This is a genomic window from Bradyrhizobium betae (assembly GCF_050632175.1).
Classification (GTDB): Bacteria; Pseudomonadota; Alphaproteobacteria; order Rhizobiales; family Xanthobacteraceae; genus Bradyrhizobium; species Bradyrhizobium betae_B.
The window spans coordinates 4,718,431-4,833,021 of record NZ_CP192576.1 but is presented as its reverse complement, the minus strand read 5'-3'; the positions used below and the strand labels follow the sequence as shown (position 1 = coordinate 4,833,021).

At 64.4% G+C, this 114,591-nt stretch carries 97 protein-coding genes, 1 tRNA gene, 12 pseudogenes and 1 riboswitch (1 of these 111 only partly in view); of the genes and pseudogenes, 57 read left to right on the top strand and 53 right to left on the bottom strand.

What is annotated here, in order from left to right; translation table 11 throughout:
* Nucleotides 1-14: the start of a universal stress protein gene (locus ACQ86E_RS23310; RefSeq protein ID WP_431201984.1), read on the bottom strand. Its footprint begins 820 nt before the window's first position; 14 of the gene's 834 nt are visible here — the first part of the coding sequence; its start codon is at nt 12-14; its stop codon lies off the left edge, out of view.
* Between the two features lie 207 nt (nt 15-221).
* On the opposite strand from ACQ86E_RS23310, the pseudogene fixL reads away from it, so the two are divergent.
* The 4 genes and pseudogenes from fixL to ACQ86E_RS23290 all read left to right on the top strand — a co-directional run bounded on the left by fixL (nt 222) and on the right by ACQ86E_RS23290 (nt 3,631).
* Nucleotides 222-1,740, top strand: a pseudogene (gene fixL / locus ACQ86E_RS23305) (sensor protein FixL).
* Nucleotides 1,741-1,743: 3 nt separating this feature from the next.
* A complete protein-coding gene (gene fixJ / locus ACQ86E_RS23300) occupies nt 1,744-2,361 on the top strand; it encodes a response regulator FixJ (RefSeq protein ID WP_015687710.1) in 618 nt (205 codons plus the stop codon).
* A gap of 45 nt (nt 2,362-2,406) precedes the next feature.
* On the top strand, nt 2,407-2,829 hold the full coding sequence (locus ACQ86E_RS23295) for a response regulator (RefSeq protein ID WP_431201983.1): 423 nt from the start codon (nt 2,407-2,409) through the stop codon (nt 2,827-2,829).
* A gap of 103 nt (nt 2,830-2,932) precedes the next feature.
* Entirely contained in the window at nt 2,933-3,631 is a 699-nt protein-coding gene (locus ACQ86E_RS23290; RefSeq protein ID WP_431201982.1) for a helix-turn-helix domain-containing protein, read from the top strand.
* 46 nt (nt 3,632-3,677) lie between these two features.
* On the opposite strand, the pseudogene ACQ86E_RS23285 reads toward ACQ86E_RS23290, so the two are convergent.
* From ACQ86E_RS23285 to ACQ86E_RS23265, 5 genes and pseudogenes are all read right to left on the bottom strand, one after another.
* Nucleotides 3,678-4,979, bottom strand: a pseudogene (locus ACQ86E_RS23285) (MFS transporter); the annotation flags it as partial.
* Between the two features lie 23 nt (nt 4,980-5,002).
* The gene (locus ACQ86E_RS23280) at nt 5,003-5,521 is read right to left on the bottom strand and encodes a PRC-barrel domain-containing protein (RefSeq protein WP_431201981.1); all 519 of its coding nucleotides are present in this window, start codon (nt 5,519-5,521) and stop codon (nt 5,003-5,005) included.
* A 21-nt stretch (nt 5,522-5,542) separates the two neighbouring features.
* Nucleotides 5,543-6,787: an amylo-alpha-1,6-glucosidase gene (locus tag ACQ86E_RS23275; RefSeq protein ID WP_431206541.1), complete on the bottom strand. Its 1,245-nt coding sequence runs from the start codon at nt 6,785-6,787 to the stop codon at nt 5,543-5,545.
* Between the two features lie 324 nt (nt 6,788-7,111).
* Nucleotides 7,112-7,665 (bottom strand): annotated as a pseudogene (locus tag ACQ86E_RS23270) (glycogen debranching N-terminal domain-containing protein); the annotation flags it as partial.
* Between the two features lie 132 nt (nt 7,666-7,797).
* Nucleotides 7,798-9,562, bottom strand: a pseudogene (locus ACQ86E_RS23265) (ABC transporter ATP-binding protein).
* A gap of 276 nt (nt 9,563-9,838) precedes the next feature.
* Between ACQ86E_RS23265 and ACQ86E_RS23260 the strand changes: the two are divergent.
* Nucleotides 9,839-10,909 (top strand): glycosyltransferase family 4 protein, encoded by a 1,071-nt coding sequence (locus tag ACQ86E_RS23260; protein ID WP_431201980.1) that lies wholly within the window; start codon nt 9,839-9,841, stop codon nt 10,907-10,909.
* Nucleotides 10,910-11,050: 141 nt separating this feature from the next.
* Here ACQ86E_RS23260 and ACQ86E_RS23255 read toward each other — a convergent pair.
* The 6 genes and pseudogenes from ACQ86E_RS23255 to ACQ86E_RS23230 all read right to left on the bottom strand — a co-directional run bounded on the left by ACQ86E_RS23255 (nt 11,051) and on the right by ACQ86E_RS23230 (nt 18,423).
* A pseudogene (locus ACQ86E_RS23255) lies at nt 11,051-12,981 on the bottom strand (alkyl/aryl-sulfatase).
* A gap of 67 nt (nt 12,982-13,048) precedes the next feature.
* Nucleotides 13,049-14,206 (bottom strand): diguanylate cyclase domain-containing protein, encoded by a 1,158-nt coding sequence (locus ACQ86E_RS23250; protein WP_431201979.1) that lies wholly within the window; start codon nt 14,204-14,206, stop codon nt 13,049-13,051.
* 119 nt (nt 14,207-14,325) lie between these two features.
* Complete coding sequence (locus ACQ86E_RS23245) at nt 14,326-15,606, bottom strand: TRAP transporter large permease (RefSeq protein WP_431206540.1); 1,281 nt, start codon at nt 15,604-15,606, stop codon at nt 14,326-14,328.
* A 222-nt stretch (nt 15,607-15,828) separates the two neighbouring features.
* A pseudogene (locus tag ACQ86E_RS23240) lies at nt 15,829-16,188 on the bottom strand (TRAP transporter small permease); the annotation flags it as partial.
* Between the two features lie 265 nt (nt 16,189-16,453).
* Nucleotides 16,454-17,455: a DctP family TRAP transporter solute-binding subunit gene (locus ACQ86E_RS23235; protein WP_431201978.1), complete on the bottom strand. Its 1,002-nt coding sequence runs from the start codon at nt 17,453-17,455 to the stop codon at nt 16,454-16,456.
* Between the two features lie 197 nt (nt 17,456-17,652).
* A complete protein-coding gene (locus ACQ86E_RS23230; RefSeq protein WP_431201977.1) occupies nt 17,653-18,423 on the bottom strand; it encodes a methyltransferase domain-containing protein in 771 nt (256 codons plus the stop codon).
* 164 nt (nt 18,424-18,587) lie between these two features.
* Here ACQ86E_RS23230 and ACQ86E_RS23225 point away from each other — a divergent pair, with 164 nt between their 5' ends.
* The 4 genes and pseudogenes from ACQ86E_RS23225 to arr all read left to right on the top strand — a co-directional run bounded on the left by ACQ86E_RS23225 (nt 18,588) and on the right by arr (nt 20,653).
* Complete coding sequence (locus tag ACQ86E_RS23225) at nt 18,588-19,331, top strand: SDR family NAD(P)-dependent oxidoreductase (RefSeq protein WP_431201976.1); 744 nt, start codon at nt 18,588-18,590, stop codon at nt 19,329-19,331.
* Nucleotides 19,332-19,425: 94 nt separating this feature from the next.
* Entirely contained in the window at nt 19,426-19,809 is a 384-nt protein-coding gene (locus ACQ86E_RS23220; RefSeq protein ID WP_431201975.1) for a YidH family protein, read from the top strand.
* A 9-nt stretch (nt 19,810-19,818) separates the two neighbouring features.
* On the top strand, nt 19,819-20,157 hold the full coding sequence (locus ACQ86E_RS23215; RefSeq protein WP_431201974.1) for a DUF6984 family protein: 339 nt from the start codon (nt 19,819-19,821) through the stop codon (nt 20,155-20,157).
* A gap of 81 nt (nt 20,158-20,238) precedes the next feature.
* Nucleotides 20,239-20,653 (top strand): annotated as a pseudogene (arr, locus tag ACQ86E_RS23210) (NAD(+)--rifampin ADP-ribosyltransferase).
* Nucleotides 20,654-20,804: 151 nt separating this feature from the next.
* On the opposite strand, the gene ACQ86E_RS23205 reads toward arr, so the two are convergent.
* Entirely contained in the window at nt 20,805-21,158 is a 354-nt protein-coding gene (locus ACQ86E_RS23205) for a UBP-type zinc finger domain-containing protein (RefSeq protein ID WP_431201973.1), read from the bottom strand.
* Nucleotides 21,159-21,435: 277 nt separating this feature from the next.
* On the bottom strand, nt 21,436-22,497 hold the full coding sequence (locus ACQ86E_RS23200; protein WP_431201972.1) for an isocitrate/isopropylmalate dehydrogenase family protein: 1,062 nt from the start codon (nt 22,495-22,497) through the stop codon (nt 21,436-21,438).
* A gap of 170 nt (nt 22,498-22,667) precedes the next feature.
* Between ACQ86E_RS23200 and ACQ86E_RS23195 the strand changes: the two genes are divergently transcribed.
* Nucleotides 22,668-24,056 (top strand): MFS transporter, encoded by a 1,389-nt coding sequence (locus tag ACQ86E_RS23195; protein ID WP_431201971.1) that lies wholly within the window; start codon nt 22,668-22,670, stop codon nt 24,054-24,056.
* Nucleotides 24,057-24,061: 5 nt separating this feature from the next.
* Here the strand turns inward: ACQ86E_RS23195 and ACQ86E_RS23190 are convergent, their stop codons facing one another.
* A complete protein-coding gene (locus tag ACQ86E_RS23190) occupies nt 24,062-25,681 on the bottom strand; it encodes a B12-binding domain-containing radical SAM protein (protein WP_431206539.1) in 1,620 nt (539 codons plus the stop codon).
* A gap of 314 nt (nt 25,682-25,995) precedes the next feature.
* On the opposite strand from ACQ86E_RS23190, the gene ACQ86E_RS23185 reads away from it, so the two are divergent.
* From ACQ86E_RS23185 to soxA, 7 genes and pseudogenes are all read left to right on the top strand, one after another.
* Nucleotides 25,996-26,445, top strand: coding sequence for a (2Fe-2S)-binding protein (locus ACQ86E_RS23185; protein WP_151642905.1), 450 nt, complete (start codon nt 25,996-25,998; stop codon nt 26,443-26,445).
* An 11-nt stretch (nt 26,446-26,456) separates the two neighbouring features.
* Nucleotides 26,457-28,642 (top strand): annotated as a pseudogene (locus ACQ86E_RS23180) (molybdopterin cofactor-binding domain-containing protein).
* A gap of 52 nt (nt 28,643-28,694) precedes the next feature.
* The gene (locus ACQ86E_RS23175; RefSeq protein WP_431201970.1) at nt 28,695-29,966 is read left to right on the top strand and encodes an FCSD flavin-binding domain-containing protein; all 1,272 of its coding nucleotides are present in this window, start codon (nt 28,695-28,697) and stop codon (nt 29,964-29,966) included.
* Complete coding sequence (gene soxX, locus ACQ86E_RS23170; RefSeq protein ID WP_431201969.1) at nt 29,959-30,405, top strand: sulfur oxidation c-type cytochrome SoxX; 447 nt, start codon at nt 29,959-29,961, stop codon at nt 30,403-30,405. Before ACQ86E_RS23175 ends, soxX begins: the two co-directional genes overlap by 8 nt.
* 8 nt (nt 30,406-30,413) lie before the next feature.
* Entirely contained in the window at nt 30,414-30,881 is a 468-nt protein-coding gene (locus tag ACQ86E_RS23165; RefSeq protein ID WP_431201968.1) for a SoxY-related AACIE arm protein, read from the top strand.
* Complete coding sequence (gene soxZ / locus ACQ86E_RS23160) at nt 30,881-31,198, top strand: thiosulfate oxidation carrier complex protein SoxZ (RefSeq protein WP_431201967.1); 318 nt, start codon at nt 30,881-30,883, stop codon at nt 31,196-31,198. Before ACQ86E_RS23165 ends, soxZ begins: the two co-directional genes overlap by 1 nt.
* Before the next feature lie 28 nt (nt 31,199-31,226).
* Nucleotides 31,227-31,973, top strand: coding sequence for a sulfur oxidation c-type cytochrome SoxA (gene soxA, locus ACQ86E_RS23155; RefSeq protein ID WP_431206538.1), 747 nt, complete (start codon nt 31,227-31,229; stop codon nt 31,971-31,973).
* A gap of 54 nt (nt 31,974-32,027) precedes the next feature.
* Here the strand turns inward: soxA and ACQ86E_RS23150 are convergent, their stop codons facing one another.
* The gene (locus ACQ86E_RS23150; RefSeq protein WP_431201966.1) at nt 32,028-33,695 is read right to left on the bottom strand and encodes a regulator; all 1,668 of its coding nucleotides are present in this window, start codon (nt 33,693-33,695) and stop codon (nt 32,028-32,030) included.
* Nucleotides 33,696-33,705: 10 nt separating this feature from the next.
* On the bottom strand, nt 33,706-34,404 hold the full coding sequence (locus tag ACQ86E_RS23145; protein WP_431201965.1) for a cysteine hydrolase family protein: 699 nt from the start codon (nt 34,402-34,404) through the stop codon (nt 33,706-33,708).
* A 597-nt stretch (nt 34,405-35,001) separates the two neighbouring features.
* Here ACQ86E_RS23145 and ACQ86E_RS23140 point away from each other — a divergent pair.
* Nucleotides 35,002-38,478, top strand: coding sequence for an indolepyruvate ferredoxin oxidoreductase family protein (locus ACQ86E_RS23140; protein ID WP_431201964.1), 3,477 nt, complete (start codon nt 35,002-35,004; stop codon nt 38,476-38,478).
* Nucleotides 38,479-38,608: 130 nt separating this feature from the next.
* Here ACQ86E_RS23140 and ACQ86E_RS23135 read toward each other — a convergent pair whose 3' ends face one another.
* The 4 genes from ACQ86E_RS23135 to ACQ86E_RS23120 all read right to left on the bottom strand — a co-directional run bounded on the left by ACQ86E_RS23135 (nt 38,609) and on the right by ACQ86E_RS23120 (nt 43,564).
* Nucleotides 38,609-40,339 (bottom strand): FAD-dependent oxidoreductase, encoded by a 1,731-nt coding sequence (locus ACQ86E_RS23135; RefSeq protein WP_431201963.1) that lies wholly within the window; start codon nt 40,337-40,339, stop codon nt 38,609-38,611.
* 59 nt (nt 40,340-40,398) lie between these two features.
* Entirely contained in the window at nt 40,399-41,418 is a 1,020-nt protein-coding gene (locus ACQ86E_RS23130; protein WP_431201962.1) for a S1C family serine protease, read from the bottom strand.
* Between the two features lie 90 nt (nt 41,419-41,508).
* A complete protein-coding gene (locus tag ACQ86E_RS23125) occupies nt 41,509-41,958 on the bottom strand; it encodes a hypothetical protein (RefSeq protein WP_431201961.1) in 450 nt (149 codons plus the stop codon).
* Nucleotides 41,959-41,965: 7 nt separating this feature from the next.
* The gene (locus ACQ86E_RS23120) at nt 41,966-43,564 is read right to left on the bottom strand and encodes a GMC family oxidoreductase (protein ID WP_431201960.1); all 1,599 of its coding nucleotides are present in this window, start codon (nt 43,562-43,564) and stop codon (nt 41,966-41,968) included.
* Between the two features lie 203 nt (nt 43,565-43,767).
* Between ACQ86E_RS23120 and ACQ86E_RS23115 the strand changes: the two genes are divergently transcribed.
* Nucleotides 43,768-44,556 (top strand): thermonuclease family protein, encoded by a 789-nt coding sequence (locus ACQ86E_RS23115; protein WP_431201959.1) that lies wholly within the window; start codon nt 43,768-43,770, stop codon nt 44,554-44,556.
* Between the two features lie 213 nt (nt 44,557-44,769).
* On the opposite strand, the gene cyoD is transcribed toward ACQ86E_RS23115, so the two are convergent.
* Genes cyoD through ACQ86E_RS23095 form a run of 4 tightly spaced genes read right to left on the bottom strand, consistent with a single transcriptional unit; the run spans nt 44,770 to nt 48,620 of the window.
* Nucleotides 44,770-45,159, bottom strand: a complete 390-nt coding sequence (gene cyoD / locus ACQ86E_RS23110) for a cytochrome o ubiquinol oxidase subunit IV (protein WP_431201958.1) — start codon at nt 45,157-45,159, stop codon at nt 44,770-44,772.
* Nucleotides 45,156-45,797 carry a cytochrome (ubi)quinol oxidase subunit III gene (locus tag ACQ86E_RS23105; RefSeq protein ID WP_431201957.1) on the bottom strand — a complete coding sequence of 214 codons (642 nt, stop codon included), beginning with the start codon at nt 45,795-45,797 and terminating at the stop codon, nt 45,156-45,158. The genes cyoD and ACQ86E_RS23105 overlap by 4 nt, the downstream gene beginning before the upstream one ends.
* Nucleotides 45,797-47,797, bottom strand: coding sequence for a cytochrome o ubiquinol oxidase subunit I (gene cyoB, locus ACQ86E_RS23100; RefSeq protein ID WP_431201956.1), 2,001 nt, complete (start codon nt 47,795-47,797; stop codon nt 45,797-45,799). The genes ACQ86E_RS23105 and cyoB overlap by 1 nt, the downstream gene beginning before the upstream one ends.
* Nucleotides 47,787-48,620, bottom strand: a complete 834-nt coding sequence (locus tag ACQ86E_RS23095; protein WP_431201955.1) for a cytochrome ubiquinol oxidase subunit II — start codon at nt 48,618-48,620, stop codon at nt 47,787-47,789. The genes cyoB and ACQ86E_RS23095 overlap by 11 nt, the downstream gene beginning before the upstream one ends.
* Nucleotides 48,621-48,852: 232 nt before the next feature.
* Here ACQ86E_RS23095 and ACQ86E_RS23090 point away from each other — a divergent pair, with 232 nt between their 5' ends.
* Genes ACQ86E_RS23090 through ACQ86E_RS23080 form a run of 3 tightly spaced genes read left to right on the top strand, consistent with a single transcriptional unit; the run spans nt 48,853 to nt 51,033 of the window.
* On the top strand, nt 48,853-49,665 hold the full coding sequence (locus tag ACQ86E_RS23090; RefSeq protein WP_431201954.1) for an SDR family NAD(P)-dependent oxidoreductase: 813 nt from the start codon (nt 48,853-48,855) through the stop codon (nt 49,663-49,665).
* A 13-nt stretch (nt 49,666-49,678) separates the two neighbouring features.
* Nucleotides 49,679-50,233, top strand: a complete 555-nt coding sequence (locus tag ACQ86E_RS23085) for a carboxymuconolactone decarboxylase family protein (protein WP_431201953.1) — start codon at nt 49,679-49,681, stop codon at nt 50,231-50,233.
* On the top strand, nt 50,233-51,033 hold the full coding sequence (locus ACQ86E_RS23080; RefSeq protein WP_431201952.1) for an SDR family NAD(P)-dependent oxidoreductase: 801 nt from the start codon (nt 50,233-50,235) through the stop codon (nt 51,031-51,033). The genes ACQ86E_RS23085 and ACQ86E_RS23080 overlap by 1 nt, the downstream gene beginning before the upstream one ends.
* A 47-nt stretch (nt 51,034-51,080) precedes the next feature.
* On the opposite strand, the gene ACQ86E_RS23075 is transcribed toward ACQ86E_RS23080, so the two are convergent.
* The gene (locus ACQ86E_RS23075) at nt 51,081-52,418 is read right to left on the bottom strand and encodes a PQQ-dependent sugar dehydrogenase (RefSeq protein WP_431201951.1); all 1,338 of its coding nucleotides are present in this window, start codon (nt 52,416-52,418) and stop codon (nt 51,081-51,083) included.
* A 235-nt stretch (nt 52,419-52,653) separates the two neighbouring features.
* On the opposite strand from ACQ86E_RS23075, the gene ACQ86E_RS23070 reads away from it, so the two are divergent.
* The 3 genes from ACQ86E_RS23070 to ACQ86E_RS23060 all read left to right on the top strand — a co-directional run bounded on the left by ACQ86E_RS23070 (nt 52,654) and on the right by ACQ86E_RS23060 (nt 55,213).
* The gene (locus ACQ86E_RS23070; RefSeq protein ID WP_431201950.1) at nt 52,654-53,844 is read left to right on the top strand and encodes a urate hydroxylase PuuD; all 1,191 of its coding nucleotides are present in this window, start codon (nt 52,654-52,656) and stop codon (nt 53,842-53,844) included.
* Between the two features lie 159 nt (nt 53,845-54,003).
* Nucleotides 54,004-54,861 (top strand): VOC family protein, encoded by an 858-nt coding sequence (locus tag ACQ86E_RS23065; protein ID WP_431201949.1) that lies wholly within the window; start codon nt 54,004-54,006, stop codon nt 54,859-54,861.
* A 76-nt stretch (nt 54,862-54,937) separates the two neighbouring features.
* Entirely contained in the window at nt 54,938-55,213 is a 276-nt protein-coding gene (locus ACQ86E_RS23060; protein WP_431201948.1) for a hypothetical protein, read from the top strand.
* Nucleotides 55,214-55,245: 32 nt separating this feature from the next.
* Here the strand turns inward: ACQ86E_RS23060 and ACQ86E_RS23055 are convergent, their stop codons facing one another.
* Nucleotides 55,246-56,229: a Bug family tripartite tricarboxylate transporter substrate binding protein gene (locus ACQ86E_RS23055; protein ID WP_431201947.1), complete on the bottom strand. Its 984-nt coding sequence runs from the start codon at nt 56,227-56,229 to the stop codon at nt 55,246-55,248.
* Nucleotides 56,230-56,684: 455 nt separating this feature from the next.
* Here ACQ86E_RS23055 and ACQ86E_RS23050 point away from each other — a divergent pair, with 455 nt between their 5' ends.
* From ACQ86E_RS23050 to ACQ86E_RS23035, 4 genes are all read left to right on the top strand, one after another.
* Nucleotides 56,685-57,284 carry a hypothetical protein gene (locus ACQ86E_RS23050; protein WP_431206537.1) on the top strand — a complete coding sequence of 200 codons (600 nt, stop codon included), beginning with the start codon at nt 56,685-56,687 and terminating at the stop codon, nt 57,282-57,284.
* Nucleotides 57,281-57,544: an HGGxSTG domain-containing protein gene (locus ACQ86E_RS23045; RefSeq protein ID WP_431201946.1), complete on the top strand. Its 264-nt coding sequence runs from the start codon at nt 57,281-57,283 to the stop codon at nt 57,542-57,544. The genes ACQ86E_RS23050 and ACQ86E_RS23045 overlap by 4 nt, the downstream gene beginning before the upstream one ends.
* Nucleotides 57,545-57,787: 243 nt before the next feature.
* Nucleotides 57,788-59,059: an MFS transporter gene (locus ACQ86E_RS23040; protein ID WP_431201945.1), complete on the top strand. Its 1,272-nt coding sequence runs from the start codon at nt 57,788-57,790 to the stop codon at nt 59,057-59,059.
* A 73-nt stretch (nt 59,060-59,132) separates the two neighbouring features.
* On the top strand, nt 59,133-59,309 hold the full coding sequence (locus tag ACQ86E_RS23035) for a hypothetical protein (protein ID WP_431201944.1): 177 nt from the start codon (nt 59,133-59,135) through the stop codon (nt 59,307-59,309).
* A gap of 52 nt (nt 59,310-59,361) precedes the next feature.
* On the opposite strand, the gene ACQ86E_RS23030 is transcribed toward ACQ86E_RS23035, so the two are convergent.
* Nucleotides 59,362-60,573, bottom strand: coding sequence for a GAF domain-containing sensor histidine kinase (locus ACQ86E_RS23030; RefSeq protein WP_431201943.1), 1,212 nt, complete (start codon nt 60,571-60,573; stop codon nt 59,362-59,364).
* Between the two features lie 154 nt (nt 60,574-60,727).
* Here ACQ86E_RS23030 and ACQ86E_RS23025 point away from each other — a divergent pair, with 154 nt between their 5' ends.
* From ACQ86E_RS23025 to ACQ86E_RS23010, 4 genes are all read left to right on the top strand, one after another.
* Nucleotides 60,728-61,054 carry a response regulator gene (locus ACQ86E_RS23025; protein WP_431201942.1) on the top strand — a complete coding sequence of 109 codons (327 nt, stop codon included), beginning with the start codon at nt 60,728-60,730 and terminating at the stop codon, nt 61,052-61,054.
* Between the two features lie 143 nt (nt 61,055-61,197).
* Nucleotides 61,198-62,403: a M20/M25/M40 family metallo-hydrolase gene (locus tag ACQ86E_RS23020; protein ID WP_431201941.1), complete on the top strand. Its 1,206-nt coding sequence runs from the start codon at nt 61,198-61,200 to the stop codon at nt 62,401-62,403.
* Between the two features lie 150 nt (nt 62,404-62,553).
* Nucleotides 62,554-63,642 carry a mandelate racemase/muconate lactonizing enzyme family protein gene (locus tag ACQ86E_RS23015; RefSeq protein WP_431201940.1) on the top strand — a complete coding sequence of 363 codons (1,089 nt, stop codon included), beginning with the start codon at nt 62,554-62,556 and terminating at the stop codon, nt 63,640-63,642.
* 191 nt (nt 63,643-63,833) lie between these two features.
* Nucleotides 63,834-64,982: an amidohydrolase gene (locus tag ACQ86E_RS23010; protein WP_431201939.1), complete on the top strand. Its 1,149-nt coding sequence runs from the start codon at nt 63,834-63,836 to the stop codon at nt 64,980-64,982.
* Between the two features lies 1 nt (nt 64,983).
* On the opposite strand, the gene ACQ86E_RS23005 is transcribed toward ACQ86E_RS23010, so the two are convergent.
* Nucleotides 64,984-65,172, bottom strand: a complete 189-nt coding sequence (locus tag ACQ86E_RS23005; protein WP_431201938.1) for a hypothetical protein — start codon at nt 65,170-65,172, stop codon at nt 64,984-64,986.
* Between the two features lie 88 nt (nt 65,173-65,260).
* Here ACQ86E_RS23005 and ACQ86E_RS23000 point away from each other — a divergent pair, with 88 nt between their 5' ends.
* On the top strand, nt 65,261-65,776 hold the full coding sequence (locus ACQ86E_RS23000) for a ferritin-like domain-containing protein (RefSeq protein WP_431201937.1): 516 nt from the start codon (nt 65,261-65,263) through the stop codon (nt 65,774-65,776).
* 70 nt (nt 65,777-65,846) lie between these two features.
* Here the strand turns inward: ACQ86E_RS23000 and ACQ86E_RS22995 are convergent, their stop codons facing one another.
* Together ACQ86E_RS22995 and ACQ86E_RS22990 are read right to left on the bottom strand one after the other, a co-directional pair.
* Nucleotides 65,847-67,895, bottom strand: a complete 2,049-nt coding sequence (locus ACQ86E_RS22995) for a DUF2298 domain-containing protein (RefSeq protein ID WP_431201936.1) — start codon at nt 67,893-67,895, stop codon at nt 65,847-65,849.
* 133 nt (nt 67,896-68,028) lie between these two features.
* Nucleotides 68,029-68,745: a glycosyltransferase family 2 protein gene (locus ACQ86E_RS22990; RefSeq protein WP_431201935.1), complete on the bottom strand. Its 717-nt coding sequence runs from the start codon at nt 68,743-68,745 to the stop codon at nt 68,029-68,031.
* A 134-nt stretch (nt 68,746-68,879) separates the two neighbouring features.
* On the opposite strand from ACQ86E_RS22990, the gene ACQ86E_RS22985 reads away from it, so the two are divergent.
* Entirely contained in the window at nt 68,880-69,746 is an 867-nt protein-coding gene (locus tag ACQ86E_RS22985; RefSeq protein WP_431201934.1) for a hypothetical protein, read from the top strand.
* A gap of 13 nt (nt 69,747-69,759) precedes the next feature.
* Here the strand turns inward: ACQ86E_RS22985 and ACQ86E_RS22980 are convergent, their stop codons facing one another.
* Nucleotides 69,760-70,065, bottom strand: coding sequence for a PqqD family protein (locus ACQ86E_RS22980; protein ID WP_431201933.1), 306 nt, complete (start codon nt 70,063-70,065; stop codon nt 69,760-69,762).
* Entirely contained in the window at nt 70,066-71,016 is a 951-nt protein-coding gene (locus tag ACQ86E_RS22975) for a nucleotidyltransferase family protein (RefSeq protein ID WP_431201932.1), read from the bottom strand. It lies immediately after the preceding gene.
* Between the two features lie 634 nt (nt 71,017-71,650).
* Here ACQ86E_RS22975 and glf point away from each other — a divergent pair.
* Complete coding sequence (glf, locus tag ACQ86E_RS22970; RefSeq protein WP_431201931.1) at nt 71,651-72,817, top strand: UDP-galactopyranose mutase; 1,167 nt, start codon at nt 71,651-71,653, stop codon at nt 72,815-72,817.
* Between the two features lie 50 nt (nt 72,818-72,867).
* Here glf and ACQ86E_RS22965 read toward each other — a convergent pair whose 3' ends face one another.
* A complete protein-coding gene (locus tag ACQ86E_RS22965; protein ID WP_431201930.1) occupies nt 72,868-74,055 on the bottom strand; it encodes a CaiB/BaiF CoA transferase family protein in 1,188 nt (395 codons plus the stop codon).
* Nucleotides 74,056-74,372: 317 nt separating this feature from the next.
* Between ACQ86E_RS22965 and ACQ86E_RS22960 the strand changes: the two genes are divergently transcribed.
* Nucleotides 74,373-74,612: a hypothetical protein gene (locus ACQ86E_RS22960; protein ID WP_431201929.1), complete on the top strand. Its 240-nt coding sequence runs from the start codon at nt 74,373-74,375 to the stop codon at nt 74,610-74,612.
* Between the two features lie 122 nt (nt 74,613-74,734).
* Here ACQ86E_RS22960 and ACQ86E_RS22955 read toward each other — a convergent pair whose 3' ends face one another.
* Genes ACQ86E_RS22955 through ACQ86E_RS22940 form a run of 4 tightly spaced genes read right to left on the bottom strand, consistent with a single transcriptional unit; the run spans nt 74,735 to nt 81,036 of the window.
* Entirely contained in the window at nt 74,735-77,185 is a 2,451-nt protein-coding gene (locus ACQ86E_RS22955) for an NHLP bacteriocin export ABC transporter permease/ATPase subunit (RefSeq protein WP_431201928.1), read from the bottom strand.
* On the bottom strand, nt 77,149-77,559 hold the full coding sequence (locus ACQ86E_RS22950) for a hypothetical protein (protein WP_431201927.1): 411 nt from the start codon (nt 77,557-77,559) through the stop codon (nt 77,149-77,151). Before ACQ86E_RS22950 ends, ACQ86E_RS22955 begins: the two co-directional genes overlap by 37 nt.
* 53 nt (nt 77,560-77,612) lie before the next feature.
* Nucleotides 77,613-79,778, bottom strand: a complete 2,166-nt coding sequence (locus ACQ86E_RS22945; protein WP_431201926.1) for an NHLP family bacteriocin export ABC transporter peptidase/permease/ATPase subunit — start codon at nt 79,776-79,778, stop codon at nt 77,613-77,615.
* Nucleotides 79,771-81,036 (bottom strand): NHLP bacteriocin system secretion protein, encoded by a 1,266-nt coding sequence (locus tag ACQ86E_RS22940; RefSeq protein ID WP_431201925.1) that lies wholly within the window; start codon nt 81,034-81,036, stop codon nt 79,771-79,773. The genes ACQ86E_RS22945 and ACQ86E_RS22940 overlap by 8 nt, the downstream gene beginning before the upstream one ends.
* A 33-nt stretch (nt 81,037-81,069) precedes the next feature.
* Between ACQ86E_RS22940 and ACQ86E_RS22935 the strand changes: the two genes are divergently transcribed.
* Nucleotides 81,070-81,690, top strand: a complete 621-nt coding sequence (locus ACQ86E_RS22935; RefSeq protein WP_431201924.1) for a hypothetical protein — start codon at nt 81,070-81,072, stop codon at nt 81,688-81,690.
* Nucleotides 81,691-81,977: 287 nt separating this feature from the next.
* On the opposite strand, the gene ACQ86E_RS22930 is transcribed toward ACQ86E_RS22935, so the two are convergent.
* Both ACQ86E_RS22930 and ACQ86E_RS22925 read right to left on the bottom strand, forming a co-directional pair.
* Nucleotides 81,978-82,205 carry a hypothetical protein gene (locus ACQ86E_RS22930; protein ID WP_431201923.1) on the bottom strand — a complete coding sequence of 76 codons (228 nt, stop codon included), beginning with the start codon at nt 82,203-82,205 and terminating at the stop codon, nt 81,978-81,980.
* Between the two features lie 133 nt (nt 82,206-82,338).
* Nucleotides 82,339-82,470 (bottom strand): annotated as a pseudogene (locus ACQ86E_RS22925) (AI-2E family transporter); the annotation flags it as partial.
* Between the two features lie 200 nt (nt 82,471-82,670).
* On the opposite strand from ACQ86E_RS22925, the gene ACQ86E_RS22920 reads away from it, so the two are divergent.
* Nucleotides 82,671-83,915: an APC family permease gene (locus tag ACQ86E_RS22920; protein WP_431201922.1), complete on the top strand. Its 1,245-nt coding sequence runs from the start codon at nt 82,671-82,673 to the stop codon at nt 83,913-83,915.
* Between the two features lie 89 nt (nt 83,916-84,004).
* On the opposite strand, the gene ACQ86E_RS22915 is transcribed toward ACQ86E_RS22920, so the two are convergent.
* A tRNA-Gln gene (locus tag ACQ86E_RS22915) sits at nt 84,005-84,079 on the bottom strand.
* Nucleotides 84,080-84,338: 259 nt separating this feature from the next.
* On the opposite strand from ACQ86E_RS22915, the pseudogene ACQ86E_RS22910 reads away from it, so the two are divergent.
* Nucleotides 84,339-86,118, top strand: a pseudogene (locus tag ACQ86E_RS22910) (acyl-CoA dehydrogenase).
* A gap of 63 nt (nt 86,119-86,181) precedes the next feature.
* Here the strand turns inward: ACQ86E_RS22910 and ACQ86E_RS22905 are convergent.
* Nucleotides 86,182-87,417, bottom strand: a complete 1,236-nt coding sequence (locus ACQ86E_RS22905; RefSeq protein ID WP_431201921.1) for an MFS transporter — start codon at nt 87,415-87,417, stop codon at nt 86,182-86,184.
* A 278-nt stretch (nt 87,418-87,695) separates the two neighbouring features.
* Between ACQ86E_RS22905 and ACQ86E_RS22900 the strand changes: the two genes are divergently transcribed.
* The 9 genes and pseudogenes from ACQ86E_RS22900 (at nt 87,696) to ACQ86E_RS22860 (ending at nt 98,125) form a co-directional block, all read left to right on the top strand.
* Entirely contained in the window at nt 87,696-88,454 is a 759-nt protein-coding gene (locus tag ACQ86E_RS22900) for an enoyl-CoA hydratase-related protein (RefSeq protein ID WP_431201920.1), read from the top strand.
* A gap of 183 nt (nt 88,455-88,637) precedes the next feature.
* Nucleotides 88,638-90,300 (top strand): annotated as a pseudogene (locus ACQ86E_RS22895) (bifunctional metallophosphatase/5'-nucleotidase).
* A gap of 133 nt (nt 90,301-90,433) precedes the next feature.
* Nucleotides 90,434-91,363, top strand: coding sequence for a histone deacetylase family protein (locus ACQ86E_RS22890; protein ID WP_431201919.1), 930 nt, complete (start codon nt 90,434-90,436; stop codon nt 91,361-91,363).
* Between the two features lie 73 nt (nt 91,364-91,436).
* Nucleotides 91,437-91,688 carry an exodeoxyribonuclease VII small subunit gene (locus ACQ86E_RS22885; RefSeq protein WP_008132970.1) on the top strand — a complete coding sequence of 84 codons (252 nt, stop codon included), beginning with the start codon at nt 91,437-91,439 and terminating at the stop codon, nt 91,686-91,688.
* Nucleotides 91,689-92,274: 586 nt separating this feature from the next.
* Nucleotides 92,275-94,203 carry a 1-deoxy-D-xylulose-5-phosphate synthase gene (dxs, locus tag ACQ86E_RS22880; protein WP_431201918.1) on the top strand — a complete coding sequence of 643 codons (1,929 nt, stop codon included), beginning with the start codon at nt 92,275-92,277 and terminating at the stop codon, nt 94,201-94,203.
* A gap of 193 nt (nt 94,204-94,396) precedes the next feature.
* Nucleotides 94,397-94,951, top strand: coding sequence for a nucleoside 2-deoxyribosyltransferase (locus tag ACQ86E_RS22875; RefSeq protein WP_431201917.1), 555 nt, complete (start codon nt 94,397-94,399; stop codon nt 94,949-94,951).
* 25 nt (nt 94,952-94,976) lie between these two features.
* Nucleotides 94,977-95,711, top strand: coding sequence for a TlyA family RNA methyltransferase (locus ACQ86E_RS22870; protein WP_431201916.1), 735 nt, complete (start codon nt 94,977-94,979; stop codon nt 95,709-95,711).
* Entirely contained in the window at nt 95,704-96,951 is a 1,248-nt protein-coding gene (locus ACQ86E_RS22865) for a class I SAM-dependent RNA methyltransferase (RefSeq protein ID WP_431201915.1), read from the top strand. Before ACQ86E_RS22870 ends, ACQ86E_RS22865 begins: the two co-directional genes overlap by 8 nt.
* A 94-nt stretch (nt 96,952-97,045) precedes the next feature.
* Nucleotides 97,046-98,125, top strand: coding sequence for an Acg family FMN-binding oxidoreductase (locus ACQ86E_RS22860; RefSeq protein WP_431201914.1), 1,080 nt, complete (start codon nt 97,046-97,048; stop codon nt 98,123-98,125).
* Here ACQ86E_RS22860 and ACQ86E_RS22855 read toward each other — a convergent pair.
* From ACQ86E_RS22855 to ACQ86E_RS22845, 3 genes are all read right to left on the bottom strand, one after another.
* Complete coding sequence (locus ACQ86E_RS22855; protein ID WP_431201913.1) at nt 98,122-98,724, bottom strand: hypothetical protein; 603 nt, start codon at nt 98,722-98,724, stop codon at nt 98,122-98,124. The genes ACQ86E_RS22860 and ACQ86E_RS22855 overlap by 4 nt on opposite strands.
* A gap of 162 nt (nt 98,725-98,886) precedes the next feature.
* The gene (locus ACQ86E_RS22850) at nt 98,887-99,519 is read right to left on the bottom strand and encodes a hypothetical protein (RefSeq protein WP_431201912.1); all 633 of its coding nucleotides are present in this window, start codon (nt 99,517-99,519) and stop codon (nt 98,887-98,889) included.
* A gap of 180 nt (nt 99,520-99,699) precedes the next feature.
* Nucleotides 99,700-100,563, bottom strand: a complete 864-nt coding sequence (locus tag ACQ86E_RS22845; protein WP_431201911.1) for a DUF1194 domain-containing protein — start codon at nt 100,561-100,563, stop codon at nt 99,700-99,702.
* Nucleotides 100,564-100,825: 262 nt separating this feature from the next.
* Nucleotides 100,826-100,933: riboswitch (Fluoride riboswitch) on the top strand.
* A gap of 97 nt (nt 100,934-101,030) precedes the next feature.
* Here ACQ86E_RS22845 and ACQ86E_RS22840 point away from each other — a divergent pair.
* The 4 genes from ACQ86E_RS22840 to ACQ86E_RS22825 all read left to right on the top strand — a co-directional run bounded on the left by ACQ86E_RS22840 (nt 101,031) and on the right by ACQ86E_RS22825 (nt 103,944).
* A complete protein-coding gene (locus tag ACQ86E_RS22840) occupies nt 101,031-102,257 on the top strand; it encodes an MFS transporter (RefSeq protein WP_431206536.1) in 1,227 nt (408 codons plus the stop codon).
* A gap of 31 nt (nt 102,258-102,288) precedes the next feature.
* Complete coding sequence (gene crcB / locus ACQ86E_RS22835) at nt 102,289-102,672, top strand: fluoride efflux transporter CrcB (RefSeq protein WP_431201910.1); 384 nt, start codon at nt 102,289-102,291, stop codon at nt 102,670-102,672.
* A gap of 134 nt (nt 102,673-102,806) precedes the next feature.
* A complete protein-coding gene (clpS, locus tag ACQ86E_RS22830; RefSeq protein WP_431201909.1) occupies nt 102,807-103,112 on the top strand; it encodes an ATP-dependent Clp protease adapter ClpS in 306 nt (101 codons plus the stop codon).
* 70 nt (nt 103,113-103,182) lie between these two features.
* Complete coding sequence (locus tag ACQ86E_RS22825) at nt 103,183-103,944, top strand: hypothetical protein (protein WP_431201908.1); 762 nt, start codon at nt 103,183-103,185, stop codon at nt 103,942-103,944.
* A gap of 21 nt (nt 103,945-103,965) precedes the next feature.
* Here the strand turns inward: ACQ86E_RS22825 and ACQ86E_RS22820 are convergent, their stop codons facing one another.
* From ACQ86E_RS22820 to fabI, 4 genes are all read right to left on the bottom strand, one after another.
* Nucleotides 103,966-105,159 (bottom strand): adenylate/guanylate cyclase domain-containing protein, encoded by a 1,194-nt coding sequence (locus ACQ86E_RS22820; protein WP_431201907.1) that lies wholly within the window; start codon nt 105,157-105,159, stop codon nt 103,966-103,968.
* A gap of 52 nt (nt 105,160-105,211) precedes the next feature.
* On the bottom strand, nt 105,212-106,297 hold the full coding sequence (aroC, locus tag ACQ86E_RS22815) for a chorismate synthase (RefSeq protein WP_431201906.1): 1,086 nt from the start codon (nt 106,295-106,297) through the stop codon (nt 105,212-105,214).
* A 188-nt stretch (nt 106,298-106,485) separates the two neighbouring features.
* Nucleotides 106,486-107,085, bottom strand: coding sequence for a histidine phosphatase family protein (locus ACQ86E_RS22810; RefSeq protein ID WP_431201905.1), 600 nt, complete (start codon nt 107,083-107,085; stop codon nt 106,486-106,488).
* A gap of 13 nt (nt 107,086-107,098) precedes the next feature.
* Nucleotides 107,099-107,926: an enoyl-ACP reductase FabI gene (fabI, locus tag ACQ86E_RS22805; protein ID WP_431201904.1), complete on the bottom strand. Its 828-nt coding sequence runs from the start codon at nt 107,924-107,926 to the stop codon at nt 107,099-107,101.
* A 171-nt stretch (nt 107,927-108,097) separates the two neighbouring features.
* Between fabI and ACQ86E_RS22800 the strand changes: the two genes are divergently transcribed.
* Nucleotides 108,098-108,586: a sigma-70 family RNA polymerase sigma factor gene (locus ACQ86E_RS22800; protein WP_015687803.1), complete on the top strand. Its 489-nt coding sequence runs from the start codon at nt 108,098-108,100 to the stop codon at nt 108,584-108,586.
* Nucleotides 108,587-108,692: 106 nt separating this feature from the next.
* Complete coding sequence (locus ACQ86E_RS22795; RefSeq protein WP_431201903.1) at nt 108,693-109,466, top strand: anti-sigma factor family protein; 774 nt, start codon at nt 108,693-108,695, stop codon at nt 109,464-109,466.
* A gap of 359 nt (nt 109,467-109,825) precedes the next feature.
* Here the strand turns inward: ACQ86E_RS22795 and ACQ86E_RS22790 are convergent, their stop codons facing one another.
* The gene (locus ACQ86E_RS22790) at nt 109,826-110,791 is read right to left on the bottom strand and encodes a DnaJ C-terminal domain-containing protein (RefSeq protein WP_431201902.1); all 966 of its coding nucleotides are present in this window, start codon (nt 110,789-110,791) and stop codon (nt 109,826-109,828) included.
* Nucleotides 110,792-110,956: 165 nt separating this feature from the next.
* Entirely contained in the window at nt 110,957-111,364 is a 408-nt protein-coding gene (locus ACQ86E_RS22785) for an RT0821/Lpp0805 family surface protein (protein WP_431201901.1), read from the bottom strand.
* Nucleotides 111,365-111,477: 113 nt separating this feature from the next.
* Here ACQ86E_RS22785 and pdxH point away from each other — a divergent pair.
* Nucleotides 111,478-112,118: pseudogene (pdxH, locus tag ACQ86E_RS22780) on the top strand (pyridoxamine 5'-phosphate oxidase).
* Nucleotides 112,119-112,156: 38 nt separating this feature from the next.
* A complete protein-coding gene (locus ACQ86E_RS22775; RefSeq protein WP_431201900.1) occupies nt 112,157-112,909 on the top strand; it encodes an SDR family NAD(P)-dependent oxidoreductase in 753 nt (250 codons plus the stop codon).
* 147 nt (nt 112,910-113,056) lie between these two features.
* On the opposite strand, the gene ACQ86E_RS22770 is transcribed toward ACQ86E_RS22775, so the two are convergent.
* A complete protein-coding gene (locus ACQ86E_RS22770; RefSeq protein WP_431201899.1) occupies nt 113,057-113,290 on the bottom strand; it encodes a hypothetical protein in 234 nt (77 codons plus the stop codon).
* Between the two features lie 207 nt (nt 113,291-113,497).
* On the bottom strand, nt 113,498-114,475 hold the full coding sequence (locus tag ACQ86E_RS22765; RefSeq protein WP_431201898.1) for a magnesium transporter CorA family protein: 978 nt from the start codon (nt 114,473-114,475) through the stop codon (nt 113,498-113,500).
* Nucleotides 114,476-114,591: the final 116 nt, after the last annotated feature.

The window sequence follows — 114,591 nt, the reverse complement described above, 5'->3', positions numbered from 1 at the left end:
GTCGCATATGTCATTGAAAACCCTCCGGGGCATTACGCTTTCATCAAACTGTAGCCCAGCCGATGCTCCGCAGGATGAGATAGATCAAACGCCCCGGGCACCGTGCGGCGGGCCTCCGCCGATGGACTAAGACATCCGAACTTGCCTCAGGCCCGGCCTTGGGCGACATTGCGTCGGCGGTAACGGCATCCGGGCGAACCGCATGAAGATGGAGTCACCACTTGTCGCCGACCCGCGTTACACATCCGAATGATGACGGTCGGGGCGAGCATTTCCGCGTTCGAATCGAGGGGTTTGGCGTCGGCACCTGGGATCTCGATCTCAGGACGATGGAATTGGAATGGTCGGACACGTCCAGGGCCCTGTTTGGCGTCGAGCCGGATCAGCCGGACAGCTACGAGCTGTTCCTGGCTCGCCTCGAGCTCCAGCGACCGCGCGTGGGTCGAGCGCGCGATCAAGCGCGTCTGCGAGCACGGCGGCAGTTTTGACGTGTCCTTCAGGGTCGCAGGCGACCACGGCAGGGGAAAGTGGATTCGCGCCCGGGCTGGTCTCATTCGGGACGAGGCCGGCACCGCCTGTCACCTCAGCGGCATTTTCCTCGACGTCGACGAGGAGAAGCAGGTCGAGGAGGCGCTGCGCACCCGCGAATCGCACCTGCGCTCGATCCTCCAGACCATTCCGGACGCCATGATCGTCATCGATGGCCATGGCGTGATCCAGCTGTTCAGCACGGCGGCCGAGCGACTGTTCGGCTGGCCCGAGCAGGAGGCGATCGGCCAGAACGTCAGCATTCTGATGCCGGAGCCCGACCGCGCCCGTCACGACGGCTACATCGCGCGCTACCGCGTCACCCACGATCCGCACATCATCGGCATCGGCCGCATCGTGACCGGCAAGCGCCGCGACGGCACCACCTTTCCGATGCATCTGTCGATCGGCGAGATGCAGTCCGGCGGCGAGCCCTATTTCACCGGCTTCGTCCGCGATCTGACCGAGCACCAGCAGACCCAGGCGCGGCTCCAGGAGCTGCAATCCGAGCTGGTCCACGTCTCCAGGCTGAGCGCCATGGGCGAGATGGCCTCCGCGCTCGCCCACGAGCTCAACCAGCCGCTTGCCGCGATAAGCAACTATATGAAGGGGTCACGGCGGCTGCTGTCGGGCAGCACCGATCCGAATATCGCCAAGATCGAGAGCGCCATGGATCGCGCCGCCGAGCAGGCGGTGCGCGCCGGCCAGATCATCCGGCGGCTGCGCGACTTCGTCGCGCGCGGGGAGTCCGAGAAGCGCGTCGAGAGCCTGTCGAAGCTGATCGAGGAAGCCGGCGCCCTCGGCCTTGCCGGCGCGCGCGAGCAGAACGTGCAGCTCCGCTTCAACCTCGATCCAAATGCCGAACTGGTGCTTGCCGACCGGGTCCAGATCCAGCAGGTGCTGGTCAATCTGTTCCGCAATGCGCTGGAAGCGATGGCGCAATCGCAGCAGCGCGAGCTCGTCGTCGCCAACACCCGCGTCGGGGACGACATGATCGAGGTGGAGGTGTCCGACACCGGTTCCGGCTTCCAGGACGACGTCATTCCAAACCTGTTTCAGACTTTCTTCACCACCAAGGACACCGGCATGGGCGTGGGACTGTCCATCAGCCGCTCGATCATCGAAGCTCACGGCGGCCGGATGTGGGCCGAGAGCAACGCGTCGGGCGGTGCGACATTCCGCTTCACCCTGCCGGCAGCCGACGAGACCTGATCCATGACGACCAAGGGACATATCTACGTCATCGACGACGACGAGGCGATGCGGGACTCGCTCAACTTCCTGCTGGATTCCTCCGGATTCGGCGTCACGCTGTTCGACAATGCGCAGAGCTTCCTCGACGCCCTGCCCGGCCTCGCCTTCGGCTGCGTTGTCTCCGACGTACGCATGCCGGGCATCGACGGGATCGAGCTGCTGAAGCGCATGAAGACGCAGCACAGCCCGTTTCCGATCCTGATCATGACCGGTCATGGCGACGTGCCGCTCGCGGTCGAGGCCATGAAGCTGGGCGCCCTCGACTTCCTGGAAAAGCCTTTCGAGGACGACCGACTCGTCACCATGATCGAATCCGCGATTCGCCAGGCCGAGCCGGCCGCCAAGAGCGAATCCATCGCCCAGGACATCGCAGCGCGGGTCGCCTCCTTGAGCCCCAGGGAGCGCCAGGTGATGGAGGGGCTGATCGCGGGCCTCTCGAACAAGCTGATCGCCAGGGAATACGACATCAGCCCGCGCACCATCGAGGTCTACCGGGCCAATGTGATGACCAAGATGCAGGCCAACAGCCTCTCGGAGCTGGTGCGGCTGGCGATGCGCGCCGGCATGCTGAAGGATTGAGGCAAGTCAAGATGCGGTCTCGCTGCCCGTGCTAGCTGATCAAGCATGATTGAGATCAGCTCTTATCCTGGGCAGCTCCCGATGGCGCCATCCACCAAGCCCACGATCTACGTGGTCGATGACGATGATGCCGTCCTGGGATCTCTGCGCTTCCTGCTGGAAACCGACGGCTTTGCCGTGCGGACCTTCAGGAATGCCACGGCGCTGCTCAATGCGAGCGGCGGGCACGGCGCGGACTGCTACGTCATCGACTACAAGATGCCCGGCATCAACGGCCTCGAGCTCGCAGGCCGCCTGCGCCAGTCCGACGGTGAGACCCCGGTGATCCTGATCACCGGCTATCCCGACGGAAATATCTCGGCTCGAGCAGCGGCCGCAGGCGTTAACGACGTGATTTTGAAGCCGCTTCTCGACGAAAACCTGGTCAAGCTCATCCGGAACGTCATCCAGGACAGGACCGGAAACTGACCTACGGGGTTCTACGTAGGTAGACCTCCTTAAGATATCTCGCGAAATTTTCGAAGCACCCGATACCGCGTACCAAAGCGTCATCACAACGGAGATGGCGCAGATGCTGACCCAGACCCTCAACACCCAGGCGATCAACACCCAGATCGGTGGCAGGATTGCTCCCGCCCATCCCGTCTCCGACCAGTTCGGCGCAATCGCGGGCCACATCGGCGTGGTCGCAACCGAGTTCTCCTACCGCAAGGAAGAGGAGATCTACGGCGAGGACGAGCCGTCTGAGTACGTCTACCAGGTCGTCACCGGTGCGGTGCGCAGCTACAAGCTCCTCTCCGACGGCCGCCGCCAGATCGGTTCCTTCCATCTTCCCGGCGACGTGTTCGGCCTGGAGTCCGGCCCCACCCACCGGCTTGCCGCGGAAGCCATCATCGACACCACCGTGCGCCTGGTGAAGCGCGCCAGCCTCGAAAAGGCCGCCGGCACCGACGTGCAGGTCGCCCGCAAGCTCTGGGCCATGACCGCAGGCGAGCTTCGCCACGCCGAAGACCACATGCTGCTGCTGGGCCGCAAGACCGCGATGGAGCGCGTCGCCACCTTCCTGCTCGAAATGGACCGCCGCCTCGCCGTTGCCGGCATGATGGCGCTGCCGATGTGCCGCCGCGACATCGGCGACTATCTCGGCCTGACGCTCGAAACCGTGTCGCGCGCGCTGTCGCAGCTTCACGCCCAGGGCATTCTCGGCTTCTCCGGCGCCCGCCAGATCGTGCTGCGCAACCGCGCGCGCCTGCACAATCTCGACGCCTGATCTTTCCTCCCCCAGTTGTGGCCGGCTGAATTCGTTCAGCCGGCCATTTCTTTGCGGCGATCATGCCGGTGCGCCGGGTCTCCGGCATCACCAGCAGGATCAGCAAAAGCCCGGTCGCGGCGACGCCGGAAAGTCCGATGAACGCCGTGGCATTGCCGAACCTGTCGCTGACATAGCCACCAAGCGCCGTGCTCAGCGACGCACCGATGCCGGTCGCGGTGCCGACGATGCCCTGTGCAAGGTTGAAGTGCCCGCTGCCAAAGGCGACGTCGGCCACGATCAGCGGAATCATCACCGCGAACACCGCCGCCGTGATGCCGTCGAACACTTGCACCGCGACCAGCAGATAGGGATCCCGCACCGTCGCGAACAGCAGGCCACGGATCGTCAGCGCGGCGAACCCGATCAACAGCAATGGCCGCCTGCCCCATGCCTGCGCCTTGCGTCCGACGGTCGGCGACAGCAGCGCCACGATCGCCTGCGGCACGACAATGCAGAAGGCGACGAGGACCGTCGCCCATTGGCTCGATCGCGCCGTCACCGCGCTCGCCATCAGCGGCATCATCGCGGCGTTCGCGAGCTGCAACAGCAGCACGCTCAGGGCAAAGACGATCAGCGGCTTCTGCCGGATCAGGTGCCAGATATTGGTGTCGCCGCGATCCCTGGCCTCGCGCGGCATCTCGCCATGACAACGCGCGATATCGACCTCCTCCTCGCGAATACGTGACAGCGCGATCAGGGTCGGGATCGCCAGCAGGAAGGTGACAAGGAACACCGAGCGGCTCGACAGCAGGTATCCGGCCGTGCCCATCACCGCCGCCGCAACGCCGTTTCCGAGCGAGGCGAACCGCGCGTTGCGGCCGAGCCGCTCGCCGATCGCCAGCGGCCCGACGAGGCCGAGACTGATCGCCGCGATCGCCGGCCCGAGCACGCAACTCGCCGCCGCATGCAGCGTGGCCGCGGCCATCACCACCGGGAAGATCGGCATCGCCGCATAGGCCAGCGCGCAGCAGCCGATGGCGGCGATCGCAAGTCCGGCGACCAGCCGCTCGGATTTCGCGGCGTCGATAATCGCACCGCCCGGCATCTGCCCGATCAGGGCGACGATGCCGCCGATGGACAGCACGAGGCCGATCTCGACCTGGGTCCATTTCTGCGTCGTGAGATAGACCGCGATGAAGGGGCCGAAGCCGGTCTGCACGTCGGCGAGGAAGAAAATGAACCAGTCGAGACCGCGCAGGCTCTGGCGCGACGGGGCCGGAATACCCGCGGGCGATGGCGCGGCTGAAGTGCCCTGTTCAACGCGACTCTCGCGATCTGCATGGTTCGGCTTTCTCGACAGCATCACCGGCAGCCATTCCTCCCCGCGCCTCACTGAACAGCTTGCAGCGGCTGCAGGCTCCCGGACGCCCCGAGCACGACCATCGGCGTGTCTTCCTTGTACTCCGGCGCGGCCGCGACCTGCGCCTTGGTCAGTTCCAGCGTGATGCTGTCCTTCTTGTTTGCGATCTTGCCGAACCGCAGAGCGTTCCAATCCACCACGATCTTGCGGCTGCCAACGCCGAGGAAGCCGCCAAAATCGATGACAGCAGCGCGAACTCGGCCACTCCGATCGACGATGACGTCGACGATCCGGCCCATGCCCTCGTTCGCTGCGCTGAGCACGTCGCGGCCGAGCACGCCATGCGCATCGCTGGCGCCGATGATCGTCACCGACGGCGGCGGCGCGGCGTCCTTCGGCGTGACCGGAACCGTCGAGGCCGGCGGCGCTGCCGTCGCCGACGCATTCTCGCTCGAGGCCGCGGGCGGCGCCTCGGCGGCACGCGACATCGCGACCGTCAATCCCGCGACGATCGCGACGCTCAGGGACAACCATCCGGCGCTACGCATGAACCCTCCTCGCCGACGCCGCTAGCGCGCCAGCACGATCGACACCTGGATCTGGCCGCGCGTGCGCAAGACCTCCAGCGCCACGTCGTCGCCGTGGCGGCTGACGCGCAGATCCACGCTGGACTCGCCGAGGCGCAGATCGCGCAAGATCACCTCGTTCAGGAACGGCGGCAGATGCGGATTGCGCAACCGGATCTCGCCGCGGCCGACGTCGAACTCGATGCCGAGCGCCGCCTCCAGCAGCGTGAACGGCGTCGCGCTGGCCCAGGCCTGCGGCGCGCAGGCGACCGGATAGAGCGTCGGTCCGCGCCGCTTCTCGCGCCGGAAGCCGCAGAACAATTCCGGCAGCCGCCGCAGGTCCATGTAAGTGGCCGCGTCGAACAGGCCCTTGAAGACATGCGCGACCGAATGCTTCAGCCCGTAGCGCGCGAGCCCGAGCGCAATCAGCGCGTTGTCATGCGGCCAGATCGACCCGTCATGATAGGACATCGGATTGTAGCGCACCTCGCCCTGCGCGACGGTGCGGATGCCCCAGCCCGAGAAGAAATGCGGCCCCATCAGATCGGCGGCGACCAGACGCGCGCGATCCTCGCGGATCATGCCGCTGAACAGCACCTGCCCGGCATTCGAGGTCCGCACCTTGCAGGGCCGCTTCCTGCCATCGAGCGCGAGCGCATAGGTGCCGAGCTCCTCGCACCAGAATGCCTTCTCGAACCGCTCGGCCAGCGCCTTGGCTTCAGCCTCCAGCTTTCTGGCAAGCTCCGGCTTGCCGAGCCGCAACGCACAGCGCGCGGCGAGCTGTTTTGCGGCGAAGACGTAGCCTTGCACCTCCGCCAGCGCGAGATTACCTTCTGCGAGTTGACCGTCGGCATGAAAGATCGCGTCGTAGGAATCTTTCCAGCCTTGGTTGGCCAACCCCTTTTCGGTCGCGCGCTGATATTCGACAAAGCCGTCCTGATCGGGGTCGCCGGGACCGTCGATCCAGGCAAGCCCTGCCTCGATCGCCGGCCACAGCTCGGCGAGCGTTTTCTCGTCGCCGGTGCGCTCGAAATAGCGCCCCGCCAGCATGACGAACAGGGCGGTCGAGTCCACGCTGCCGTAATATTGCGCGAACGGCACCTCGCGCAGTGCGGCCATCTCGCCGCCGCGCATCTCGTGCAGGATCTTTCCGGGCGCGGCATCGGCCAGTGGATCGACCGCCTTGGCCTGGAAATGCGCCAACCGTCGCAACACGCCCTTGGCGATGCGCGGGTCGACCCACAGCATCTGCAGCGCGGTGATGAGGCCGTCACGGCCGAACGTCGTCGAATACCAGGGGATGCCGGCATAGGGATAGCGGCCCTGCGGCGTCTCCGTCATCAGCATGTTGAGGTCGGCCATGGCCTGGCACAGCACCTCGTTGAAGATGTTGTTGGAGGTCTCGATGCTGGCCGCCCCCATCGTCGATTGCCGCATCTCGCGGCGATGGGCCAGCAGGCCCCTGAAAAAGCGCGCCGGCTTCTCCGCGATCGGCCGGTTGCAGGACGCCGCCACGAACAGCGATCTCGACTCGTGCGGATCGAGCTCGAGCTGCCAGGTCGCGGCATTCACCGACAACTTCGTCGGCCGCGGGTCGAAATGCAGCCCGGTGGTGCGCGCGGCATCGTCGAGGCCGCGGTATTCGAACAGCACGTCGGTGGGCCCGAGCAATTTGCTCGTGCCGGTCCCCGGCGCGCGCGCCGTTCGCCGCGGACCTCGAACAGATCGGCAAAGTCGTTGCCGAACAGCAGCGTCAGCTCGAAGATGGCGCGGCGGTCGCCATGGTTCTGCACGCCAATGCGCTGATAGGCTGTGCCGCGCCACAGAAAGATCGTGCGCACGATATGCAGCAGGTCCTTCTGCAGCACCAGGCTGCCACTGCGGTAGATGTCGGGATTGGTGAGATCGACGGTCAACGCCGAATTGTCGTCTCGCAGGTTCGAGCCGAGCAACAGCGGCTGGAGATCGTCGAGTACGAGCTCGAGCCGCGCCAGATAGCGCGTGTCATGGTTGAACAGACCGTCGGGCCCGCCCGCGGACGCGCCGATGTCGCCGTGGCTGTCGAGCACGATGAAGGTATCGTCGTGCTTGAGCGAGCGCCGCGGCCGCGCCGATGGCCCTGTCATCGGAATGTAGAACGGCTGCTCGGCGACCTGTTCCAGGGTCCGGGTCACGGAGACGAGTTGTGTTACGGCTTCGGCCGCCATCGGCTGCTCCCCTGCGCTGGTGTCAAGACGCAAACGACTCGAACGCGACTGTTACGCGGCTGCTTGCGCGAGCCGGCTCATTTCCTGCGTGACCAGCTCACGATAGGGCCCGTGGCCCTGCATCAGGCGCTCGGGCGAGCCGTCCTCGATGATCTTACCACCCTTGAGCACCACTACGCGGTCGAAATTCCGCAGCGTTGCCAGGCGATGAGCAATCGCTATCACGGTGCGGCCACGCATCAGGCGCGATAGCGCCTCGCGGATCGCCTCCTCGGATCTCGCTGTCGAGCGCGGCGGTCGCCTCGTCCAGCAGCAGGATCGGCGCGTCCTTGAGGAAGGCGCGCGCGATCGCGATGCGCTGGCGCTGGCCGCCGGACATCTTGACACCGCGGTCGCCGACCATGGTGTCGAGGCCGTCCGGCAGGCCGTCGATGAAGTCGCAACGCGCCGCAATCGCCGCGCGCAGCACCTCGTCGTCGGTCGCATTGGGCCTGCCATAGCGGATGTTCTCGCGAATGGAGCGATGGAACAGCGAGATGTCCTGCGGCACGACGGAGATGGCTTCGCGCAGGCTGAGCTGGGTGACCATGGAGATGTCCTGGCCGTCGACGGTGACGCTGCCCTCGTCGACGTCGTAGAACCGCTGGAGCAGCGTGAACAATGTGGACTTGCCGCCGCCGGACTGGCCGACCAGGCCGACGCGCTGGCCGGGCTGCAGCCGCAGGCTGAACCGCTCGAAGATCTTCTCGCTGCCGGGATAACCGAAAGTGACGTTGTTGAATGCAATCGCCGCGCCGCTCTTGACCAGGGGCTCCGCCTCCGGATGATCGCGCAGCTCATGCGGCACCAGCAGCGTCGCGATCGCCTCGGTCAGGCGCGCGACATGCTGGGTGACATCGACCAGCGCAACGGCAAGGTCGCGCGTCGCGCTCAGGATCGAGATGCCGAGCGTACAGACCAACACGACGTCGCCGGTGGTCGCCTCGCCTTTCTGCCAGAGCGTGACCGCCCAGGCCATCAAGGCGATCGTCAGCAGCACGGTCACGGCGGCATGCAACAGGCGCAGTTTCTCCAGGTAGCGCAGGCTGCGGCTTCGCGCCGTGAGCTCCCGGTTCACTGTCGCGTCGAACCGCTCGTGCTCATGGCCGATGCCGCAGAAGGCGCGGACCAGGGGCATGTTGCTGATGACGTCGATCATTTCGCCGTCGACGACGGCGGCCTTGTCGGCGAAGTCGTCATGGAGCGGCTTGCCGGCTGCGGCGAGACGGAACATGGCGGCCACCATGCCGCCTGCGATCACGATCAGTCCGAGCGCCATATAGGGGCTGACGGTTCCAATCAGGGCGATCGCCGCAATTGTGGCGATGCACGGCGGCAACACATTCCAGACGAACATGTTCTCCACCGTGAACACGGCATTCGACGTGGCCGTAATACGGCTGGTCAGCATGCCCGGCATCCGGTCGGAGAAATAGCTCGGTGAATGCCCGGTCAGATGACGAAATATGTCACGGCGCAAATCGCCCGTGACACGAACGAAGGTGAAGCTCGCTGTCCAGCTCGCGATCCGCCACAGGAAGTTGTCCGCAGCGATCAGTGACATGAGCAGAATGAATGCCAGCCATACGCTTCCACCGTGCGACGGTCCCGCCGACAGAGCATCGACCAGGGATTTGACGCCGTATTGCGTGCCCACTGAGCAGGCAACGGCTGCAACGACAGCGGTCAGGATCACCAGGTGCGTGGCCAGATGTCGCCGCAGATAGCGCAAGACAAAGGCAAATGGCCTGCGCGCGTATCCAGAAAGATGATCCATGTGACTGCGACCCCGTCGTGATGTTTCTAATTTTCTTGGTGATCGACTGAACATCGACCGCTTCGCCTCGGTTCCCGGGCCAAACCATCACGACATGCGGATGCGGACGATGTGAGAAGAGCTGATGGCATCATCGCGACCACGTTGCGGTGTGTCGAAGAAGTAACGTTCGAGAGAGGAACTTCGCAATTGCGAGAACGTTCCCCCGACTGGCATGCCGGTGCCGACACACGGTGGGGGCTTAGACTTCCATGATCGCACAGAGGAGATGGTGAGATGCGCATTGCGCAGGTAGCTCCGTTGACGGAGGCTGTTCCACCCAAGCTGTATGGCGGCACCGAGCGGGTGGTGCACTGGTTGACGGAAGAGTTGGTCGCCCTTGGACACGACGTGACGCTGTTTGCCAGCGGCGATTCACAGACGTCGGCGAAGCTGGACGCAACCTGGCCGCGGGCGCTTCGCCTCGACGGGTCCGTGCGCGATCCCAATGCGCTGCATATGGTCATGCTGGAGCGCGTGCGGCAGAAATGTGACGACGAGGAGTTCGACTTCCTCCACTTCCATCTCGATTATTATCCGTGGTCGCTGTTCTACCGGCAGCCGACGCCATTCCTCACCACGTTGCACGGCCGACTCGATCTTCCCGAGCATCAGCCCGTGTTCAACACCTTCTCCAAGGTCCCCGTCATCTCAATCTCGAATGCGCAGCGGCGCCCGGTGCCGCAGGCGAACTGGGTGAGGACCATCCATCACGGCCTGCCGGAAAATTTGTTGACGCCGAAGCCGGCGAAGCAAGAATATCTCGCAGTGCTCGGCCGCATCGCGCCCGAGAAAGGCGTCGATCGCGCCATCAAAATCGCGATGCAGTGTGGCATCCCGCTGAAGATCGCGGCCAAGGTCGATCGCGCCGATCAGGATTATTACGACGAGCTGATCAAGCCGATGATCACGAACAATCCGCTGGTCGAGTTCATCGGCGAGATCGGCGATCACGAGAAGTCGGATTTTCTCAGCGGTGCGCTCGGCCTCTTGCTTCCGATCGATTGGCCGGAGCCGTTTGGTCTGGTAATGATCGAGTCCATGGCCTGCGGCACGCCGGTGGTCGCCTTCAACCGCGGCTCGGTGCCTGAAATCATCGACGAGGGCCTCACCGGCTTCGTGGTCGAGGACATCCTCAGCGCGGCCGGCGTCGTCAAACGGCTGCCGCAACTGGACCGCACCGCGATCCGCAAGCAGTTCGAAACGCGCTTCACCGCGCGGCGCATGGCACTGGACTATCTCGCAGCCTACCGAAGCCTGATCGAGGCGCAAGCGCCTCGGATCAAGCTGGTGAGCAGCGCGGAATAGCGGGCACTGTCGCCTCAAAATGCGCTGTCATGCCCCGCGAAAGCGGGGCATCCAGTACGCCGCGGCCGGATTTGGTTCACACAACGCCCGCCGCGGCTCTGGATTGCTTCGCTGCGCTCGCAATGACGGAGACAGCGGTGGCTAGACCACCACCGCTCGCTTCGGCTCCACGATCTCGAACATCCGCGGAAACTCGTCCATCAGGCCCATCAGCTCTGCCAGCTTCATCGGGTTTCCCGCGAGCTTGACCTTTCCGGCAGCCACCGCCTCCGGAAAGCTCGTCAGCTTCCCGATCACCTCATCGAGTGTCGCGCGCGCGAGCGTGAAGCTGGCGTCCGCGCCCTCCACCTGCACGCCTTCGGTGTAGGTCAGTGCGCAATTCTCCAGATTGAGCACGAACGTCTCGCCCGTATCCGAAAAGCTCCAGTTCAGCACGATGTGCTTTCCTTCCGCCTTCGGCCCGTTGAGGCGAATGCCGAGCACGTCCCATAGCTGTGAGGTACGCAGTGCAGCCAGCGTCTCGCGCGGCATCGGCGGACGCGCCGGCGTCTTCGGCATGCCCTGACGCAATTCCTGCGCGCCGAACAGATAGGCATTGCGCCAGGTCGCGCTCTCGGCGGCATAGCCGAGCTGCTCCAGCGTGTCCGCGAGCAGCGCGCGTGCTGCCGCATTGTCCGGCTCGGCGAAAACGAGATGACCGAGTGCCTGCGCGACGAAACGAAACTCGCCCTTGTCGAAGTCGACACGCGCGCGTGCGAGAATGGCGTCGGCGCCGCCCATGTACTCGACATATTTCCGGCCCGATTCGACCGGCGGCAGCGGATCGAGATTGACCGGATTGGCGTCGTACCACCCGAGATATTTCTGGTAGATCGCCTTCACGTTATGGCGGATGTGGCCGTAATAGCCGCGGCCATGCCAGGCGCCCTCGAGGCTCTTCGGCAGTTGGATCGTCTCGGCGATCTCGGTGGCGGTGAGGCCGTGGTTCATCAGGCGGATGGTCTGGTCGTGCGCAAACTTGTAGAGGTCGCGCTGCTGCCGGATCATGGTGCCGATGCGCTCGCGTCCCCACACCGGCCAGTGATGCTGGCCGCACATCGCCTCCGCCTTGCCGTCCCAGAGCTGGAGGGCCTCGTTGAGGTACTTCGACCAGGCCAGCGCGTCGCGCACGTCGGCGCCGCGGAACGGCAGCAGATTGTGGAAATTGTGGGTGCAGTTCTCGGCGAGGTTCAGCAGCTTGTAGCGCGGGATGAAGAAATGCATCTCCGCCGGTGCTTCGCTGTTCGGCGCCATCTGGAATTCGAACTCGACGCCGTCGATCACGCGCCGGTCGCCGGTCGCCATGATCAGGTCGGTCGGTCGCAGCAGCGCGACAGAGCCCGCCGCCATCGACTTGCCGAGGCCGCAATCGACCTGCCCTCGCACGCCCTTTGCCAGGAACGGGCCGAATTGGTATTGCGCCCGGCGCAGCATCGCCGGTCCCGCGATGATGTTCTCGGACACCGCGTGCTCCATGAACAGGTTCGGCGCGATGATCGGCACGCGTCCAGTCGCGAGCGCATCCTCCTCCAGCACGCCGCGCGCACCGCCCCAATGGTCGGTGTGGGTATGGGTGAAGATCACGGCCGCGACCGGCCGCAGGCCCCGGTGCCTGAAATAGAGATCGAGCGCGGCGCGCGCCCCTCGATCGAGGTCAGCGTGTCCACGACGATGACGCCGCTGTCGCCCTCGATCAGCGTCATGTTGGCGATGTCGAACCCGCGCACCTGGTAGACGCCGGGCACGACCTCGAACAGCCCGTGCTGCATGTTGAGCCGCGACTGCCGCCACAGGCTCGGATTGACCGTCGGCGGCGCCTCTTCAGTGGACAGGAAGCCGTAGGGCTTCAGGCTCCAGACCGTCCGCCCCTGCGGGCCCGTGATCTCCGCGTTCTCGATCGTGCCGAGGAAGCCGCGCGCGGCGTCATCGAAATCCCGCGTGTCGGAAAACGGCAGCGCAATCAGCATCGCCGCTTGCTGCGCGATGACGGACGGTGTTGCGTCCTTCGGCGTGTCGGCTTCGATGCTGCTCATAAGGCCCTCCCCGGCTCGTCCTAATTGGGGAGGCATCTAACCGCATCTCGATTGCGGTTCCAACCGCTTACGCAGCGATTCCTTTCGCAACCGGCTGGCCCGCCGCGTTCGCGCCCGGCGTTCGCAGGTCCCGCGCAAGCACATAACCGCCGCGTTCCTGCTTGGCCCGGTAAAGCGCCTTGTCCGAGCGCGCCAGCAGCGCTTCGGCGGTGCGCCCGTCGTCCGGCGCAACGGCAACGCCGACGCTGACGCCGAGCTCGATCACCTGCCCCTCGACCTCATACGGAGCGCCGATCGACTGCACGATGCGATGGGCCGCCGCTTCCGCATCTTCGGCCGCGCGCTGCACGAGCACGAACTCGTCGCCACCCATGCGGATCACGAGGTCGCCGGTCGCGGCGATCGCTCTGAGTCGGCCGGCGACCTGCTTGAGCAGCGCATCGCCCACGGGATGGCCGAACCGGTCGTTGGCTTCCTTGAACAAGTCGAGATCGAGCGTATGGACGGCAACCATGCCGTCCGCGAGCAGCGGCGGCAGGTCCGCGGCCAGCACCGAACGATTGGACAGGCCGGTCATCGGGTCGATGCGCGCCAGCTGCTCGAACTGCCGCTTGAGCGTGATCTGGCTGATCGAGGCGTTGAAGCTCAGCCGCACCATCTCGAAGCTCGCCCCCACATACATCAGGATGAGGAGCCCGAGCCCGACATGGCGGAGGTCGGGCTGCATGAACGTCACGATCGCGGCTGGCGCTGCGATCGCGACGAGATCGAGCAGCGCCGCGACGGGACGTAGCGCCAGCCGCGCCACCACACCGGCGCCAAAACCGAAGCCGATGCCGATCGCCATGACGCAGCACAGCGCATCGCCCAGCACGATGCTGCGCGCGGCAAACACGCCAAGCACCAAGGCCGTCGCGACCGTGCCGGCAATGTAGCGCCGCTCCCAGCGCGCGGCTTCGGCCCGGCCGGGCTGCGGCGGATGCACGAGGCGGCGGCGGAATGCGACAATCTCGAACAGGCGGACGATGGCGACGGCGATTCCGATAACCGTCAGCGTCGCAGTCACGGCGTCGCCGGTCTCGTAGGTCGTGATGGCCCCGACCATCGCAAGGCAGGCGGCTGCGAGGATGTTCGGCATCGTCGTGCCGTGAAGGGTCGTGATGACTTCCAGATAGACGGCGTCGGAAATCGACGCCGCTCCGGTTTCCATTCTTTTGAACAACATGCCAGCCCGTTCCGCTGGCATGGTCGTACCGTGCATCCGTAAAATGCGTGCAACTCACGGCGACGGCAATTGAACGGTCGGGTTTACCCCGCGTTAGCCATGGGGCCGCTTCTTGGGTCCTACATGCCGAGCAGCCTCGGCAGCCACAGCGACAGACCCGGCCAGTATGTCACGACCACCAGGAATCCCAGCATCGTCAACAGCCACGGCCACACCGCGACTGTCAGCTCCGTGATGCCCATCTTGGCGATACCGGACGCGACATAGAGGTTGAGCCCGACAGGTGGATGGCACAGCCCCACCTCCATATTGACCGTCATCAGGATGCCGAAGTGGATGGGGTCGATGCCGAGTTTCATCGCGACCGGAAACAGGATCGGCGCCATGATCAGGATGATGGAGGACGGCTCCATCACGTTGCCGGCCAGCAGCAGCAGCAGGTTGACGACGAGCAGGAAGCCGACCCAGCCGAGCCCCTGGTCGATCATCCATTGCGCCAGCTGTTGCGGCACGTTCTCGTAGGTCATCAGGAATGAGAACAGCACCGCGTTGGTGATGATGTAGAGCAGCATCGCCGAAAGATTCGCCGACGACAGCAGCACGCGCGGCACGTCGCGCAGCTTCAGGTCCTTGTAGATGAACACGGCGACGATGAAGGCGTAGACCGCGCTGACCGCGGCGGCCTCCGTCGGCGTGAACAGGCCGCTGTAGATGCCGCCGATCACGATCACGATCAGCAGGATGCCCCAGATCGACTTGCGGAACGCATCGAAGCGCTCCCTGAACGTCGCCCTCGGCATCCGCGGATAGTCATTCTTCCAGGCGCGATAGAAGGTCGTCGCCCCAAGCAGGAAGGCCAGCACGAGCCCCGGCACGATGCCGGCAATGAAGAGCTTGCCCACCGAGGTGTTGGTGGACACGGCGAAAAGCACCATCGGGATCGACGGAGGAACGAGAATTCCGAGCGAGCCTGAGGTCGTGATGACACCCGCGCCGAACCGCTTCGGAAAGCCCTGCGCGATCATGGCGGGCAGGATCACCGAGCCGATTGCCACCACCGTGGCCGGCGAGGAGCCGGAAATCGCGGCGAACAACGCGCAGGCGACCACGCCCGAGAGCGCAAGACCGCCGTACCAATGGCCGACCAAAGCGGTTGCGAACGCGATCATCCGTCGCGCCACGCCGCCATGCGTCAGGAAGTTGCCGGCGAGGATGAAGAACGGGATCGCCATGATCTCGAAGCTCTCGATGCCGGTAAACAGCTTCAGCGCGACCGACTCCGTTCGCACGTCGGTCAGCGTGAACATGAAGCTGAGCACGGTGAGACCAAGCGCGATCGAGATCGGCATGCCCGTGAGCATCAACGAGAGCAGGAGCCCGAACACGATCGCGACACGCAGGCCTTGCGGCAGCGTGATGATGTGTGCGGCATGGGCGAAGCAGATGGCGACGATCAGGACCGGCAGCAGCATCAGGATCCAGCCGAGCGGGCTGCGCTCGTCCCGGACGACCTGGCTCCGCGTGACCGGAGCCGGATGAACCGGATCCGGCTCGACACCCTCGACCCCCGCCATATCGTGATGCGGCAGCTCACCGGTATGGTAGAACGACCAGGCAACCTGCAGGAAACGGAAGCACATCAGGCCGGAGCCGAGGGGGATGGTGAGATACACCAGCCACATCGGCGCTTCCAAATCGTTCGACTGCTGGCCGGTCTGCCACATCTGTCCGACGAACGCGGCCCCGAAATAGCATACGATGGAGGTGAACAGCGCGCCGCACAGCAGACCGAAGGTGATGACGCGGCGGCGCGACCCGCCGGGCAGCACGTTGACCAGCACGTCGACGCCGACATGGATGCCGGTGCGGACGCCGTAGGCCGCTCCGAACTTCGCCATCCAGATGAACATGTAGATGCAGAGTTCCTGCGCCCACGACAGGTCGAGCGCGGCGAGCCAGGCGAACGCGGCGCGCGCAGGCACCGCGATGAAGGTCAGGCTGCGCGCCTCCGCCCATTTGGCGATGTCAATCGACAGCCCCGCCCCGTAGCGGTGCAGCACCGCGACGAAGATGAGCAGCGTGGCCGCCGCAATCAGAGTTGCAATCAGCCATTCCTCGAGGTGATCGAGAAAACGATTCAGCACACGCAGCAACTTGGCCCCCGGAATCAGTCTGTCTTCAAGAGCGAAACGGCCGGGAGCGCGTTCACCCCCGACCGTTCGGATTGTCGTTACGGAAACGCTGTCGTCAGTTCATCTTGACGTCGAGTTCCTTGGAGATGAGGTCGAGCACCTCCTGCCCAACCCGCCCCTTTGCCCACTTATACGTCGGTTGCATCGCTTCCTGCCATGCCTTGCGATCGGCGTCGCTCAGATAATGCAGCGTGGTCTTGCCCGTCTTCTTGATCTCCGCCAGCGCGTCCTCGTTCTCCTTGCGCGCGATCGAATTGGTGTAGTCGGTCGCGTCGTTCATCGCCTTGTCGAGTTGCGTGCGGATGTCCGGCGGCAGGCCCGACCAGAATTTCGAGTTGACGATGACGGCATATTGCAGATGCGCGTGGTAGGACACGGTGATGTCCTTCTGCACCTCGTAGAACTTCTGGGTCAGATAATTGGACGCCGTGTTCTCGCAGCCGTCGACCACGCCGGTCTGGAGCGCCTGGTAGACTTCGGAGAACGCCATGATCTGCGGGATCGAACCCATCAGGCGAAAATACTGGTCGGCGACCTTCGATCCGGAGATGCGGAATTTCTGGCCCTGGAAGTCCGTCGGCTTCATCAGCGGACGATTCGACGAGACCATGTGGAAACCGTTGTCCCAATAGGCGAGCCCGGTGATGCCCTTCGTCTCGAGCTTCTGGAACAGCCACTTGCCGACCGTACCCTTCATCGCGCTGGAATAGGTCGCATCGTCCTTGAACAGCCAGGGAAGGTCGAGCGCCTCGAACTCCTTGACACCAAGCGGCGCGAATTTTGCCGTTGACGGCGCCAGCATCTGCACCGAGCCGAGCTGGAGCGCCTCGATCTCCTCCTTGTCCTTGTAGAGCGTGGAGTTCGGATAGATCTCGACCTTGACCTTGCCGTCGGTGTACTTCTCGGCGAGTTCCTTGAATTTCAGTGCGCCCTTGCCCTTCGGCGTGTCGTTGGCGACGACGTGGCTGAACTTGATGACAATCGGGCTCTGAGCCTGGGCAATCGAAGGGGCGAGAGCGAAAGCGGCCGCAGCGACCGCAAGAAGCAGTTTGTGCATGAAGGACCTCCCCAATACCCCTGAAAACCGGGTTTTTTATTCTACGCCGTCAGTAGTGGCAGCAATCCACCAGTTGAACAACTAGACCTAAGCCCAATTTGTCGCAGGCAAGCTATCTCGACGCCGGTTGGTGACGCAAGGCGGCCCCCGCGCCCAGCCCGAGGAGCGAGCGCTTATGTCGCATTGCGGTCGCGCGCTCAGCCCTTGCGCTGGGCGACCATGAACAGCCGCCGGAACGGGAACAGCGTCTGTCCCGCCACGTTCTTCGGGTAAGCCTCGGCGACCCGCACTCCATAAGCGGCTTCGAAGGCGGCCTTCTCGTCGCCTTGCAGCACATCGAGGTAGCGCGTCAGCCAGGTCCCCTTGGTCCATTCCTTCACCGGGTTCTCGCCTTCGAGCACTTGCAGATACTCGGTCTCCCAGATGTCGATATTCTGGGACAAGGGCAAAAGCAGATCATGATAGAAGGCCGGCCCCTCGACCGGCGGCGGGGTGACGAGATGTTCGACCTTGGACCGCCACGGACCATCAAGCGCGGTCTCGCCGATCAGCACATGCGAGGGCGCCAGAAAATTGCGCGGCATCTGCACCGCGAGCATGCCGCCGGGCTTCACCTTCTCCATCACCGACGGGAAGAGTGCCGCATGATTGGGCAGCCAGTGCAGTGCGGCATTGGAATAGACGACGTCGTATTGCTGCGCGGGACGCCAATGGCCGAGGTCTTCATGTGACCATTCCACGTCGGGCGCCGCCTTGCGGCCGGCAGCGACCATCTCGGCCGAGCCCTCGACACCGGTAACGGTCGCATCCGGCCAGCGTTCCTTGATCAGCTTGGTGACATTGCCGGCGCCGGCGCCGAGGTCTGCGATCGTGCGCGGGCCGAAATCCGGAATCCGCATCAACAGGTCGACAGCGGGCCGGAGCCGGTGGCCGGAGAATTTCAGATATTGCTGCGGGTCCCAGACCATCGAGAGGCGCCTTTTCTTTTTCGTGTTTCCTTCAACCTGGCTCTTGGTTACCACTGCTCGTCCCGGTCGGGCAAATCGCCGCACCTGGGCAGGCAGGAAACGAACAGCAAACGAACAGCAAACGAACACCAAAATCAAAACCCGAAACAAGGGAGCGTGTGACCATGGACCTCGGGCTCAAATCGAAAACCGCCGTCGTGACAGGCGCGAGCATCGGCATCGGCCGTGCCATCGCCAAGGGGCTGGCCGCCGAAGGCGTGCGCGTCGTCGGCGTGGCGCGGCGCACTGACCTGCTTGCCGAGCTGGCGAAGGAGGTTGGCGGCGGCCTGATCACGCCGTTCGAGCAGGACGTGATGGCCAGGGATGCCGCGGAGAACATCGCGGCCTTCGCGCTGAATCAGCTCGGCCATGTCGACATCCTCGTCAACAATGCCGGCGGCAGCCGCCCGCTGCCGGTCGACGCGCCCGACAGTCAATGGGACGATGCGATTGCGCTGAATTTCACCAGCTACCGCCGCATCGCGCACGCGCTGCTGCCGCAGATGATCGCACGCAAATGGGGCCGCATCGTCAATATCACCGGTAAGTCCGAGCCGGAAGGCCTCAACGCCGCCTTCGCCGCCAAGGCCGCCGTGCACGCCTGGGCCAAGGGCCTGTCGCGCGAGATCGGCGAGCACGGCATCACCATCAACTGCATCCCGCCCGGCCGCATCATGAGCGAGCAGATCCGCCGCAACTATGCGCCGGATTATCGCGAGCGTTTTGCCGAGGAAGAGATTCCGGTCGGGTACTGGGGCGAGCCGGAGGACCTGGCTGCGCTGGCGGTGTTTCTGGCCTCGCCGGTGGCGCGGTACATCACGGGGACGGTGATCCCGGTGGATGGGGGGCTGAGGCGGTATCAGTTTTGAGGCCTTGTCCTGGTTTCGCATAGAGTTTGCCCGTCAACCCGCAATTGCGGGAATAGCGCGACGAACGCCATCCAAAACATCCGAAGAGGCCTCGATGATCGAGCGATACTCAGACCACGCGGCAAACGAGCGGACTTTCCTCGCCTGGGTCAGAACGGGCATAGCAATCATCGCGTTTGGCTTTGTCGTCGAGAAGTTCAACCTCTTCGTCCGGACAATCGCCGAAGCGAGCAGGATGGAGATCGGGTCAAGACTGCAATTCGACCGCTTCACGGGAGCGTTCAGTCACTATGACGGCCTCGCCCTGATCCTGATCGGAATCGGAATCATCGTGATTTCGCTCTTTCGCTTCATCAGGACGGGCCGAATGATTGACGACGCACAATCCCATTCCGCCGGCGGCATCAAGACGGAACTGGTACTCGCCGTTGTGCTGGGCCTGATCGTTACAACGATAACGGTCTATTTTGCGCTCTGACTAAACAAGATGCCACGTCCACTTACTTCCAACGAGCGCGATCTAATTGCCTTTATTCTGGGTCAGCATTCACCTTTGCAGGTTGATCTTGACCTCGTCGAGGAAATGAACGACGGCGGGATGGGGAGCCTTCGCTTTGTCGGCACGGCAGACCGGCGTTTCGGCCGATGTATCGGCGAGGCCGAATTTGACGATGCGGATGGCGTGCCAGTGTCGGTCGCGTTGAACGCCGATCAGCATGGAATGCTGTTTGAGCTCGATGTCTGGAAAGTCGACTTTTCTCCACTACAAAGGATCGCCGCTTTAAGTGAACTCCGATCCCCCAACGCTGGTCGCCGCAGCCCATAGGATGGGTGGAGCGCAGCTTCGCTGCGCTCGCAATGACGGACGCGACTTCCTTGCCGCTGCTAACAATACCTGGATCGTCTCATGTCATCTGCCGCAACCATGTTCGCGCAATCGTTCTTCCACGGCACGCGCGCCGATCTGAAAACCGGCGATCTGATCGTCGTTGGTCACCCATCGAACTTCACAGACGTCCAACCGCTGTCCTGGGTCTATTTCGCGGCGACACTGGACGCGGCGATCTGGGGCGCCGAGCTGGCCGCAGGCACCGCACCAGGACGAGATCTACGTCGTGGAGCCGACCGGACCGATCATGGACGATCCGAACGTGACAGATAAGAAATTTCCGGGCAATCCGACATTGTCATATCGCACCCGCGATCCGTTGCGCGTCATCGCCGAGGTTACCCAGTGGCAAGGCCACGCTCCTGAACGGCTGCAACAGATGAAAGACAATGTCGCCCGCCTGAAGGCGGAGGGAAACAACATCATCGACTAACTCGCAGGATGGGTAGAGCGCAGCGAAGCCCATCGACAGTATCAAGCGTGGCACGTTATGGGTTTCGCAAGCGCTCTACCCATCCCCATGACGCTGCGAAGATCGGGCTGCAACGCCGACGCCCGGCCCTCTAGAGGCCTTTCGCTACCGCCTATTCATGCAGCAGTGTTTGCCAGTCCGGAGGCACCGCCCCGGCCGGTCCGGGCACCGGTTGATCCAGCGGATGCGATTGAGGGCCTTGCAGCTTCGGCCCGGCGAAGGCCTCTCCTGTGCGATAGTCGTAAAACCATCGTTCGCCCGGCTCGAAGCTGGTGATAACAGGGTGACCCGTCGCCGCGTTGTGCTTCGTTGCGTGCTGATTGGGCGACGTATCGCAGCAGCCGATGTGACCGCATTCGACGCATCTGCGAAGATGAAACCACCACCCGCCCGCGGCCGAGCATTCCACGCAACCCGTTCCGGTTGGCGTGGCCGCGAGGTTGATGCCATCGCTCTCAGACTTCATAGGTCAACTCACTGAAGATGTTCGCGGTCAGCAGCGTGTCTCGCCGCAGGACACCACGCACTCATGCGCTCACGTCCCGATCTCCGCCACGATCACATCATGCCAGTGTTTTGCCCGACGGGTCAACGTGATCACGGTCACGCACGCGGTCGCGGACGCCGTTCGAAAATCCCTTATCGATCAAGGGGCCATCTACTGTGCATGGGGTTGTTTTCGACGCTTTGTCCTGGGCCAACGAAAAAAATCATGGGCCCGCGAAAAAATTCGCGAGACCGCCTCACTCCGTCTGCAGGATCTCCGCGATCGCGGCCCCCGCCGCGCTCGTGCCGAGCTTGCCGCCGACATCGCGCGTCGCCCTGCCCTCGCGAAGCGCCTTCGCCACCGCCGCCTCGATCGCACGCGCCGCCTCCTCGTAACGCACCGCGCCGGTTGTCTCGCCGTGCCAGGCCAGCAGCAGCGCCGTCGACAGGATCAGCGAGACCGGATTGGCGACGTCCTGGCCGGCAATGTCGGGCGCCGAGCCGTGCGCGGCCTGCGCCATGGCATAGCGGTCGCCGACATTGAGCGAGCCGCCGAGGCCGAGGCTGCCTGACAGCTCCGCGGTGAGATCGGACAGGATGTCGCCGAACATGTTGGTGGCGACGATGACGTCGAACCGATCGGGGCTGCGCACCACATGCGCCATCATGGCGTCGACGAGGATGTCGTCGACGCTGAGGCCGGGATAGTCCTTGGCGGCGGCGCGGCAGATGTCGAGGAACATGCCGTCACCGATCCTGAGCACATTGGCCTTGTGCACGATGGTGAGATGCTTGCGCCGCTTCATCGCCAGACGGCAGGCGGCGTGCGCAATGCGCTCGCAGCACAGACGGGTGATCCGGCGCAGCGAGATCACGACGTCGGGCGTGACCAGCATCTCGCCGTTGCCCTGCTCCATGTTGCGGTCGGCGTAAAACCCCTCCGTGTTCTCGCGCACCACGACGAGGTCGAAATCGCCGAATCGGCCGGGCCGCCCGGCATAGGTGCGCGCGGGCCGGACATTGGCGTAGAGGTCGAGGTTCTTGCGGAAATGCCTCGACGGATTGATCTCGCCATGCGCCTCGTCCTTGAAGTCGAAGGTCGCGGTCGGCCCGAGGATCAGGCCGTCGGCGGCGCGAACGATGTCGAGCAACTCGGGGCGCACGGTGGTGCCAAACTGTTTCAGGCTCGCATGCCCGACCGCATGCTCCTCCAGCCGCAGGTTGAGCTGGAAGCGCTCGGAGGCCGCGCGCAGCACGCCCGATGTCGCGGTCGTGATCTCCGGTCCGATGCCGTCACCGGGCAGAACGACGAGTTGCATGGCGTTTCCCCAAAATTGCAGAGTTGGCGCGATCATACGCCGGCGCCCGGAATCATCGCCTCACCTTCGCGCATACACAGCATGCAAGCGTATGCCTGTGGAAGCAGGCCCCGCCGTAGTACATGCCAAAGTCCGCTATCGCCACGCCGCCGGAGCAACGCGCGAACGCAATGACAATCACGTTACCTGCCGCCGCGCGCGAGCCCGACCACACCGTTGCCGATGGCCTGCCGCCCGCGCAGCGGCGCTGGGCGATCGCGGCCATCTTCACCGCGCTGGCGATGGCCTCGCTCGACACCGCGATCGCCAACATCGCGCTGCCCGCCATTGCCGCCGACCTGCATGTCTCGCCGGAGCAGTCGGTCTGGGTGGTCAACGTCTACCAGATCGCACTGGTGGCGACGCTGCTGCCGCTCGGGGCGCTCGGCGAGATCGTCGGGCACCAGCGCATCTATCTCGGCGGCCTGATCCTGTTCACCATCGCCTCGCTGTTCTGCGCGGTGGCATGGTCGCTCGACAGCCTGCTGGTGGCGCGCACGCTGCAGGGCCTCGGGGCCAGCGGCATCATGAGCGTCAACACGGCGCTGGTGCGCTTCGTCTATCCCGGCCGGATGCTCGGCCGCGGCTTCGGCCACAACGCACTGGTGGTCGCGACCGCGTTCACCTTCGGGCCTTCGGTCGCCTCGGCCATTCTCGCACTCGGCCCGTGGCCATGGCTGTTCGCCGTCAACATCCCGTTCGGTCTCGTCGCCACCGGCATCGGCTTTGCGATGCTGCCGAAGACGCCGCGCGCCGATCACGGCTTTGATTTTCTCGGCGCGGCGCTGGCGTCAGCCTGCCTCGGCCTGTTCATCACCGGCATCGGCAGCGCCGCGCACAATCTGTCGCCTGTCATCGTGGGCATCGAGTTGGTCGCGGCCCTCGTGCTCGGCTTCATCCTGATGCGCCGCCATGCCGACCATCCCGCGCCGATGCTGCCGATCGATCTGTTCGCCCGGCCGATGTTCGCGCTGTCGGCAGCAACCGCGGTGTGCTCCTTCGCCGTGCAGGGCCTCGCCTTCGTCTCGCTGCCGTTCTACTTCGAGGACGTGCTGGGCCGCTCGCAGGTCGAGACCGGTTTCTTCATGACGCCATGGCCGCTGGTGGTGGGCATCATGGCGCCGATCGCCGGGCGCCTCTCGGATCGCTATGCCGTCGGCCTGCTCGGCGGCATCGGCCTCGTGCTGCTCGGCCTCGGCATGGCGCTGCTTGCGATGCTCCCGGCCAATCCTGCCATCGCCGACATCATCTGGCGGATGGTGATCTGCGGCATGGGGTTCGGCTTCTTCCAGGCGCCCAACATGAAGGCGGTCATGTCGAGCGCACCGCCCCACCGCAGCGGCAGCGCTTCCGGCATCGTCGCCACCGCGCGCCTGACGGGACAGACGACGGGTGCGGCACTCGCCGCGGCCTGCTTCGGCCTCGCCGGCCACGAGGGAGCAACAGTGGCGCTCGCGCTCGGCGCCGGCTTTGCCGCGCTCGGCAGCGTGATGAGCTTCCTGCGGCTGGCCGTGAAATGAGGCTCTCAGGCCAGATGCCGGGCTGCCGGCGCTTCGATCGTCGCCATCGGGATCACGGCCGGATCGTCCAACTCGGCCAAACGCACGTCGATGGCCTCGATGACCTTGCGCGAGAACGGCCCGAGATGCGCATAGGCGGCGATCATCTGCACCGCGATGCGCGCCGATGACGTGTCGCGCTTGGCGCAGTTCATGAAGGTCTGCCAGAGCGGCCCGCGCGCCTCGGGAAGCGCGGTGACCACGCGGTGCACGGTCTCCATCGCGCCGATCTGGGAGCGAATATCACCCTCGACGAGTTCGTCGCGCTGCCTGGAGCGATCAAGCAGCGTCATCAACTTGTCGACACGGCCCGCATAAGCCGCGGGGCTGTAGATACGCTCCAGCACCGTCTTGTAGTCGGTCAGGATATCGCGCAACGGCCGGACCGGATCGAAATTGATACCGCCGGTGCACTGATCGCCGCCCGTGGCCGGGGCAATATCGTGGCCTGCGTGTAGCCGGCCTTCCTTGGCGAGACGCCGCGTGAGCTGCGTGTTCGGCAACGCATAGAGCAGGCCGACCATCGCGACCGGGATCGCGGCCTCCTCGATGAAGTCGATCATGGCATCGGCCATCGCGACCTTCTCGTTGTCGAAACCGACGATGAAGCCCGCGGTGACGAGCATGCCCGCGGCGTAGATCTTGTGGATGCTGTCGGCGATGTTGCGCCGTGTGTTCTGCTTCTTCCGCATCGCGACCAGGGTTGCGGGATCCGGACTTTCGATGCCGACAAAGACGGCAAAGAAATTGGCGGCCCCCATCAGGTCGAGCAATTCAGGATCGTCGGCGAGATTGACCGAGGCTTCAGTCGACAATTCGAAGGGGTAGCCGTGCGCGCGCTGCCATTCGGCCAGTTGCGGCAGGAAAAGCCGCAGCGACTTCTTGTTGCCGATGAAATTGTCGTCGACGAAGTCGAGATGGCCGCGATAGCCCATCTGGTAGAGTCTCTCGAGCTCGACCAGCATCTGCTCGCCCGTCTTGGTCCGCGGCACGCGTCCGTAGAGCTCGATGATGTCGCAGAACTCGCAGGTGAACGGGCAGCCGCGCGAATACTGCACACCGAGATAGAGATAGTCCTCGAACTTGAGCAGGTCGAACCGCGGCACCGGCGTCCTGGTGACGTCGGCCTGGAATTTCGGCGCAATGAAAAGGCCGGAGCGTGCACCGCCCTCCCAGGCCGCGATGAACTCGTCGATGACGCTTTCGGCCTCGCCGAGCACCCGGAAGTCGGCCTTCTCGTAGACGTGCGGGCTGGAGGTGGGATCGGGGCCGCCGACCACCACCGGCTTGCCCGCGGCGCGGCACACGTCGATCAGGCGCAGCGTGTCGGCTTGCTGCGGCATCATTCCGCCGGTGAAGACGACATCGGCCCACGCGAGATCGTCCTCACCGAAGGACGCCGTGTTGCAATCGATCAGCCGGACAGTCCAGTCCTCGGGCAACATCGCGGCGACCGTGATCAGGCCGAGGGGCGCGGCGGGGCGCTTCACGCCCATCAATTTGCAGGACTCGCCAAAGCTCCAGAAAGACTCCGCCGTAAACAGCGGATAGAGCATCAGCACATTGCAGGGGCTTGCCAAGTTTATGGAACTCCTTCTGACTCGGCTGCAGTGTAGCAAAGCGTTTCGGTCTTGCACCCCGGCAATGCGGACAAACTGTCGCCGCAACGCAGCGGAACACCCCGGACCGTCGTCCCAAGCCGGGCATTGGCGCCCGGAGAGAGATCTCACAGCCTTCGCGCCCCGGGCGAGGCCAAACACCGCAGTTCCCATGATCTTCCCTCAGCCACGCGAATCTTCGATAGCCACCCCGCGGACTATTGATTTGAACAGTTCCAATATGCCGGACACATTGCGCCCCTGAGTCCATTCGGTGGATTGGGCCAATCAGGGGACTTGCGATGGCAAACCTAACAATCAACGGAAAAACCTTCACGCTCGACGTCGAGCCGGATACGCCGCTGCTCTGGGCGATCCGTGAGAATGCCGGCCTGACCGGAACCAAATATGGCTGCGGCATTGCACAGTGCGGCGCCTGCACCGTTCACATGGACGGCGTCGCCACCCGCTCCTGCGGCATTTCGGTCGGTGAGGCCGAGGGCAAGAAGATCACCACGATCGAGGGGCTCGCATCCGGCGACACGCTGCACAAGGTACAGGCAGCCTGGATCGCCAAGGACGTTCCGCAATGCGGCTATTGCCAGAGCGGCATGATCATGGCCGTGGCGGCGCTCCTCAATGAGAAGCCGAAGCCGACCGACGCCGACATCGACGAGGCCATCACCAATATCTGCCGCTGCGGCACCTTCCAGCAGGTGCGCGAAGCGATCCACACGATCGCCAGCGCCTAAGGAGCCGTCACATGAACACGCATATCTCTCCCAGGATGAACCGCCGCGCCTTCGTCGTCGGCACCGCCGCTGTTGGCACCGGCCTCGCAATCGGCCTCGACATCCCCTTCGGCGGCCCCGCCGTGGTGCGCGCCGCCGACGGCTCACCCGAGGTCAACGCCTGGGTCGTGGTCCGGCCCGACGACACCGTGGTGATCCGCATTGCCCGCTCCGAGATGGGCCAGGGCTCGCTCACCGGCCTCGCCCAGCTCGTCGCCGAGGAACTCGAATGCGACTGGTCGAAGGTGACGACAGAATATCCGACCCCTGGCCAGAGCGTCGCCCGCAAGCGCGTCTGGGGTGATTTCTCGACCGGCGGCAGCCGCGGCATCCGCTCGTCGCAGGACTATGTCCGAAAAGGCGGGGCCACCGCCCGCGTGATGCTGATCCAGGCCGCGGCCGACGAATGGAAGGTGCCGGCTTCCGAATGCACCGTCGCCAGGGGCGTCATCACGCACAAGGCATCGGGCAAGACGACGACTTACGGCAAGGTCGCCGAAGCCGCGGCCAAGCTGACACCGCCGGCCGAGGTCAAGCTCAAGGATCCCAAGGACTGGACGATCATCGGCAAGGGCCTGCTGCGGCTCGACACTGCCGACAAGACCACCGGCACGATGGTCTACGGCATCGACGTCAAGCTGCCGGGCATGCTGAACGCCGCGATCAAGGACTGCCCGGTGTTCGGCGGCAAGCTGAAGAGCTATGACGAAGCCAAGGTCGCCAACATGAAAGGCGTCAAGAAGGTCGTCAAGGTCGGCGATACCGCGGTCGCGGTCGTTGCCGACACCTGGTGGCACGCCAAGACCGCGCTCGATGCGCTGCCGATCGTCTGGGACGAAGGCGACAACGCCAAGGTTTCCAGCGAGTCGATCGCAAAGTGGCTGGCCGAGGGCCTCGACAACGACCAGCCCGCCTATGTCGGCAACAAGAACGGTGACGCGAAAGCGGCGATCGCCGGCGCCGCCAAGAAGGTCGAGGCCGTCTACAGCTATCCCTACCAGAACCACGCCACCATGGAGCCGATGAACGCCACCGCGATCTACACGACGGACAAATGCGAGGTCTGGTGCGGCACGCAGAATGGCGAGGCGGCCTTCGCGGCCACGCTCGAAGCCTCGGCCTGCCGGCGGACAAGTGCGACGTACACAAGGTGATGCCCGGCGGCGGCTTTGGCCGGCGCGGCCAGACCGACTATGTCCGCCAGGCGGTCATGATCGCCAAGCAGATGCCGGGCACGCCGATCAAGCTGGTGTGGTCGCGTGAAGAGGACATGGCGCACGGCCGGTATCATCCGATCACCCAGTGTAAGATGACCGGCGCGTTCGACGCCGACAACAATCTGGTCGCTTTGCACTACCGCCTGTCCGGGCAGTCGATCCTGTTCTCGCTGCGTCCCGAAGCGCTACAGAACGGCATGGATCCGGCCGCATTCCAGGGCGTCGCCCAGTCCGGCGAGGCCGCGTTCGGTTACTCGGTGCCCAATCTCCTGGTCGAGCATGCGATGCGCAACCCGCACGTTCCGCCCGGCTTCTGGCGCGGCGTGAACGTCAATCACAACGCGATCTACATGGAGTGCTTCATGGACGAGCTGGCCCAGGCCGCAGGCCAGGACCCGCTCGAATTCCGCCGCAAGCTGATGGGCAAGCATCCCAAGCATCTGGCGGTGCTCAATGCCGTGGCCGAGAAAATCGGCTGGACCACGCCGGCGCCGAAAGGCGTCTATCGCGGTATTGCGCAGGTCATGGGCTATGGCAGCTATGTTGCCGGCGCCGCCGAGATCTCGGTGACCGATGGCAACAAGATCAAGGTGCATCGCATCGTCGCCTCCACTGATCCCGGCTATGTCGTGAACCCGGCACAGGTGGAGCGGCAAATCGCCGGCTCCTTCGTCTACGGCCTGTCCGCGCTGTTCTACGGCGGCTGCACCGTCAAGGACGGCAAGATCGAGCAAACCAACTTCGACACCTACAACTCAATGCGCATCAACGAGATGCCGAAGGTGGAATCGGTGATGGTGCCGAGCGGCGGATTCTGGGGCGGCGTCGGCGAGCCGACCATCGGGGTTGCGGCACCGGCGGTGCTCAACGCCTATTTCGCGGCGACGGGCAAGCGCATCCGTTCGGTGCCACTGCGCGACCAGAACATCACTTTCGCGTAGGAGACACTGCGGCGGCCACATCGGCCGCCGCATTATTTTCTGGACAAGACCCATGAATGTGCCGGTGACACGGCGGAATGCCCTCCTCGGCATCACCGCTGTAGCCACATCGCTCGCCACACCCTCGATCCTGCGTGCACAATCGGCGGGGCGCATCGTCGTGGTCGGCGGCGGCTTTGGCGGCGCAGCCTGTGCGCGTGCGCTCAAGCGTGCGCAGGCCAACTTGCAGGTCATCCTGATCGAACCCAACGCGGTCTTCACCTCCTGCCCTTTCAGCAACGAGGTGGTCGCGGGCTTGCGCGATATTCACGCCCAACAGTTTGACTATGACAGGCTCGCCGCGGAGGGCATCATCGTGATCGGCGAGGCCGTGACCACGATCGAACCGCAGCTACGCAGCGTCATGACGGCTGATGGCGTTGCTCTGCCCTACGACCGTCTCGTGCTCTCTCCCGGCATCGACTTCAACTTCGAAGCCCTGCCCGGCTACGACGGGACCACCTCGGAGAAGATGCCGCACGCCTGGAAGGCCGGCCCTCAGACACTGCTGCTCCGCCGGCAACTGGAGGCGATGGACGATGGCGGTACGGTCGCCATCGCCATCCCCGCCAATCCCTCACGCTGTCCGCCGGCACCTTACGAGCGCGCCAGCCTGATCGCCCACTACCTGAAGACGAAGAAGCCGCGCTCAAAAGTGCTTATCCTCGATGCCAAGGACAATTTTTCGCAGCAGCGGCTGTTCGAGCAGGCCTGGAAAGAGCTCTACGGCGACATGATCGAGCGCGTGGGACTGTCGCAGGGCGGTCGCGTCACATCGGTCGATCCTTCGACCCGGACCATCGTCACCGAGTTCGGCAACTACACGCCCGACGTCGCCAATGTCATCCCGCCGCAGCGGGCCGGGCACATCGCCGAGGTCGCGGGCGCTGCGGATGCGACCGGCTGGTGCCCGATCGATCCTGTGACCTTCGAGTCAAAGCTCGTCCCCAACATCCACGTCATCGGCGACGCCTGTCTCGGCGGCGGCATCCCCAAATCGGCCTCCGCCGCGAGCGCGCAAGGCAAGGCCTGCGCGGCCACCATCGTCAACCTCCTCGCGGGCCGTGCGCCGGAAACGCCGCGCCTGAACGGCGTCTGCTACAACACCGTCGCACCCGGTTACGGCTTCTCGCTTGCCGGGAACTACCAGCCGAAGGGCGATATCTTTGCCGAGGTCGAGGGCGGCGCGACCAGCCCGGTCGATGCGCCGCGCGAGACGCGCACTCGCGAGGCCGCCGAGGCGGAGCGCTGGTTTCAAACCATCACGGCGGACACTTTTGGCTAGAGCACCCGTCCATATCGCAGCGCTGATCGCCATCAGCGTTGCCTGCGCTGCCAACGCGGACGAGCTTGTGCCTTACAAGATCGCCGGCGACGGCATCGCAGAATCGCTCACAGGCTCGACCGGTGATGCCGCACGCGGCCGCGCATTGGTGCTGGCGCGCACGACGACCTGTATCCTCTGCCATTCCGGCCCGTTTCCGGAAGCGCGGTTCCAGGGCGACCTCGCGCCCGATCTTGCCGGCACCGGAAACCGCTGGACGGCGAGCCAGTTGCGGCTTCGGCTGGTTGACGCCTCACGCTTCAACGCGGAGACGATCATGCCGTCCTATTATCGCAACGCGGGCCTCGTCCGCGTCGGACGCAATTTCGACGGCAAGCCGATATTATCGGCTGCGGAAATCGAGGACATCGTGGCCTTTCTTGCAACGCTTCGGGACTAGGACTGTTCATGCCAGCCACGCGACGACAATTCTTGAGCCTTGCCGGGAGCGTGACGGTGGCCGGGACGATCCCGATCTTCACGCTGCGGCCGCTCGAGGCGACACCGGCAATGCTCAGCACCGCGATCCGCAATGTCGTCGGTGAAGCGTCGATCCGCAACGGCAAGATGAAGCTCGACATTCCACCGCTGGTCGAGAACGGCAACACGGTGCCGATGACGGTGAGCGTCGCGAGCCCCATGACGGCGACCGACTACGTCAAGAGCATCCACGTCTTCAACGAGAAGAACCCGCAGCCGAACATCGCCAATTTCTATCTCACCCCCTCCTCCGGACGTGCCCAGGTCTCGACCCGGATCCGGCTCGCCGACACCCAGAAGGTGGTGGCAATCGCGCGGCTTTCCGACGACACGTTCTGGCAGGTTGCCGCCGACGTGGTCGTGACCCTGGCCGCCTGCACCGAGGAGGTGAACTGATGGCCGCCCTCATCAACGTCCCCGCCAGGGCCAGACGCGGCGACGTCATCGAGATCCGCACGCTGACCTCGCACATCATGGAAACCGGCTTTCGCCACACCATGGACGGCGCGCTGGTCCCGCGCGACATCATCACCAGCTTTACCTGCCGCTACAACGGCACCGAGGTCTTCCGCGCGGATTTGTTTCCGGCGATCGCTGCCAACCCGTATTTGTCCTTCTTCACAGTCGTGCAGGAGAGCGGCAAGTTCGAGTTCGAATGGATCGGCGACAACGGCTATTCATCCACCGCGTCGGCATCGATCACGGTCGAATGATTTTTGGCGCGCGATAGCGGCAGCGGCGCTGCTGACCGTGACCCCCGCCCTGCTCGCCGGCGAAATTGCGCCCGAGGCGCGCCGCTCCGGCTATTCCTTCATGGGGCCCGAGACGCGCGCCATGCAGGACGACGACACGTCCAATCCGGGCATGCTGTTCGTGCTCGACGGCGAAGCTCTGTGGGGAAGGAAGACTGGCGGAGCCGACAAATCCTGTGCCGACTGCCATGGCGACGCGCGCACCAGCATGAAGGGCGTCGCGGCGCGCTACCCCGCCTTCGACAAACCGCTCAGCCGCCCCGTCACGCTCGACCAGCGCATCAATCTCTGCCGCGCTGATCATCAGCAGGCAGCGCCACTGCCTTACGAGAGCCGCGACCTCCTGGCACTGTCCGCCTTCGTCGCTCACCAGTCGCGCGGCGTCGCGATCACGGCTGGCGACGATCCGGAGCTGAAGCCCTTCGTCAAACAGGGCCGCGACCTCTTCATGCAGCGCGAGGGCCAGCTCAACCTCGCCTGCGCCAATTGCCACGACGACAATTTCGACAAGCGCCTCGCCGGCGCACCGATCACGCAGGCGCAGCCGACCGGCTATCCGCTCTATCGGCTGGAATGGCAGACGCTGGGATCACAGGAGCGGCGCTTGCGCAGCTGCATGACCGGCGTTCGCGCCCAGGCCTTTGATTATGGCTCGCCTGAACTGGTCGCCCTCGAGCTTTATCTGATGTCGCGGGCGCGCGGCCTGCCGATGGAAACGCCGGCCATTCGGCCCTGAGAGGAAAACGGCCGGGGATATTTCCCGGCCGTCTCGCAAGCACCCAGGTCGCGCCTACTCCGCCGGTGCGGCGTGCAGCTCCGGATGCGCGGCATAGTGCTCGGTGGCGCCGAGCTTGCTGGCCGCGAACAGACCGGCTGCCATCACCGCATAGGCGAGTGCCACCGCGGGCGTGACGCCGAAGCCGCCACCGATGCCGACGGCTTCACCGTGCATGAAGCCGAAGTAGGTGAGAACGGCGCCGACCAGGGCGAAGCTTGATGCCTTCTCGAAGTCGCGCTCGATGATGAACACTCCGATCGCGCCGAGGATGAGGCCGCCGAGGATGGAGCCGCCGCCCATGACTTCGAGTCCGTGATAGAACACGCCCTGCTGCGGCAGCGCTGCGATCGCCGCGGCCTTGACCGCGTCGGCCTTGTCGGCGGCGAGACCACCGACCGAGGTCGCCGCCATCATGGTCGAGCCCAGCATCGTATCAATCTGGAGCTTGGCCCAGGCGGCCAGATGCGGCGTCAGGGCCAGCACGATCGCCGGCGCGTGCTTGACCGGTGTCGTCTGGAACGCCTGCGCGCCGATCAGCATGCCGATATAGAGCAGGATCGGCGAGATCGCGACGACGGGCACGAGTGCCAGCAGGACCGAGATGATGCCGAACCACGCCAGCACGACCACCATGATGCCGGTCGCAGCCGAATAGCCGATGCGGCCACCCATCGCTTTCCAGCCGGGATGACCGATATAGACGGCGTTGATGAAGGGGTTGCCCATCAGGCAGCCGATCAGGCTGACGACGCCGTCGGCGGTCAGCACGCGCGTGGTCGGATATTCGTCGCCGGCCGCTTCCGCGCTCTCGACATTGTCCATGGCCTCGACGAGGTCGTAGATGCCGAACGGAATGGCGGTGACCAGGATGACGCCGAGGAATTCGAAACCGGAGAAGACGTAGCCCACCGCCGGGATCGGCACCGAGAAGCCGAAGTTTGCGAAGGCGTCACCGACGCCCTTGACGCTCAAGCCGCCAAGACCGAGGCCGAACAGGTTCGAGCCCCAGGCGATGACCATGCCGACCGCGATCGCGACGAGTCCGGCGGGAATGCCGCGCCAGTATTTCACCCCGCCGAACCAGCTCACCAGGATGATGGCGAAGCAGACCAGGCCGATCTGCGGCGTCATGTACATTTCGAGCGCCGGACGCATCGAGATGAAGGTGACGGAGACGCCGGCAAGCGTACCGAGCAGCGCCGCACGCGGCGTGATCCTGCGAATGAACGGCGCGATGAAGCCACCGATCATGAGAATGAAGCTCTGGAAAAACACCCAGACGAGACCTGCCGACCAGCCCTTCAGCGGATCGCCGGTCTTGATGGTGATCGGCAGCATGATCACGAAGGTGACGATGAACATGTGCGGCACGCTGACGCCCGATGGCAGCGCACAGACGTCGGTGCGGCCGGTCTTCTGCGCGAGGCGATAGGCGAGATACGCGTAGTAGAAGGTCGACAGGCACATCATCAGCCCGAGCGCAGGCAGGATGCGGCCGAACACGAGACTGTCAGGCATCTTCAAGACGAAGCGCAACAGGCCCGTGAGCACCAGCATGTTGACGAGGATGTTGGTGCCGAAGCCGAAAAACGCGTTCCAGTCGCCCGGTGTCCATAGTGCCGGCTTGAACTCGGACGTATTGCTCTCGGATTTGCCGGCCGTCCCCGTCACTGTGCTCATGGTCATACCCCTATGTGGTCGAAATCTTCATCGCCTCCAGTACTGCGGCTGAGTCCGCGACCCAGCCGAAGATGCCGCCCTGGGCCTTGATCATTTTCAGGCCCATCTCGTGAAACTCGGGAAAGTAGGATGCGCAGCCGTCCGAGACGACGACGCAACGGTAGCCGCGGTCGTTGGCCTCGCGCACGGTGGTGTTGACGCAGACTTCCGTGGTGACGCCGCACACGAGGAGATTCTCGATGCCGTATTTCTCCAGCACGTCGGTGAGTTCGGTAGCGTAGAACGCGCCCTTGCCCGGCTTGTCGATCACGACCTCGCTGTCGAGCGGATAGAGTTCTGGAATGATGTCGTGACCGGCCTCGCCGCGAATGAGAATGCGCCCCATCGGGCCGGGATCTCCGATGCGAAGGCTCGGCGCGCCGCGCTCGACCTTTGCCGGCGGCGCATCGGAAAGATCAGGCAGATGCCCCTCGCGAGTGTGGACGACCAGCATGCCGCTGTCGCGCGCCGCGTTCAGCAGCGCACCGATCGGCTTCACGGCGCGCGCAAGCTGGCTGACGTCATTGCCGAGGGTCTCACCGAACCCGCCGGGCTCCATGAAATCGCGCTGCATGTCGATGATGAGAAGCGCAGTACTCGCCCAATCGAGCTTGATCGGCTCGGGCTCGGCGCTGATGACGCCCAGTGTCGGCTTGGTTGAGTTCAACATGACTCAAGGCCCCCGCGAGAACTCGCTTTGCCAGGAGTTCTGCAAACGCCGTGCCATTGTGTACAATGGCTTTGGAGCATGCGGCGCGAGAGAATTCGTCGCGTAGTCAGAAACTTACGCCAGTAACCGGGCGCTGCTTATTCCCTGTGCGACGGCTTTGCGACGTGCATTTGCTTAAAGGATGAGCGGCGAGGCGGCGGGTCACTCGCCGTCATTCCGGGGCGACCCGCAGGTGTCGGGCCCGGAATCCATTTCACGTCATGGCTCGCGGCCCGATGGATTCCGGGCCCGCGCCGTGCGCGCCACGGAATGACGAGGAGGGTGCGCTGTGACGCCTTGCCTCTACCGCCCCGCCCCATCCAGTTGCCGATACACTTCCTCATACGGCGCGTGCGAAGCCCTTAGCGTCGCCTTGTCGAATACGAGCGTCCTCCACAAGCAGCCATGACTGGCGGTAGCGCCACGGATGCGGCCAGCCGTATTGACTTCGCTGGCCCATGCACTTGACTGTCATAATTCGCGTCGCGCAGCCGCAATCCCTCCCGCAGCGCAAACCCCAAGCCAACTTGAAGCCGAACGAAGACAAGGACTTCCGACATGACGCTGATGCAGGTCGAGCTGGACGACAAATACCGGCTCGAATCGAAGCGGATCTTCCTGTCCGGCACGCAGGCGCTGGTTCGATTGCCCATGTTGCAGCGCGAACGCGATCGGCTCCAGGGGCTCAACACCGGCGGCTTCATCTCCGGCTATCGCGGTTCCCCGCTCGGCATGTACGACCACGCGTTGTGGCGCGCGAAGTCACACCTCCAGCAGCACGACATCGCTTTCGTCCCAGGCCTGAACGAGGATCTCGCCGCGACCGCGGTCTGGGGCAGCCAGCAGGTCGGGCTGTTTCCCGGTGCCAAGGTCGATGGTGTGTTCGGCATCTGGTACGGCAAGGGCCCCGGCGTCGACCGCTCGGTCGATGCGCTCAAGCACGCCAATGCGGCCGGCACCTCGCTCAATGGCGGCGTGCTGGCGCTCGCGGGCGACGACCATGGCTGCCAGTCCTCGACGCTGGCGCATCAAAGCGAGCAGGTGTTCGCGGCGGCGCTGATCCCGGTGATCAATCCGGCGACGCTGCAGGACTATCTCGACCTCGGCCTCTACGGCTTCGCGCTGTCGCGCTTCTCCGGCTGCTGGGTCGGCTTCAAGGCGATCAGCGAGACCGTCGAAAGCTCGGCGTCGATTGACAGCGACCCCGAGCGAATTCAGATCAAGCTGCCCGACGATTTCGAGATGCCGCCCGGCGGCCTCAATATCCGCTGGCCCGATCCGCCGCTGGACGCCGAGCGGCGCCTGTTCGGCCCGAAGATGGCCGCGGTGCAGGCCTTTGCGCGCGCCAACCAGCTCGACCGCATCGTGCTCGATTCCAAGCCGGCGCGGCTCGGCATCGTCGCGACCGGCAAGGCCTATCTCGATTTGCGCCAGGCGCTCGCCGATCTCGGCATTACCGACAAGGACGCGCAGGATCTGGGCTTGCGGATCTACAAGGTCGCGCTGACCTGGCCGCTGGAGGAAAGCGGCGCGAAGCGTTTTGCCGAAGGTCTGCAGGACGTGCTGGTGGTCGAGGAGAAGCGCGGCTTCATCGAAGACCAGCTGATGCGCATCCTCTATAACATCGATGCGTCCCGGCGCCCGACCGTCACCGGCAAGCGCGACGAGAGCGGCGCGCCGCTGCTGCCGAGCGAAGGCGAACTGACGCCGACCATCGTCGCGGGCGCGCTGGTGGCACGACTTCGCAAGCTCGGCCATCACAGCCCGGTGCTGGAGCAGCGGCTCGCCCGGCTCGAGGCGTTCGACCACCCCGTCACCACCACGACGCAGATCAAGCTCGCGCGTACGCCGTTCTTCTGCTCGGGCTGCCCTCACAACTCTTCGACGAAAGTGCCCGAAGGCAGCCGCGCCATGGCCGGCATCGGCTGCCACGGCATGGCCCTGAGCATACCGACCCGCCGAACCGATCTGATCTCGCACATGGGCGCCGAGGGCGTGAACTGGATCGGCCAGTCGCCCTTCACCACCGAGCAGCACATCTTCCAGAATCTCGGCGATGGCACCTACACGCATTCCGGGCTGCTCGCGCTGCGCGCCGCCTCTGCCGCGGGCATCAACATAACCTACAAGATCCTCTACAACGACGCCGTGGCAATGACCGGCGGCCAGCCGGCCGAAGGCGCCTTCAACGTCGCGCAGATCGCGCATCAGGTCTGGGCCGAGGGCGTCAAGCGCCTCGCGATCGTCTCCGACGATCCTACGAAATACCCTGATGGCAATTACTTCCCGCAGGGTGCCACCATACATCACCGCCGCGAACTCGACGCCGTCCAGCGCGAGCTGCGCGACATCAAGGGTCTCACCGTCCTCATCTACGACCAGACCTGCGCCGCAGAAAAGCGCCGCCGCCGCAAGCGCGGGCTCTATCCCGATCCCGCCAAGCGCGCCTTCATCAACGAGCTCGTCTGCGAAGGCTGCGGCGATTGCTCGCAGGCTTCCAACTGCGTCTCGGTGCAGCCGCTCGAGACCGAATTCGGCCGCAAGCGGCAGATCGACCAGTCGAACTGCAACAAGGACTTTTCCTGCGTCGAAGGCTTCTGCCCGAGCTTCGTCACCGTGCATGGCGGCACGCTCAAGCGCATCAAGACCTCGTCAGTCGATTCAGGGCAGCTGTTCGCCGACCTGCCGCTGCCGCCGGCGCGCGAGCTGGACGGTCCCTACAACATCCTCGTCACCGGCATCGGCGGCACCGGCGTCATCACCATCGGCGCCCTGCTCGGCATGGCCGCCCATGTCGACGGCCGCGGCTGTTCGGCGCTGGACTTCACCGGCCTGTCGCAGAAGAACGGCGCGGTGATGAGCCATGTCCGCATCGCGCCGAAGCCCGAGGATATCTCCGCCGTCCGCATCACCACCGGCGGCGCTGACGTCATTCTCGGATGCGACATGATCGTGTCGGCAGGTCCGAGCGCGCTCAGCCGCGCCGAACGCGGGGTCACCAAAGCCTACATCAATGCCGACCTGCAGCCGACCGCGAGCTTCGTGCAAAACCCCGATCTCGATTTCGAGATGGGCACGATGCAGACCGTGCTGCGCGACGCGATCGGCGAGAAGAACCTCGACATCATCGACGCGACAGGCATTGCCTCAGCGCTGATGGGCGACAGCATCGCGACCAATCCCTTCATGCTCGGCTTCGCCTTCCAGAAGGGCGCGATTCCGCTGTCGCTGGAGGCCCTGCTCCGCGCCATCGAGATCAACGGCGCCGCGATCGAGATGAACAAGCTCGCCTTCACCTGGGGGCGCCTGGCAGCCCACGACATGTCGCGGGTGCGCAGCGTGGTTCAGTTCAAGAGCCGGGCGAGTGCGCCGACGAAGTCCCTCGACGACATCATCGCCACCCGCGCGGAGTTCCTGACCGGCTATCAGGACAAAGTCTACGCGGATCGCTACCGCGCAGCCGTTGCCAAGGTGCGCAAGGCGGAGAGCGCCGCTTCGCCCGCGTCCACGGAGCTGACCGAAGCTGTCGCGAAAAACCTTTTCAAGCTGATGTCCTACAAGGACGAGTACGAGGTCGCGCGGCTCTATACCGACGGCAGCTTTGCCAGGAAAGTCTCGGAGAAGTTCGACGGCGATTTCTCGCTGAAGTTCCACCTCGCACCGCCGATCTTCGCGCGGCGCGACAAGACGACCGGGCATCTCCAGAAGAAGGAATTCGGCGGCTGGATGATCCACGCCTTCCGGTTGCTGGCCAAGCTGAAATTCCTGCGGGGCGGTGCGCTCGACTTGTTCGGCCGCAGCGAGGAACGCAGGACCGAGCGGAAGCTGGTTTCGGACTATCTCGGCATGATCGATCAGCGAATCTCCGGGCTGAAGGCGGAGCAGATTCCGCTGCTGACGCGGCTCGCCCGTGTGCCAGAGACCATTCGCGGCTTCGGGCACGTCAAGGAAGCCAACATCAAGCTGGCGGGGGCCGAGAAAGCGCGGCTGGAAGCGGAGCTGGAGAACAGCCGCTTTGCGGCCGCGGCGGAGTAGAGGTGAGAGCCCGCGCGCTCTCCGCGTCATTGCGAGGAGCGAAGCGACGAAGCAATCCAGACTGCCTCCGGAAAGACTCTGGATTGCTTCGCTACGCTCGCAATGACGGAAATCGCAGATACGGCGGAGACTACAACTCGGCAGACGCCTTCGTGGCATTCAACGATGTGGTCGCCCCCTCCGCCAGATGCCGCCCCGCGAGATACCCGAACGTCAGCGCCGGCCCGAGCGTGATCCCCGGCCCCGGATAATTGCCGTTCATGATCGAGCCCATGTCGTTGCCGCAGGCGTACAGACCCGCGATCGGCGTGCCGTCCTCGCGCAGCACGCGGGCCTGAGCGTCGACCTTCATGCCAATGGCCGTGCCAAGGTCGGCTGGATAGATGCGCATCGCGAAGAACGGCGCACGCACGATCGGCGCGACGCAAGGGTTGGGCTTGTGGCTGATATCGCCGAGATGGCGCTGATAGATGGTGCTGCCACGGCCGAATTCGGGATCACGGCCCTCCTTCGCGTCGCCGTTGTAGGTCGCGATCGTCGCGGCAAGCACGGCGGGCTTGATGCCGATCTGCGTCGCGAGCCGCGCGATATCCGGAGCCTCGATCAACTCGCCGCGCGCCACATGGCGCCGAATGCCAAGCGTGAACGGCTTGATGCGGCCGAGGCCGTAGCTCCATAGAAATTGGCGGTCGCAGACCAGATAGAACGGACGGTCCGGCTCGCCTTTGCCGTCACGCAGCATGGCAAGCACGAATTCGTGGTGAGACAGCGCCTCGTTGACGAAGCGCCGGCCCGCGGCATTGACGGCGATCACGCCGGGCTTGGCGCGGTCCGTCACTGTGTGCGGGAAGACACCGCGACTGCCGTCGGCACGGCGGAACAGCGAGGCCGGCACCCAATAGGCCGGGCTCGTCGCGTCCGTATTGAGGGCGGCACCGGCTGTTGTCGCCAGCCGAAGTCCGTCGCCTGTACCGGACGCGCTGGTCGCCGAGACGAAACCGGCTGCCGCGGGGAAAAAGCGCTTGCGCAGAGCGGCATCGTGCGAAAAGCCGCCGGTCGCGACCACCACGCCGCGGCGCGCGACAATCAGGCGATCGCGGGAGCCATGGCGGATCACGATGCCAGCGACGCGATCGCCCTGCATCGACAGATCCTCGACGTCGGCGCCGAACAGGATCTCGACATGCCGCGCCAACAGCGACGCATAGAGCCGCGCCACAAGCGCATTGCCGAGATGCAACGTGGTCCCGCGCGGACTGCTGAGCCGTTGCAACGCGTATTCAGAGACCAGACGCGCCGCGCGCAAGGTCGAACGCACTGACTTTCCGATCCGGCCCAGATGCGGGATATCGTGACGGGCGACCATCATGCCGCCGAACAGCGTGAACTCCGGCAGCGGAGCGCGCAGCCGCACGAAATGCGCGCCGAGCCGGGAGCCGTCGAACGCGACCGGCTCCAGCACGCGCCCGCCTGATGTCGCGCCGAGCCGCTCCGGATAATAGTCCGGATAGGCCTTGACCGGCTGAAGGCGGACCTCCGTGTTGGCTTCGAGATAGGCGACCGCCTCCGGCCCGCGCGCCAGAAAGGCAGCGCGCAAGCCGGCATTGGCGGGCTCCGGCACGGTGCTCGCGAGGTACTGGACGGCATCCGTGACGCTGTCCGAAAGTCCCGCCTCTTTCATCTTCGTATTGGCGGGGATCCAGATCATGCCGCCCGACAAGGCGGTGGTCCCGCCGACGAAGGCGGTCTTCTCGATCACCAGCACGCGCAGCCCTTCGGCGGCGGCCACCGATGCCGCCGTCATGCCACCGGCACCCGCACCGATGACAATGACGTCGTAGGTCTCATGCGCCGGCATCACGCGGCGGGTTTCCCGGAACAAGGCATGACACCGTCATACCTCGCCCCGCCTGCCCGGCGCTAGCGGGCCGGCTTGCGCTCGATCGGATCGATGTCGATCGCCCGCAGACGGCCGAGCCGCAGCACGTCCATGGCGAGCCGCCGGCCGATCCGGTCACGGTCGAGCACGCGGATCAGATCGTCGACGCCGTTGATCGCGACGCCATCGAGCCTGATCACGACGTCACCGGGCAACAGGCCCGCCTTCGCCGCCGGCCCGTCCGGCTCGATCTGCGCCAGGAGCGCCCCCATATTATTGTCGACACCGGCCAGCACCGCATGCCGCCGCGGAATCGGCGCCGTTTGTCCGGCGACACCGATATAGGCACGGCGGACATAGCCGTGACGGATGATCTCCGACAGCACGAATTGCGCGGTGTTGCTGGCAACCGCGAAGCAGATGCCCTGCGCGCCATTGATGATCGCGGTGTTGATGCCGATCACCTCGGCATTCGACGACACCAGCGGGCCACCGGAATTGCCGGGATTGAGCGCGGCATCGGTCTGGATCACGTCCTCGATGGTGCGCCCGCTCACCGAGCGGATCGAACGTCCGAGCGCCGAGACCACGCCGGCGGTCACTGTCGATTCGAAACCGAGCGGATTGCCGATCGCAATCACAAGCTGGCCGCGCTTCAGGCTCTGTGAATTCCCGAGCGCGGCATAAGGCAAGTCGCGCACGCCGTTGGCACGCAGCAGCGCCAGATCCGTATCGGGATCGACGCCCAGCACCCGGGCATCGCCGACATTCCCTTCGACGTCACGCAGCCGGATCTCCCGGGAGGCGCCGACCACGTGGCTGTTGGTGAGCACGAGCCCGTCCGGCGAGATCACGATGCCGGAGCCGAGCCCACCGCGTTCGCGGCCGTTCGGCACCTTCGGTCCGGTCTCGACGCGCACGACCGCAGGGCCGACACGGTCAGTGACGTCGATCACGGCATTGGAATAGGCGTCCAGCAAAGCCCGGTCATTGTCCGGGGCAGCCGTCGCCGCCCGCGATGACGAGGCGTCATCGACGATGTCTGAGGTGAAATCCAGCATGATAGAGTCCTTGAGGCTCACACAGATGGTGGCCTGCTCCTGCCTGCGCAAGTGGGCCCACCCGGGCACAAGGCTGGGCTACCCGGATGGCTAGGGCGCCCGCCGCAGCGTGCCCGCCTTCGCCTTGACCGGGTCGAGCAGCGACCAATCGCCGTCGGGGAGGACATAGCCATTCGGGAACGGTGCGCGCAGCTCGAGCCCGAGCGAGCGCAGCACGCGGTCGTCGCGGTAATAGCATTGCAGGACGACGCGGACGAGCGTTGCAGCCGCCGCGCCGCCGTTCTTGCGAAACTCCTGCGCCACCGCATCGCGCCTGGCGGCATCGAGCTCGGCGAGCGGCTGACCTGCCAGCCGGGCCAGATGATCCAGCGCCGCGACTACCAACTTGGTGTCGCGGCCGAGCGTCGCCAGCATGTCGGCCTGGATCGCGGGATCGTCGGCGCCCGGCACCTTGTACTCGTCGCTGGCGGGGACGATCATCGCGGCGATGGTGCGGAGGTCGTCGCGTTGGACGCGCGTGAGTTGATGGCTTTCGGACATGACGGCCTCAATCGAACAGATTGGCGAGGCGCTGCTTCATCTGGTCGGCGATGTAGAGCGCGAGGGCCTGGATGGTGGACGTCGGGTTCACGCCGCCCGAGGTGACGAAGATGCTGCCGTCGACGATGAAGAGGTTCTTCACGTCATGCGAGCGGCCCCATTCGTTGACGACGGAGCGCTTGGGATCGGTGCCCATGCGCGCGGTGCCGAGCAGGTGCCAGCCGCCCCACGGGATCGGCGAGTTGACGCAGAGGTCGGTCGCGCCCGCCATTTCCAGCACCTCGCGGCCGCGCGCGAGCGCGTGGTCCATCATCTTCTGGCTGTTCTCGCTGATCGTGTAGTTGATCTTCGGCGCGGGAATGCCATGGCTGTCCTTCAGCACCGGATCGAGCGTGACGCAATTGTGCTCCTCCGGCAAATCCTCGCAGATCGCGGAGAAGCCCAGCCGGTGGCCGTTGAGCTTGCGGAACACGCGGTGATGATCGGCGCCCCACGGCAAAATGCCCTTCTGCTCGCTGACGACGGCCTCGAACACCGGCCCGGCCCCGCGCACGAACTGGACGCCGTAGCCGCGCACGAAGCCGCGCGACAGGTCCGTGTCGTACCACTCCTTGCTCCACAGGCAGGTCGGCGGCGCGCGGTTGCTGTCGGTTGGCTCCTTCACATAGCCGTAGATCTGCGCATAGGGATGGAACATCAGGTTCTTGCCGACGAGGCCCGACGAATTGGCGAGGCCATTCGGAAAGCGGCTCGACGCCGAGTTCAGCAACAGGCGCGGCGTGCCGACACCATTGCAGGCGATGATGACGACATGCGCGGGCTGAAACTGCTCGACGCCGTCCTTGTCGTAATAGACCACGCCCGAGGCCATGCCGTTCTCGTCGGTGGTGATCTCGCGTACCCGGCAATGCGTGCGCAGCTCGACGCCGGCGCGCACGGCTTGCGGCCAATAGGTGATGTCGGTGGAGGACTTTGCGCCTTGCGCACATGCCGGCGTGCAATGGCCGAGGTTGATGCAGCGGGCCCGGCCTTCGTAGTCCATCGTCGCAACCGTGGTGTCCGACGGCCACCAGTGCCAGCCGAGCTTGTTCATGGCCTTGCCGAGGATGGCACCGGACAATCCGAGCGGCTGCTGCGGCATCTGCGGATGCGTCAGCGGCGACAGCGGGTCGCCCGACAATCCCGATGTCCCCATGATGCGGTCGTTCTCTTCGAAGAACGGGGTCAGCGCGTCATAGTCGATCGGCCAGTCGTCGGCGACGCCGTCGAGCGTCTTCACCTTGAAATCGGACGGATGCAGCCGCGGCCAGTGCGCGGTGTACATCACGGTCGAACCGCCGACGGCATTGTAGTTGACGACCTTGATCGGCGAATCGTCGTCGTTGATCGGATAGTCCTCGGGCCGGCCGCGGATGTTCGGGCTGGTCGCCCACTCCCCGTAGAACTTGGCCTCCCAGTCGCGGCCAGTGCTCGGATATTCCGCCGGGTTCATCCAGCCACCCTGCTCCAGGCAGAGAATGTGCATCTTGGTCTCGGCCAGCGACCACGCCACTGCCGCGCCTGAAGCGCCGGCGCCGATGATCAGGACGTCCACGGGGTCATTCATCGAAACATCGTCCTCCCGCCCTCGCCGCTTCCCGGGCGATTCGGCCATCACGGCTCGCAAGGCTTGCGCAAACGATAGGATCAGAGCCACGGCTGAGTAAAGCCACAGGCGGGGAATGTCGCACTTCGCAGGGCGCAGACCATTGGTGTTGCCACGCCCGGATGCTAGGAACGGGGCGCAAGAGCCATCGATAGCGAGACAGTATGTCCTTCCGAAATTCCTTTTCCCTGACCCACGCTTTCGCGCTGGTTCTGTTTCTCGCTCTGTTCGGGTTTTTGGGTACCTCCGGACCGGCCTCCGCCCTGACCGCGGCCGCGACCGTGCGGGATGCCAATTCCATCCAGCTCGGCGACGTCACCTACCGGCTGGACGGCGTCGACGCGCCCGAACTGGACCAGGTCTGCATCGACGATCACGCCGATCCCTGGACCTGCGGCATCGAGGCCCGCGACCAGCTGGCGAAGCTGATCAACAAGCGCTCCGTGCGCTGCGACGACGTCGGACCAGAGAAGAGCTTTGGCAAGCGGCATCGCGCCATCTGCACGGCTGAGGGCGACAAGGTCACCCTGAACGAGCAACTGATCAAGCTCGGCTACGCCATCGCCCGCGAGCCGATCAAGGCCAACGTCAAGCCGGCGGCCGCCGAAGCCAAGGCGGCGTCGGCCGGTCTCTGGAAAGGCTGCTTTGTTGCACCGCAAGAATTCCGCATGGGCAAGAAGGACGGCGCGTTGCTGGGCGCAGCCTGCCGCCCGGACCGCGACAAGGAGATTCGCGCGGTGCTGTTTCCGGAAGAGCTGACCATGCCGCCGAGCTGCAGCATCAAGGGCAAGCTCGCGGTGCGCGCGCGCGTCACCGGCAATGTCGGCATCTATCACTTAAGGGGCTGCCCGAGCTATCCCGCGACCACCAAGCCGGACCGCTGGTTCTGCTCGGAGGACGACGCGCAGGCCGCCGGCTTCCGCAAGGCCTATAATTGCCGCCGGCCGAAATGAAGGAAACGTCAACCATCCGCAAGAGAGCCGAGACAGTATTGATCCGGAATTGATCTCTATCGGTAGTTGCTGCATCTCTAGGACCGTGCGGTAGCGCTTTTCGCTATCGCCTCCTTGGCAGCAATCCGGCTTCGGTCCGATTGCTTTGCTCGGGCGTTTCCTCCCTAGACTTGGGCCGCTTGTCACAACAAGCGGCTCTTCTTTTTGTTCATACTAGCGGCGCGTCGGCACGATCTGGTCCATCGGCAGCATGTTCTGGCTGAGATGCCCCATGATCCAGACGGTCCCGCCGACCACGAGGAACACAACCAGAAGGCCGAACGCCAGAGCCAGCACGTTGTTGGTATTGTCGGGCCCCGTCGTGATGTGCAGAAAGAACACCAAATGAACCCCCATCTGCGCGATCGCGAGCACGATCAATGCGACAGGGATGGACGGCTGCCAGACCAGATCGGTGCCGGCGATGAAGAACGACGTCGCCGTGAGCAGCAGCGCAAGCGCGAGGCCGACGACATAGCCGAGGATACGCTGGCCGACGCCGTGTTGATCTTCATCACCCGGTGCGATGTCGTGTTCGGTTCTTGCATGCGTCTGATCGCTCATACGCCACTCCCAAGCAAATAGACGACGGAGAAGACCCCGACCCACACAATGTCGAGCGCGTGCCAGAACAGCGCAAAGCACATCATCCGGCGCAGGACGTCGGCACGAAAGCCCTTTGCAAAGACCTGCGCCATCATGGTGAGAAGCCAGAGCACGCCAGCCGAGACGTGCAGGCCATGGCATCCGACCAGCGAAAAGAACGACGTCAGGAAGGCGCTTCGTGACGGGCCATAGCCGCGCGCGACGAGGTCGGCAAATTCACGGAACTCGATGGCGAGGAAGATCAGCCCCAGCAGGCAGGTTACAGTCATGCCGAGATAGAACCAGAACCGGTTGCGCACGTCGGCGGCGATGCTGGCCATGCCGCAAGTGAAGCTCGACAACAGCAGGCAAACCGTCTCGATCGCGACATTCCTCTGCTCGAAGATCTCCGAGCCCTTGGGGCCGCCCGCGGTCTGATCGGCCAGCACCGCGTAAGCCGCGAAGAAGCAGGAAAACATCACGATGTCGGAGAGCAGGAACACCCAGAAGCCATAGGCAGTGACGGTCCGCTTCGGCGCAGGTCCCGGATGCTCGATGACGGTCCCGATGTGGTGGGGATCGGAGTGAGCGCGGCCGGCGGTTGCGGTCATCGACATCAGACCGCCCCCGCCATGCTGACGAGGCTGCGCCGTTCCTCGCGATTGACGCGATCGATCTCCGCGACCTCGTCGGCCGGAATGACGTATTCGTCATGGTCGCGCCAGGCGAACACGACGAAAGTCGCGAACGCACCTATGCCACCCAAAATCACCATCCACCAGATGTGCCAGATCAGCGCGAAACCCACGATGGTGGCGAAGAACGCGCAGACGAACCCGGTCGGCGAATTCCGGGGCATCTCGATGTCGTGATACTCTGGCTGTTCGTGCTCCAGCGATTGCTGCTGGGCATGGGCCTTCATATCCCAATAGGCGTCCTCGCCGCACACGTCGGGATTGAAGGCGAAATTGAAAACCGGCGGCGGTGACGAGGTCGCCCATTCCAGCGAGCGCCCGTCCCAGGGATCGCCGGTGCTGTCTCGCAGGGCCTCGCGGTTTCGGACGCTGACCACGATCTGGACGATCTGACAGATCACCCCGATCGTCAGCACGGCCATGCCCGCGGCCGCCACCAACATCCAGGGCCGCCACGCCGCGACGTCATAGTGCTGCATGCGCCTCGTCATGCCGAGCATGCCGGCAACATAGAGCGGAACGAAGGTGACGTAGAAACCCGTCAAGGTGAACCAGAACGCGGCCTTGCCCCAGCGCTCGTCGAGGCGGAAGCCAAACGCCTTCGGGAACCAGTATTCGAAGCCCGCGAAGGCGCCGAACAGCACCCCGCCGATGATGACGTTGTGGAAATGCGCCACCAGGAACATGCTGTTGTGGAGCATGAAATCGGCAGGAGGCACCGCGAGGAGTACGCCGGTCAGTCCGCCGATGATGAAAGTCACCATGAATCCGACCGCCCACAGCATCGGGGTCGTGAAGCGGACGCGGCCGCCATACATCGTGAACAGCCAGTTGTAGATCTTCACCCCCGTCGGCACCGCGATGATCATGCTGGCGATGCCGAAGATGGCATTGACGTCCGGGCCCGCTCCCATCGTGAAGAAATGGTGCAGCCAGACCATGAAGGAGATGACGCAGATCGCCATGGTCGCGAGCACCATGGAGCGGTAGCCGAACAGCGCCTTGCCGGAAAAGGTCGAGACCACCTCGGAAAAGATGCCGAAGGCGGGCAGCACGAGGATGTAGACCTCCGGATGTCCCCAAGCCCAGATCAGGTTCATGAACATCATGACATTGCCGCCAGCCTCGTTGGTGAAGAAATGAAAGCCGAGGTAGCGGTCAAGCAGCAGCATTGCGAGCGTGGCGGTGAGGATCGGGAACGCCGCGACGATGAGGAGGTTCGAGGCCAGCGTGGTCCAGCAGAACATCGGCATGCGCAGGTAGTTCATGCCCCTGGTGCGCAGCTTCAGCACGGTGGTGACGAGATTTATGCCGGCCACCAGCGTGCCGACGCCTGAGATTTGCAGCGACCACGCGTAGTAATCGACGCCGACACCCGGCGAATATGACAGTTCCGACAGCGGCGGAAAGGCGAGCCAGCCCGTGCGCGCGAACTCGCCGATCACGAGCGAGAGATTGACGAGCAACGCACCAGTCGCGGTCAGCCAGAAGCCGACGGAATTCAGTGTCGGGAATGCGACGTCGCGCACCCCGAGCTGCAGCGGCACGATTAAGTTCATCAGCCCGATCACGAACGGCATCGCCACGAAGAAGATCATGATGGTGCCGTGGGCCGAAAAGATCTGGTTGTAGTGCTCCGGCGGGAGATAGCCCTGCGACTGGAAAGCGACAGCCTGCTGGATCCGCATCATGATGGCATCGCTGCCGCCGCGCAGCAGCATCACGGAGGCCAGCAGGATGTACATGACGCCGATGCGCTTGTGGTCGACACTGGTGATCCATTCATGCCAGAGATAAGGCAGATGCCCCTTCACCACGACCCATATCAGTACGACGAGGATCGCAACCAGCACCACCGCGCCCGCAATCAGAGGTATCGGCTGATCGAACGGAATAGCCGACCAATCGAGCTTACCGAGCATCGTGGCCTCCACTGCGGGGACGGCCGGCATCGGAGAGCAGTTCCGGTCCTGGTCCCGGCGGAATGTGCTGGGTCGCGATCAGATCGAACAGCCGTGGATCTTCGAGACGGTAACTCGGCCTGGCCTTCTCGATGCCCTGCTGCATCAACTTCCTGTAGCTGTCCTCGTTCAGCACGGCGCCTGACTTCGCCGTCGCCGCCACCCAGTCCGGAAAGGCGAGAGGCGAGATCACGTTGACGTCGAACATCATATCGGGGAAGCCATCGCCGGAGAAATGCGCCGACAGGCCCTTGAGCTTGCCCTCGGTATCGGCGCGCAGGTTCAACTTCGTCACCATGCCGTTCATGGTGTAGATCATGCTGCCAAGTTGCGGGATGAAGAACGTGTTCATCACGCTCGCGGAGGTCAGCTGGAAATTCAGCTCGGCGCCGGCTGGCACGGTCAGTGTGTTGATCGTGGCAATGCGCTGGTCCGGATAGATGAACAGCCATTTCCAGTCGAGCGAGACCGCCTGAATGCGAACCGAGCTGCCGGTGCCCGGCACGGGCGCTGCGGGATCGAGCTGATGCGAGCCGATCCAGGCGACGCCGCCGAGCAGGATCACGGTGAGCGCTGGGATCGCCCAGACGACCATTTCGACGCGACCGGAATAGACAAAGTGCGGTTGGTACCGCGCCTTCGGATTTGAGGCGCGAAACCAGAACGCAAAAGCCAGGATTGCGAAAATGGTCGGCACCACGATCGCGAGCATGATGAAGACGGAATCGACCAGGATGGTGCTGTTAGCGGCAGCCACCGGCCCTTGTGGATCGAGCAGATTCATCGATACACCGCTGGCGATTGGGAAACCCCGGGCGAGAGCCTAGCGTGGAAAAGCTCCCGCAACAAACGCAAGCACGAGAGCACGGTTCCCAATGTGCCCGCGCAATCGCGCGCCGTGCCGCCCTGCGGCATGCAATTCCATGCGACGTCAATGACATCGGCGCGGGACCGTCGGCCTTCTCTCTCGTCGGGGCGATTGCTAATCTGCACGCAAATAATCGGGATGGAACGATATGCAGGGCCCTGAGGACGATGCCGGCCTCGCCGGCAAGGTGGCGCTGATCAGCGGGGGCGGCGCAGTGGGCGACGGCATCGGCAACGGCCGCGCTGCAGCAATTCTGCTCGCCCGCGCCGGCGCAAACGTGCTGGTAGCCGACCGCGAGTTCAAGCTGGCCGAACGCACCGTTGAGATGATCGCAGCCGAAGGCGGGACAGCTGCCGGCCATGGCGGCGACGTCACCAGCGAAGCTGACTGCAAGAAGTTGGTGGAGGCCGCGCTCGATCGCTGGGGCCGGCTCGACTTCCTCGACAACAATGTCGGCATCGGCAGCCGCGGCAGCGTGGTCGACGAGGCGCCCGAGCAATATCGCCGCGTCATGCAGGTCAATGTCGAGACCATGTTCCTGCTCTCGAAGCACGCGATACCCGCGATGATCAGGACGGCGAAGGGCGGCGCGATCGTCAACATCTCCTCGATCTCGGCCTTGCGGCCGCGCGGGCTCACGACCTACACGACCTCGAAGGCCGCGATCATCGGTCTGACCCGCGCGATGGCGGTCGATCACGGCCGCGACAATATCCGCGTCAACTGCATCTGCCCGGGACCGATGTATACGCCGATGGTCTATGCCCGCGGCATGAGCGAGCAGGCTCGCGCGCAGCGGGCCAAGGCGTCCGTTCTCAAGACCGAAGGCACCGGCTGGGACGTCGGCCACGCCGTCAAGTTCCTGCTGAGCAACTTTGCCCGCTACATCACCGGCCAGGTGCTCGTGGTGGACGGTGGCGTCACGCTGCAAGCGCCCGAACGCGAGTCACAAGAACACTAGAGGAAACAGAATAATGGCCCGCCTGCCCTATCTCGAGGCCGACCAGGTCGCACCCGAATATCGCGACATGCTCAAGCGCAACACCAATCTGCACAAGCTGCTGGTCAACTCGCCGGAGATGGCGCGCGCCTTCAATGGCATCGGCGGTTACATCCGCTTCAAGAGCAAGCTCGACCCGCGCCTACGGGAGCTCGCGATCCTCCAGGTCGGCTGGATGGAGAAGTCGGAATACGAATTCACGCATCACGTGAAGATCGGCAAAGAATTCGGCGTCACCGACCAAGACATCGCCGGCCTGATGGCGGAGACCGACGGAAAGTCCTCGAAGCTGGAGCCGCTGGCGAAAGCGATCCTGAGAGGCGCCCGCGAGATGGTGCGGGAGCTGGCGATGTCGGATACGACCTTCGCCGAGATCAGGCAGCACCTCACCGACGAGCATATGGTCGACCTCGTCCTGACCATCGCCTTCTATTGCGGCGTAGTGCGCGTGCTCGCCACCATGAAGATCGACAACGAACCCATGTACAAAGAGGTACTCCAGCAGTACCCGATCCCGGGAGTGAACTGATGCGCTTGAAGGACAAGATTGCGATCATCGTCGGCGCCGGCCAGAGCCCCGGCGAAGGCATGGGCAATGGCCGTGCGACGGCGCTGACCTTCGCGCGCGAGGGCGCCAAGGTGCTGTGCGTCGACCATCATCTGGAATCCGCGCGGGAAACCGCAGCCATGATCGCAGCCAGGCAAGGCACCGCCGTGGCCTTCAGGGCCGACGTCACCAACTCCGCAGACATCAAGGCGATGGTGGCGGAAGCGCAGGTGCGCTGGGGCCGGATCGACGTGCTGCACAACAATGTCGGCGTCAGCCTGTCCGGCGGCGACGCCGAGCTGCTGCAGATCACCGAAGAGGCGTTCGACCGCGTCGTCGCCATCAATCTGAAGAGCTGCATTCTTGCCGCGAAAGAAGTGATCCCGATCATGCGCGCGCAGACCAGCGGCGCCATCATCAACATCTCCTCGATGGCCGCGATCACCACCTATCCTTACGTCGCCTACAAGGCGACCAAGTCGGCGATGATCGCTTTCACCGAGCAGCTGGCCTATCAGAACGCCGAATACGGCATCCGTGCCAACGTCATCCTGCCCGGCCTCATGAACACCCCGATGGCCGTCGATACCCGCGCCCGCGAATGGCACAAGACCCGCGCCGAAGTCGAAGCCGAACGCGACAGCAAGGTACCGCTGCGCAGGAAGATGGGCACCGGATGGGACGTCGCGAACGCAGCACTGTTCTTGGCGTCGGATGAAGCGAACTTCATCACCGGCGTGACGCTGCCGGTCGACGGCGGGGCGAGCGTGAGACGAGGGTAGGTCCTCTCCCTCGCCCCGTTCTTGAGGGAGAGGCGAAGAGCGCTCGCTCAACGCGAATGCGTCACCCGCCAGATCGTGCCGTTGCCATCCTCCGAGATCAGCAGCGATCCATCCTTCGCCATCGCGACGCCCACCGGCCGGCCCCACACCTCCGTGTCGTTCACCACAAAGCCCGTGACGAAATCCTCGTACTCCCCGGTCGGCTTGCCGTCCTTCATCCGGATGCGGATCAGCTTGTAGCCGGTGCGCTTGGAACGGTTCCAGGAGCCGTGCTCGGCGGCGAAGGCATCGCCCTGGTATTCGGCTGGAAACTGCGTGCCCTGGTAGAAGGTCATGCCGAGCGACGCCGAGTGCGGCTGCACCAGCACATCAGGCACCGTCACCTTGTCCTTGAGGTCAGGCCGTGCGCCGGCATGGCGCGGGTCTTCATTGCCACCGATGTAGAACCACGGCCAGCCGTAGAACGCGCCCTCCTTCACGCCGGTCACATAATCCGGCACAAGATCGTCGCCGAGACCGTCGCGCTCGTTGGTCGAACACCAGGGCAGACCGGTCTGCGGCTGGATCGCGAGGCCGACGCAATTGCGGATCCCGGTGGCGTAGATTTTCCGCTCCTTGCCGTCAGGCGTGAAAGCCAGCACGGCGGCGCGCTCGAGTTCGCTGGCCCAAGCCGCGCCAAGCGGCTGCGCCTTCGACCAGGCTTCCAAACCGCCCGGCGGCGTGCCCATGCCCTCGGCGACGTTGCTGAGCGAGCCGACGGAGATCAGCATGCGCCTGTTGTCGGGCGTGAAGACGATGTCGCGGGTGGAATGGCCGCCGTCATGCGGCAGGCTCGCCACGATCGTCTCCGCCTTGCCACGCGCCTTGAGATCGCCGGCCTGATAGGGAAAGCGGACGACGCTGTCGGTGTTGGCGACATAGACCCATTGCGGATTGTCGCCGTTCGGGGAGAAGGCCATGCCGAAGGGTTGCCGCAGGCCGCTGGCGAACAGCTCGTTGGCCGCAACCTTGCCGCCTTCCCCTGCGCGGAGCACGCGGATGGTGCCGCCCCGCGTCTCCGCGACGAACACATCGCCGTTCGGTGCAACCCTGATGATGCGCGGCGCGCGCAGCCCTTCGGCGAACAGCTCGATCTTGAAACCGGCCGGCACCTGGAGCGCGGCGTCCGGCGGACGCGGCACAACCCGCGACGAGCTCGCAACCGACTTCGTGGCACCGGGCCTGACCAGATCCTGCGGCCGGATCAATCTGACCGTGCCGGGCTTGTCGGCCTGCCAATCGCCATAGGCGTCCTTGCCCTGCAGCACCGGCTCGGCCTGCGCAAAGGTCGCAGCCTCAATCAGCAATCCCACGGCTATCGCAACGGACGAAATCCTGCTTTTCACGTCGTCTCCCTCCCGGCCTGCACGTCTGAAGCGTCAACGCCGATTGACCACAAACGTTCTACGACAGGCAAGACGCTTGCCGAATCCCACATCAGCTCATGCCCGCACGATGTGCATGAGCCGCGGCCCATCGTACTGGAAAATACGGTTGATCGGTGCGACACATTGGAAAGGCACGGCCGCCGGTTGCGGTCATCAAGGCTGCGGCATCGGTGTCGCAATTGATGGGGTGATCATGTGGGGATCCATCGTATCGGAATGGGCGAGCCTGCTGCTCCGCTGGCTGCACGTCGTGGCGGCGATCGCCTGGATCGGCAGTTCCTTCTATTTCATCGCCCTCGACCTCAGCCTGAAGCCGAAGTCCGACCTGCCTGATGGTGTGCAGGGCGAGGCCTGGCAGGTCCACGGCGGCGGCTTCTACCGGATCATGAAGTATCTGGTCGCACCCACCCAGATGCCGGACGAGCTCACCTGGTTCAAATGGGAGGCCTACACCACCTGGCTGTCCGGCTTCGCCCTGATGGTCGTGGTGTATTATCTCGAGGCCGATCTGTTCCTGGTCGACAAATCGATCCTCGACCTGACGCCGTTCCAGGCCGGACTGTTCAGCTTCTGCAGCCTCGCCTTGGCGTGGCTGCTCTACGAGGCCGCCTGCCGCACCGGGCTCGCGCAGCGCGAGCTGTCCTTTGCCGTCGGCGGCTACCTGTTCCTGGTCGGACTGACCTACGCCTTTACCCATGTCCTGAGCGGCCGCGGCGCCTTCAACCAGATCGCCGCGATCATCGGCACCATCATGGTCGCCAACGTCTTTGCGCTGATCATCCCGAACCAGAAGAAGATCGTGGCGGCCCTGGTCGCGGGACGAGCCCCCGATCCAAAGCTCGGGAAGACCAGCAAGGAGCGCTCGGTCCACAACAACTACCTGACGCTGCCCGTGGTCGTGCTGATGATCAGCAACCACTATCCCCTGCTCTACGCGACACGGTTCAACTGGATCATCGTCGCGATCATCCTGGCCCTCGGTCCGGTGATCCGCCACTTCTTCAACGAGCGGCATGCCGGGCGCAAATCGCCGTGGTGGGTGTGGGGCGTCGCCGCAGCCGGGGCCATCGCGATCCTCTTTCTTTCCGCCACCGGGCCGCGCGATGTAAAGACGGGTACGCTGTCGGCGCCGGTCACGGCCGCGAATGTCGAGGACATCGTGATGTCCCGCTGCAGCATGTGCCACGCGGCCGAGCCGGTCTGGGCCGGCATCGTGACCGCGCCGAAGGGCATCCTGCTCGATGCGCCCGAGCACATCCATCGCAACATCCGCCTGATCGGGCGTGTGGCCGCCTGGTCCAACGCAATGCCACCCGGCAATATCACCGAAATGACCAGCGAGGAGCGCGCCATCCTCGCCGCCTATATCGAGCAGGCACGCTGACGCCATCCCGCCTCGGTGGAAAGTTTGGCGGAATGAAATTCCGCATTTGCCGACGATTTGAAAATGACTTGACCGCCTATCCGGCGTACACAGGGCCAGCGTCCGCTCATGCGGACCAAGTCAGTCTCTATGAGTCAGTTTGCATCCGGGGAAATCACAGTGGCCCTCAAGAACATCATCGGTATCGACCACGCCGTGGTCATGGTTCGGGACCTCGACAAGGCCGCCGAGAATTATCGCCAGCTCGGCTTCACCCTATCCCCGCGCGGCACCCACAGCGCGCATATGGGCACCGGCAACTACACCATCATGTTCAACCCCGACTATATGGAGCTGCTCGGCGTACTGGCCGCGACCGAGCACAATGCGCCGGCACGCGCCTTCCTCGACAAGCGCGGCGAAGGCATCGAACGCATCGCCTTCACCGCGGTCGATTCCGCTGCCGGCGCCGAAGAGATCCGCGCACGCGGCCTTGCGCCCATCGGCCCCACCGATTTCGAACGTCCCGTTACGTTGCCCGATGGCACGGTGTCGGCAGCCAAGTTCCGCACTTTCATGTGGCCGACCGCGGAGGCCCCCGGCGGCGTGCGCATCTTCGCCTGCCAGCACAAGACCCGCGACACCGTGTGGATCCCCGAACTGATGACGCATGCCAATGCGGCGAAGCGGATCAAGCAGGCGCTGATCGCAACGCCGGAGCCCGCGAACGAAGCCGCGCATCTCGGCCGGCTGATCGACCGCGAGCCGAACAACGAGGCCGACGGCGCGGTCACCGTTCCCTCCGGCGGAGATCGTGCCGACTTCGTCTATCTGACGCTGGACCAGCTCGGCAAACGCTATCCCGGCGTTCCGCTCGCTGGTCTCTCCGAGCGCGGCGGCGCGGCGCTGGTGCTGGTGAGCGGCGATCTCGCAGCGACCGAAAAGGCGCTGGGCTCGGCTTCGTTGCGTAGCGGCGCTGCGATCTGCGTGCCGCCGGCCAAGGCCAATGGCACCCTGCTCGCCTTCGTTGCCGGCTGATTCTAACTAATTCTTTAACGTGTGTTTACCCGTCGGCCCTAGGATTCCCGGCCATCCTAGCTGCGGGATCAAGCACATGTTCAAAGAGGGATCGCCAATCGCCTATGACGCGCCGGCCGAACTGAAGAAGTGGCCGTCGCTGAAGGGCGAGAGACAGAAGGACCGGGGTCCGCCCTACCTCGTCTACAACGGCACGCTCGCCGACTGCGTCCGCGAACTCATGGACAAGCCGATCAAGGGCATTTCGCTGTACGACATCATGACGGGGCCGCAAGCCGCGTTCGAGCAGACCGTGCTGTCGCCGGGCGATGCCGCCGAGATTGCGATGCGCAGGGATTTTCCCAAGGCGTAACGCCGTCCGCCCGTCGTGACGCCGCCATCCGCCTACTCCACCTTGATGTTCGCGGCCGTCACCACCTCGGCAAGCTCCCTGGTCTCCTTTGCGATCTTGGCGGCGTACTCGGTTGGACTGAGCACGCTGACGACGCCCTGCGTCTCCAGCCGCTCCTGCATCGTCGGATCCTTGGCGGCGGCGACGATCTCACGATGCAGCGTCTCCAGGATCGGCGCCGGCGTCGCCTTCGGCATGAAGAAGCCGACCCAGAACGACAGGTCGAAGCCGGGATAGCCGGCTTCCGCGACGGTCGGCACGTCAGGCAGCGACGGCAGCCGCTCGGCGGAGGACACCGCGAGCGCACGCAGCTTGCCGGCCTTCACCAGCGGCACGGCGGAGAGCGGATCGAACACCGCCAGCACCTCCTGCGCGAGGAGGCCGACCTCGGAGGCCGCGCCGCCACGATAGGGCACGTGGATCAGCTTGATGCCGGCCTTCTGGCTAAGCAGCTCCATGGCGAGATGCGCGAGGTTGCCGTTGCCGCCGGAGCCGTAGGCGAGTTCGCCTGGCCTGGCTTTGGCGGCGGCGACGAGATCGGCCACGGTCTTGATGTCGGCGGTCTTGGGATTCTCGGGGTTGACCACGAGGACGAGCGGCGCCGACACGACGGTGGTCAGCGGCGCGAAATCGCCTATCGGGTCGTAGCGGGCGTCCTTGAACAGCGTCTTGTTGAGCGTGATGGTGGACGAGTTGCAGGCCAGGATGGTGTAGCCATCCGCGTCCGCGCGCGCCACGCCTTCGGCCGCGATCATGCCGTTGGCGCCAGCGCGGTTCTCGACCACGAAGGCCTGCCCGAGCTTGTTGCTCAAGCGGTCGGCGACGATACGTGCGACGACATCGACCGGACCGCCCGCGCTGAAGCCGACCATGATCTTGACCGGCCGCGTCGGATATTTTTGCGCGAGGGCCTGTGTCGACGGCGCGCAAGCGCATAATCCTGCGATGACTGCCAGCAGGCGGACCGTTCGTTGCATTGGTTCTCTCCCCAGACCTCCGCGCCACCCGTGCTTGTTGTTATGCGGCGCGTTCGCCGATCATGAATAGCGACCGCGCCGATTTTGGCAATCGCATTTCCGGCTGCGGAGTGTCCCGCATTCCGTCGCGCGGTACGCGAGCGCCGGTATCCAGACAAAGCGCGAAAACAACCCCATGCACAGTAGCCGAGGCCAGTCGAAACAATGAGTTGCGTGGCAGTGACTTCGTGTATCCCGAAACTGCATTGACACGTCGGGCAAAACAGGAGCAGAATGGCATCATCGCAACAATCGCCGGTGTGGGATGCCGTCCCGGTCAAGGGGGCCTCGACCCGGCTGTGCGCGTAAGCCCCTCATCGACATCCAAAGAAACGCAACCGCCGCGACGGCAGGCGCACGACTGGCTTCGCTCGCCGCGAGGCTTAGCGCGCCTGCGCCGGCAAAGGACACATCGCATGACGACACTACCGACACATGGCGAAACGGCAATCGCGACGAGCGATCGCGCCCCGATCATCGCAAGCCCAAAGGTCAAGCTGCGCCGCAGGCGCATCGTGATCGAGCATCCGGATCCGCGAGCCGGCGAATCGCTGCTGGCCGAGGCATTGGGCGCCGTCGATCGCGACGCGCTGCACGGACTGCTGAGCCAGTTGACGAAAGCCAGTGCGGTTGCGCGGAGGCCAGACCAGGGCAACCTCGCCTTCATGGTCTCGACGCTGAAAAGCATCGCGCCGAAGGACTCGCTCGAGTCCATGCTGGCGGCGCAGATGGTGAGCATCCACGTCGCGGCGATGCGCTGCGCCTGTCGCCTCGCCTGCACCGACGACGTGCAGCAGCAGGAGAGCCTCACGCGCGCAATGACTCGATTGTCGCGTACCTTCGCAGCCCAGATGGAGGCCCTGAACCGTCATCGCAGCAACGGCGCGTGTGCGATCACGGTGCAGAATCTGTCGGTGCAGGATGGTGGCCGGGCCGTCGTCGGCCATTTCACACAACATGCGAGCCTGGTCGCCGCGCAGCCCGGCCTGACGGATGCGGAGGCCATCACCGCATGAGCCACGCCCGCAACACCGCGGCGATGCAGGCGAGTCCGCGCTGCGGCGCGCGAACACGCAGCAGCGGCCATTGCCGTGCGCCGGCGTTGCTCGGCAAGACGCGCTGCCGCATGCATGGTGGAACGGCGGGATCCGGAGCACCATTCGGAAACCGGAATGCGCTCAAGCACGGCTTCTTCTCCAGCGAGGCGATCGACGAGCGGAGGCAGATTCATTCGCTGTTGGATCGAGCTGAAAGCCTGCTGTTGGAGCTGAAGTAGATCGGCGAGACGCGGAGGCTGCTGAACGAAAAGAAGCCGGTTTATTGCCAGGAAGGATGGAGTGGTGATTACGCTGCCGGTTGTGAGCCATCAATGATCCATTTGGCTTCTCCCGGTCTGTTCGCATCCTGGGTCCCGGCTCTGCGCAGCAACGCGGCCCTGCATTCGGCCAACAGCTATCGAGGTTGGCACGCCCGCCGCAATCATGTACCCCACCCGAAACCTTCCCGGGACGGGCCGCTCATGACTGCCACCACCGACGACGCGGGCGATGCCACCCGCGCGCTGATCCTTGCGCTCGTTGCGCTGGCCTGCGGGCACATGCTCTCGACCTTGCTGCGCACCATCCCGGCGCTCAGCCTCGACCTGATGGCGGCGGATTTCCACATGGAGCCGCAGGCGCTGGCGAGCCTGACCTCGGTCTATCATTTCGCCTTTGCAGCGTCGCAGATCCCGGTCGGGGCAGCGATGGATCGCTTTGGCGTGCGGCCGGTGTCGCTGAGCCTGCTCGCGGGAACCGTGGCCGGCGCCATCGCGTCGGGCTTTGCGACGGGGCCCGAGAGCTTTGCGGTCGGGCAATTGTTGCTGGGCATCGCCACCTCGGGCATGCTGATGTGCCCGATGACGCTGGCGGCCAAGCAATTGTCGGCGGCGCGGTTCGGGCTGTGGTCGGGCGCGATCCTCTCGATCGGCAATATCGGTATGCTGCTGTCGTCGAGCCCGCTCGCCTTCGTGGTCGATCATTACGGCTGGCGCGCCGGGTTCTGGATCGCCGCGCTCGGCGGCGTCGCGGTGGCGCTCGCGGTGTTCGCGCTGGTGCCGAACCAGCAGGCCGAGCACAAGGACGAGTCCTCGCCGTTGTCGCAGATGATCGAGGTGCTGCGCCTCGGCCTGTCGCGCCCGCTGCGCGGGCTGATCGCGCTCGCGCTGGTGTCGCTTGCGACCTCGCTGGTGCTGCGGGGCCTGTGGGGCGGGCCGTGGCTGATGCAGGTCAAGGGCCTGACGCGGGTCGAGGCCGGCAATTTGCTCGGCGCGTACACGCTGGCGATGATCGCGGGCCCGCTGTGCATGGGCATGATCGACCGCAAAATCGGCCGCCGCCGCGAGCTGGTGGCCGGCACGCACACGATCGCGGCCCTGCTGGTGGCGTTGCTGGCGCTCGGCGCGCCGCATTATGCGGTTGCATGGCTGTTCGGCCTGCCGGTCATGCCGCCGCAATACGATCTCGTCCTGTTCGTGCTGATCGGCTTGGCGACCTCGGCGCAGCCGCTGCTGTTCGGCATGTGCCGGCAACTGGTCGACGCGCAGACCGCGGGCAAGGCGCTGGCCGCGGTGAACCTCGCCTTCTTTCTCGGCACCGCGCTGATGCAGTCGACCACGGGCGCGGTGGCCGCGTTCGCGGGGCTGCCGGCGGTGCTGCTGTTCATGGCCGCGGCGCTTTTCGTCGGCGTGCTGATCTTCCTGGCTTACACGTCGCCGACGCGGGCGATTGGGTCGTCCACCTTAAGCGCTTGAAAGCTCGGGCGATCAGCAATGATTTGGAACGCAGTTGGGACCCTTGCGTTGGCGTGCAACCGAGGAGCGCCAAATGGCCGAAAAATTCGATCCTGCGCCTGCTGACAAGCACGCTGATCCGGCCCGGAAGGACCCGCGCGTCGACAAGGCCGACGACGCTCTCGATAAGGGGTTGAAGGACAGTTTTCCGGCATCCGACCCGCCGAGCAGTACCCAGCCCGGCAAGACCCCCTCGGATGGCCGGAATTAAGCCTTCCGCGCGGCGAATGTGAGGGACCGACAGCCTTTGCGGACCGACAGCTCTACGAGGCTGAGGGAGCAGCGGCGCCCAAGGCTCGCTCGTCGATCAAAAGCGGCATTTGAAAAGTAAAGCGGGTCTCATCGTCCGTCGAGGTCACATCGATGGTGCCGCCGTGGGCCGAAGCAATCTGCGACACGATGAAGAGCCCTAGCCCCAGTCCTTGCTGATTACCGGCATCCCGCCCGCGCACATATGGCATGAACAGCTTGCCCAGCGTGGCCGCGGGAATGGCCGGTCCCCGATTGATGACCGAAAGAGAAAAACTACCGTAGGTTTGCGCACGCACGAACACGGGGGTCTCAGCTGCGCTGTAGCTGAGGGCGTTGCCGAGAAGATTCGAAAGCAGACGGGCAATCCGCTGGCGGTCGGCGAAGACCGGCTTCGTGATGGCAAACTCGGCTTCGATCCGCCGCTGGGGATGCGTGGCGCGCATCTCGTCGACGATCTGCTTGAGCAAGGGTTCCAGCGGCTCCATCGACGGTGCGAACGACATTCGACCGCCGAGGCGACTGCGCGCGAGATCGATGACATCTTCGATCAGCGAAGACATGCGGATGGTGCTGGTTTCCATCATGGCGACGAGGGACTTCGCCTTTTCGTCGAGCGGCGTCCTTGCGAGGAGGCGCGAGCCGGCCGCGATCGCGGCAAGCGGATTGCGCAGGTCATGACCCAGCACCGCCATGAACTGCTCCTGCAATTCTGCGGCGGCCTTGGCGTCCAACAGATTTGCCTCGGCCGTCGCGACGCGCCTTGCGGCATCGAGATGAACGCCGATCAGGTCGGCGAACAGCCGGAACATGCCGATGACGCCGGGATTTTTCAGCTTCGCCGGCTCCGGATCGAGGGCGCAGAGCGTTCCGAAAAAGCTTCCGTCCGCAAGGAAGATCGGCATCGAGATGTAGGACTGGAAACCGTACATCGCCGGCGTATGATGGTTCGCGTAGCACGCATCCTGGGCGACGTGATCGATCACAACAGCCTCACGGGCCTGGTGTACCTCGTGACAGATCGTCGTTTCGACCTTGAGCTCGCCGCCGGCGCCAAGGCCGAGCCCGACCTGGTCGTTGGCCGCAAGACAGACCCAGCGATCCCCTGTGACGCGAGCCACGGCCGAGAATCCCAGCCCCGTGACTTGAGACACGACCGCGAGAATCGTCGGGACCGCCGCAATGGCATCGATGGCGTCGATATCGGCTCTGAAGTCGTGGTCCATAAAGCTCCATTGCGCACCAGCCGGGCGCGGTCAATGACTTAATCGCGCAGGCAAACTCAAAGTCGGTGTTCATCATTGAATGGCCAGGGAACAAGCCTGGTCTTCATCACTTGGGTCCACAGCAGATGGGAGCCCTGTGTTGAAAATACTACTTGTGGAAGACGAGCCGCTGATCCTTCTGGACGTCGAGCTCGGGTTGCAGCAGGCGGATCATACGGTGATCTCGGTCTGCAATGCGGACAGGGCAATCTCCATCTTGCGGGCACACGCCGTGGACCTCGTCCTGACCGACATCGATATGCCGGGTTCCATGGATGGACTCGCGCTGGCTGCCGCAGTGTGCGACGGCTGGCCGCCGGTGAAGATCGTGCTCATGTCGGGAAAGCGACGCCCAGCCGACGACGAATTCCCGCCACATGCCCGCTTCATGCCCAAGCCCTTCAGCCAATCCCAGCTCCTGCAAACCGTCGGCGTCTGGTAGAGACGGCCTGGCCGGCCTCCGTTGTTCCTGTTGACGACTGCGCTCAACGGCTGGCCGCCATGCTCTTGAAGCACTCGGAAGACTTGCACAAGATTGTTCCACGAAGGATGCTGCGGCGTACCAGCATCCAAGGGACCTCTGCCATGCCTGTCGACACCAAAGCCGCCACCGACCGCCTCATGCGCTTTCTCGCCGTCGAGGGCGTGACCGGACAGGAGGCGGCGATCGGGCGGGAGCTCACCGCCGCGCTGAAGGAGAGCGGCGTGCCGGCCAAGGCGATCCGGCTCGACGACGCCAACACGCGCATTCCCGTGCCGACCGAGACCGGCAACCTCATCGTCGACCTGCCCGGCCGCGGCGCGCTGCATAACCAGCCGCGCATCATGTTCATGACCCACATGGACACCGTGCCGCTGTGCGCCGGCGCCAAGCCGAAGAAGTCCGGCCGCAAGATCGTGAACGAAGCCAAGACCGCGCTCGGTGGCGACAACCGCTGCGGCTGTGGCGTGCTGGTGACGCTGGCGGCCGAGCTCGAAAAGCAGAAGCTCGATCATCCGCCGATCACGCTTTTGTTCTGTGTGCGCGAGGAGAGCGGGCTCTACGGCGCGCGCCACGTCAAGCTCGACGAACTCGGCTCGCCGGTGATGGCGTTCAACTATGACGGCGGCTCGGCCTCCAACGTCGTGATCGGCGCGGTCGGCGCCGACCGCTGGAGCGTCGAAATCTTCGGCCGCGCCTCGCATGCCGGCGTCGCGCCCGAGCGCGGCATCTCGTCGACCATGATCATGTCGCTCGCGCTTGCCGACGTGCAGGCCGGCGGCTGGTTCGGCAAGGTCGTGAAGGGCAAGGGCGCGAGCGCGCGGCAGGGCACCAGCAATGTCGGCCCCGTCACCGGCGGCGAAGGCCGCCCGGCGGGCGATGCCACCAACGTCGTCACCGATTACGTCCATGTGCGCGGCGAGAGCCGCAGCCATGACGGCAAGTTCTTCAAGGAGATCACCAAGGCCTACAAGGCCGCGTTCGAGAAGGCTGCCAGACGCGTGACCAACGCGCAAGGCAAGTCCGGCAAGGTCAAGTTCAAGGCCGAGACAGACTATTTTCCGTTCCGCATGAAGGACAGCCAGCCCGTCATCAAGCGCGCGGTCGAGGCGGTGGCTGCGGTCGGCGGCACGCCGAACGTCCGCACGGCGAATGGCGGACTCGACGCCAACTGGATGGTCCGCCACGGCATTCCAACCGTGACCTTCGGTGCCGGCCAGAACGAGGCGCACACGATCGACGAGTGGATCAATCTCGACGAATACGACCGCGCGTGTGCGCTTGCCGTGCAACTGGCGACGATGCGGTGAGATAAGCTGTAGGGTGGGTTAGCCGAAGGCGTAATCCACCTCTTTACTTGCCGCGGCGACAGAAGAGGTGGGTTACGCCCTGCAGATGCGCTTCGCACATCTACAGGACTAACCCCCACCCTACGAAAAAAAGAAAAACAGCGAGGAAACATGGCACGCATCGCGACAATCGAGTCCGGACTCTACCGGATCCCCCTCCCCGTCACGCTGTCGGACTCCACGCATGGCGAGATCGCGGCGTTCGAACTGATCACCTGCCGCGTACGCGACGCGGATGGTGCGGAAGGCGTCGGCTATACCTACACCGTGGGGCGCAATGGCGGCGCGACCGCTGATATCCTCAGGCGCGAGATTCCGCCGCTGGTCGAGGGGCGCGAGGCCGACGACACCGAGGCGATCTGGCATCACGTCTGGTGGGGTCTGCATTATGGCGGCCGCGGCGGGCCGGCCGTGCTGGCGCTCTCCGCGCTCGACATCGCGCTGTGGGACCTGAAGGCGCGGCGCGCCAGGCTGCCGCTGTTCCGCCTGCTCGGCGGCTTCGACGCCCGCGTTCCCTGTTATGCCGGCGGCATCGACCTCGATCTCTCGGTCGAGGCGCTGCTGGCGCAGACCGACGACAATCTCGCCAAGGGCTTTCGCGCCATCAAGATGAAGGTCGGTCGGCCCGATCTCAAATCCGACGTCGCGCGCGTCGCGGCCATGCGCCGGCATCTCGGCGACGGCTTTCCGCTGATGGCGGACGCCAACATGAAGTGGACCGTGGAGGAAGCCATCCGCGCCGCCCGCGCGTTCGTACCTTACGACCTCACCTGGCTGGAGGAGCCGATCATCCCGGACGACGTCGCGGGTCACACCCGCATCATGCAGGCCGGCGGCGTGCCGATCGCGGCCGGCGAAAACTTGCGCTCGTTGTGGGAGTTCAAGAATTACATCGCCAATGGCGCGGTGTCCTATCCCGAACCCGACGTCACCAATTGCGGCGGCGTCACCGCGTTCATGAAGATCGCGCGGCTCGCCGAAGCCTTCAACCTGCCGGTGACCAGCCACGGCGCGCACGACATCACCGTGCACCTGCTCGCGGCCTGCCCGAACCGGTCGTATCTGGAGGCCCATGGCTTCGGGCTGGACACATATATCGAGCATCCGCTGGTGCTCGAGGAGGGCAAGGCGCTGGCGCCGGGCCGCCCGGGCCACGGCATCGGCTTCGACTGGAAGGGGCTGGCGAAGCTTTCGCCGTAGGACTCCGTCATGCCCGGGCTTGTCCCGGGCATCCACGTTCTTCTTCATGCGGCAAACCAAGACGTGGATGGCCGGTCAAGCCCGGCCATGACAGCGTGGCTGCACGCGAGGCATTCCAAGGCGCCGGGTGCGGCGGCCATACAATCGGTTATGGTGACAGCAGCTGGCCCTCCTTGCGAAAGACCCCCGCCTTGACCCCCGAACTGCATCAGAAACTGACCCAATGGCGCCGGCACCTGCATGCCCATCCGGAACTGGGCCTCCACGAGAAGGCCACTGCCGCCTTCGTGCAGGACAGGCTCACCGAGCTCGGCATTCCCTTCGAGGCCGATATCGGCGGCCATGGTGTCGTTGCGACCTTGACACGCGGGCATGCGCAGGGCCGCGTCGGCCTGCGCGCCGACATGGATGCGCTGCCGATCACCGAGGATACCGGGCTTGGCTACGCCTCGAAAAATCCCGGCGTGATGCATGCCTGCGGACATGACGGGCACACCGCCTCGCTGCTCGGCGCGGCCGCGCTGCTGGCCGCCGACACCAGTTGGAGCGGCACCGTCGACTTCATCTTTCAGCCCGCCGAGGAAGGACTCGGCGGCGCGCGCGCGATGGTCGGCGCGGGCCTGTTCGAGCGCTTTCCGATGACGCGGGTGTTCGGCTTCCACAACTGGCCGGGGCTTCCTGCCGGCACCATCGCGGTGCATGACGGCGTCGTCATGGCCTCCGGCGGACGCGTCAGCATCGCCATCGAGGGCCACGCCGGACATGCCGGCATGCCGCATCTGACCCGCGATCCCGTGATGGCGGCGGGCCATCTGATCGTGGCGCTGCAATCGATCGTGGCGCGCGGCGTCGATCCGCTCGATACCGCCGTGCTCTCGCTCTGCACGCTGGAAGGCGGCAAGGCGCGCAACCAGATCGCAGGACGCGTCGAAATCGGCGGCACCCTGCGCTATCACCGCGACGCCGTGAAGGACATCATGGTGGCGCGGATCGAACAGATCTGCGCCGGCATCGCCACCAGCTTCGACGTCAAGGTCACGCCCGAGATTGTCATGGGCGTCGGCGTGGTGGTCAATACACCTGACGAAGCCGGCCTCGCGCGCCTCGCCGCCGAGAAGATGCAGGCCGAGGTGCGGCGCGATCTCGCGCCCAGCATGGCCGGCGAGGATTTCGCCTTCTATCTTCAAAAGCGCCCCGGCGCCTTCGTCTGGATCGGCAACGGCGGATTGCGCGACGGCGCCGAGCTGCACGGCCCGCGCTACGATTTCAACGACGCAATCCTGCCCGTTGCGTCCAGCTGGATGGCGGAAGTCGCCAGGACGGCGCTCAGCGCGAACTAGGTCAAGCCGGCTTGGCGGGATGGGCGGTTCGCGGGTGGCGATCGTGCAGCAGCCGCGCGAGGGCCTCGCGTTCCCCCGCATGGCCTTTCATCGCCGTCTCGAACAGCGCCTCCTGGATGTCCCGCGGCATATCGCCCCAGACGTCCATGGCGGCCTGGCCCAGCAATTCGGCAAAACGTGCGTCGGCCATGTCGCTACTCCCTGTTCGGCTTCGGGATAGGAACGACAGCCGCCCGCCGACGTTCCACTCCCTTCATTGCGAAACGGAGATGATTGATATGGGACTCTTCACCAAGGACATCAAATCGATGGACGACCTGCTGATCCACGGTCTGCAGGACATCTACTATGCGGAGCAGCAGATCCTGAAGGCGCTGCCGACGATGATCGACAAGGCCACCAACCGGGACCTCGTGGCCGGCCTCACCAACCATCTGGAGGAGACCAACAAGCAGGTCGAACGGCTCCAGAAGGCCTTCGCGAAGCTCGGCAAGGAGCCGAGCGGGACGCAGTGCCCGGCCATCGACGGCATCATCAAGGAGGCCAACGAGACCGCGAGCGAGATCGAGGACAAGGCCGTGCTGGACGCCGCCATCGTCGCCAACGCGCAGGCCGTCGAGCACTACGAGATGTGCCGCTACGGCACGCTGATCGCCTGGGCCGAAGAGCTCGGACACGACGAAATCGTGCGCTTCCTGACCACGAACCTGAATGAAGAGAAGGCCGCCAACACCAAGCTGAACACGGTGGCCTTGCGCAAGGGCGTCAACGCCAAGGCGTCGAACGCAGCTTAAACGGATGTCGTCGCCGGTGCGGCTCTGCAGGCTCGTGGAGCCGCACCAAGCGGAAATCAGACCTCGCGATCTAGCGGGAGGCTCGATCGATTTCCACGATTGCGGTTCCGCTGTTGCTATCCTGCACAACCGAGCCGAGACTCAGCAGCTTCGCCTCATCGAGCGCCGGATACCGTTCGCGCTCGAACTTTCCCACGATGACGTATCGCACATGGTAGCGTTGAAGAAATTGCCGTCGAAAGGCATCATCGCCGCCAGTGAAGAAGCGATCCACTTCATCGCCGCGGGACGCGACGCCCTTTTCAAGTCCCCGCCACAGCCATTCATGGACTTTCCAACCGATCACGGTAGGAATGCCCGTTGCCGTTGAGATGCGGGCTCCATAGGTGAAGCTGTCGGAGGCGGCTTCAAGAACGGACTCGCCCGGCTTCGGTGGATGATTGCGCAGATAGCGAACAGCTTGCGCGTCGCCGGGAGCGAGTTCGTCCAGAAACCTGTCACCGTTCAACGAGAGCGATCTTCCCGGCCGCGGCCGCAATTCCTGATCGTAACAAAACCAGCCGTATGAGATCGAGAACGCGAAGATGACGCATCCCAGCATCCCCCAGGCCAGGCGCACGGTGTCGGAGCGGCCGTATGCGAGGACCGCCGCAATCGCCACCGGCGCTGCAATACCCAGCATGACATAGGCCTGATAGGTCGTCTTGAACATCGTGTTGGCGCGCTGGTACTCGTCGCCGTAGATATCCTTCACGGCAACGAGTTCAGGTACCGCCAGCAGCATCAGCGACATCCCGAACAGCAGGCCGGCGAAGACGAGCGCGCGCCGCGCTTCGGGCGGAATGCCCCTGAAGGCGCCCTGCACCGCGAGAGCACCGGCACCTCCTACGAGATATTGCACGCCGTAGAGGGCAAGGAGTTGCCAAAAGGGTGAGGCATGGCGCGGCAGCGTCAGACCACGAGAGAAGGAGTGGAAGTCAATCCAGAACGGTGATGCCAGCAACATGGCAGAGATCGCGCATGCAAGGCCCACGATCGCACCAATCGCAATCGCTCTGGCACGACCGGTCCCCTCGGTCAGTTCCGCCACCGATACCGCAAGTCCGAGCACGGCCAGATAGATCGGCAGGTCCCAGGTGTTGCCCATGCCGGACCAGGCCAGCAGCAGACAGAACGCAACCAGGTAAGCACACCCCCGTCGAAAGCGGCCCGGCCCCTTCAGCGAGCGAGAGGGCGCAAGCCGGTGCATCAAGACACCTGCACCAAGCAGCAGCATCGACATCACGATCGGCAGATTCAGCACGTGCGCGTGGAGATCGCCGACATAGACGCTGTAGGCCGGAAACTCCGTGATCGTCTTGTCCAGGGTCGGCGGATCATAACCGATGAACCTGACGGAATTTGTGAAGCGGTAGGGCATGGTGGGCGGCGACATCCAGCCCAGCATTTGAAGCCGCGGCCGCATCCAGCCATAGATCAGCGAGTGAGAATTTCCACCAAAGACCAGCGCAGAGGCGCCTGCGAATGCGATGAAATGGATCTGCCCCCGACTTAGTCGCGGAAGATGCCGCGCCAGCCAGCGGATCAGCTCAAACGCTCCGATGCCGAGAGCCGCGAATATGTGGGCAAAAGCGATATTGTAACCGAACGCCGAGGGAATGTGGGCAAGCTTGATCAGCCCGGCAGAAACGGCGTGTCCGAAATAGTAATAGTTCAGAGTTGCACCTGCGAACCAGGGGTCCGGAGGAGGCAGCGTCGGGCTGAGCAGGAGAGAATTGACGAATGCCCAGTTCGTGAATTTCTCAAGCCCGAATATGTCGGGCCTGAGACTGCGGATCAGGAGGGTCGCCGCAAAGAACAGCAGATAGACGGACTCTCCGGCGACGATCTTTTTCCAGTGCAGAGTCGCGCGCGGAAGCTGCCCGCGCGGCCAGACCAGAGCCACGGCGACGAGGACGAGAGAAAGCAGCGAAGCGGCAAGAGCCGGCAGGCCCCAGCTCAGAACCCCGAAGGACGAGATCAGCCAGGCAATGTAGACAAGGAGCGGCCCTGCGACACACCGGGCAAAAGCCCATGCGCAGCCGGCCCCCGAGGAAACAAGCTCCGGCTGATCGGCCATACAAGGAGCGTGAGCACGCCGATCATCGCGTACCATTGCACGACCGGAACGAGGTCCAGCATGGAAACTATCCTGCTCCGCAATGTCGGGACCGGCTCAGCATTTTGCGGACGTCCCCATCAGAAAGCTCAATTCATTTCCACGATGCAGCAAGTCTGAATCGTGCAATGGCGGCAACTCCCTTGGAGCAGAATTTGAAGAGGCGAATCGGCTTCAGAGTAGAGGCCGAACCAAGCCGCGGGCGATGCACGACACGCCTTTGGACGACGTCGCCGCCGTTGTTAACCAGATAGATCGCAAGCAGAACTGCAGGTATCGGATTGGATGGATCTATCCACTGCTTCGCGACGATCCAATGCCGCATCCTCACAAGCTTGAACGGCGTTCCCGCGTCGACCGGAGACACGCGAAACAGGACGCTGACCAGGCCCTTCATCATCATCGACAGAACGGTGCGGTGCCAGCCATCGTACCGGGGCACACGAACTCCCAAGACTGCTTGCCTGCCCTCGAATTCGCGCCAGTGAGCGCTGAAATCGTTCAGCGCGACCTGGCAGTCGCTATCGAGCAGAAGAACAGACTCACCGCGCGCTGCGCCAAGCCCCGTATGAACCGCCGGCCCGTGCCCGGCATTCTCCTGGTGAATGTATCGGATCCTGGGGTCGGTCGCGGCTCGATCGGCCACGATCCTTGCGGTCGCATCCACGCTGCCGTCATCGACGACAATGATCTCCGCACTTGGAACGACCGGTACAACCTGCGCAACAACCTCGTCGAGTGCCGCCCCGATCGTCCTTTCCTCGTTATAAGCCGGCATTACGATGCTGAGTTTGACGCCTGAGCCGTCCATTCCAGATCATTCCCTAGCCTCGCCTGCAGCCCCTGTGCAGCGCGATCCCTTGGGCTCCGGCACGCTTGCGGTACTGCCCTCCGGCTTTTAGCATCGCACCCAGCAGAAACAACAGCGAACGTTTGTGGAGCATTGTGCCCAGAGCCATCATCCAACTCGGCGACCAACGGATCGCAATCGACGTCCCCGATCTTCTCTGGGAAGACATCAAGATCAGCTTCGGCAATCACCTTCAAGATGCATCGTCAGAGCCGCTCTCGAAGCAGGTCCTGGTGACGTCGGACAGGGACAATTTCTTCACGGTGGCGGATGCTCACGGCAGCTCTGAAGGTGTGCCCAGAGCGGACGTGACGAGCCTTGTCATGGACGCGGTCATAACCGCCCTCATCGAGGACGTTTCGAGTTCGATCGTACTACATGCGGGAGCCGTGGCGCTCCAGACCAACGCGGCCGTCATCGTTGGGCCGACAGGCGCTGGAAAATCGTCACTGGTCGCTTGGCTTGTCGATCGGGGCTTTCAGTACCTTACCGATGAGATCGTGCTCGCATCGGACGACACCGCGATATCGGGATTTTCCCGGGCGCTCGTGATGAAACCGGGTAGCTACGAGTTCGTAAGGCGGCTGCCCAACCTCGCCGGCGCCAAGGTCATCCCCGCGGGCAGCAATCACCTCGTTCGGCCCCCGAGCCCAGATCAGGCTCACGGGCTTCGGTGTGCACTGCTGCTGTTCGTCAAGTTCAGCGCTGGAAGCGACCTTGAGCTCAGGCTCGGGAGCCGCGCCGGGGTCGCGTCCGCCCTGGTCGAGGCGAACCTCAACGCGCGCAACTTTGCCGATGGCGGCTTTGTTTCACTCACCGCCTTAGCGAGGCGCATTCCCGGAATCTTCCTGACCTACGGACATTTCGATCAACTCGCCGATCGACTAGGTCCCCTGCTGCGGAAATCTCTCGAAAAGCAGTATGCGCCCGAAAGCTACGGAAAATTATTTGCTTCGCTGTGAGCGGCAGGAAACCTCAGGGCAGCGGTGGCAGAGGTTCGATCGTTCCACGCTTCAACAGGAATGAAATTGCTTCGGAAACGTCCGCAGCGATCTCGGCTCGTGCCTCCGGATAATGAACCGACAGCACATCGGTGATGTCCGCAGACGTGCGCGTTCCGTCGCAGAGCTTCCATATTACCGTCGCGGTTTCGTTCAGATGAATGACCTCATGCTGCGTCGTGCAATACAGCAGAGCCTCGCCATCAATTTCATCTGAAATGAAATCGTTGCGCTTCTGCCAAACGATGGCGGCACCTTGTCCCTTGTCGCCGGCGGGCATTTAGGCACTCCTCAACAAGGCGCGACATGCCCGGCGTCTCCACACGGCCGAGGACGACGAAGTGTCGCTGTAGGGTGAGGCACCTATCACGCGCTGCATCAGGGCGACCGCACGTCTCCTGCGCACCGGCACCGGAACTGCTCCTGCGAGTTCACGGCAACGCTCTTCCCTGAAAAGCCTGAATGCCATCTCAAGGCCGACTGCAAGAGCCAAATGCGCCCGAGAGCGCAGGAGAAGCGTTTCCAACGCGCCCTCGTCCCCACGTGGCAGGCGCCGCGCCGCCTGGCAAACATCGACGATCTGGCGCAAGTGCCGAAAGCCATCGATGGCTCCGTGAAGCGCAGCCGTGACCAGATAGCCAACGGCCGGCGGCACACTTGCAATATCTTCATAGGCCAGCGAGCATTTGCGTCTCATCCGGGGATCATGAACCAAGTTGGTATGCACCTCGACCATCACGCCTGTGTTGTTCCGGGATAACCACTTTCGTTCGCTTCCGTCGGACGACTCCTGCGCCAGCCAGAATCCGAGAGACTCGAGAATGGATGCGACCCGGCTGTTGGCGTCGATCGATATCAGCAGATCGATATCAGTAAACGTTCGCAGGAACGGGGCTGGGTAGAGCGCTCGCGCGAAGGTCGGGCCCTTTACCATGACTCCTGGCACGCCCTGCATGGAAGTTTCCAGCAGGTCCGCGTGAGCCCGGAGCACCAGTGAATGGGCCGCCGCCATATCTCTTCGTGTCTGCGCGTACCGACGAACTTCAGAAAACTGGTCGTCCGGGTGAGACTCCGCGAACTTGCGCAGTACAGCCGGCAGCACCCCGTGCGCGCAGGCTAGATCGATGAGATATCGCGAGGCCGAAAGTGACAGCTTTGGAGGGGGAGCTTGCCGGGACCGCTCGGGATCAGAACCATAAATCAGCCAAAGCGCCAGTGCGTCCCCCGACATTATGGATCGACCTCACGCCCTCAAACTACGGCGTCGGAGTTGGCGTTACCGTGGCAGTAGGCGTTGGTGTTCCCGTCGGCGTTCCGGTCGGAGTCGGGGTTCCTGTTGGCGTCCCGGTGGGGGTCGGGGTTCCTGTCGGCGTTCCCGTGGGAGTTGGCGTCCCTGTAGGCGTCGCGGTTCCCGTCGGGGTTGGCGTGCCCGTGCCGGTTGGGGTCGGCGTTGGCTTGGTATTCCCGGGCGGAGAAGCTTGAGCGTGAGCAGGGGAAGCAATCAACTCTATCGCTGGCTTGACCCATTTATCGGGCAATGAGATCGCAGCGGTGACGCCGGAAATCGTCGCGACTACCAATACCTTTCGACGGTCCCAATAGCCGTCCTTCTGCATTCCCATACTCAATTCTCAATATTCTCAATTTTCGGCTACGCCGCCAGGCGACAGAGCCTCATTTACCTGTACAAATTGACTGTGCGGAAACGGGATGTCAATGAAGACGGCCGAACCACTAAAACAGCATTGTGTGCCTACGTTCTCAAGAATGAGCGGGCCTTTGTCTACCGTCATTTTCTCAATTGTCGATGACAGTACTAGAACACAGGCCATCATCGCCTAAGAAATAAGCAATAAGTCTTCGAAATGTCAGTACTCCGCGAATGGCTTGTTGTCGGTGCCGGATTTACTGGAGCAACAGTCGCGCGGCGCCTGGCCGAGGATTTCGACGTCAAGGTTCTGCTGATCGACCAGCGACCTCATCTGGCGGGCAATGCCTACGACAGCCGGGAACCGACCGGAGAACTCGTTCACCGGTACGGCCCGCATATCTTTCATACCAACAGCCCTGCGGTCTTCGGCTTTCTCTCTCGCTTCACGAGTTGGCGCTCATATCAGCATAGAGTTGGAGCCATGATCGATGGAACGCTCGTACCCCTGCCGTTCGGGTTCGGAGCCATCGACACGCTTCTTCCGGAAAGAGCGGAGCGACTGAAGAACGCCTTGAGCGAAACGTACGGAATCGACGCGCGTGTCCCGATTGGTCGTCTTGCGACCTCATCGGATCGACAGCTTCAGGAATTGGCTGAGTTCATCCTGGAAAACGTATTCCGGAATTATTCACGGCGACAATGGGGACGCGAACTGGATGAGCTCGATGCCTCCGTTGCGGCTCGGGTGCCCGTCGCAATTTCATATGACGAGCGCTACTTCGCGGATAGCTTCCAGGGAATTCCGAGCGAGGGATACACGGAACTCTTCAGGCGAATGCTCGATCATCCCAACATCTCCGTCCAGCTGAGCACGAAGTACGAAACTTTAGCGCCGACGCAGAAAGCATTGCCGACGGTCCACACAGGGGCGATCGATGACTTCCACGACTTCGAATTTGGAATGCTGCCCTACCGGAGCATGGACTTTGAGTACGTCCATTTCGACAGGCCGTTCGCCCAACCTTTTCCGACGATCAATCTTCCTTCCAGCCCATCGCACATTCGAAGTACGGAATATGCATGGCTCACCGGTGAAGCGAATGGCAGCTCGGTGATCGTCCGGGAAAGTCCGAGACCTCACGAATGGGGGAAGACCGATCCGCACTACCCCATTCCAATGCGGTCGACGAAGGATATCGCGGACAAGTATTTCAATGCAGCCAGGCGGTTACGCGGAAAACTATGGTTTGCGGGCAGATTGGGTGACTACCAATATTACAACATGGACCAGGCCTGCGCCCGCGGACATGCTCTCGTCGATAAGGAATTGCGGCAGGTTCTGCCTCACGCGAGGACGCTGGACACCCGTCTCGAAATCTAGGTCGTGTTCGCACTGCAAAGCGGCGCATCCCAAAACCACGGTCAACTGCGCTAGATGATCCCGCCCTTCCGAAGCGCCGCGATCGCCGCTGGGTCATAGCCGAGCTCGGCCAGCACCAGATCGGTATGCTCGCCGAGCGTCGGCGGGCGGCTTGCGATTTCACCCGGCGTCTCCGACAGTCGGACCGCGGCGCGGGCGACCGGCGCGGGCTTCGGCAAGCCGGGATAATCGACGTCCTGCAGGAAGCCGGCGGCGCGGATGTGGGGATGATCCAGCGCCTGTTGCGGGCTCAGCACGGGCCCGGTCGGAATCATCGCCTTGCCCAGCGTGTCGACGGCCTCCTGCGTGGTGCGTTCGGCGCACCAGCGCGCCATGCGCTCGCTGATGACGGGGCCATTGTTGCCACGGCTGATGTCATCGGCAAAGCGCGGATCGTTCAGCCACTGCTCCTCCTCGCCCATCAGCTTCGCCCAGCGCTTGAACAGCGGATGCCCCGTGACCTGGCACAGCACCCAGCCGTCTTTGGTGCGGTAGATGTCGGCGGGTGCTGCGGTCTGGCCGAGATTCCCCGTCGGCACGCGGTTGACTTTGATGACGGCCTGCTCGATCAGCGTGGCATTGGTGAAGGACAGCGCGGTTGCGAGCAGCGCGCCCTCGACGACCTGCCCGCGGCCTGATTTTGCCCGCTCCATCAGCGCGGCGAGCGTGCCGAACGCGCAATGCAGCGCGGTGCCGAAATCGACCCAGTTCACCGCGGCCCGATACGGCGGGTCGCCGGCGCCGGTCATGTAGACCGAGCCCGACATGACTTGGCCGACCCCGTCGAAGCCGACGCGGTCGGACCATGGCCCCGGTCCGCCGAACGCGGTCGCCGTCGTCAGGATGATGTCCGGCTTGATCGCCTTCAGGGAATCGTAGTCGAGCCTCATCGCCTGCAGCGTCTGCGGAGGCAGGTTGGCGACGACGACATCGGCGGTCTTGATCAGCCGGCGCATCACCTCCTGCCCTTCCGGCTTCATCGGGTCGAGCGTGATGCACTTCTTGTTGCGGTTGACCTGAAGGAACAGCGCGCCTTCGCCGCCTTCGCCGACCGGCGCCACGAAGCGATCCTCGCTGCCGTCGCGCTTCTCCACGCGAATGACCTCGGCGCCGAATTCGGCCAGCATGGTCGCGCAATAGGGCCCGGCGATATAGCGCCCGAAATCGAGGACGCGCACGCCCTCCAGAACTCCTCCCATCGATCCCATCCCTTCCATGTTCCTGCCAGATTACAGGGACTGGCTGGCACGGCAAGCCGGCAACGGACATTGGCCTGCGCTCGAGATGTGATCGGCGGCCGGTTTCGGCCGGCGGACATTGTGCTGCTCGGCGATGGGAATGAACCCGCACGAGGGATGCGAGTTACCTGGACATTCCTGACAAGACCAGCACCCCAGCGACAAAATCACGGCCGCCCGCACCAGCGTGATTCCAGTCACGGCGAGCAGCGGACGCGTGCGGCATCCTGTCCACAGTTGCGAGGATGATCCCGCAGCGTCAAGACAGGTGAGATAACATGGCCCATCAGATCAACAACGACGGCGCGAACTTTGAACTCTCGATCGAACAGCTCGATGAAGTCGCCGGCGGCGGCTGGTTCAGCAGCGCCACGCACTGGCTCGGCAACCAACTCCACGACGCAGGCCAGGCCATCGGCAAATTCCTCTCGAGCACGCCGGTTGCCGTGATTGCCGGCATCTTCGTCGGCGGCGGCGCGATTGTCGTCGGTGGTCAGGCCGCGACGAAGCAGAACTGAGCCTGAAGCGCGAGGCAAGACGCCTGATTCAATTCACAACGACGAAACTCCCGGACCGCAGTCCGGGAGTTTTTTGCTGTCATCGCTGCCACCGGTCACCTCGGTATCATCGCCGGCGCATCTCACAGCATCTGTCGCCGCGCGAATTGCGAGAAGGTCCCTCCGGCGGCGCTCAGCTCCTCGAACGTCCCGGTCTCGACGATCTTGCCGTCGACCAGCACGATGATCCGGTCGGCGCGCTGCACGGTGCTGAGCCGGTGCGCGATCACGATCCGGGTGACGTTGAGGTTTTCCAGTGCATCGCTGACGATGGCCTGGGACCGATTGTCCAGCGAACTCGTCGCCTCGTCGAACAGCAAGACGCGCGGACGCCGCGCGATGGCGCGCGCGATCATGATGCGCTGCCGCTGTCCTCCGGAGAGCGTGCTGACACCTTCCGACACCTGGGTCAGCATGCCCATCGGCATCGCCTTGATGTCGTCTTCGATTCCAGCAAGGCGCGCAGCTTCCCAGGCCTGGTCGAGCGGCAGCCGGAGCCCGCCGCAGATGTTCTCGTAGATGGTTCCGTTCGCCAGCTTCGCGCTCTGCAGCACGACGCCAAGCTGGCGTCGCACGGCGCCGGCATCCAGCGTCCCGATCGATTTTCCGTCGTAGAACACCGCGCCCGATTCCGGGTGCTCGAACCCGAGGAGAAGCCGGAATAAGGACGATTTGCCGCTTCCGGACGGACCGACGATCGCGACGTATTCGCCCGGCGCAATCTTCAGTGTGACGTTGTCGAGCACCATGGGGCCGCTCGAAAGATACCGGAACGAGACGCGCGCAAGCTCGATCGATCCGGACAGCTCTCCCGGCGATGTCCGGTCGTCGGAAATTTCCGTGGGGCTGGCGATGAGAGGCCGCAGCCGGACCAGCGGCGGTATCGCGATGAGCGCCTCGCTCAAGCCGCCGGCCCAGGCGCCGATGGCGCCCATCGCCTGGCCGAAGGCGGAAAAGAACGCAAAGAAGGTGCCGATGTCCTTCAACAGATTGCTGTCGGAATAAGCCGCATAGGCGAAGATGATCAGCGTCGCGATGGTGGGAAACGCCGTTTCGAACGCACCGAGGCCGTTGCCCGCGACCTGCGACGACACGAAATACTGCTTCTGGGCCGCGAACTGCCTCGACCAGATTCCGAGCGCGCGCTGCGTCGCCCCCGATACCCGCAGCTTGCCGACGCCCGTGAGTAATTGAAGGACAAATCCGCTGACCTTGCCCTGCTGATTGAAGTGCTTCGTCTCGAAATGCAGCCGGATCAGGTTGGTGCTGACGATCGCAGCCGCCCTGACTGACGTCAGCGCAAGCGCGATCAGCGCCAGTCCGGGACTGTAATAGAGCATCAAGCCAAGGCTGAACACGCAGAACAGGCCGGCGATCATCCCGCGCAGCGCGTGGCCGGTCAGGGCACGGCGCGCTGCGTCGATGCCCATCGCGCGGTCGACCAGCTCGCCGGCCGTGAACTCCCGGAAGATGGCGGTCGGCAGCCTGAGCAGACGATCGATCATCGCGGCCTGCAATCGCCAGTCGATCGTCGCTTCCATCCGGAGCATGACGAGGCCTTGCATGACCTGCACACCGGCCACCGACAGCGCCGTCAGACCCAGCGCCAGCGCGCAGAACACCAGCTGGTCGAGCTCCGACCTCGGGATGATCGAGCTGATCAGCAGATTGGTGACGAAGGGCGTCACCAGTGACAGCAGCCCGATCACGGCGACCGCCAGCGCGATCCGCATGCCGCTGCCCCGCGCGTAGCGCAGCGCGAATTGAAGAAGGTCGGTGAACCCCAGGGATCGCGACGGCAGCGGCGGATAAAACATCGCAGCTTCCGGGGCGATCTGCATCGCCACGGAGCGATCGACCCGACGACGAACTTTCGTCAGCGGATCGATCATGACGTATCCACGGCCCGTCTCGTAGACCAGAGCGACGGGCTCGCGCTGCTCGCCAAGCCAGCCGACCAGCGGGCCGGCATCGGTTCGCCACCAATCCGACCGGAGCAACACCTGTCGCAGCCGCAGGCGGGCATCCTGCGCGATCTGGGCAAGGCCGGTAAAATCCTGCCGGGCGCCGTCGATCCGTCCGGAGATCGCAATCGGCGTGCGCATCGCGCTGCCGACGATCTGGCAGACGCCGGCCAGCCGGTCCGATCTGGATGCATCGTCCGTGTCGCGATCGAAGCGCCGCACGATGATGCCGGACAGGCGATCGAAGGCTTCGATCGATTGCGCGGCCGCGAGCGCGTTCCGGTTCGCCAGACGCTCGCTTTCGTCCAGCCGCTCACGGGCCAGCCTGCCCTGCACGCATGCAACGAAGCTCTGGTGAAACCGATCGATCGCCGGCCAGATCGCGCCGACGGCCGGTCCTGCGCTGGTGGCGATCGCGGCACACCCCTCCTCGCCCGCCTCGACCCACAGGCCGGACGTCAAAGGCAGCGGATGGCTTCCAGCCGCGTAAGCCGTCCCTGCTCCCATCAGCCTGAGCTGGCCGCGCTCCACGGTCAGCCAGAGCAGGCCCGCATCGGACCGCGGCCGCACGCGCCTGGCGGCAATGCCGCCTCCCCTTCCGCCACTTCGGCCAACTGCCACAGCGGCGCCGGTCCCGCAACGAAGCGCGCGAGCCGCTCGATCCAGCGCGTTGCCTGGGCCTCTGATGACAGCTCGGCTCTGCAACGTGCCGAGGCGCGCGAGCCGTCGGTTCCGACCGCAATGAAACTCAAGCCGCCGGCGGACCGCAAATCGGAAACGATGTCTCCGCTCTCGACCCGAAACAGATGATGTCTGCCGCCGTATCCTCCGTCGCCGACATCAACGGCAAAAATGTCGACATGGCCGGCGACAATCTCGAGCACCCAGCCATGGTGATCGAGCAGGATGGGACGGCGGCTATCCAGCGCCAGCGCGATCGGCAATTCCGCCGACGCGACTAGGCTCGCACCCGACACAATGCTTTCGACGTGACCCGTCATTCCTGCGACACCAGTCGCGCATACTCGCCGCCGAGCGCCAGCAGCGCCTCGTGCGTTCCGCGCTCGGCGACCTTGCCCTGACGCAACACGACGATCTCGTCGCAATCCCTGATCGTGCTCAGCCGATGCGCGATGATGATGCAGGTGCAGCCGGAGCGGCGCAGATTGTCGTCGATCGCCTTCTCCGTGACCGGATCGAGCGCGGCGGTCGCCTCGTCGAGAACCACGATGGAGGGACGGCCGACGAGAGCGCGGGCGATCTCGATGCGCTGACGCTGCCCGCCGCTGAAATTCGTTCCGCCCTCGTTGACATAGGATTCGTAATTGCCGGCCCTGATGGCGATCTCGTCCTGGATCTCGCCGTCCTTCAGCGCCCGGGTCAGGTCGACATCCGCAACGGTCCGGTCCCACAGCGTGAGATTGTCGCGCACCGTTCCCTCGAACAGGAAGATGTCCTGGTCCACATAGGCGATGGAGTTCGCCAGGATGTTTGGCGGGACATCCTGGAGCGGAGCACCGTCAATCAGGATTTCACCCGCCCACGGCTTGTTGAGGCCGCAGATCAGGCGGCCCAGCGTCGACTTTCCGCTGCCGGACGCGCCGACGAGCGCCACGCGCGATCCCGGACTGACCGCGATCGAGAGATCGGCGATCAGAGGCGGCTCGAGCAGCGAATAGCCGAACTGCACGTTCCGGAGCTCGATGCGTCCGGCGAGCTTGGCAGGGAAGCGCTGGCCCGATGCATCGTCCTTCGCCGTGTCGCCGAGCGGATAGTTGTAGACGTCTTCGAGGCGGTCGAGCGCCCCTCGGATCAATTGAAATCCGCCGGCCTGATTGACGAGCGTCGCCACCGGCTCGGAGAAGCTCGCCATCAGCGACTGGAAGGCGACGAGGCTGCCGAGCGTCAGCGATCCCTCGATGACCCGCAGACCCCCGAGGATCAGGATCGCCGTCATGGTCATTCCGGAGATCAATGTCGGGATCATATCGAGCATGATCGAGGACGAGGCCAGATCGCGCTCGGCATTCAGAACCTTGGCCTGGATGCCGGACCATTGTCCGAACGCCTCGTCTTCGAGACCGCTCGCCTTGATCGTCTCGATCGACCTGACTATGCTGACGACCGCTCCCAGCGACTTGCCGCGCTCCTGCGACAGTCCGCGGCTGAGATCCTCCCGGCGCCGGTGTGAGAGCCGCAGGGACAGGACGTTGAGCAGCGACAGGCCGATGCAGATCGCGGCCAGCCACACATCGTAGATCGCCATTGCGGCGGCAAAGAATACGACGGAGGTGAGATTGAGCACATTCGCGGCGATGCCCCCTGCCAGCAGCCGCGCGATCTGCTCGTTGGCGGCGACGCGCGTCGCGATGTCGCCGGCGTGACGCTGGGTGAAGAACTCCATCGGCAGTGCCATCACCCGCCAGAGAAACCGGCTGATCATCACCACCGAGAGCTTCGTCTGCAGCCTCAGCAGCAGCGATTGCTGCAGCAGCGTCAGAATCGTGCGGATCAAAGCGGTGATGGCCATGCCGACCAGCAGCGGCCGCAGCCACCCCGTCAGATGCTGGATCAGGATGTCGTCGATGAAGATCTTCGAGAAGCTCGCGGCGACGAGGCCGGGAATGACCATGACGAAGCTGAGCAGGACAAGCAGTCCGACCGCTGCCTTCGAGCCGCGCAGCTCGCGGACCAGCAGGCGCAGCCCGCCGGGCTTGCTGCCTTGCGGAACGAAGCCGGCGTCCGGCTCCATGGTGAGCACGACGCCGGTAAAACTCCTGTCGAGTTCGTCGATGCCGATCCGGCGGCGCCCGAAAGCGGGGTCGTTGATGTAGGCGTACTTTTCCTCGATCCCGTCGAGGACGACGAAATGGTTGAAGTTCCAGTGAATGATGCACGGCGTCGGCGCCGAGCGCAGTGTCGCGAGCTCCTGCCGGAATCCCTTGGCGGACAGGCCGAAGCGGCGCGCCGCCCTGACGACGTTGCTCGCCTTGCTGCCGTCGCGCGAGACGCCGCATTCGACGCGCAATTGTTCGAGCGGCACCCACCGGCCATGAAACGCCAGCACCATGGCGAGGCAGGCCGCGCCGCATTCCGCCGCTTCCATCTGCAGAATCGTCGGCGTCTTCTTGATTGCAGGGGTCGGTGAAGCCTGACTATCCATCGACCCCGGTCAGCTTCCTGAGGAGGGGGACGACGAGATCCAGCGGGCGCCGGTTTCGGGTGGTGATTTCGGCCTGGGCTAGGGTGCCGCTGGTCAGGTGAACCTGCGGCCCCCGTCCGACCGCCCATCGATATCCGCTCACCGTCGACGCATCGGGATTCAGCGACACGGCGACCGCGTAAGGCGCGCCGTCATGCGAGAACACCTTGACGAGCTGATCGTTGTGAAGGACGGCCGTCATACCCTGGGGGGTCACGGGAAATTCGGAGACGCTGGAGACGACCCCGATCATCGTGCCGAATTCCTCGCGCTTGACGGTGCTCGGCGCCACGCGCACCTGGAAGCCTGGCTTGACGCTCTTGCCCCGATCCGCGGGGATATAGACGACCGCCTCGAGCTTCGCGCCCTCGTCCTCGATCAGAACGACCGGCGTGCCGACGCCAAGGACCGAGCCGGTCGACGTCTTGATCTCCAGCACGCGCCCGGCAATCGGACTCAAGACCTGCGAATTACGTCCCAGGGTTCCCGCCAGCGCCTGCATTTCCCGGCGCGCATTGTTGGCCGCGAACTCGGCCTGCTGCAGTTCGCGCGCGCGCTGGGTTTCGAGGTCAGTCTTTTGCGCGTGAAGCTTGAGGATTTCGTTCTGCGAATCGGTCCGCCGCTGCTGGGCTTCGGTCAGTTCGAGGCGGCGGTCCTCCAGCGTCTTGCGCGTGGTCAGGCCCTTTGCCATCAGCTGCTCGAGGTTCTTCACGTCGATATCGAGCGACTGAACGCGCTGGCCCGTCGCCTCGATCACCTTGTTGAAGGCGGCCTCAAGCTTCTCGAAGTTGGAAGCCTTGACGGCAAGCTCGGCCGCGACCTTCGCGGCCATGTCATCGTGCTCGCGCTGACGCTCCCTATACGTTTCCGCGGCGTTGCCGTATTTTTGCTCGATCTCGGTTTGCGAGATCTGCGCGATCACCTGCCCGCGCTCGACATGGTCGCCGACCGACACGCCGAGCGACGCGAGCCGTCCTTCCGCGGCGGAGACCGCATCGACGACGCGGCCGCTGCCGACCAGGATTCCCTGCCCCGAGACGCGCGACGGGATCCGGCCGAAAATGCCCCAGACGATCGCCGCGATCAGCGAAGCCGTGACGACGGCGGCGAAGATCCAGTCGGCCGGCCTGGTGATCGCGACGAGATGGTCGAGCTCGTCGGGCGATGCCGCACGCTGCAACGCGCTGGCGCGAAAAATCTGTTCGGCAGCGATGGTCACAGTTCAATCCCCCGTCGCCGTCCGAGAATGCGATTGAGCGATCTGCCCTGCGGCGTTAAGCTCGCGACGAGACCGGATCGAACCTGTCGAGGCGAAAGAGATCGGACGCAGCTGATGAGACGGCAAACGGATCGCATCACACCTGTCGCAACGGCACGCGTGTTCGCCGCACGGTGCGCAGGGCGATGCCTTGGCGTTCTGCTCGCCACCAATGTGTGCGTGAACGCGTGCCTGGCCGGCGTTCTCAGCCAGGCCGATCTGAAGAAGGTCGAGGATCTCCGGCCGATGTTCGCGGGCCTGATGGGCGATCTCGTCCAGACCGCGAAGCGGCCCGACATCACCGCCGTCGATGCAGATTGCGTCAAGTCCACGATGCAGAACCTTGTCGAGATTTCGCAAGAGCTGTCCAGTTACGAGTATCTGATCACGATCGAGAAGGAGCTGACCAACGTCGGCGAGAACGATCCGACCCGCGATGTCGTGAGATTTGCCATCGATCAATCGACCAGCATCCTTGCAAGCCAGCGTAAGAAGATTGCGCAGCTTCCCGATCAATGTACGAGATCCGCGCTGGCGCTGGCCAAGTCCCAACAGGCGCTTCAAGTCGTGGACACCACAGCCGGGATTCTCGGTTCTATTCGCTCCCGGCTTTGAGCCGCCCGATCGCCGCGCGCGACGACGGAATGGAGACCGCCGATGGCGGTGACGGCTGACGGGCGTGTCGCATAGGGTCGGACCTTGCCGGATCGTGATCTGAAAGAAGTCATTCGATCGGATGATGCGCTGCGAATTATTGACGGGCCTGTCCGGCAAAATATTCCATGACCGGCCCGGTTGCGCGGTGATCGTCGTCACATTGGGCGACGCGCATCCTTCAATTGAACATCCCGGGCCGAAGGCCCGGGATACGCAGGTTGAACAGCTGTGGACCTGGCTGGCCGTCAAGACATTCTGTGCGGCACGGTCGGGCCCGGGCCCGGACCCGTTGGGGGATGCGTAATCACCTTGATGATGGCTTCCGCGACTTTCAACCCATCGTGCTTGAGCCAGTCCCAGGCTGAGGACGCTTCGTGCTTGATCCAGCCCCACAGGCCGCCACCCGCGACGGCATCGAGCTCTTCGAGGGACAGTTCGCAATTTGCAAAGTCGTTGTTCTTGGGAATGCTCATCGTGTGTCTCCCGCTGACGCTGCGAGTCCATCCCGCAACCGCGGACAGCATGTCGGCGCGCCGCCGAAGCTGCTGTGATCCCGGTCACCCGGTCGTCATCGGCGGTGTTTTTGTCGCTGCGATCCGAAGGATCTCACGGGGCTATTGTGGCGGCAGGGTCATTCGTCTGTCCGGTTGCCGAAAATATGTCCCACAGCGCGATGAATATGGCCGCGATGACAGGGCCGATGACGAAGCCGTTCAGACCGAACGCTTCGATCCCGCCGGGCCCGGTTGGCGGCCGGGACGGACAGAATGCCCCATGGGACGACTGGACGCGATGGATTGCGCTGGATCAACCCGCGGAGCACGCGCGATGCCACAAGCGAGGCACCGCTGCATTGGCGCTTCTGAGCGTGAAAACGTCCGAGCTGCCAACGACCGCTGCAGAACCCAGGGCGGCTATTTCGCTGAGGAGAACTTTGAATGTCTGCCCTGCCTGCGCCAGCACAAGAGGCCTCACCACGCCTTGTCCGGGCGCTGACACTGCCACACGCGGTTCTGTACGGGATGGGCGTCACCATCGGAGCCGGCATCTACGTTCTCGTCGGCATTGCTGCCGGACGCAGTGGCATGCACGCGCCTCTTGCCTTCGTTGGCGCAGCACTCGTCATGGCCTTTAGCGCGGCATCATTCGCGGAATTGGGTACGCGCATGCCGGTGAGCGCCAGCGAGGCGGCTTATGTACAGGCTGCATTCAAGCGCAACTGGCTCAGTTTGGCCGTCGGGCTTCTCGTGGTCGCGACCGCATCGGTATCGGCCGCCACGATCAGCGTTGGCAGTTCGGGTTATGTTGCGGTCTTTGTCTCTGCACCGGCGTCCTGGATCATTGCTGCGGTTGTCCTGGCGATGGGCGGCTTGGCGTGCCTCGCTACTGTCCAATCGGTCACTTTCGCGGGTGCCATGACGCTTGTCGAAGTCGGCGGCCTGGGGCTGATCATTGTTGCCGGCCTCGGCCACGGCACCGACGTTGTCGCCCGCCTTCCAGAGCTCTGGCCTTCGGTCGGTGATGCCGCAGCCTGGACCGGAATCGCCGGGACATCACTCATCGCGGTGTTTGCCTTCATCGGGTTCGAGCATGTCGTCAACGTTGCAGAGGAGCTGAAGGATCCCAGTCGGACCCTGCCCCGCGCGCTGTTCCTGACCCTGGGTCTGACCGCCCTCATCTACGCCATGGTCGTATGGATCGCCGTGACGGCAGTGCCTCCACAGGAACTCTCGCAGTCCTCAGCGCCCCTTGCTCTCGTCTTCGAACGTCTCACCGGCATGCCACTCATCACCATGAGTGCAATTGCCGTGGTGGCGACACTCAACGGCATCATTGTTCATATGATCATGATTGGCCGGGTGATCTACGGTCTTGCCGATCAGGGCAACCTGCCGAGGGTCCTCGCAAGACTGAACCCGGTCACGCACACGCCTCTTCTGGCGACCGCGATTGGCGTCGCGGCTATTTTATCGCTCGCGCTGGCGGTTCCTCTTGCTGGCCTTGCGGATCTGACGGCGCGCTTCACGCTCGTGGTCTTCGCCACCATCAATCTCGCGCTCATCAAGATCAAAAGCGGCAACGACGTGCCGCCGCCGGGTGCATTCATCTGCCCGCACTGGGTGCCGTTCGCGGGCCTGATCTCCAGTGTTATGCTTCTTGCGCTCGATCTCATCATTCGATGACGCCATCGAAGGGCCTGGTCCAGCCTGTCGCAGAGCCGTGCAGCCAGCCAGATCGGTTTTGCACGCAATTTCAGCGGGAGCAGAGCTCTTGGCTGGGGCGGGAGGGATCGAACCTCCGAATGGCGGAATCAAAATCCGCTGCCTTACCGCTTGGCTACGCCCCAACAGGCGACGAACGGAACGGGGCGGAAGAACCGGCACCCGCGGATTCCCTTCGGTCGCAGCCGGTCTATAGGGAGAGAAGCGGCATTTCAACCGCCTGAAGGGGCAAAATACCACAGCCCCCGGCCTGGCGTCCGCCATGCTCTATTATAGGCCGTGCAACAGGCTGTTCCGGACCGGCGCCGGACCGGCATCCCGCCCATTGAGACCTCCGCCGTTTCATGGGAATACGGCGCCAATATCCGTCCCCGGGAGTGAGTCATGACCTACCGCGCGCCGATCTCTGACATGCTGCTGTCGCTCAATCATGGTGCCGGCCTCAAGGCCGCCGTGGAGGCCGGCCATTACGGCGATTTCGACGCCGACATCGCGGCCGCCGTGCTGGAGGAAGCCGGCAAGTTCGCAACCGACGTGCTGGCACCGCTCAACAAGGTCGGCGACCAGCACGGCATCAAGCTCGATGCCGGCAAGGTCACGACCGCGCCGGGCTGGCCCGATGCCTACAAGCGCTGGACCGAGGGCGGCTGGAACGCCGTCTCCGGGCCGGAGGATTTCGGCGGCCAGGGCCTGCCGATCGCGATCAACGCCGCCTGCACCGAGATCTGGAGCGCCGCCAACGTCGCCTTCGGTCTCTGCCCGCTGCTGACGGCCTCGGCGATCGAGGCGCTCGATGCTCATGGCAGCGACGAACTGAAGAAGATTTATCTCGAAAAGCTCGTCTCCGGCGAATGGACCGGCACGATGCAGCTGACCGAGCCGCAGGCCGGCTCCGACGTCGGCGCGCTGCGCACCCGCGCCGACAAGCAGGCCGACGGCACCTATCGCATCAAGGGGACGAAGATCTTCATCACCTATGGCGAGCACGACATGACCGACAACATCGTGCATTTCGTGCTGGCGCGCCTGCCCGACGCGCCCGCCGGCACCAAGGGGATCTCGCTCTTTCTCGTGCCGAAGTTCATGGTCAAGGCCGACGGCTCGCTGGGGCAGCGCAACGACATCTTCGCCAGCGGCGTCGAGCACAAGCTCGGCATGCATGCCTCGCCGACCTGCACCATGACCATGGGCGACCATGGCGGCGCAATCGGCTTTTTGATCGGCGAAGAGAACCAGGGCATGCGCTGCATGTTCACGATGATGAACCAGGCCCGGCTCGGCGTCGGCCTCGAAGGCGTCGGCGTCGCCGATCGCGCCTATCAGCAGGCGCTGTCTTATGCACAGGAGCGCAAGCAGGGCCGTTCGATCGGCAAGAAGGGCGAGGGCTCGGACGCGATCTTCGTGCATCCCGACGTCAAGCGCATGCTGATGCGGATGCGGGCGCAGACCGCGGCCGCGCGCACCATCTGCTATGCCACCGCGGTTGCGCTCGACGTCTCGACCCGCGCCAAGGATCCGAAGGTCAGGGCTGATGCCGCCGCGCGCGCGGCACTGCTGACGCCAATGGCAAAGGGCTATTCCACCGATATCGGCAACGAGGTCGCCTATCTCGGCGTGCAGGTGCATGGCGGCATGGGCTTCATCGAGGAGACCGGCGCCGCGCAGCACTATCGCGATGCGCGCATCACCGCGATCTACGAGGGCACCAACGGCATCCAGGCGATCGACCTCGTCACACGCAAGCTGGCGGCCAATGGCGGCGCGGCCGTCTGGGCACTGCTCGACGAGCTCGCCGCAACAGTCAGCCAGGTCGAGGCGTCCAACGATCCCGCCTTCGGTACCACGGGGACAAAGCTGCGCGAGGCGGCTCGAGGCCCTGACGCGCACCAGCAAATGGCTGCTGGAGCGCATTGCGTCCGCGCCGAACGACGCGCTCGCCGGTGCGACGCCGTATCTGCAGCAGTTCGGCGCGACGCTCGGCGGCTGCATGCTGGCCTCCGAGGCGCTCGCGGCGAAGGCCGAGGGCATTGCGGACGCTGCGCGCTACGTCTCGCTCGCGCGCTTCTTCGCCGAGAACATCACGGTGCAGGCCGGCGCGCTGGAGCGTACCGTGACGGAGAGCGCGGAGTCGGTCGCGGCCGCGGATGCGGTGTTGCTGGGATAGGCTGCTTACCACCAGCGCGGTTCGTAGCCCGGATGGAGCGAAGCGTAATCCGGGCTACAGCCGCTACAACGCCGCGAGCTTCGCCCTTGCCCCCGGCCGCCACAGCACGATCCCCGCAGCCACGAGATCGAGCACTACGCACATCGCGAACGCCGTCGTGTAGTTGCCGGTGAAGCTCCGCGCGAGGCCGACGATGCCGGGGCCGAAGGCGCTGACGATGCCGCTGATCGAGGTGCCCAATCCCATCGCCGCGGCGAAGGCGGCAGAACCGATCTCGCGCTGGATGATCAAGGGCGGGAACGTGATCATGTTGCCGATCGAGAAGCCGTAGACCGCACAGCACGCCAGCAGCACCGCAGGACTCGTGCTTTGCAGCAGCACGAACAGCGCCGCCGCCTGGCTCGTCATCGACGCTGCGCAGGCAAGCCGCGGATCGAGCCGGTCGACGAACAGGCCGAGCGACAGGCGGCCGACCACTGCCATCGCCGCCATGATGGTGACGGCAAGACCGGCGCTGGCACGGCCGATCAGCGGCTCCAGAAACGTCACCTGGTGGATGATGAATCCCATCTGCGCCAGCAACGCGATCGCGATGGGGAGCACCATGGTCCAGAACGCGGCGCTGGCGAGCAGCGTCTTGCGGGAATGAGCCGGTGCGGCCGCGGCCCCACCGGTGCGCCCGCCCGTTATCCGCACGCTCTCGGCCGGCCAACCGATGAAGCCAACCACCACCGGCAGCACCAGCACCACCATCACGATCGTAGCCACCAGCATGGCCGAGCGAAAGCCGATGCTGCCGGTCAGCGACAGCAGCAGCGGAACAAGGACGATGCCGCCGCAGGTCGCGCCGTTGAAGGCGAGGCTCAGCGCGAGCCCGCGGCGCCGTTCGAACCAGGAGTTCAGCACGGTCGCGATCACCACGGTCCCCATGCCGGTCCAGCCGACTGACATCAGCGCATAGGCCAGATAGAGTTGCCAGGACGTCTGCATCAGCGCCAGCAGCACGGTCGAAGCGGCGAGCGCGGCCAGGCCGCACAGGATCAGCGACCGCAGCCCGATGCGGGCCAGCAGATCGTCGGTGAAGATGACGAGGACGGCGGTGAGCAGAAACGAGAAGGTGCTGGCCGCGGAGACCAGCGTGCCCGGCCAGCCGTGGGCGCGCTGAAGCTCGGCGAGATAGACCCCCTGCCCGTAGAGGCCGAAGCCGAACATGAAGAAGGCCATCAGGAAGCAGGCCAGCACGACCCGCCAGCCGCGGTAGTGCAGCGAGGATTCGTCAACGCCCGTTGCGGCAATCATCAATCGAGCAATCGGCCAAAGGGAACGGCATGGGGCAATCGTGCCTCACAACCACTGGTTTTTCAAATGAAACATTGTAGCCAATTGTTGCAGCGCGCAATTGCATGTGGAAATGGTGCGGCCGGCGGGATCCGAAGCCGTACGGTTCGCAGGCGTCATGCGCCGGGGGCCCTCCTCGAAAAGGTCGCGTGGGCGGATTGGCACGTCTGCAAGATCATGTAGGCTGACGCTTACGGGACTCGCCAAATGCAAGCATCGCGGCGACCGCAGGGGGCTACATGCCGAACGGCAACATCATCGTCACCGAGGAGCGCGGAACGCGCGTCATCACCCTGCGCCGCCCGGGCAAGAAGAACGCCATCACGCAGGACATGTATCGCGAGATGAGCCGCGCGATCGACACCGCGCAGAACAATCCCGACATCCGCTGCATGATCGTTACCGGCGGCTCCGGAGTGTTCACCGCCGGCGACGACATCGATGATTTTCTCAAGGCCGACGCCTCGCGCCCGGATACCCTGTCGGACGGCGCGAAATTCCTCTATTCGCTGGCCCTCAACGTCAAGCCGATCATTGCCGCCGTGGACGGCGCGTCGATCGGCATGGGTACAGTGATGCTGTTCCACTGCGACTACGTGCTCGCCTCGAACGCTGCGACCTTCTCCGCGCCCTATATCCCTCTCGGGCTCGTGCCGGTCGGCGCCGCCAGCCTCCTGATGCCGAACACGATGGGATATCAGCGCGCCTTTGCGATGCTGGTGATGGGGCGGACCTTCACCGCGGCGGAGGCGCATCATGCCGGCTTCGTCAACACCGTGGTCTCGCCGGGACATACCGAAGTCGAGGCGCGCAAGGTGGCGCGCGAGATCTGCCGGCTGCCCGCCGAGGCGGTCGCGACCTCGCGCAAATTGCTGCGCGCCGCGCCCGAAGAGCTCACCCGCCGCATCGATCAGGAAGCCCATCTGTTCGGCGAGCGGCTGAAATCGGATGACGCGATGGCCGCGTTCAATACTTTCGTGAATAGGAAGAAAAGATAAATTGCGGCCGGTTCGGCCAATGGCTGTCATTCCGGGGCGCGACGAAGTCGCGAACACGGAATCCATTCATCCACCAACTCTGCCGCACGATGGATTCCGGGCTCGCGCTGCGCGCGCCCCGGAATGACGGAGGCAGCGAGAACTTTCGTGAAATCTTCGCGCGGAACGACTAATCTTGGTTCCATGCAACATTTTCTGCGCCCAGCCGTCTTCGCACTCGCGCTGACCTCCGCCCTCCCCGCCTCGGCCCAGACCGCCTTGCCGGTGCAGCTGCGCGATGCTCGCGATCAACGATTTCCACGGCAATCTGCGGCCGCCGCCGGGCGGCATCCGCATCAATGATCCCGAGGACAAGGCAGGGAAGGTGATGGTGGCCGCCGGCGGCGCCGAGTACATGGCGACGCTGGTGAAACAGCTTCGCGAGGGGCACAAGAACACGATCTTCGTCGCCGCCGGCGATCTGATCGGCGCGAGCCCGTTCCTGTCGGCGATGTTTCACGACGAGCCGTCGATCGAGTCGCTGTCGATGATGGGGCTTGCGATCACCTCGGTCGGCAATCACGAATTCGACGAAGGCAAGACAGAGCTGTTGCGGATGCAGAACGGCGGCTGCCATCCCGTCGACGGCTGCCAGGGACCGCGTCCGTTTACGGGCGCCAAATTCCACTATCTCGCCGCCTCCACCGTGGAAACCGCGACCGGCAAGAGCGTGCTGCCGCCGTATGAGATCAGGGAGTTCGAGGGCATCCCCGTCGCCTTCATCGGACTGACCTTGAAGGAGACCGCGGGCATCGTCTCGCCATCCGGCATCGCCGGGCTCGAATTCCGCGACGAAGCCGAGACGGTGAACGCACTCGTGCCGCAGTTGAAGGCGCGCGGCGTCGAGGCAATCGTGGTGCTGATCCACCAGGGCGGCGAGCCCTCGGGCGACTACAATGAATGCCCTGCTATCACAGGCCCGATCGTCGATATCGTCAAGAAATTCGACCGCGCCGTCGACGTCGTCGTCAGCGGCCATACCCACCGCGCCTATATCTGCAATATCGACGGGCGGCTGGTCACCAGCGGCGACAAATACGGCACGCTGGTCACCGCGATCGACCTCACGCTCGATCCGGCAACGCGAGACATCGTCAAAGCCAAGGCCGAGAACGTCATCGTCGCCAATGCCTCGCTGGCCAAGGATCCCGAGCAGACTGCATTGATTGACGCCTATGACAGGCTCTCGGCGCCCATTGCCAACCGCCCGGCGGGATCGGTAACGCAGACGCTGTCGCGCGTTCCGAACGAGGCCGGCGAGAGCGCGCTCGGCGACGTTATCGCCGACGCGCAACTCGCCGCGACCAAAGCGGCTCAGGATGGCAGCGCTGTCATCGCGCTCACCAATCCCGGCGGCATCCGCACCGACATCGTCCCGAAGGAGAACGGCGCGGTGTCGTTCGGCGAGTTGTTCGCGAGCCAGCCGTTCCGCAACCGCCTCGTCACCATGACGCTGACCGGTAGCCAGCTCAAGGACATGCTGGAGCAGCAATGGCTCGATCCGAAGCGCCCGCGAATCCTCCAGGTCTCGAACGGATTCAGCTATACCTGGGACGCAACAAAGCCATTCGGCGAGCGCGTCATGATTGAAAAGATGACGCTGAACGGCCGGCCAATCGAGCCTGGAGGCGGCTACCGCGTCACCCTCAACGATTACCTCGCCGTCGGCGGCGACGGCTTCACGGTCGCCAAACAGGGGACGGCGGCGCAATATGGCAGCTACGATGCGGATGCCCTGTTCGCGTTCTTTCGGGCGCACGGGCCGATCGGACCGCTGCCGCTCAGCCGCATCCTGCGCGTGAATTGATCCGGATCAAACGGACCGGAACGGGACCACCCTTTGCCATTTTCGGCCAAGCGCCTAGATTGGTTTTGCATTGCGTTTTGGCGCCGGATGCGCCAAGCGACGTCGAGAGCCCGTATCCCGTGAGGCCGACCTGATGAGCACGCTTCTCCTCTCCCACAAGGCCTGCCTCGACCACGACACGCCCCCGGGTCATCCTGAAAGGCCCGACCGCCTGCGCGCGGTGGAGGAAGCGCTGTCCCACGAGCGCTTCCAGTTCCTGGTACGCGACCAGGCACCGGAAGGCGATCTCGACCTCGTCACGCTCTGCCACAACGAGCATTACGTGACCGAGCTGCGCCACATGGCGCCGACCAGCGGCCTGATCTATATCGACGGCGACACCTCGATGTCGCCAGGCACGTGGGAAGCGGTGATGCGCGGCGTCGGCGGCGCGGTGGCCGCAACCGAAGCCGTGATGAATGGCGAGCACCGCAACGCCTTCGTCGCCGTGCGCCCGCCCGGACATCATGCCGAGATCGGCAAGCCGATGGGCTTCTGCTTCTTCGACAATGTCGCGATCGCCGCGCGCCACGCCCAGCGCAAATACGGCATCACGCGCGCCGCCATCGTCGATTTCGACGTGCATCACGGCAACGGCACGCAGGACATCTTCTGGTCGGACCCGACCGTGATGTATTGCTCGACGCACCAGATGCCGCTGTTTCCGGGCACCGGCGCAAAGGGCGAGCGCGGCGACCACGACACCATCGTCAACGCGCCGCTCGCCTCCGAGGACGGCGGCCCCGAATTCCGCTCCGCGTTCGAGAATTTGATCCTGCCGCAACTGACGAAGTTCAGCCCCGAGCTGATCATCATCTCCGCCGGCTTCGACGCGCATTTCCGCGATCCGCTGGCCTCGCTGAACCTGCGTGCCGAGGATTACACCTGGGTCACGCGCAAGCTGATGGACCTCGCCGACAAGACCGCGGGGGGCCGCATTGTTTCGGTGCTCGAGGGCGGCTATGACCTGCAGGGACTGAAAGAATCTGTTACGGCGCATGTCGGCGCCCTGATGGGCGCTTGACGCACACGCCACATTAAGCCCGCAAAACTCGGCTTCTCTTCAGGTGAAGCGAATCGGGCAATCGGAAACGGATATGGCCGAAAATACCCAAGTCGACGTCTCCAGGCTGACCTTCGAGCGCGCGATCGAGGAGCTCGAAACGATCGTGAAGCGGCTCGAGGACGGCAAGGTGCCGCTCGAGGAATCCGTGACGATCTACGAGCGCGGCGAAGCGTTGAAGCGCCGCTGCGAGGAATTGCTGCGCCAGGCCGAGGCGCGCGTCGACAAGATCACCACCGATGCCAGCGGCCAAGCCACCGGCACCGCGCCGCTCGACGTGCAGTAAGGACCTCAACCGAGCCGCCCATTTGGAGCGGTGGCCGCCAGCTTTTTTCATGATTGCACGGGTTCCGCCGGCAGGAACGCCGTGGAGCTCAGGTCTTACGTGGTCACGATTGGTGCCGCCAAGGCATTCCAGCTCTCTGAATCCGTCCAAAAGAGCCTCGGTCTCGCCCAAAAACCTGCCACGGAACCGGGCAGAGCCGGAACCTCCCGCAAGTCGCCCCAGTTAACCAATCTGGCCCACGGGTTGCACGTGCATACCCGCAGTCAGCCCGGTGGGTTGGCTTTGGCCCAAGCTTTGGTGTAAAGCTGCGCGCAGTGTGGCTTTTTGTTAGCCTTGCGTGGGCACCAATTACCGACGACAAGCGCTTCAAACTGCTGATGAAATTGGCTGGGACGGACGAAGCCGATCTAAGTGACAGGGATCACAGAGACTGAACCGGAGCGCACTTAAGCTCACCTAAGCTTGAAGACGGGGCTTGGCCCCATGCAGGTGGCTCCGACGGTTTTAGGACTCGCGCTGCGCCGATATTGTGCAAACCCATCGCGCACCGGAATGACCTTCCGGCGCTGACAAATTGGAAATCGCCGTGAACGCATACAGCAAGACGCCGCTTCTCGACACCATCCGGACGCCGGACGACCTGCGCAAGCTCAAGATCGAGCAGGTTCGCCAGGTTGCCGACGAGCTGCGGCAGGAGACCATCGATGCCGTTTCGGTGACCGGCGGTCACTTCGGCGCTGGTCTCGGCGTGGTCGAGCTCACCACCGCGATCCATTATGTCTTCGACACGCCGCGCGACCGGCTGATCTGGGACGTCGGCCACCAGGCCTATCCGCACAAGATCCTCACCGGCCGGCGCGACCGCATCCGCACCTTGCGCACCGGCGGCGGTCTTTCCGGCTTCACCAAGCGCAGCGAGAGCGATTACGATCCGTTCGGCGCGGCACATTCCTCGACCTCGATCTCGGCCGGCCTCGGCATGGCCGTCGCGCGAGACCTCTCCGGCGGCAACAACAACGTTATCGCCGTGATCGGTGACGGCTCGATGTCGGCGGGCATGGCCTATGAAGCCATGAACAATGCGGGCGCGATGAACTCCCGCCTGATCGTCATCCTCAACGACAACGACATGTCGATTGCGCCGCCGGTGGGTGCGATGAGCGCCTATCTGTCGCGCCTCTACTCGGGCAAGACCTATCGCACGCTGCGCGAGGCGGCCAAGCAGATCAACCAGCGCCTGCCCAAGGTCATCGCCAGCCGCGCCAATCGCGTCGAGGAATATTCCCGCGGCTTCATGATGGACGGCGGCACGCTGTTCGAAGAACTCGGCTTCTATTATGTCGGCCCGATCGACGGCCACAACCTCGACCATCTGCTGCCCGTGCTGAAGAACGTGCGCGACATGGAGACCGGCCCGATCCTGGTCCATGTCGTGACCCAGAAGGGCAAGGGCTACGGCCCGGCGGAAGCCTCCGCCGACAAGTACCATGCCGTCGTCAAGTTCGACGTCGCCACCGGCACCCAGGCGAAGGCCAAGCCGAACGCGCCGGCCTACCAGAACGTGTTCGGCCAGAGCCTCGTCAAGGAAGCGGAGAAGGACGACAAGATCGTCGCCATCACCGCGGCGATGCCGTCGGGCACCGGCGTCGACATCTTCAACAAGGCGTTCCCGGACCGCACCTTCGACGTCGGCATCGCCGAACAGCACGCGGTGACGTTCGCCGCCGGTCTCGCGACCGAAGGCTACAAGCCGTTCTGCGCGATCTATTCGACCTTCCTGCAGCGCGGCTACGACCAGATCGTGCATGACGTCGCGATCCAGTGCCTGCCCGTGCGCTTCGCCATCGACCGCGCCGGCCTCGTCGGCGCCGACGGTGCGACGCATGCCGGCTCGTTCGACAACGCCTATCTCGGCTGCCTGCCGAACATGGTGATCATGGCCGCGGCCGACGAAGCCGAGCTCGTGCACATGGTGGCGACCCAGGTTGCGATCAACGACCGTCCGAGCTCTCTGCGCTATCCGCGCGGCGAAGGCCGCGGCATCGAGATGCCCGACGTCGGCGTTCCCCTGGAGATCGGCAAGGGCCGCATCATCCGCCAGGGCAACAAGATCGCCCTGCTCTCCTTCGGGACGCGTCTGGCCGAATGCGAGAAGGCGGCCGACGAGCTCGCCGCTCATGGGCTCTCCACCACGATCGCCGATGCGCGCTTCATGAAGCCGCTCGACACCGAACTGGTGCTCAAGCTGGCTCGCGACCATGACGTCCTGATCACGATCGAGGAAGGCTCGATCGGCGGTTTCGGCTCGCATGTCGCGCAGTACCTGACCGATCAGGGCGCGCTCGACACCGGCATGGTGCGCTTCCGCTCCATGGTGCTGCCCGACGTGTTCCAGGACCACGACACTCCCGCCGCGATGTACGGCCGCGCCGGCCTCGACGCCAAGGGCATCGTCGCCAAGGTGTTCGAAGCGCTCGGCAAGGACGTCAAGGCCGAGACGGTCAAGCTGGCTTGAGGCCGATTCCTCGACCTCTCCCGCTCGCGGGAGAGGTCGGATCGCCCTTGCGATCCGGCTGAGGGTTCTCTCCTCTGGGAGAGTATCTCGATGCGGAGACACCCTCTCCCCAGCCCTCCCCCGCAGGCGGGGGAGGGAGCAGAGCATATGCCGCGGCTCGCACCTCGATCCAAATTTTCTCGGTTCTCTTCTCATGAAAATCTATCTGGCAGGCCCCGACGTGTTCCTGCCGGATGCGGTCGAGATCGGCCGGCGCAAGGTCGATATCTGCGTGGCTCACGGCCTCACCGGCCTCTATCCGCTCGACAACATCGTCGACCTTGCCGCCCCCGACGCCTCGCGGCAGATCTTTTGCGGCAATGAGGCAATGATGGACCAGGCCGACGCCATCATCGCCAACCTCACCCCGTTCCGCGGCGCCGGCGCCGATCCCGGCACCGTCTACGAACTCGGCTACATGGCCGGCCGCCGCAAGTTCTGCCTCGCCTATTCCAACGACGGCGCCGTCTATGCCGACCGCGTCGGCCGATTCCTGACCGTCACCTCCGAGGACGGGCGGCTGGTCGATCCGCACGGGCTGACGGTCGAGGATTTCGGCCACTCCGACAATCTCATGATGATTCATGCGCTGGAGCTGCACGGCTGCCCGCTGGTGACGCCGGCGGAAATGCCTGTCGACGTCTGGCACGATCTTGCTGCATTCGAGGCTTGCGTCGGGATGGCCGCCGCGCGATTGATCGCATCCTGAGCACTCGTTCTCTGTCGGAGACCCGATGTCCCCTGCCCGCAAACGTGCGGATGTCTTGCTGGTCGAGCGTGGCTTGTTCGAGAGCCGGGCGCGGGCGCGCGCGGCTATCGAGGCCGGCCTCGTCACCGCAAACGACAAGCAGGTCGGAAAGCCGTCGGAGACGATCGCGGAGGACGCGGTGATCAAGGCGGAGCCAGCGCACCCCTATGTCTCGCGCGGCGGCGTCAAGCTCGCCGGCGCGCTGGAGCGCTATCCGATCGAGATCGAGGACCATGTCTGCCTCGACGTCGGCGCTTCCACCGGCGGTTTCACCGAGGTGCTGCTGGCGAACGGCGCCAGCCTGGTATTCGCCATCGATGTCGGCACCAGCCAGTTGCATCCCTCACTGCGGGGGCACCCCAAGATCGTGTCGATGGAGGAGACCGACATCCGCAGCTATGACGGCAAGCGGCTGCCGGCACGGCCCGATGTCGTCGTCATCGACGTCAGCTTCATCTCGCTGAAGTCAGTGCTGCCGGTAGCGCTGTCGCTGGCGGCCGCGCCGATGAGCCTGCTGGCGCTGATCAAGCCGCAATTCGAGGCCGACCGGAAACACAACAAGAAGGGCATCATCCGCGACGCCGCCGTGCACCAGGAGATCTGCGACGACATCGCGGCCTTTGCCGCTTCGCTCGGCTGCTCCGACATCGAGGTGTTTCCCTCCCCGATCACGGGCGGCGACGGCAACATCGAATTCTTCCTGGGCGCCCGCCGTGGTTGAGCGCCTGACCATCGATCACGTCGGCCACCGCGGCGATGGCGTCAGCCTCACCGGCCGCGACGCGGTCTACGTGCCCTATACGCTCGGCGGCGAGACCGTCGAGGTCGATCATGTCCCCGGCAACCACCCCGACCGCCGCAAGTTGCTGGCGGTCGATATCGCGAGCCCCGAGCGCATCGCACCGTTCTGTCCGCATTTCGGCATCTGCGGCGGCTGCGCGATCCAGCACTGGGCGGCCGCGCCATATCGCGCCTGGAAGCGCGGCATCGTGGTCGAGACGCTGGCGCAGGCCGGTGTCGATTGCGAGGTGGCGCCGCTGGTCGATGCCCATGGTGCGGGCCGCAGGCGCGTCACGCTGCACGGGCGGTTCGGCACGCATAGCGTCCTCAAGGTCGGCTTCTCCGCGACGAGCTCGCACGACGTCATTCCGATCGACCGCTGCCCCATTCTCGATCCGGCGCTCAACGGCGCGCTCGAGGCCGCCTGGGCACTTGCCGAACCGCTGACGTCCAGAATGCCGGTGACGAAACCGCTGGACATCCAGGTCACCGCCACCGCCAACGGCCTCGATGTCGATGTGCGCGGCTCTGGCCCGCTGCCGACACCGCTGGTCACGGCGCTGTCGCGCGTCGCCGAACAACATCGGCTGGCGCGGCTGACGCGGCACGGCGAGCTGGTGCTGCAACGCCTGCCGCCGACGGTCAGGATGGGCCGCGCCGAGGTCACGCTGCCGCCGGGCTCGTTCCTGCAGGCGACGGTCGCGGGCGAAGAGACGCTGGCCGCGCTCGTCGCAGAACGCGTGGGCAAGGCAAAGGAAGTTCTCGACCTCTTCTGCGGCGTCGGGCCGTTTGCGCTAAGGCTCGCCGAGAAGGCCCGCGTCACCGCCTATGACAACGACGCCGGCGCGGTCGACGCGCTCGCGAAAGCCGCGCGCACGCCTGGCCTGAAGCCGATCAAGGCCGAGCCGCGCGACCTGTTCCGCCGCCCGCTGGTGCCGCCGGAGCTGCGCGACGTCGACGCCGTGGTGTTCGATCCGCCGCGCCAGGGCGCACAGGCGCAGGCACTGAAACTTGCCGCGAGCAAGGTGCCCGTCGTGATCGCAGTGTCCTGCAATGTCGCGACGTTTTCCCGCGACGCACGGCTGCTGATCGATGGCGGCTACAGGATCGAGACCGTGGTGCCGGTCGACCAGTTCCGCCACACGCCGCATGTGGAGCTGGTGACGAAGTTCACGCGGTAGACCTGCAGCGCACCGTCACCAACCTTGATTCCGGTCAATCGCCGCGACGCCCGTCGGCGCTACAAGCGTCATGTGCAATGTGGAGTGGACGTCTGTGGTTGACCGGCGGCAGTTCATCACGTCGGCGCTCGGATTGTCCGCGACCGCTTTCAGCGGTCTGCCTGCCCCGGCTGCGACGATGACCTATGACGAGGCGGTGAACACGTCACGGGCCCCGCTACAGGCCGCGCCGAGGGATCGCGAGTTGGTGCGCTTTGCGACGCTGGCGGCCAACAGCCACAACACCCAGCCGTGGATCTTCACCGCCCGCGGCAACGAAATCGCGATTGCACCGGACTTCGCGCGGCGCTGTCCGGCCGTCGATCCGGACGATCATCACCTCTTCGTCAGCCTCGGCTGCGCCGCCGAAAATCTCATTCTCGCTGCGTCGATACTGGGCTGGCGTGCCCATCCCACAATCGACGGCGACCGGATCGTGATCGCACTCGAGGGGGCCCCGCCGGCAATATCGGCGCTGGCCGACGCGATCCCCATCAGGCAAAGCACCCGCGCGGCTTTCGACGGCAGGACAGTTGCACCCGACATCTTGCGCCAGCTCGATAACGCCTGCCGCGAACCTGACGTCACGGCGATCCTGATGACCGAACGTAGCGCGATCGCCAACGTCACCAACTATGTGCTCGAGGGAAATTCAGCGCAAATGCGCGACAAGACCTTCATGCGCGAGCTCGTGAGCTGGCTTCGTTTCAACGAGACCGATGCGCTCGCGACCATGGACGGGCTGTTCTCGGGTGCCTCGGGGAATCCGACCCTGCCCGCATGGCTCGCGCGCCCGCTCCTGAAATTCGTCCTCACCGAAAGCGGAGAAAACAAAAAGTACCGCGAGGAGCTCGACAGCTCTGCGGGGGTTGTCGTGCTCGCGGCCGATCGAAGCGACACATCGCACTGGATCTCGGTCGGCCGGGCCTGCCAGCGTTTTGGTTTGCAGGCGACTGCGCTCGGACTCAAATATGCCTTCGTCAACCAACCGGTCGAGGTGGCGGCACTGAGGCCGCAATTCGCGACCTCACTCGGACTCGGCGACCGGCGCCCCGATATCGTGATGCGGTTCGGCACCGGCCCGACGCTGCCGAAATCGCTGCGGCGTCCCCCGGAACTGGTGATGAAGCGCTAGCGACGCAGGCCGCTCAACGCAGGCGACTCGCCGGGCAGCATGTTCGATCTGATATCGCTGTCCATGCGGCCCGCGCCCTGCTGGGCGAAGCCGGCACCGAACGACAGGCTGAGATTGGAGGTCGGCTTGAACTCGACTCCCGCGAACGCGCCGTAACCGGGCGAAACGCCGGAGGTGAGCGGCGCCAGCGAGCTGCCGATGCCGTCGCCGAATTTCTGCGAGTTGAAACCGGCAAAGAACGTGACGGGCATGCCGCCCGCGGTCTTGGTGTTGTAGCCGAACTGCGTGCTGTCATAGGAGAGGGCGCCGAAATTGCCGGTCAGTCCCGTCTGGCTGAGGCCGCTCCAATTCAGGTTGCCCCGCCGGCTGCCGACAAAGAAGCCGTTTGCAAAATTGGCGCTCGCACCGGCATCGCCGCCATTGAAGCTCGGAAAGTTGCCGTAGCCGTCGGCACTCTGAACGGTGCTGTCGCCAAGGCCGAAAGCCCCGCCCGGGATCCAATACCTCAGGGGCGCGACTTGCGCATGAGCCGGCGCTCCGCCGAGGCTGAGCACTGTGAAGAGAAGCGCAAGAGCGCAGAAACGTGCAAGTCCGTGCATTCGGGTAACCGTCAGAAAAGTCCTGGAATTATATGCGACGGCTGCCGTGAATGCCAGCGGGCCGGCCCCGTCGTCGAGTTCCCGCGTCCCCCGAGGCCGACTCCTGTGCAGAACGACAGCGCGTCACCGGTTCCGCTGCCCGGTGCGACGTCATCCCGGAATTCAGGCTGTCCTGTCCACCGAAGACGACGAGTCCGCCGGCGGATATTTCGTCACGGGCACCGTGAACGATTTGCTCCCGACCTGGTAGATGATCGTACCGTTCTGTCCGTCCTTGGTCGAGATCTGCGTCTGCCCGAACATGATGACGTTGTTGTAGACGATGCCAGTACCCTGCCGGGTAACGCCGTCGGTGGTGACGCTGACTTGCGCTTCCTTTCCATTGACGGACAGCACCCGAAAGCTCGCACTCTTGCCGTTGTCGCCGGAATAGCCGCCCCAGCTGCCCATCAGGCGGCTGTCGGAGGCCGGCGGCGCCTGCTTCTGGAGAGCCGCACTCTGCTTGCCTACGCCGGACGAAAACAGGAGCACGAGATTCTTGCCGTCCTTGGTACCGACCGTGACGTTCCCGTAGGTGATGGTGGCACCATTGACCTCGCCGAAGCCCCGCTCGGTATGTCCGTTATGAGTGTACTCGATCTGGGCTCGGGCGCCTCGGATATTCACCACCTTGAAGCCAACCGCCTGGTTGTTGCCCGTCCACGCGCCCTTCCAATCACCGAGCAGGCTGCTCTGGTGATAGACCCGCTCGTTGGCCGGCGAAATCTGGCTGGTGCTCGATGTGACGATAGCCATCGGATTGCTCGGCGGAGCTGTCTGAAAGGCCCGCGGTCATGCGCGCCCAGGACAGCAATGTCAGGACACTATTTGGAAACAACGGGAAACAATTCGATTAGGAGCACGAGATGGTTAATGCATGGTTAAACTCAACGGGCAGCTGGATATGGCAGACCGCCTCATTCGGCTCCTGCCGCCTCACCGCCCCCAGCGGTCCGACCAGATCTTCTCGCCGATCAGGCAATTGACCCGCGGCTCCTTGTCCGCAACCGGCACCACCGGACGCTCCGGCGTGCGGCCTGCAACTTCCATCAGCAGCTTGGTGCGGATCGCCTCCTTGAACTTGTCGCGGTCCTTGATCGAGATGACGAAGGAGCCGGGGCCGCCGATGACGCAGTCCTCGTAGTAGGAATCGAGATTGTCGATATCCATGGTCGAGTAGGATGGCTCCTTGACCATGATCGGCAGGCCGTTGATGACGATGCCCTTCTCGAGCGCGGCGTCGCGCGCCGCCGCGACGGGCCCGCCATTGTTGTTGGGACCGTCGCCGGAAATGTCGATGACGCGGCGCAGGCCGCGATAGGGATCCTCGTCGAACAACGGCATCGCGAAATTGATCGCGCCCGAGATCGAGGTGCGCGAGGCGCGCCGGATCGGCGTCTTCATGATCTCGGCAGCGACCGCATCCGCGGTCTCGGGCCCGTCCACCAGCCGCCAGGGGATGATGATCTTCTGGTCGCTGGAGGCGGCCCATTCGAAATAGGTCACCGCGATCCGGCCGTTCGGTCCGAGCTTCAAGGCCTGGAGGAATTCCTTCGACTGGATCGCCTGCGCGTAGCCCTCGCGCTGGATCGCGAGCTCGTCCATGTCCATGGAGTAGGAGACGTCGACCGCGAGGATCAGCTCGACATCGACCGTCGGCGCGTCCTTGTCGGCTGCCAGCCGCTGCGGTTGATTTTTAGGCGGCTCAAATTTAGGCCCAGGTGCCGCGATGCCCGCAACATCCCCTCCGGCGAACATGCCGGCCACCAGCACAGCCCCGATCGAGAACAGCATGCGCATCGCAGTCTCCCGTCGTATGACGCGATGGTGACATGCAATCGCCTTGCCGCAAAGCGCCAAGATCGATTGCACTTCACATTCAGGTCAGGGATTGACGCGCCTTACGCAAAGCTGCCGTCGTCTCGCCTCTTTCGCGCCGCCGGAATACGTCCGATCACTTGCAGCGTCCTTCGGAAGTTCCTGCCGCATCGAGTCGCCAATGACAGCTCACGGACAGAACTCCCCACCTACTTGTCCGGCGCGATTTCCATGCTAGGCTGGACACACAGATGGGGATGGAGTCCCCCGATAACCGCCCGGCGGCCTTGGGGCGTATGCTTGGACCGTACGTATCCTTGGACCGTAGTGGGCTGATGACTCCTGCTTGAGGTGAGGCAATCTTTGAGCCTCTGCCTTTGGCGGGAGCATGGACAAACCCGCCGATGGCGGGTTTTTTGTTGCCCGAGAGCGAAGGCCAGGCGATGGCCATGGACGAAGGCGAGGACGTGACGACGACGACACCGAATGCTGCACGCACCGCGCTGCCCAGAGGGATCTGGGTGCTCGGCTTCGTGTCGATGCTGATGGACATCTCCTCCGAGATGATCCACGCGCTGCTGCCGGTCTATCTCGTCACCGCGCTCGGAGCCTCCACGCTCACCGTCGGCTTCATCGAAGGCTTCGCCGAGGCGACGGCCTCGATCACGAAAATCTTCTCCGGCGCGCTGTCGGACTGGCTCGGCCGCCGCAAGCTGCTCGCCGCGCTCGGCTACGGGCTCGCCGCTTTCACCAAGCCGCTATTCCCGCTCGCCCCCAGTATCGGATGGCTGGTGGCGGCGCGCTTCATCGATCGCGTCGGCAAGGGCATTCGTGGTGCGCCGCGCGATGCGCTGATCGCCGATATCGCGCCTGTCGGCGTGCGCGGCGCGAGCTTTGGCCTGCGGCAATCGCTCGACACCATCGGCGCCTTCGTCGGGCCGCTCGCGGCGATCGGCCTGATGTGGTGGACCGCGGACAATTTTGCCGCGGTGTTCTGGGTGGCGGTGCTGCCGGCATTTCTGTCGTTCGGATTGATCGCGTTCGCGGTGAGCGAGCCGGAGCCGGACCCGAGCCGGGAGCCCGCGAAAAATCCGCTCAATCTCGCCGCGATGCGGCAGCTTGGAGCGGTCTACTGGCGCGTCGTGGCGGTTGGAATCGTCTTCACGCTGGCGCGCTTCAGCGAGGCCTTCCTGATCCTGCGCGCCCAGAACATCGGGCTCAACGCGATGTGGGTGCCGGCGGTGCTGGTGCTGATGAACATCACCTACGCGCTGTCCGCCTACCCGGCCGGCGTGTTGTCGGACCGCATCAACCGCACCGGCCTGCTCGCGCTCGGCCTGGTCTTTCTCGCCGGCGCCGATCTCGTCCTCGCGCTGCTGCCGAATTTGGCGGGCCTCGCGCTCGGCGTGGTGCTCTGGGGGCTGCACATGGGATTGACGCAAGGCCTGCTCTCGGCCCTCGTCGCAGACACTGCGCCGCCAAATCTGCGCGGCACGGCATTCGGCTATTTCAACCTGTTCACCGGCCTCGCCTTGCTGGCCGCGAGCGTGATCGCCGGAGCGCTGTGGGACGCCTATGGCCCTGCCGTGACGTTCTTTGCAGGGCTTGGCTTCGCGCTGGTCTCGCTGGTGGGGCTGCTCACCGTCGGCAATGGGCTGACAGCGGAGGACAAATGATCATGCACGCCGCAAATTGGGGGACGAGACGTTGAACATTCAATACATCCTGGCGGTCGCAGCGGGCGGTGGGCTCGGTGCGGTTGTACGCTATCTCGTTGCGATCGGCTCCGGCCGGCTGTTCGGCACCGACTTTCCCTGGGGCACCTTGATCATCAACGTGACGGGATCGTTTCTGATCGGCCTTTTGGCCGCGCTGTTTGCGACCAGATGGAACCTGCCGCAGGCAGCCCGAATTTTCCTGACGGTCGGGATCTGCGGCGGCTACACGACATTCTCCACGTTTTCGCTGGATGCCTGGTACCTGATCGAGCGCGGTCAAACATGGGCCTCCGCGGCCTATATGATCGGCTCGGTCGCGCTGTCCGTGGGTGCGCTCATTGCCGCGATGCAATTGGTGCGCGCGCTGCCGTGAAGGCACATGCCCAACCGGCGCATTCCTGCCATTCCCTTGGGCATGATGACGAGGGGCTGACCATCTTGGAGAGGCCCCGGGTCCTGCAATATGATAGAGCGGTGCTCGTCAGGGCCGGGGCGTTTCAGGACACCATGAACGACACCGTCACCACACCCAAGACGCGGACCAAAACCAAGGTCGAGCGTCCGAAGCTGCACAAGGTCATCCTGATCAACGACGACTTCACGCCGCGTGAGTTCGTCACGATGATCCTGAAGGCCGAGTTCCGCATGACCGAGGATCGGGCCTACAAGGTGATGATCACGGCGCACAAGCTGGGCGCCTGTGTGGTCGCCGTGTTCACCAAGGACGTCGCAGAGACCAAGGCCACCCGCGCCACCGACGCCGCCCGCACCAAGGGCTATCCGCTGCTGTTCACGACGGAACCGGAGGAGTAAGGGCGCCGGTCGTCTCAATTTTACCGATCAGCGCTACCACGGGTTCAATATCCTGTGTCACGACGATGCGATGTCAGTCGCCCTGCGCAAACAGCTCGAGTTCAAGCCGGCCCGCCACGAGACCTCGTTCGGTCCGTTTAGGCTCCTGCATGCGTTGCCCTGGCTGATCCTGGCGGCGGCAATGCGGGTGATCGCGTTCGGCGGCGGTGCCGTGGCACTGCCGGCGATCATCGTCGCCGACGTCTCGGTGCTGCTGGCCTTCTTCGCGACGGCACGACAATCGATCGAGGCCGCCGGCGGCCAATCCTCACTCGGCGAGTTGACGTTCGGTGAACAGCTGAGGCTTTCGTTCGCCATCCTTTGGCGGATCGCTCTCGTGATGATCGTGGCCGCGCTCGGCACCGAGGCAATCGGCTATGGGGCTGCTCATCATCTCATGGCCGGTCTCGACGGCATGGCGTTTGACCAGTTCACTCATCCCGGACGATTCTGGAGTGCCTGGATCGCCGCCCTCGTGCTGCTCATGATCATCCGCGCCGAGCGCGACGACGGCAAGATCGCGCTGTTGGCCGCGATCGGCGAGTTCGCGCGGCGCGGGCTGTGGCTCGGCGCCGCCGTGATCGTTCTCGGTCTCGTCAACATCGCCCTCGCCTACGGACAAGAAGCCGTGCGGAGCGCAATCTGGAATTTCTGGCAGACCTCGTCGGCGACCCCATTCACCAAGAACCTGATCTATTTCTGCTTCATCTTCAGTTTCGCCACGCTGCGGCTGTGGATCACCCTGACGATCCTGACGCTGGGGCTGAGGCAGTCATATATTCGCGCTGACTAGGTCCGCCGACGGCAGCATGCGCTAGGCCATCACCACCGGCGTCTCCTCCGCCAGCCCGTACACGCGCTGCGCCCTGGAAAACCCTGCGATCGGAAACTCGCCGAGCTCGCGCCAATCGTGGCGGCAGGCGTTCGCAAAGACTTCCGAGACGACGACGGTGCGGCCGAGCCTGCCTGCGATCTTCTCCAGCCGTGCCGCCAGATTGACGGCGGGACCGATGCAGGTGAAGTCGAGCCGGTTGCCGCCGCCGATGTTGCCGTAGAGGATGTTGCCGACGTGCAGCGCGACGCCGAAGCGAAAGCGCTCGACGACGTCGCCGATCGGAAAAGCGAGCGCCTCGACGCTCGCGCGGCACTCACGAGCCGCTTCCAGCACACGCACGCAGACATGCGCGGCATCGCCGACATATTCATCGATCGGAAACACCGCGAGCAGGCCGTCGCCCATGAATTTCAGCACCTCGCCGCCATGCCCCCGGATCGCGGCGACCTGGCAGTCGAAATACTGGTTGAGGATTTCGACCACGGTCTCGGCCGGCAGCCGGTCCGACAGCGCGGTGAAGCCGCGCAGATCGGAGAGCCAGATCGCGGCCTGCATGGTGTCGTTGTGGCCGCGGCGGATCTGGCCGCCGAGGATGCGCGCACCCGCACGGTTGCCGACATAGGTGTCAAGCAGCATCTCCGCCGTGCGGCGCAGCGAGATGATCTCGATGATGCGCGCCAGAGGTTCGATGATCACCCGCAGCGCGGCGACGTGGTCTGGACTGAAGCCACCGGGCTGCCGCGTGCTTACGCTCATTGCATGATCGGTGCCGTCGAGAAAGCCGAGCGGCAGCGCCAGATAGTCGGTCGCGCCTTCACTCCTGAGATCGAGCAGAAGGGGAAAGCGCTCGGCCTCGGGACCATTCGGATCGCCCCTCACCTCAACGGCGTCGCGGAACAGGATGTTCAGGGGGCTCGCCTGGAATTCGGGCGAGTTCTGGATGTCGAAATCGACCGAGCCTATTTGAATTTTGGTGGCGCCCCGCGTCCAGATGAAATTGCGACCGAAGACTTCCGGGTGCAGTGTTCGGATGAAAACGCCGACACGCCAGAGCGGCAGGCCGGCTGCGACCATGCGCTCGCAGCACTCGATCATCCAGGAGTCGGGATCATCCAAGGGATGACGGGCGGAGATCAGCCAGTCGACGACATTCTGATAGGCAACGGTGGTCATCGAGACATCGTGCCGGATTGCCGGCAGTCCCGCCAGCGTCAAGATGCAGCGGTCAGCCGACCTGACCGCGGTGGCGCAGGAAATGGTCCGCCAGCACGCAGGCCATCATGGCCTCACCGACGGGGACGGCGCGGATACCGACGCAGGGATCATGGCGGCCCTTGGTCAGGATTTCGGTGTCGGCGCCGTTGCGATCGACAGTCAGGCGCGGCTGCAGGATCGACGAGGTCGGCTTCACCGCGAAGCGCACCACGATCGGCTGCCCCGTAGAGATGCCGCCCAGCACGCCGCCCGCGTGATTGGACAAGAAGCGCGTGCCGTCATTCCCGGTGCGCATCTCGTCGGCGTTCTCCTCGCCGGTCAATTCGGCCGCGCCGAAGCCGGCACCGATCTCGACGCCCTTCACCGCGTTGATGGTCATCATTGCGCCCGCCAGATCGGAATCGAGTTTTGCGTAGATCGGGGCGCCGAGGCCGGCCGGCACGCCTTCGGCGACGATCTCCAGCACCGCGCCGATCGATGAGCCGCTCTTGCGGATGCCGTCGAGATAAGTCTCGAAGAACGCGGCCTTGTCCCCGTCCGGGCAGAAGAACGGATTTCTCGCGATCTCGTCCCAGTCCCATTTGGCACGGTCGATCTTGTGCGGCCCCATCTGAACCAGCGCGCCGCGCACCTTGACGTCGGGCAGCACTTTTCGCGCGATCGCGCCGGCGGCAACGCGCGTCGCGGTCTCGCGCGCCGAGGAGCGGCCGCCGCCGCGATAGTCGCGCAGGCCGTACTTGGCTTCGTAGGTGAAGTCGGCGTGGCCCGGGCGAAACTTGTCCTTGATCTCCGAATAGTCCTTGGAGCGCTGGTCGGTGTTCTCGATCAGGAGTCCGATCGGCGTGCCTGTCGTGACCTGCACGCCGGTCTCCGGATGCGCCATCACGCCGGAGAGGATTTTAACCTGGTCCGGCTCCTGGCGCTGGGTGGTGAAGCGCGACTGGCCGGGACGGCGGCGATCGAGGTCCTGCTGGATGTCCGCCTCGGTGAGCGGGATCATCGGCGGACAGCCGTCGACCACGCAGCCGATCGCCACCCCGTGGCTCTCGCCGAAGGTGGTGACGCGGAACATGTGGCCGAAGGTGTTGAAGGACATCGCTGCTCGCTGGCTAGTAAGTCAGTGCTGACTTAGCTCGCCCCGAAATATGCGTCAAATATGCCCCCAGTCGTCATGGCCGGGCTTGTCCCGGCCATCCACGTTCTGGGCCGCCGCGAGCGAGTAAGTGCGTGGATGCCCGGGACAAGCCCGGGCATGACGGCCGAGGATGGGGCAACACGCCGGGCTTAACTAAACTTCTCCAGCCGGCCGTCGCGGAATACGTAGACGGCCCCCTGCTCGATATAGAGTTCGGCGGCGCTGGCGGGGGTCTCGATACCCAGCGACACCATCAGGGCCCGGCAGGTGCCGCCATGGGCAACCGCGACGGTGTCGGTCCGGAGCTGATCGTACCAGTCGCGCACGCGGACCTGTACGTCGGCGTAAGTCTCTGCACCCGCGGGTCCCACCGTCCATTTGTCGACAAGGCGCCTTGCATAGACATCAGGATCTTTCGCCTCGCTTTCGGCCAGCGTCAGCCCTTCCCAGGCGCCGTAACCGATCTCGCGCAGCCGATCGTCGAGCGCATAGTCCACCACCGGCAACTCAAGCTTCCCGCGCACGAGTTCCATGGTCTGGCGCGCGCGACCAAGCGGGCTCGACACGTAGGGCAGCGCCGCCCTGTCGCGGCCGTCGCGCTTGAAGAGATCGGCGAGAACGCCGCCGGCCTGCATGGCCTGATCACGACCGCGCGCGTTGAGCGGAATATCCTTGGTGCCCTGAAGCCTCCCGAGCGCATTCCACTCGGTCTCGCCGTGGCGAAGGTAATAGATTGTGGGCACGGGCATTCCGGAATCGAAGCTAGTCTTTTCCACCGAACGAGATGTCCGGCGCGTCCGGACGCTTCATGCCGAGCACGTGATAGCCGGAATCGACGTGGTGCACCTCGCCGGTGACGCCGCGCGACAGATCGGAGAGGAGATACAGCGCGCTGCCGCCGACGTCCTCGGTCGACACGTTGCGCCGCAGCGGCGCGTTGTACTCGTTCCACTTCAGGATATAACGGAAGTCGCCGATGCCGGATGCGGCCAGCGTCTTGATCGGACCTGCCGAAATCGCGTTGACGCGGATGTTCTTCTCGCCGAGATCGGCGGCGAGATAGCGCACGCTGGCCTCCAGCGCCGCCTTCGCCACGCCCATCACGTTGTAATGCGGCATCCACTTCTCGGCGCCGTAATAGGACAGCGTGATGAGCGAGCCGCCGTCGGTCATCAGCTTCTCGGCGCGCTGCGTCACCGCCGTGAACGAGTAGCAGGAGATCAGCATCGACTTGGAAAAATTCTCCGGCGTGGTGTCGACGTAGCGGCCGTCGAGCTGCTCGCCATAGGCGATCGCGTGCACCAGGAAGTCGATCTTGCCCCACTTCTCCTGCAGCACCGCGAACGCGGCGTCGATGGTCGCGGCGTCCGTGACGTCGCAATGGCCGAGCAGGAGCCCGCCGATCTCGGCGGCGAGCGGCTCGACGCGCTTCTTCAGCGCATCGCCCTGATAGGTGAAGGCGAGTTCGGCACCGGCCGCGTGGCATGCCTTGGCGATGCCCCAGGCGATCGAACGGTTGTTGGCGAGGCCGAGGATCACCCCGCGCTTGCCCTGCATCAGTCCTTGCATCAGACCTGAATCCTGCGCCATTTCCGAACGTCCCGTCGAGCTTTCGTTGAGGTCTGGAGGTACACCAGCCCTTCCCTGCGGTACAGTCCTAATACGCGGCGTTAACGCTGTTTCGAGCGACGGAATAGCCGTTCCGTTCGGGTGTTATGATGATTGTGGCGCTTGCGCCGAACGGCAGGACATCAAGACGGCATGAGCGCATTTCGCCAGAGTGTGGAAGCCATGATCCCGGCGTTGCGCCGTTACGCACGCGCGCTGACGCGCGATGCGGATGCGGCCGACGATCTGGTGCAGGATACGCTGGTGCGGGCGCTGCGTTCAGAGCGCCTGTTCCTCGGAGGTGACGTCAGGAGCTGGCTCTACACGATCCTGACCAACCTCAACAAGAACCGGCGGCGCTCGCTGGCAAGGCGCCCGCAATTCACGCAACTGACGGAGAACAACCCGGATGCCAGCGGGACCGAAGCCGAGGGGCGCGACATCGAAAGGGCACTGGCAACGCTGGTCGAGGAGCAGCGCTCGGTGCTGCTGCTGGTGATGCTGGAAGGCATGAGCTACCGCGAGGTCGCCGACATCCAGGGCGTGCCGATCGGCACCGTGATGTCCCGCCTGGCCCGCGCCCGTGCCCACGTCAAGGCCTCGCTGGAGGGCGAGCGCCCCGCGCTCAGGCGGGTGAAATGATGGCAGGATTGATGCATCGCGCGACCCGCGTTCCTTGCACGGAAAGAGAAGCAGTGCAGTTGAACCGCGTCAGATTTTTGGGGCCGCAGAGCCAGAGACGATCGATATGAACGACCACAGGATTTCAGTGACCGAGGACGAGCTGCACGCCCATGTCGACGGCGAGCTGCCGGCTGAGCGCCGCGCCGACGTCGAGGCCTGGCTTGACGCGCACCCTGACGATGCCGAGCGCGTGCAGTCCTGGCGCGCCATGGCCGAGATGCTGCACGCCCGCTACGATTCCGTCGCCCAGGAGCCGGTGCCGGCCCGGCTGGAGCTTGAACGGCTGGAACGTCGTCCCCGGCAGTGGCTCTATGGCGCCGCCGCGGCTGTGCTGGTTGCCTTCGTCGCCGGCGGCTCGGCAGGCTGGGTGGCGCATGGCGCCGCCAATGCGCCCTCGACCTTCCAGAGCTTGACGGCGGACGCGCTCGATGCCCACCGCCTCTATGTCGTCGAGGTTCGCCACCCCGTCGAGGTCGGCGGCAACGAGCGGGACCACCTGCAGGCCTGGCTGACCCGGCGCTGCGGCTGGACCGTGTTCGCGCCGAACTTGGAAGCGAGCGGGCTGAAGCTCGTCGGCGGCCGACTCTTGCCGGGACCGAACGGTCCGGCGTCGTTCCTGATGTATGAGGGCGCCTCGGGCGAGCGCTACACGATCTACACCTCCAAGACCGAGAATGGTGCGACGCAGATGCGCTACGCCAAAACGGACAAGGACGGAGCGCTGTTCTGGGCCGAGCGCGGCGTCGGCTACGTCGTCAGCGGAGGCGGTACCGACCGCGATCGGCTGACGAAGGTGGCGCAGGCCGTGTACGACCAGGCCGAGAAAAGCGGCGGCTAGACAACCGCGCAAGCGCGGTGCCTCGATTCCGTCATTGAAAATCTGGAATCAAAACATCGGCCCGTCTCATTATCGCACCGAGTGTTCACGCGATTATGAGCGGCGTTCGATCCGCCGATCGACGCGGGCGGCCTCGATTGGGGTTTTTGGTACCGCGCTGGTCCCCCTCTCGAGGCCGCACCTTATTATCGGCCGCCCCGCCGGACAGCCGACACGTCGAGCACATGAAGCGCTACCACGCTTCTGGCATATGATGAGCATCATCTCCTCGACGATGCCTAGGCCTTTAGGAGAAACCCCTTCAGTTCGATCGCACCCTAAAGCGCGAGCTAACGTGGCCCTTCGGGCCCGGATCGTAATTAGCCCAGCCCGCTACGTGGATTGTAAGGGTGATGGTCCCGCCACTTCTCCATCAATGCCTCAAGCTCGGCGTCGTTCCCGTCCGGTAGCATAATCCTGATGGTGACGAAGAGGTCCCCGGTTCCCCCGGCTTTCGGCAAGCCCTTGCCCTTGAGGCGGAAGGTCCGGCCGCTGGAGGTGTTTTTCGGGACCGAAAGCTCGACGGCATTGCCGAGAGTGGGCACGCGGACCTTGCCGCCGAGCACCGCCTCATAGAGCGTGACCGGCAGATCGATCCTGAGGTCGGCGCCGTCGATCTTGAAGAACGCGTGCGGCGCGACGTTGATGGTGATCAGGAGATCGCCCGGCGGATGGCCCTGGGCGCTCTCGCCCTGACCGCGCAGGCGGATCTGCTGGCCCTCGGTGACGCCGGCCGGAATCTTGACGTTCAATTCCTTGCCGTTCGGCAGCCGGACGCGCTTTTCCCCACCCTTGACCGACTCTTCCAGCGAGACCGACATGGCGACGTTGACGTCGAGATCAAGCCCGATCCCGCCTGTGTCGAATTCGAACTGGGCACCGCCGCCAGCTCCGGGCCGCGCGCCGCGAACCCCGCCGCCGAACATGCTGTTGAGAATATCCTCGAACCCGCCCGCGCCCTGACCGGGGCCTGCGCCGCCGCCGCGGAACGAATACTCGAATCCGCCAGGACCCGCGCGTCCGCGCGGCCCGCCGCCACCGCCCGGAAAACCCTGGAAGCGCGGCTTGCCCTCGGCGTCGATCTCGCCGCGGTCGAACTGCTTGCGCTTGTCCTCGTCGCCGAGGATCTCGTTCGCCGAGTTGATCTCGGAGAAGCGCTCGGCGGCCTTCGGGTCGTCCTTGTTGCTGTCGGGATGATGCTTCTTGGCAAGCTTGCGATAGGCGCTCTTGATCGCGGCAGCGCTAGCGCTCCGCTGCACCCCCAAGACCTCATAGGGGTCGCGCATCCGTCACGTCTCCTCTTGGAATATCGATATGTTCAAAGGGCTCCCCGCCCACCTGAGCCTCATGTGGGGGCGAGTGGCATTTTTGCAACTAGTCGGGCGAAGCGATCCGTACAGATTCGAGCACGATCTTATCGGAAAACCGGTTCCCACAGCTCCGGATCATGCTCAGCTCCGCCATGGCTTTAGCGTATGAATCTCCCAACGGCCACGGCTGCTTTGGCAGCCGGCGCCCTGGAGCCAGCTCTCGGTGCTGCCGTTGACGTAGCTGGCCAGAAAATCGCGGCACTTGCGCCCATCTTCGGCGGCATAGGATTGCGCGATCGGCGTCACCGAGCCCCGCGCCCCGGTTTCCGGATTTTCCCAGTGCTGGCTCGAATCCCTGTCGCCCTTGCTGAGGACGTCGGAGGCCGCGTTGCGGGCGAAGGCAAGATCGGTCTCGGTCGGCGGGGCGTCCTTTGCCGGCCGCGCGATCGAACCCGTGAGGTCGCTGTCGTCGGCCTTGGCATAGGCACTGGTGTCATTGCGGGAAAAGCTGCAGCCGCCGGAGCCGAGCCCGATCAAAATCATCGTCATGACAAAGCTGGACGGCCGGATCGCCGATAGGCCAACGCATCCCCATGCCCTATATAGGGCGGCAGCGGACAACAACGCGTTTTGGGCCGCGGGACGCAACTCGGACTCCAGACATGACCGACACGACCTCGATGAAACACCAGACACCCTTAACATCCGGTGATTTTACCGCCGCCGACGAACCATTTGCGCTGTTCGACGCTTGGCTGAACGAGGCCATCAAGAGCGAACCGAACGATCCGAACGCCATGGCGCTCGCAACCGTCGATCCCGACGGGCTGCCCGATGTGCGCATGGTGCTGATGAAAGGCTTCGATACCGAGGGTTTCGTCTTCTACAGCCACATCGCGAGCCAGAAGGGCCGCGAACTCGCCGCAAATCCTAAGGCGGCTTTACTTTTCACTGGAAGTCGCTGCGTCGTCAGGTCCGCATCCGCGGCAACGTGACACCGGTGACCGACGCCGAGGCCGACGCCTATTTCGCCAGCCGCCCCAAGCAGGCGCAGATCGGCGCCTGGGCCAGCAAGCAGTCGCAGGAGTTGGAGAGCCGCTTCGCCTTCGAGCAGGCCATCGCGAAAGTCGCTGCAAGGCATGTCATCGGCGAAGTACCGCGGCCGCCGGGCTGGAGCGGCTGGCGCATCACCCCCTCGCGGATCGAGTTCTGGCACGACCGCCCGTTCCGCCTGCACGACCGCATCGAATTTCGCCGTGACGCGGCCGGCCAACCGTGGTCCAAGACGCGGATGTACCCGTGAGCCTTACCTCGAGCTTTGGGCCGACCTGAAAGATGTCCATGTCGAATTCGTCGAATGCGCCGCGCCGCACGTTGCTCCTGACCGGAGCGAGCCGCGGTATCGGCCACGCCACCGTGATCCGCTTCTCGTCGGCGGGTTGGCGTGTCATCACCTGCTCGCGGCATCCGTTCCCGGAGGACTGTCCGTGGGATGCCGGCCCCGAGGATCACATCCAGGTCGACCTCGGCAATCCCCAGGACACGACGCGCGCGATCTCCGACATCCGCGACCGCCTCGAAGGCGGCATGCTGCATGCGCTGGTCAACAACGCCGCGATCTCGCCGAAGGGCCCGGGCGGCTCGCGCCTCGGCTCGGTTGACACCGACCTCGACACCTGGACGCACGTGTTCCACGTCAACTTCTTCGCGCCGATCATGATCGCGCGCGGCCTGATCGAGGAGTTGAAGGCGGCCAAGGGCTCGGTCGTGAACGTCACCTCGATCGCGGGCTCGCGCGTGCATCCGTTTGCGGGCGCGGCCTACGCCACCTCGAAAGCCGCGCTGGCCTCCCTGACGCGCGAGATGGCCTCCGATTTCGGCCGCGTCGGCGTTCGCGTCAACGCGATCGCGCCGGGCGAGATCGACACCTCGATCCTGTCGCCCGGCACCGACAAGATCGTCGAGCAGCAGATCCCGCTGCACCGCCTCGGCACACCCGACGAGGTCGCCAAGATCATCTACGTGCTGTGCACGGACACCAGCTCCTACGTCAACGGCGCCGAGATCCACATCAACGGCGGCCAGCACGTGTAGGTGCTGACGTCATTACGAGCGCAAGCGCAAAATTGCTTTGCAATTCTGTCACGGTCTCCTCGCAATGACTGAATTCGATGTTTCTGGGGAAGCAAGGCGATCCAGACAAAGCCGCCGCAAGACCTGGATCGCCCTTACCTTCCGTTCTCAATCGGCGCGAAACCGACGCGGCTGATCGCGCAGTCTTTGAGCTGCGGCATTGGGAGCTGCGGCATTGATTGCTGTCGAGCAGTCGTCGTCGTTCTCGCCGTCGAGCAGCGGAGCACCACAGTGCCGGCACATCCGCGCCGACATCGACGCCGCCTTGCCGCTCGCCAGGACCTGACGATAGTTCGCCAGATCGATGACGTTGCGGAGCGACGTTATGTGTTTCTCAACCATGGCTGTTCCTCGCGGCTAACCCACTGCTTATCGCAGACAAGCTTCGCGTAAACGTTCAGCCCACCGCTCAAATTTTACCGGAGGAATTGGGGCGGCGGGCACGCATCACCGCGCCGCCGCAATCCCGCTCTATTCTGCGACACCAAACACCGTGTCTCTGTGAACGCCGTAAGGTCTCGGTCACTATTTCCCGAGAGCGCGATGAGATCACAGCCACTTCTTCCACTTGAAGATCCAGTACGGGACGATCGCCGCGATCAACATCAGCACCAGCGCGTACGGATAGCCGTGGGCCCATTCGAGCTCGGGCATCGCCCTGAAGTTCATGCCGTAGATCGAGGCGATCAGCGTCGGCGGCATCAGGACAACGGCCATGACCGAAAACAGCTTGATGATGTTGTTCTGCTCGAGATTGACGACGCCCAGCATGGCGTCGAGCACGAAGGTGATCTTGCTGGAGAGATAGGAGGCGTGGTCGGTCAGCGAGGAGACGTCGCGCTGCATGGTCTTGAGCTGCTCGCGCATGTCCTTCGACCACTTCACCCCCTCCACGACCGCCGACAGGAAGGCCACGACGCGGCCGATCGAAACCAGGCTCTCGCGCACCTTCGAGGTCAGGTCGCCCTTGCGGCCGATCGCGGCCAGGATCTGCGCGTACAACTTGGCGTGGCCGTGGCGATCCTGCTCCGGCTCGAAGATGTCGTGCGAGACCTGGTCGATCTCGGCGCCGCATTTCTCCAGAATGTCGGCGCAGCGGTCGATCACCGCGTCCAGCAGCTCCATCAGCACCATCTCGCCGGTGATCGCCGGCGTGCAGGCGCGGGCGAGCTTGGCCTCGACCAGGGCGAACGGTTTAGGCTGATCGTAGCGCACCGTGACCAGTCGGTGGTCGCCGAGAATGAAGGTGACCGGCGTGGTCCGGGGCATGTCGGTATCGGAGTGGCACATCAGCGTCGCCGTCATGTAGCGCGCGCCGTTCTCGATATAGAGACGGCTGGAGATCTCGATCTCCTGCATGTCCTCCCGGGTCGGGATCGCGATGCCCGAGAGCCGCTCCACCGCCTTGTCCTCGGCCGCAGTCGGGTTGAACAGGTCGATCCACACCGCGTGCTCCGGCATCGCCGCGAGATCATCGATGACGGCCTTCTTGAGGGAGGTGTCGGAGGGAACGAACACAGAAAACATGCACAACTCCAGCAGGGGCCCGCGACCGGACGACAGCCCTTAGCGCGATTCTGACAAGTTCATGATGACAAGCACATTAACGGAGCGTTGGCATTTGTGGCCGCACCGTGGCACGA

Bases quoted from the DNA above. Each gene is read 5' to 3' on its own strand.
- fixJ (WP_015687710.1), top strand. From the start codon at position 1,744: ATGACGACCAAGGGACATATCTACGTCATCGACGACGACGAGGCGATG.
- ACQ86E_RS23295 (WP_431201983.1), top strand. From the start codon at position 2,407: ATGATTGAGATCAGCTCTTATCCTGGGCAGCTCCCGATGGCGCCATCC.
- ACQ86E_RS23290 (WP_431201982.1), top strand. From the start codon at position 2,933: ATGCTGACCCAGACCCTCAACACCCAGGCGATCAACACCCAGATCGGT.
- ACQ86E_RS23280 (WP_431201981.1), bottom strand. From the start codon at position 5,521: ATGCGTAGCGCCGGATGGTTGTCCCTGAGCGTCGCGATCGTCGCGGGA.
- ACQ86E_RS23275 (WP_431206541.1), bottom strand. From the start codon at position 6,787: ATGCTGTGGGTCGACCCGCGCATCGCCAAGGGCGTGTTGCGACGGTTG.
- ACQ86E_RS23260 (WP_431201980.1), top strand. From the start codon at position 9,839: ATGCGCATTGCGCAGGTAGCTCCGTTGACGGAGGCTGTTCCACCCAAG.
- ACQ86E_RS23250 (WP_431201979.1), bottom strand. From the start codon at position 14,206: ATGTTGTTCAAAAGAATGGAAACCGGAGCGGCGTCGATTTCCGACGCC.
- ACQ86E_RS23235 (WP_431201978.1), bottom strand. From the start codon at position 17,455: ATGCACAAACTGCTTCTTGCGGTCGCTGCGGCCGCTTTCGCTCTCGCC.
- ACQ86E_RS23230 (WP_431201977.1), bottom strand. From the start codon at position 18,423: ATGGTCTGGGACCCGCAGCAATATCTGAAATTCTCCGGCCACCGGCTC.
- ACQ86E_RS23225 (WP_431201976.1), top strand. From the start codon at position 18,588: ATGGACCTCGGGCTCAAATCGAAAACCGCCGTCGTGACAGGCGCGAGC.
- ACQ86E_RS23220 (WP_431201975.1), top strand. From the start codon at position 19,426: ATGATCGAGCGATACTCAGACCACGCGGCAAACGAGCGGACTTTCCTC.
- ACQ86E_RS23215 (WP_431201974.1), top strand. From the start codon at position 19,819: ATGCCACGTCCACTTACTTCCAACGAGCGCGATCTAATTGCCTTTATT.
- ACQ86E_RS23205 (WP_431201973.1), bottom strand. From the start codon at position 21,158: ATGAAGTCTGAGAGCGATGGCATCAACCTCGCGGCCACGCCAACCGGA.
- ACQ86E_RS23200 (WP_431201972.1), bottom strand. From the start codon at position 22,497: ATGCAACTCGTCGTTCTGCCCGGTGACGGCATCGGACCGGAGATCACG.
- ACQ86E_RS23195 (WP_431201971.1), top strand. From the start codon at position 22,668: ATGACAATCACGTTACCTGCCGCCGCGCGCGAGCCCGACCACACCGTT.
- ACQ86E_RS23185 (WP_151642905.1), top strand. From the start codon at position 25,996: ATGGCAAACCTAACAATCAACGGAAAAACCTTCACGCTCGACGTCGAG.
- ACQ86E_RS23175 (WP_431201970.1), top strand. From the start codon at position 28,695: ATGAATGTGCCGGTGACACGGCGGAATGCCCTCCTCGGCATCACCGCT.
- ACQ86E_RS23165 (WP_431201968.1), top strand. From the start codon at position 30,414: ATGCCAGCCACGCGACGACAATTCTTGAGCCTTGCCGGGAGCGTGACG.
- soxZ (WP_431201967.1), top strand. From the start codon at position 30,881: ATGGCCGCCCTCATCAACGTCCCCGCCAGGGCCAGACGCGGCGACGTC.
- ACQ86E_RS23150 (WP_431201966.1), bottom strand. From the start codon at position 33,695: ATGAGCACAGTGACGGGGACGGCCGGCAAATCCGAGAGCAATACGTCC.
- ACQ86E_RS23145 (WP_431201965.1), bottom strand. From the start codon at position 34,404: ATGTTGAACTCAACCAAGCCGACACTGGGCGTCATCAGCGCCGAGCCC.
- ACQ86E_RS23140 (WP_431201964.1), top strand. From the start codon at position 35,002: ATGACGCTGATGCAGGTCGAGCTGGACGACAAATACCGGCTCGAATCG.
- ACQ86E_RS23130 (WP_431201962.1), bottom strand. From the start codon at position 41,418: ATGCTGGATTTCACCTCAGACATCGTCGATGACGCCTCGTCATCGCGG.
- ACQ86E_RS23125 (WP_431201961.1), bottom strand. From the start codon at position 41,958: ATGTCCGAAAGCCATCAACTCACGCGCGTCCAACGCGACGACCTCCGC.
- ACQ86E_RS23120 (WP_431201960.1), bottom strand. From the start codon at position 43,564: ATGAATGACCCCGTGGACGTCCTGATCATCGGCGCCGGCGCTTCAGGC.
- ACQ86E_RS23115 (WP_431201959.1), top strand. From the start codon at position 43,768: ATGTCCTTCCGAAATTCCTTTTCCCTGACCCACGCTTTCGCGCTGGTT.
- cyoD (WP_431201958.1), bottom strand. From the start codon at position 45,159: ATGAGCGATCAGACGCATGCAAGAACCGAACACGACATCGCACCGGGT.
- ACQ86E_RS23105 (WP_431201957.1), bottom strand. From the start codon at position 45,797: ATGTCGATGACCGCAACCGCCGGCCGCGCTCACTCCGATCCCCACCAC.
- cyoB (WP_431201956.1), bottom strand. From the start codon at position 47,797: ATGCTCGGTAAGCTCGATTGGTCGGCTATTCCGTTCGATCAGCCGATA.
- ACQ86E_RS23095 (WP_431201955.1), bottom strand. From the start codon at position 48,620: ATGAATCTGCTCGATCCACAAGGGCCGGTGGCTGCCGCTAACAGCACC.
- ACQ86E_RS23090 (WP_431201954.1), top strand. From the start codon at position 48,853: ATGCAGGGCCCTGAGGACGATGCCGGCCTCGCCGGCAAGGTGGCGCTG.
- ACQ86E_RS23085 (WP_431201953.1), top strand. From the start codon at position 49,679: ATGGCCCGCCTGCCCTATCTCGAGGCCGACCAGGTCGCACCCGAATAT.
- ACQ86E_RS23080 (WP_431201952.1), top strand. From the start codon at position 50,233: ATGCGCTTGAAGGACAAGATTGCGATCATCGTCGGCGCCGGCCAGAGC.
- ACQ86E_RS23070 (WP_431201950.1), top strand. From the start codon at position 52,654: ATGTGGGGATCCATCGTATCGGAATGGGCGAGCCTGCTGCTCCGCTGG.
- ACQ86E_RS23060 (WP_431201948.1), top strand. From the start codon at position 54,938: ATGTTCAAAGAGGGATCGCCAATCGCCTATGACGCGCCGGCCGAACTG.
- ACQ86E_RS23055 (WP_431201947.1), bottom strand. From the start codon at position 56,229: ATGCAACGAACGGTCCGCCTGCTGGCAGTCATCGCAGGATTATGCGCT.
- ACQ86E_RS23050 (WP_431206537.1), top strand. From the start codon at position 56,685: ATGACGACACTACCGACACATGGCGAAACGGCAATCGCGACGAGCGAT.
- ACQ86E_RS23045 (WP_431201946.1), top strand. From the start codon at position 57,281: ATGAGCCACGCCCGCAACACCGCGGCGATGCAGGCGAGTCCGCGCTGC.
- ACQ86E_RS23040 (WP_431201945.1), top strand. From the start codon at position 57,788: ATGACTGCCACCACCGACGACGCGGGCGATGCCACCCGCGCGCTGATC.
- ACQ86E_RS23035 (WP_431201944.1), top strand. From the start codon at position 59,133: ATGGCCGAAAAATTCGATCCTGCGCCTGCTGACAAGCACGCTGATCCG.
- ACQ86E_RS23030 (WP_431201943.1), bottom strand. From the start codon at position 60,573: ATGGACCACGACTTCAGAGCCGATATCGACGCCATCGATGCCATTGCG.
- ACQ86E_RS23020 (WP_431201941.1), top strand. From the start codon at position 61,198: ATGCCTGTCGACACCAAAGCCGCCACCGACCGCCTCATGCGCTTTCTC.
- ACQ86E_RS23015 (WP_431201940.1), top strand. From the start codon at position 62,554: ATGGCACGCATCGCGACAATCGAGTCCGGACTCTACCGGATCCCCCTC.
- ACQ86E_RS23005 (WP_431201938.1), bottom strand. From the start codon at position 65,172: ATGGCCGACGCACGTTTTGCCGAATTGCTGGGCCAGGCCGCCATGGAC.
- ACQ86E_RS23000 (WP_431201937.1), top strand. From the start codon at position 65,261: ATGGGACTCTTCACCAAGGACATCAAATCGATGGACGACCTGCTGATC.
- ACQ86E_RS22995 (WP_431201936.1), bottom strand. From the start codon at position 67,895: ATGGCCGATCAGCCGGAGCTTGTTTCCTCGGGGGCCGGCTGCGCATGG.
- ACQ86E_RS22990 (WP_431201935.1), bottom strand. From the start codon at position 68,745: ATGGACGGCTCAGGCGTCAAACTCAGCATCGTAATGCCGGCTTATAAC.
- ACQ86E_RS22980 (WP_431201933.1), bottom strand. From the start codon at position 70,065: ATGCCCGCCGGCGACAAGGGACAAGGTGCCGCCATCGTTTGGCAGAAG.
- ACQ86E_RS22975 (WP_431201932.1), bottom strand. From the start codon at position 71,016: ATGTCGGGGGACGCACTGGCGCTTTGGCTGATTTATGGTTCTGATCCC.
- glf (WP_431201931.1), top strand. From the start codon at position 71,651: ATGTCAGTACTCCGCGAATGGCTTGTTGTCGGTGCCGGATTTACTGGA.
- ACQ86E_RS22965 (WP_431201930.1), bottom strand. From the start codon at position 74,055: ATGGGAGGAGTTCTGGAGGGCGTGCGCGTCCTCGATTTCGGGCGCTAT.
- ACQ86E_RS22960 (WP_431201929.1), top strand. From the start codon at position 74,373: ATGGCCCATCAGATCAACAACGACGGCGCGAACTTTGAACTCTCGATC.
- ACQ86E_RS22945 (WP_431201926.1), bottom strand. From the start codon at position 79,778: ATGGATAGTCAGGCTTCACCGACCCCTGCAATCAAGAAGACGCCGACG.
- ACQ86E_RS22930 (WP_431201923.1), bottom strand. From the start codon at position 82,205: ATGAGCATTCCCAAGAACAACGACTTTGCAAATTGCGAACTGTCCCTC.
- ACQ86E_RS22920 (WP_431201922.1), top strand. From the start codon at position 82,671: ATGTCTGCCCTGCCTGCGCCAGCACAAGAGGCCTCACCACGCCTTGTC.
- ACQ86E_RS22905 (WP_431201921.1), bottom strand. From the start codon at position 87,417: ATGATTGCCGCAACGGGCGTTGACGAATCCTCGCTGCACTACCGCGGC.
- ACQ86E_RS22900 (WP_431201920.1), top strand. From the start codon at position 87,696: ATGCCGAACGGCAACATCATCGTCACCGAGGAGCGCGGAACGCGCGTC.
- ACQ86E_RS22890 (WP_431201919.1), top strand. From the start codon at position 90,434: ATGAGCACGCTTCTCCTCTCCCACAAGGCCTGCCTCGACCACGACACG.
- ACQ86E_RS22885 (WP_008132970.1), top strand. From the start codon at position 91,437: ATGGCCGAAAATACCCAAGTCGACGTCTCCAGGCTGACCTTCGAGCGC.
- ACQ86E_RS22875 (WP_431201917.1), top strand. From the start codon at position 94,397: ATGAAAATCTATCTGGCAGGCCCCGACGTGTTCCTGCCGGATGCGGTC.
- ACQ86E_RS22870 (WP_431201916.1), top strand. From the start codon at position 94,977: ATGTCCCCTGCCCGCAAACGTGCGGATGTCTTGCTGGTCGAGCGTGGC.
- ACQ86E_RS22855 (WP_431201913.1), bottom strand. From the start codon at position 98,724: ATGCACGGACTTGCACGTTTCTGCGCTCTTGCGCTTCTCTTCACAGTG.
- ACQ86E_RS22850 (WP_431201912.1), bottom strand. From the start codon at position 99,519: ATGGCTATCGTCACATCGAGCACCAGCCAGATTTCGCCGGCCAACGAG.
- ACQ86E_RS22845 (WP_431201911.1), bottom strand. From the start codon at position 100,563: ATGCGCATGCTGTTCTCGATCGGGGCTGTGCTGGTGGCCGGCATGTTC.
- ACQ86E_RS22840 (WP_431206536.1), top strand. From the start codon at position 101,031: ATGGACGAAGGCGAGGACGTGACGACGACGACACCGAATGCTGCACGC.
- clpS (WP_431201909.1), top strand. From the start codon at position 102,807: ATGAACGACACCGTCACCACACCCAAGACGCGGACCAAAACCAAGGTC.
- ACQ86E_RS22825 (WP_431201908.1), top strand. From the start codon at position 103,183: ATGTCAGTCGCCCTGCGCAAACAGCTCGAGTTCAAGCCGGCCCGCCAC.
- ACQ86E_RS22820 (WP_431201907.1), bottom strand. From the start codon at position 105,159: ATGACCACCGTTGCCTATCAGAATGTCGTCGACTGGCTGATCTCCGCC.
- aroC (WP_431201906.1), bottom strand. From the start codon at position 106,297: ATGTCCTTCAACACCTTCGGCCACATGTTCCGCGTCACCACCTTCGGC.
- ACQ86E_RS22810 (WP_431201905.1), bottom strand. From the start codon at position 107,085: ATGCCCGTGCCCACAATCTATTACCTTCGCCACGGCGAGACCGAGTGG.
- fabI (WP_431201904.1), bottom strand. From the start codon at position 107,926: ATGGCGCAGGATTCAGGTCTGATGCAAGGACTGATGCAGGGCAAGCGC.
- ACQ86E_RS22800 (WP_015687803.1), top strand. From the start codon at position 108,098: ATGAGCGCATTTCGCCAGAGTGTGGAAGCCATGATCCCGGCGTTGCGC.
- ACQ86E_RS22795 (WP_431201903.1), top strand. From the start codon at position 108,693: ATGAACGACCACAGGATTTCAGTGACCGAGGACGAGCTGCACGCCCAT.
- ACQ86E_RS22790 (WP_431201902.1), bottom strand. From the start codon at position 110,791: ATGCGCGACCCCTATGAGGTCTTGGGGGTGCAGCGGAGCGCTAGCGCT.
- ACQ86E_RS22785 (WP_431201901.1), bottom strand. From the start codon at position 111,364: ATGACGATGATTTTGATCGGGCTCGGCTCCGGCGGCTGCAGCTTTTCC.
- ACQ86E_RS22775 (WP_431201900.1), top strand. From the start codon at position 112,157: ATGTCGAATTCGTCGAATGCGCCGCGCCGCACGTTGCTCCTGACCGGA.
- ACQ86E_RS22770 (WP_431201899.1), bottom strand. From the start codon at position 113,290: ATGGTTGAGAAACACATAACGTCGCTCCGCAACGTCATCGATCTGGCG.
- ACQ86E_RS22765 (WP_431201898.1), bottom strand. From the start codon at position 114,475: ATGTTTTCTGTGTTCGTTCCCTCCGACACCTCCCTCAAGAAGGCCGTC.